The 104,853-nt window shown below is 69.0% G+C and carries 99 protein-coding genes and 2 pseudogenes (1 of these 101 cut by a window edge); 54 read left to right on the forward strand and 47 right to left on the reverse strand.

The window, feature by feature from the left end:
* From ACFV0T_RS09155 to ACFV0T_RS09175, 5 genes are all read right to left on the reverse strand, one after another.
* Window positions 1-536: the 5' portion of a DUF2637 domain-containing protein gene (locus tag ACFV0T_RS09155; protein ID WP_385776130.1), read on the reverse strand. 88 nt of this gene lie to the left of the window's left edge; 536 of the gene's 624 nt are visible here — the first part of the coding sequence; the start codon lies at window positions 534-536; its stop codon lies beyond the left edge, outside the window.
* 89 nt (window positions 537-625) lie between these two features.
* Window positions 626-1,981, reverse strand: a complete 1,356-nt coding sequence (locus ACFV0T_RS09160; protein ID WP_385776132.1) for an FtsK/SpoIIIE domain-containing protein — start codon at window positions 1,979-1,981, stop codon at window positions 626-628.
* Window positions 1,981-2,337: a hypothetical protein gene (locus tag ACFV0T_RS09165; RefSeq protein WP_385521877.1), complete on the reverse strand. Its 357-nt coding sequence runs from the start codon at window positions 2,335-2,337 to the stop codon at window positions 1,981-1,983. The genes ACFV0T_RS09160 and ACFV0T_RS09165 overlap by 1 nt, the downstream gene beginning before the upstream one ends.
* A gap of 171 nt (window positions 2,338-2,508) precedes the next feature.
* A complete protein-coding gene (locus tag ACFV0T_RS09170; protein WP_385776135.1) occupies window positions 2,509-2,790 on the reverse strand; it encodes a DUF3027 domain-containing protein in 282 nt (93 codons plus the stop codon).
* A 14-nt stretch (window positions 2,791-2,804) separates the two neighbouring features.
* The gene (locus ACFV0T_RS09175; RefSeq protein ID WP_385776137.1) at window positions 2,805-3,596 is read right to left on the reverse strand and encodes a GntR family transcriptional regulator; all 792 of its coding nucleotides are present in this window, start codon (window positions 3,594-3,596) and stop codon (window positions 2,805-2,807) included.
* A gap of 85 nt (window positions 3,597-3,681) precedes the next feature.
* Here ACFV0T_RS09175 and ACFV0T_RS09180 point away from each other — a divergent pair, with 85 nt between their 5' ends.
* Genes ACFV0T_RS09180 through ACFV0T_RS09195 form a run of 4 tightly spaced genes read left to right on the forward strand, consistent with a single transcriptional unit; the run spans window position 3,682 to window position 5,391 of the window.
* Window positions 3,682-4,113: an NUDIX hydrolase gene (locus ACFV0T_RS09180; protein ID WP_385776139.1), complete on the forward strand. Its 432-nt coding sequence runs from the start codon at window positions 3,682-3,684 to the stop codon at window positions 4,111-4,113.
* Between the two features lie 46 nt (window positions 4,114-4,159).
* The gene (locus ACFV0T_RS09185; protein ID WP_385776324.1) at window positions 4,160-4,588 is read left to right on the forward strand and encodes an ATP-binding protein; all 429 of its coding nucleotides are present in this window, start codon (window positions 4,160-4,162) and stop codon (window positions 4,586-4,588) included.
* Window positions 4,582-4,983 carry a hypothetical protein gene (locus ACFV0T_RS09190; RefSeq protein WP_385776142.1) on the forward strand — a complete coding sequence of 134 codons (402 nt, stop codon included), beginning with the start codon at window positions 4,582-4,584 and terminating at the stop codon, window positions 4,981-4,983. Before ACFV0T_RS09185 ends, ACFV0T_RS09190 begins: the two co-directional genes overlap by 7 nt.
* Window positions 4,984-5,004: 21 nt before the next feature.
* Entirely contained in the window at window positions 5,005-5,391 is a 387-nt protein-coding gene (locus tag ACFV0T_RS09195) for a hypothetical protein (RefSeq protein ID WP_385776144.1), read from the forward strand.
* A 580-nt stretch (window positions 5,392-5,971) separates the two neighbouring features.
* On the opposite strand, the pseudogene ACFV0T_RS09200 reads toward ACFV0T_RS09195, so the two are convergent.
* Window positions 5,972-6,118 (reverse strand): annotated as a pseudogene (locus ACFV0T_RS09200) (IS5/IS1182 family transposase); the annotation flags it as partial.
* A gap of 246 nt (window positions 6,119-6,364) precedes the next feature.
* Between ACFV0T_RS09200 and ACFV0T_RS09205 the strand changes: the two are divergent.
* The 6 genes from ACFV0T_RS09205 to ACFV0T_RS09230 all read left to right on the forward strand — a co-directional run bounded on the left by ACFV0T_RS09205 (window position 6,365) and on the right by ACFV0T_RS09230 (window position 16,635).
* Window positions 6,365-7,945 (forward strand): type I restriction-modification system subunit M, encoded by a 1,581-nt coding sequence (locus tag ACFV0T_RS09205; RefSeq protein WP_385776146.1) that lies wholly within the window; start codon window positions 6,365-6,367, stop codon window positions 7,943-7,945.
* Window positions 7,946-7,967: 22 nt separating this feature from the next.
* The gene (locus ACFV0T_RS09210) at window positions 7,968-8,741 is read left to right on the forward strand and encodes a hypothetical protein (protein WP_385776148.1); all 774 of its coding nucleotides are present in this window, start codon (window positions 7,968-7,970) and stop codon (window positions 8,739-8,741) included.
* Window positions 8,738-9,919, forward strand: coding sequence for a restriction endonuclease subunit S (locus ACFV0T_RS09215; protein WP_385776150.1), 1,182 nt, complete (start codon window positions 8,738-8,740; stop codon window positions 9,917-9,919). The genes ACFV0T_RS09210 and ACFV0T_RS09215 overlap by 4 nt, the downstream gene beginning before the upstream one ends.
* On the forward strand, window positions 9,916-13,032 hold the full coding sequence (locus tag ACFV0T_RS09220; RefSeq protein WP_385776152.1) for a type I restriction endonuclease subunit R: 3,117 nt from the start codon (window positions 9,916-9,918) through the stop codon (window positions 13,030-13,032). Before ACFV0T_RS09215 ends, ACFV0T_RS09220 begins: the two co-directional genes overlap by 4 nt.
* Before the next feature lie 684 nt (window positions 13,033-13,716).
* Window positions 13,717-14,928 carry a hypothetical protein gene (locus tag ACFV0T_RS09225; protein WP_385776154.1) on the forward strand — a complete coding sequence of 404 codons (1,212 nt, stop codon included), beginning with the start codon at window positions 13,717-13,719 and terminating at the stop codon, window positions 14,926-14,928.
* 147 nt (window positions 14,929-15,075) lie between these two features.
* On the forward strand, window positions 15,076-16,635 hold the full coding sequence (locus tag ACFV0T_RS09230) for a CBS domain-containing protein (RefSeq protein WP_385776156.1): 1,560 nt from the start codon (window positions 15,076-15,078) through the stop codon (window positions 16,633-16,635).
* 373 nt (window positions 16,636-17,008) lie between these two features.
* Here ACFV0T_RS09230 and ACFV0T_RS09235 read toward each other — a convergent pair whose 3' ends face one another.
* Both ACFV0T_RS09235 and ACFV0T_RS09240 read right to left on the reverse strand, forming a co-directional pair.
* Window positions 17,009-17,575, reverse strand: a complete 567-nt coding sequence (locus ACFV0T_RS09235) for a PIN domain-containing protein (RefSeq protein WP_385776158.1) — start codon at window positions 17,573-17,575, stop codon at window positions 17,009-17,011.
* 1 nt (window position 17,576) lies between these two features.
* Window positions 17,577-18,041, reverse strand: coding sequence for a helix-turn-helix domain-containing protein (locus tag ACFV0T_RS09240; protein ID WP_385776160.1), 465 nt, complete (start codon window positions 18,039-18,041; stop codon window positions 17,577-17,579).
* Between the two features lie 856 nt (window positions 18,042-18,897).
* Here ACFV0T_RS09240 and ACFV0T_RS09245 point away from each other — a divergent pair.
* Window positions 18,898-19,782 carry a pentapeptide repeat-containing protein gene (locus ACFV0T_RS09245; protein WP_385776162.1) on the forward strand — a complete coding sequence of 295 codons (885 nt, stop codon included), beginning with the start codon at window positions 18,898-18,900 and terminating at the stop codon, window positions 19,780-19,782.
* A 97-nt stretch (window positions 19,783-19,879) separates the two neighbouring features.
* Here ACFV0T_RS09245 and ACFV0T_RS09250 read toward each other — a convergent pair whose 3' ends face one another.
* On the reverse strand, window positions 19,880-21,256 hold the full coding sequence (locus ACFV0T_RS09250; RefSeq protein WP_385776164.1) for a tyrosine-type recombinase/integrase: 1,377 nt from the start codon (window positions 21,254-21,256) through the stop codon (window positions 19,880-19,882).
* On the opposite strand from ACFV0T_RS09250, the pseudogene ACFV0T_RS09255 reads away from it, so the two are divergent.
* Window positions 21,155-21,686: pseudogene (locus ACFV0T_RS09255) on the forward strand (transposase); the annotation flags it as partial. The gene ACFV0T_RS09250 and the pseudogene ACFV0T_RS09255 overlap by 102 nt on opposite strands.
* A gap of 161 nt (window positions 21,687-21,847) precedes the next feature.
* Here the strand turns inward: ACFV0T_RS09255 and ACFV0T_RS09260 are convergent.
* From ACFV0T_RS09260 to ACFV0T_RS09280, 5 genes are all read right to left on the reverse strand, one after another.
* Complete coding sequence (locus ACFV0T_RS09260; protein WP_385776166.1) at window positions 21,848-22,360, reverse strand: hypothetical protein; 513 nt, start codon at window positions 22,358-22,360, stop codon at window positions 21,848-21,850.
* A complete protein-coding gene (locus ACFV0T_RS09265) occupies window positions 22,357-23,007 on the reverse strand; it encodes a hypothetical protein (protein ID WP_385776168.1) in 651 nt (216 codons plus the stop codon). Before ACFV0T_RS09265 ends, ACFV0T_RS09260 begins: the two co-directional genes overlap by 4 nt.
* 574 nt (window positions 23,008-23,581) lie before the next feature.
* Entirely contained in the window at window positions 23,582-25,516 is a 1,935-nt protein-coding gene (locus ACFV0T_RS09270; protein WP_385776170.1) for a hypothetical protein, read from the reverse strand.
* 724 nt (window positions 25,517-26,240) lie between these two features.
* Window positions 26,241-26,924, reverse strand: coding sequence for a hypothetical protein (locus ACFV0T_RS09275; protein ID WP_385776173.1), 684 nt, complete (start codon window positions 26,922-26,924; stop codon window positions 26,241-26,243).
* 701 nt (window positions 26,925-27,625) lie between these two features.
* On the reverse strand, window positions 27,626-28,555 hold the full coding sequence (locus tag ACFV0T_RS09280; protein WP_385776175.1) for a LysR substrate-binding domain-containing protein: 930 nt from the start codon (window positions 28,553-28,555) through the stop codon (window positions 27,626-27,628).
* Window positions 28,556-28,674: 119 nt separating this feature from the next.
* On the opposite strand from ACFV0T_RS09280, the gene ACFV0T_RS09285 reads away from it, so the two are divergent.
* Window positions 28,675-29,532: an enoyl-CoA hydratase/isomerase family protein gene (locus tag ACFV0T_RS09285; RefSeq protein ID WP_385776177.1), complete on the forward strand. Its 858-nt coding sequence runs from the start codon at window positions 28,675-28,677 to the stop codon at window positions 29,530-29,532.
* Between the two features lie 492 nt (window positions 29,533-30,024).
* Entirely contained in the window at window positions 30,025-30,741 is a 717-nt protein-coding gene (locus ACFV0T_RS09290) for a tetratricopeptide repeat protein (RefSeq protein ID WP_385776179.1), read from the forward strand.
* Between the two features lie 269 nt (window positions 30,742-31,010).
* Here the strand turns inward: ACFV0T_RS09290 and ACFV0T_RS09295 are convergent, their stop codons facing one another.
* The 3 genes from ACFV0T_RS09295 to ACFV0T_RS09305 form a co-directional block, all read right to left on the reverse strand.
* Complete coding sequence (locus tag ACFV0T_RS09295) at window positions 31,011-31,571, reverse strand: hypothetical protein (RefSeq protein WP_385776181.1); 561 nt, start codon at window positions 31,569-31,571, stop codon at window positions 31,011-31,013.
* A gap of 174 nt (window positions 31,572-31,745) precedes the next feature.
* Complete coding sequence (locus ACFV0T_RS09300) at window positions 31,746-32,192, reverse strand: hypothetical protein (protein WP_385776184.1); 447 nt, start codon at window positions 32,190-32,192, stop codon at window positions 31,746-31,748.
* 224 nt (window positions 32,193-32,416) lie between these two features.
* The gene (locus tag ACFV0T_RS09305; protein WP_385776186.1) at window positions 32,417-33,475 is read right to left on the reverse strand and encodes a zinc-dependent alcohol dehydrogenase family protein; all 1,059 of its coding nucleotides are present in this window, start codon (window positions 33,473-33,475) and stop codon (window positions 32,417-32,419) included.
* A gap of 537 nt (window positions 33,476-34,012) precedes the next feature.
* On the opposite strand from ACFV0T_RS09305, the gene ACFV0T_RS09310 reads away from it, so the two are divergent.
* Window positions 34,013-34,903: a LysR family transcriptional regulator gene (locus ACFV0T_RS09310; protein ID WP_385776188.1), complete on the forward strand. Its 891-nt coding sequence runs from the start codon at window positions 34,013-34,015 to the stop codon at window positions 34,901-34,903.
* A 40-nt stretch (window positions 34,904-34,943) separates the two neighbouring features.
* Here the strand turns inward: ACFV0T_RS09310 and ACFV0T_RS09315 are convergent, their stop codons facing one another.
* Both ACFV0T_RS09315 and ACFV0T_RS09320 read right to left on the reverse strand, forming a co-directional pair.
* Window positions 34,944-35,933, reverse strand: a complete 990-nt coding sequence (locus tag ACFV0T_RS09315) for an alpha/beta fold hydrolase (RefSeq protein WP_385776190.1) — start codon at window positions 35,931-35,933, stop codon at window positions 34,944-34,946.
* A 471-nt stretch (window positions 35,934-36,404) separates the two neighbouring features.
* Window positions 36,405-37,103, reverse strand: a complete 699-nt coding sequence (locus tag ACFV0T_RS09320) for a hypothetical protein (protein WP_385776192.1) — start codon at window positions 37,101-37,103, stop codon at window positions 36,405-36,407.
* 182 nt (window positions 37,104-37,285) lie between these two features.
* Between ACFV0T_RS09320 and ACFV0T_RS09325 the strand changes: the two genes are divergently transcribed.
* Window positions 37,286-38,632 carry an acyltransferase gene (locus tag ACFV0T_RS09325; RefSeq protein WP_385776194.1) on the forward strand — a complete coding sequence of 449 codons (1,347 nt, stop codon included), beginning with the start codon at window positions 37,286-37,288 and terminating at the stop codon, window positions 38,630-38,632.
* 159 nt (window positions 38,633-38,791) lie between these two features.
* Here ACFV0T_RS09325 and ACFV0T_RS09330 read toward each other — a convergent pair whose 3' ends face one another.
* The gene (locus tag ACFV0T_RS09330) at window positions 38,792-39,868 is read right to left on the reverse strand and encodes a Ku protein (RefSeq protein WP_385776196.1); all 1,077 of its coding nucleotides are present in this window, start codon (window positions 39,866-39,868) and stop codon (window positions 38,792-38,794) included.
* Between the two features lie 71 nt (window positions 39,869-39,939).
* Between ACFV0T_RS09330 and ligD the strand changes: the two genes are divergently transcribed.
* A complete protein-coding gene (gene ligD / locus ACFV0T_RS09335; protein WP_385776198.1) occupies window positions 39,940-40,821 on the forward strand; it encodes a non-homologous end-joining DNA ligase in 882 nt (293 codons plus the stop codon).
* Window positions 40,822-41,169: 348 nt separating this feature from the next.
* On the opposite strand, the gene ACFV0T_RS09340 is transcribed toward ligD, so the two are convergent.
* Window positions 41,170-41,973, reverse strand: a complete 804-nt coding sequence (locus ACFV0T_RS09340) for a nuclease-related domain-containing protein (protein ID WP_385776200.1) — start codon at window positions 41,971-41,973, stop codon at window positions 41,170-41,172.
* A gap of 100 nt (window positions 41,974-42,073) precedes the next feature.
* Here ACFV0T_RS09340 and ACFV0T_RS09345 point away from each other — a divergent pair, with 100 nt between their 5' ends.
* The 7 genes from ACFV0T_RS09345 to ACFV0T_RS09375 all read left to right on the forward strand — a co-directional run bounded on the left by ACFV0T_RS09345 (window position 42,074) and on the right by ACFV0T_RS09375 (window position 49,021).
* A complete protein-coding gene (locus ACFV0T_RS09345) occupies window positions 42,074-42,580 on the forward strand; it encodes a dual specificity protein phosphatase family protein (RefSeq protein WP_385776203.1) in 507 nt (168 codons plus the stop codon).
* Between the two features lie 107 nt (window positions 42,581-42,687).
* Window positions 42,688-43,545 (forward strand): hypothetical protein, encoded by an 858-nt coding sequence (locus ACFV0T_RS09350; RefSeq protein WP_385776204.1) that lies wholly within the window; start codon window positions 42,688-42,690, stop codon window positions 43,543-43,545.
* 5 nt (window positions 43,546-43,550) lie between these two features.
* Window positions 43,551-44,843, forward strand: coding sequence for an ATP-binding protein (locus tag ACFV0T_RS09355; protein WP_385776326.1), 1,293 nt, complete (start codon window positions 43,551-43,553; stop codon window positions 44,841-44,843).
* A gap of 258 nt (window positions 44,844-45,101) precedes the next feature.
* On the forward strand, window positions 45,102-45,554 hold the full coding sequence (locus tag ACFV0T_RS09360) for an SH3 domain-containing protein (protein WP_385776206.1): 453 nt from the start codon (window positions 45,102-45,104) through the stop codon (window positions 45,552-45,554).
* A gap of 46 nt (window positions 45,555-45,600) precedes the next feature.
* Window positions 45,601-46,974 carry an FtsW/RodA/SpoVE family cell cycle protein gene (locus ACFV0T_RS09365; RefSeq protein ID WP_385776208.1) on the forward strand — a complete coding sequence of 458 codons (1,374 nt, stop codon included), beginning with the start codon at window positions 45,601-45,603 and terminating at the stop codon, window positions 46,972-46,974.
* A complete protein-coding gene (locus ACFV0T_RS09370; RefSeq protein ID WP_385776210.1) occupies window positions 46,971-48,428 on the forward strand; it encodes a penicillin-binding transpeptidase domain-containing protein in 1,458 nt (485 codons plus the stop codon). Before ACFV0T_RS09365 ends, ACFV0T_RS09370 begins: the two co-directional genes overlap by 4 nt.
* A gap of 44 nt (window positions 48,429-48,472) precedes the next feature.
* Window positions 48,473-49,021: a DUF3291 domain-containing protein gene (locus ACFV0T_RS09375; RefSeq protein WP_385776212.1), complete on the forward strand. Its 549-nt coding sequence runs from the start codon at window positions 48,473-48,475 to the stop codon at window positions 49,019-49,021.
* Here ACFV0T_RS09375 and ACFV0T_RS09380 read toward each other — a convergent pair.
* The gene (locus tag ACFV0T_RS09380) at window positions 49,018-49,920 is read right to left on the reverse strand and encodes an ADP-ribosylglycohydrolase family protein (RefSeq protein ID WP_385776214.1); all 903 of its coding nucleotides are present in this window, start codon (window positions 49,918-49,920) and stop codon (window positions 49,018-49,020) included. The two genes, ACFV0T_RS09375 and ACFV0T_RS09380, sit on opposite strands and share 4 nt — an antisense overlap.
* The gene (locus ACFV0T_RS09385) at window positions 49,917-51,023 is read right to left on the reverse strand and encodes a ferritin-like domain-containing protein (protein WP_385776216.1); all 1,107 of its coding nucleotides are present in this window, start codon (window positions 51,021-51,023) and stop codon (window positions 49,917-49,919) included. Before ACFV0T_RS09385 ends, ACFV0T_RS09380 begins: the two co-directional genes overlap by 4 nt.
* 122 nt (window positions 51,024-51,145) lie before the next feature.
* Between ACFV0T_RS09385 and ACFV0T_RS09390 the strand changes: the two genes are divergently transcribed.
* The 4 genes from ACFV0T_RS09390 (at window position 51,146) to ACFV0T_RS09405 (ending at window position 54,828) form a co-directional block, all read left to right on the forward strand.
* On the forward strand, window positions 51,146-52,084 hold the full coding sequence (locus ACFV0T_RS09390; RefSeq protein WP_385776219.1) for a diiron oxygenase: 939 nt from the start codon (window positions 51,146-51,148) through the stop codon (window positions 52,082-52,084).
* 134 nt (window positions 52,085-52,218) lie between these two features.
* On the forward strand, window positions 52,219-52,875 hold the full coding sequence (locus ACFV0T_RS09395) for a TetR/AcrR family transcriptional regulator (protein WP_385776221.1): 657 nt from the start codon (window positions 52,219-52,221) through the stop codon (window positions 52,873-52,875).
* Entirely contained in the window at window positions 52,868-53,191 is a 324-nt protein-coding gene (locus ACFV0T_RS09400; protein ID WP_385776223.1) for a hypothetical protein, read from the forward strand. The genes ACFV0T_RS09395 and ACFV0T_RS09400 overlap by 8 nt, the downstream gene beginning before the upstream one ends.
* Window positions 53,192-53,595: 404 nt before the next feature.
* The gene (locus ACFV0T_RS09405; protein ID WP_385776225.1) at window positions 53,596-54,828 is read left to right on the forward strand and encodes an NlpC/P60 family protein; all 1,233 of its coding nucleotides are present in this window, start codon (window positions 53,596-53,598) and stop codon (window positions 54,826-54,828) included.
* Window positions 54,829-55,040: 212 nt separating this feature from the next.
* On the opposite strand, the gene ACFV0T_RS09410 is transcribed toward ACFV0T_RS09405, so the two are convergent.
* Genes ACFV0T_RS09410 through ACFV0T_RS09430 form a run of 5 tightly spaced genes read right to left on the reverse strand, consistent with a single transcriptional unit; the run spans window position 55,041 to window position 60,743 of the window.
* A complete protein-coding gene (locus ACFV0T_RS09410) occupies window positions 55,041-56,306 on the reverse strand; it encodes a styrene monooxygenase/indole monooxygenase family protein (protein ID WP_385776227.1) in 1,266 nt (421 codons plus the stop codon).
* Between the two features lie 25 nt (window positions 56,307-56,331).
* Window positions 56,332-56,973, reverse strand: a complete 642-nt coding sequence (locus tag ACFV0T_RS09415; RefSeq protein ID WP_385776229.1) for an ATP/GTP-binding protein — start codon at window positions 56,971-56,973, stop codon at window positions 56,332-56,334.
* A complete protein-coding gene (locus tag ACFV0T_RS09420) occupies window positions 56,954-57,385 on the reverse strand; it encodes a DUF742 domain-containing protein (protein ID WP_385776231.1) in 432 nt (143 codons plus the stop codon). The genes ACFV0T_RS09415 and ACFV0T_RS09420 overlap by 20 nt, the downstream gene beginning before the upstream one ends.
* A complete protein-coding gene (locus ACFV0T_RS09425) occupies window positions 57,382-57,885 on the reverse strand; it encodes a roadblock/LC7 domain-containing protein (protein ID WP_385776233.1) in 504 nt (167 codons plus the stop codon). Before ACFV0T_RS09425 ends, ACFV0T_RS09420 begins: the two co-directional genes overlap by 4 nt.
* The gene (locus ACFV0T_RS09430) at window positions 57,882-60,743 is read right to left on the reverse strand and encodes a nitrate- and nitrite sensing domain-containing protein (RefSeq protein ID WP_385776235.1); all 2,862 of its coding nucleotides are present in this window, start codon (window positions 60,741-60,743) and stop codon (window positions 57,882-57,884) included. Before ACFV0T_RS09430 ends, ACFV0T_RS09425 begins: the two co-directional genes overlap by 4 nt.
* 407 nt (window positions 60,744-61,150) lie before the next feature.
* On the opposite strand from ACFV0T_RS09430, the gene ACFV0T_RS09435 reads away from it, so the two are divergent.
* Entirely contained in the window at window positions 61,151-61,936 is a 786-nt protein-coding gene (locus ACFV0T_RS09435) for a protein phosphatase 2C domain-containing protein (RefSeq protein ID WP_385776237.1), read from the forward strand.
* Between the two features lie 224 nt (window positions 61,937-62,160).
* Here ACFV0T_RS09435 and ACFV0T_RS09440 read toward each other — a convergent pair whose 3' ends face one another.
* Window positions 62,161-62,652 carry a MarR family winged helix-turn-helix transcriptional regulator gene (locus tag ACFV0T_RS09440; protein ID WP_385776239.1) on the reverse strand — a complete coding sequence of 164 codons (492 nt, stop codon included), beginning with the start codon at window positions 62,650-62,652 and terminating at the stop codon, window positions 62,161-62,163.
* 230 nt (window positions 62,653-62,882) lie between these two features.
* Between ACFV0T_RS09440 and ACFV0T_RS09445 the strand changes: the two genes are divergently transcribed.
* Complete coding sequence (locus ACFV0T_RS09445) at window positions 62,883-63,704, forward strand: lysozyme (protein WP_385776241.1); 822 nt, start codon at window positions 62,883-62,885, stop codon at window positions 63,702-63,704.
* Between the two features lie 131 nt (window positions 63,705-63,835).
* Here the strand turns inward: ACFV0T_RS09445 and lon are convergent, their stop codons facing one another.
* Entirely contained in the window at window positions 63,836-66,250 is a 2,415-nt protein-coding gene (gene lon, locus ACFV0T_RS09450) for an endopeptidase La (protein ID WP_385776243.1), read from the reverse strand.
* A 189-nt stretch (window positions 66,251-66,439) separates the two neighbouring features.
* Between lon and ACFV0T_RS09455 the strand changes: the two genes are divergently transcribed.
* Window positions 66,440-67,162 carry a GNAT family N-acetyltransferase gene (locus tag ACFV0T_RS09455; protein ID WP_385776245.1) on the forward strand — a complete coding sequence of 241 codons (723 nt, stop codon included), beginning with the start codon at window positions 66,440-66,442 and terminating at the stop codon, window positions 67,160-67,162.
* Here ACFV0T_RS09455 and ACFV0T_RS09460 read toward each other — a convergent pair.
* The gene (locus tag ACFV0T_RS09460) at window positions 67,131-67,358 is read right to left on the reverse strand and encodes a hypothetical protein (RefSeq protein ID WP_385776246.1); all 228 of its coding nucleotides are present in this window, start codon (window positions 67,356-67,358) and stop codon (window positions 67,131-67,133) included. The genes ACFV0T_RS09455 and ACFV0T_RS09460 overlap by 32 nt on opposite strands.
* Before the next feature lie 27 nt (window positions 67,359-67,385).
* On the opposite strand from ACFV0T_RS09460, the gene ACFV0T_RS09465 reads away from it, so the two are divergent.
* Window positions 67,386-68,168, forward strand: coding sequence for a GNAT family N-acetyltransferase (locus ACFV0T_RS09465; protein ID WP_385776247.1), 783 nt, complete (start codon window positions 67,386-67,388; stop codon window positions 68,166-68,168).
* 16 nt (window positions 68,169-68,184) lie between these two features.
* On the opposite strand, the gene ACFV0T_RS09470 is transcribed toward ACFV0T_RS09465, so the two are convergent.
* Window positions 68,185-68,976: a rhomboid-like protein gene (locus ACFV0T_RS09470; protein ID WP_385776249.1), complete on the reverse strand. Its 792-nt coding sequence runs from the start codon at window positions 68,974-68,976 to the stop codon at window positions 68,185-68,187.
* 243 nt (window positions 68,977-69,219) lie between these two features.
* Here ACFV0T_RS09470 and ACFV0T_RS09475 point away from each other — a divergent pair, with 243 nt between their 5' ends.
* The 5 genes from ACFV0T_RS09475 (at window position 69,220) to ACFV0T_RS09495 (ending at window position 76,296) form a co-directional block, all read left to right on the forward strand.
* Window positions 69,220-69,897, forward strand: a complete 678-nt coding sequence (locus ACFV0T_RS09475) for a spermidine synthase (protein ID WP_385776251.1) — start codon at window positions 69,220-69,222, stop codon at window positions 69,895-69,897.
* A 123-nt stretch (window positions 69,898-70,020) separates the two neighbouring features.
* The gene (locus ACFV0T_RS09480) at window positions 70,021-70,761 is read left to right on the forward strand and encodes a response regulator transcription factor (RefSeq protein WP_351144648.1); all 741 of its coding nucleotides are present in this window, start codon (window positions 70,021-70,023) and stop codon (window positions 70,759-70,761) included.
* Window positions 70,758-71,867: an ATP-binding protein gene (locus ACFV0T_RS09485; RefSeq protein WP_385776253.1), complete on the forward strand. Its 1,110-nt coding sequence runs from the start codon at window positions 70,758-70,760 to the stop codon at window positions 71,865-71,867. The genes ACFV0T_RS09480 and ACFV0T_RS09485 overlap by 4 nt, the downstream gene beginning before the upstream one ends.
* A 281-nt stretch (window positions 71,868-72,148) precedes the next feature.
* Window positions 72,149-75,973: a multifunctional oxoglutarate decarboxylase/oxoglutarate dehydrogenase thiamine pyrophosphate-binding subunit/dihydrolipoyllysine-residue succinyltransferase subunit gene (locus ACFV0T_RS09490; protein ID WP_385776255.1), complete on the forward strand. Its 3,825-nt coding sequence runs from the start codon at window positions 72,149-72,151 to the stop codon at window positions 75,971-75,973.
* A 137-nt stretch (window positions 75,974-76,110) separates the two neighbouring features.
* Window positions 76,111-76,296, forward strand: coding sequence for a DUF6104 family protein (locus ACFV0T_RS09495; RefSeq protein WP_010061466.1), 186 nt, complete (start codon window positions 76,111-76,113; stop codon window positions 76,294-76,296).
* Window positions 76,297-76,502: 206 nt separating this feature from the next.
* On the opposite strand, the gene ACFV0T_RS09500 is transcribed toward ACFV0T_RS09495, so the two are convergent.
* A complete protein-coding gene (locus tag ACFV0T_RS09500; RefSeq protein ID WP_385776258.1) occupies window positions 76,503-77,366 on the reverse strand; it encodes a hypothetical protein in 864 nt (287 codons plus the stop codon).
* A 221-nt stretch (window positions 77,367-77,587) separates the two neighbouring features.
* Between ACFV0T_RS09500 and ACFV0T_RS09505 the strand changes: the two genes are divergently transcribed.
* Window positions 77,588-78,547 carry a DUF4097 domain-containing protein gene (locus tag ACFV0T_RS09505; RefSeq protein WP_385776260.1) on the forward strand — a complete coding sequence of 320 codons (960 nt, stop codon included), beginning with the start codon at window positions 77,588-77,590 and terminating at the stop codon, window positions 78,545-78,547.
* A 1-nt stretch (window position 78,548) separates the two neighbouring features.
* On the forward strand, window positions 78,549-79,622 hold the full coding sequence (locus ACFV0T_RS09510; protein ID WP_385776262.1) for a helix-turn-helix transcriptional regulator: 1,074 nt from the start codon (window positions 78,549-78,551) through the stop codon (window positions 79,620-79,622).
* 45 nt (window positions 79,623-79,667) lie between these two features.
* Here the strand turns inward: ACFV0T_RS09510 and ACFV0T_RS09515 are convergent, their stop codons facing one another.
* From ACFV0T_RS09515 to ACFV0T_RS09530, 4 genes are all read right to left on the reverse strand, one after another.
* Entirely contained in the window at window positions 79,668-80,276 is a 609-nt protein-coding gene (locus ACFV0T_RS09515; RefSeq protein WP_385776264.1) for a Clp protease N-terminal domain-containing protein, read from the reverse strand.
* On the reverse strand, window positions 80,276-80,485 hold the full coding sequence (locus tag ACFV0T_RS09520) for a helix-turn-helix domain-containing protein (protein WP_351144637.1): 210 nt from the start codon (window positions 80,483-80,485) through the stop codon (window positions 80,276-80,278). The genes ACFV0T_RS09515 and ACFV0T_RS09520 overlap by 1 nt, the downstream gene beginning before the upstream one ends.
* A gap of 155 nt (window positions 80,486-80,640) precedes the next feature.
* Window positions 80,641-81,606: a zinc-binding dehydrogenase gene (locus tag ACFV0T_RS09525; protein WP_385776267.1), complete on the reverse strand. Its 966-nt coding sequence runs from the start codon at window positions 81,604-81,606 to the stop codon at window positions 80,641-80,643.
* Between the two features lie 163 nt (window positions 81,607-81,769).
* Window positions 81,770-82,993, reverse strand: coding sequence for an NADP-dependent malic enzyme (locus ACFV0T_RS09530; RefSeq protein WP_385776269.1), 1,224 nt, complete (start codon window positions 82,991-82,993; stop codon window positions 81,770-81,772).
* A 561-nt stretch (window positions 82,994-83,554) separates the two neighbouring features.
* Here ACFV0T_RS09530 and ACFV0T_RS09535 point away from each other — a divergent pair.
* From ACFV0T_RS09535 to ACFV0T_RS09545, 3 genes are read left to right on the forward strand one after another with little or no spacing between them, the layout of a single operon-like run.
* Window positions 83,555-84,517 (forward strand): ABC transporter substrate-binding protein, encoded by a 963-nt coding sequence (locus ACFV0T_RS09535; RefSeq protein WP_385776271.1) that lies wholly within the window; start codon window positions 83,555-83,557, stop codon window positions 84,515-84,517.
* 30 nt (window positions 84,518-84,547) lie between these two features.
* On the forward strand, window positions 84,548-85,486 hold the full coding sequence (locus ACFV0T_RS09540; RefSeq protein ID WP_385776274.1) for an amino acid ABC transporter permease: 939 nt from the start codon (window positions 84,548-84,550) through the stop codon (window positions 85,484-85,486).
* The gene (locus ACFV0T_RS09545) at window positions 85,483-86,289 is read left to right on the forward strand and encodes an amino acid ABC transporter ATP-binding protein (protein WP_385776277.1); all 807 of its coding nucleotides are present in this window, start codon (window positions 85,483-85,485) and stop codon (window positions 86,287-86,289) included. Before ACFV0T_RS09540 ends, ACFV0T_RS09545 begins: the two co-directional genes overlap by 4 nt.
* 77 nt (window positions 86,290-86,366) lie before the next feature.
* Here ACFV0T_RS09545 and ACFV0T_RS09550 read toward each other — a convergent pair whose 3' ends face one another.
* Window positions 86,367-87,137 (reverse strand): class I SAM-dependent methyltransferase, encoded by a 771-nt coding sequence (locus ACFV0T_RS09550; RefSeq protein WP_385776279.1) that lies wholly within the window; start codon window positions 87,135-87,137, stop codon window positions 86,367-86,369.
* A 100-nt stretch (window positions 87,138-87,237) separates the two neighbouring features.
* On the opposite strand from ACFV0T_RS09550, the gene ACFV0T_RS09555 reads away from it, so the two are divergent.
* On the forward strand, window positions 87,238-87,867 hold the full coding sequence (locus tag ACFV0T_RS09555; protein ID WP_385776281.1) for a CGNR zinc finger domain-containing protein: 630 nt from the start codon (window positions 87,238-87,240) through the stop codon (window positions 87,865-87,867).
* On the opposite strand, the gene sodX is transcribed toward ACFV0T_RS09555, so the two are convergent.
* The gene (sodX, locus tag ACFV0T_RS09560; protein ID WP_385776283.1) at window positions 87,771-88,205 is read right to left on the reverse strand and encodes a nickel-type superoxide dismutase maturation protease; all 435 of its coding nucleotides are present in this window, start codon (window positions 88,203-88,205) and stop codon (window positions 87,771-87,773) included. The two genes, ACFV0T_RS09555 and sodX, sit on opposite strands and share 97 nt — an antisense overlap.
* 145 nt (window positions 88,206-88,350) lie before the next feature.
* On the opposite strand from sodX, the gene sodN reads away from it, so the two are divergent.
* The 4 genes from sodN to ACFV0T_RS09580 all read left to right on the forward strand — a co-directional run bounded on the left by sodN (window position 88,351) and on the right by ACFV0T_RS09580 (window position 90,547).
* Window positions 88,351-88,746, forward strand: coding sequence for a superoxide dismutase, Ni (gene sodN / locus ACFV0T_RS09565; RefSeq protein ID WP_356142172.1), 396 nt, complete (start codon window positions 88,351-88,353; stop codon window positions 88,744-88,746).
* Window positions 88,747-88,940: 194 nt separating this feature from the next.
* Window positions 88,941-89,333, forward strand: coding sequence for a helix-turn-helix transcriptional regulator (locus ACFV0T_RS09570; protein WP_385776286.1), 393 nt, complete (start codon window positions 88,941-88,943; stop codon window positions 89,331-89,333).
* A gap of 10 nt (window positions 89,334-89,343) precedes the next feature.
* The gene (locus ACFV0T_RS09575) at window positions 89,344-89,760 is read left to right on the forward strand and encodes a VOC family protein (RefSeq protein WP_385776288.1); all 417 of its coding nucleotides are present in this window, start codon (window positions 89,344-89,346) and stop codon (window positions 89,758-89,760) included.
* A gap of 40 nt (window positions 89,761-89,800) precedes the next feature.
* Window positions 89,801-90,547 carry a VOC family protein gene (locus ACFV0T_RS09580; RefSeq protein ID WP_385776328.1) on the forward strand — a complete coding sequence of 249 codons (747 nt, stop codon included), beginning with the start codon at window positions 89,801-89,803 and terminating at the stop codon, window positions 90,545-90,547.
* Between the two features lie 61 nt (window positions 90,548-90,608).
* Here ACFV0T_RS09580 and ACFV0T_RS09585 read toward each other — a convergent pair whose 3' ends face one another.
* From ACFV0T_RS09585 to ACFV0T_RS09600, 4 genes are all read right to left on the reverse strand, one after another.
* Window positions 90,609-90,941, reverse strand: coding sequence for a DUF952 domain-containing protein (locus ACFV0T_RS09585; RefSeq protein WP_385776289.1), 333 nt, complete (start codon window positions 90,939-90,941; stop codon window positions 90,609-90,611).
* A 44-nt stretch (window positions 90,942-90,985) separates the two neighbouring features.
* Window positions 90,986-91,243, reverse strand: a complete 258-nt coding sequence (locus tag ACFV0T_RS09590; RefSeq protein WP_385776291.1) for a hypothetical protein — start codon at window positions 91,241-91,243, stop codon at window positions 90,986-90,988.
* Window positions 91,244-91,412: 169 nt separating this feature from the next.
* Entirely contained in the window at window positions 91,413-92,534 is a 1,122-nt protein-coding gene (locus ACFV0T_RS09595) for a family 2 encapsulin nanocompartment cargo protein polyprenyl transferase (protein ID WP_385776294.1), read from the reverse strand.
* Window positions 92,535-92,646: 112 nt separating this feature from the next.
* Window positions 92,647-94,053 (reverse strand): family 2B encapsulin nanocompartment shell protein, encoded by a 1,407-nt coding sequence (locus tag ACFV0T_RS09600; RefSeq protein ID WP_385776296.1) that lies wholly within the window; start codon window positions 94,051-94,053, stop codon window positions 92,647-92,649.
* Window positions 94,054-94,274: 221 nt separating this feature from the next.
* On the opposite strand from ACFV0T_RS09600, the gene ACFV0T_RS09605 reads away from it, so the two are divergent.
* Window positions 94,275-95,171, forward strand: a complete 897-nt coding sequence (locus ACFV0T_RS09605; protein ID WP_385776298.1) for a 1-aminocyclopropane-1-carboxylate deaminase/D-cysteine desulfhydrase — start codon at window positions 94,275-94,277, stop codon at window positions 95,169-95,171.
* A 9-nt stretch (window positions 95,172-95,180) separates the two neighbouring features.
* Here the strand turns inward: ACFV0T_RS09605 and ACFV0T_RS09610 are convergent, their stop codons facing one another.
* Window positions 95,181-96,779, reverse strand: a complete 1,599-nt coding sequence (locus ACFV0T_RS09610; RefSeq protein ID WP_385776300.1) for a Na+/H+ antiporter — start codon at window positions 96,777-96,779, stop codon at window positions 95,181-95,183.
* 61 nt (window positions 96,780-96,840) lie between these two features.
* Between ACFV0T_RS09610 and ACFV0T_RS09615 the strand changes: the two genes are divergently transcribed.
* From ACFV0T_RS09615 to ACFV0T_RS09625, 3 genes are all read left to right on the forward strand, one after another.
* Window positions 96,841-97,101: a UBP-type zinc finger domain-containing protein gene (locus ACFV0T_RS09615; protein WP_385776302.1), complete on the forward strand. Its 261-nt coding sequence runs from the start codon at window positions 96,841-96,843 to the stop codon at window positions 97,099-97,101.
* A gap of 272 nt (window positions 97,102-97,373) precedes the next feature.
* Window positions 97,374-97,787 (forward strand): anti-sigma regulatory factor, encoded by a 414-nt coding sequence (locus ACFV0T_RS09620; protein WP_004925829.1) that lies wholly within the window; start codon window positions 97,374-97,376, stop codon window positions 97,785-97,787.
* Window positions 97,784-98,893 (forward strand): RNA polymerase sigma factor SigF, encoded by a 1,110-nt coding sequence (locus ACFV0T_RS09625; protein WP_385776304.1) that lies wholly within the window; start codon window positions 97,784-97,786, stop codon window positions 98,891-98,893. Before ACFV0T_RS09620 ends, ACFV0T_RS09625 begins: the two co-directional genes overlap by 4 nt.
* Before the next feature lie 3 nt (window positions 98,894-98,896).
* On the opposite strand, the gene ACFV0T_RS09630 is transcribed toward ACFV0T_RS09625, so the two are convergent.
* Window positions 98,897-99,382 (reverse strand): hypothetical protein, encoded by a 486-nt coding sequence (locus tag ACFV0T_RS09630; protein ID WP_385776306.1) that lies wholly within the window; start codon window positions 99,380-99,382, stop codon window positions 98,897-98,899.
* A gap of 116 nt (window positions 99,383-99,498) precedes the next feature.
* On the opposite strand from ACFV0T_RS09630, the gene ACFV0T_RS09635 reads away from it, so the two are divergent.
* Both ACFV0T_RS09635 and ACFV0T_RS09640 read left to right on the forward strand, forming a co-directional pair.
* On the forward strand, window positions 99,499-100,467 hold the full coding sequence (locus ACFV0T_RS09635; RefSeq protein WP_385776308.1) for a diacylglycerol/lipid kinase family protein: 969 nt from the start codon (window positions 99,499-99,501) through the stop codon (window positions 100,465-100,467).
* Between the two features lie 319 nt (window positions 100,468-100,786).
* Complete coding sequence (locus ACFV0T_RS09640; protein WP_006142322.1) at window positions 100,787-101,044, forward strand: WhiB family transcriptional regulator; 258 nt, start codon at window positions 100,787-100,789, stop codon at window positions 101,042-101,044.
* Window positions 101,045-101,305: 261 nt separating this feature from the next.
* Here ACFV0T_RS09640 and ACFV0T_RS09645 read toward each other — a convergent pair whose 3' ends face one another.
* Window positions 101,306-102,772, reverse strand: a complete 1,467-nt coding sequence (locus ACFV0T_RS09645) for a sensor histidine kinase (RefSeq protein WP_385776330.1) — start codon at window positions 102,770-102,772, stop codon at window positions 101,306-101,308.
* Window positions 102,773-103,101: 329 nt separating this feature from the next.
* Window positions 103,102-103,749 carry a TetR/AcrR family transcriptional regulator gene (locus tag ACFV0T_RS09650; protein WP_385776310.1) on the reverse strand — a complete coding sequence of 216 codons (648 nt, stop codon included), beginning with the start codon at window positions 103,747-103,749 and terminating at the stop codon, window positions 103,102-103,104.
* Between the two features lie 191 nt (window positions 103,750-103,940).
* Here ACFV0T_RS09650 and nagB point away from each other — a divergent pair, with 191 nt between their 5' ends.
* A complete protein-coding gene (nagB, locus tag ACFV0T_RS09655; protein ID WP_385776312.1) occupies window positions 103,941-104,726 on the forward strand; it encodes a glucosamine-6-phosphate deaminase in 786 nt (261 codons plus the stop codon).
* Window positions 104,727-104,853 lie beyond the last annotated feature (127 nt).

Genomic DNA, 104,853 nt, shown 5'->3' on the forward strand with positions numbered 1-104,853 from the left:
CGGGCGTGGTGTTCGGCGGCGACCTTGCGGGCGTGGTCGACGAGGGCTGTCGGGACAGGGACGGGAGGCCGTTCCGCCGGTGCCTCGATGGCGGGTGGGGCCGGTGCTTCCGGGACGGGTTCGGGCTCGTCCTCCTGGTCGTCGATGACCTCGGTATCTGCCGGGGTCGTCTCGGGAGCCGAGTGGGCGAGGAGGGTTCCGCCGAGGAAGGCGACGGCGGGCCAGCCCGCAACGAGGATGCGCAGCCAGGCCGGGACGTCGGCCAGGTCGAGCAGGCCGGCGGTGGCGACGTTCGCGCCGAGGGACGCGGCGAGGGCAATGACGAACCAGCACCAGGCCGCCGCCTTGCCGCTACCGGAGCGCAGTCGACGCCAGGCCGCGACAAGCAGCAGGTCAACGGACACCGGGTAGGCCCAGGCTTTCCAGCCGTCCTGTCCGGCCGCCACGGCGACGTCATGGATGTGGGCGAAGGACAGCGCGGCGGCAATGAGCGCCTGTACGAGCACCGCGTCGACCCGGGCCAGTCGGGCGCGCACGATGGCGACTCCTTTCGGATTCAGGGCGTGGAGGGGTAGGGACACGGCGCGAGGCGGTCACGCCGGCCGGTGAAGAGGTGCGCGAGCAGCTAGGCGGCGTCGGCCGACAGCTCGACGGGCCGTACGGGCACGTCGGGGCGGAAGGGCTTCAGCGCGCGTACGTCGGGCGCCAGCTCGGCCGTCTCCCGGCAGATGTCGGCGGCGTCGGCGAGGGAGAGGTAGGGCGTGCGGATGCGGGACCAGCCGCCGGACGTGTCCCCCGCGACGGCAAGGCCGGGCAGCTCAGGTGCGATGGCGCAGGCGGCGAGAACGGCTTCCGGGGCGATGTCGCCCAAGGCCATCTTGGCCGAGGCTTCGTCATTGACTCGGTGGCAGACGCGGCCGGTCAACTGGGCCCGGAGCATGGTGGCGCCCTTGCCGAGTTCAGCGCCGAAGCGCTGCCCGCAGACCTCCAGGTAGATGCCGGCCGCGCGGCCGAGCTGGGCGAGGCGGATGAGCTGGGTGACCATCTCGTCGCGACGGTCTTCGTCCTTGCGGGTTGCGGTGAGGAAGAGTTCGGCCACCTCGTCGACGAACAGGACGACGGGCACGGGCCGTTCGTTCTCGGGCAGTCCCCAGATGTCCGAGGTGATCTCCTCGTCGGGGGTGCCGGGTGCGATGCCCTGCCGGGCCTTGATCAGGTCGTATCGGTCCTCCATCTCCTTCACCAGTACGGGCAGCAGTTCCGCGGCTTCGGCCGGGTCGGTGGCGAGGGCGGACAGGCGCGGGGCGAACGGTGCCAGCTCGACGCCGCGCTTGCAGTCGATGCCGACGAGGGCGACGTCCTGCCGGGCAAGCCCGGAGACGAGGTGCCGCAGGTACATGGACTTGCCCGAGAGCGTGGCACCCAGGGTGAGTTGATGAGGCACGGCCCGGTAGTCGCGCACGAAGGGCATGGCGTCCTCCCGCAGCGCGACCGGGACCTTGAGCAGCCCGGCATCGCTCTTACGCGGCATCCGCACCTTGCGCAGAACGTCGAAGCCGACGAGCCGCAGTTCGACGACACCGGGCTTGACGGTGGTCACGTAGACGGCGTGGACACCCCAAGCGTGCCGCAGCCGTTCCGCCGAGGCGGCGACGTCGGCGGGTTCCTGCCCCGGAGCGAGACGGAGGCGGAGCCGTAAGCCGGTGGTCGTGGGTCGGATGATGCCCCGGCGGGGCGGTACGGGCCGCACCTCCCGCCGCGTGGTGGCTTTGACGGTGAGGACCCGCAGCCGAGACGGGGCCACGGTCAGACCACAGGCCTCCATGACCGAGGCGTACGAGCCGAGCAGGCGGACGGTGGATATCGGCCCGCCGACGGCCGACCAGTACAGGGCCGGATGCCGAGCCCTGGTGTAGGCGGCCCCACCGCCGAGCGCGGCAGCAGGACCCCCCACCTCCAGAAACGTCACGAGATCGGTCATCAGGCCGTGGCCCCCAGAGCGGCCGGGAAGGCGGCCGGGGTGACGGCGGCGGCCCGGTAGGCGATGCCGTGACGCTGCTGCCCGTTGAACACCGACTCCCACGGCCGGGCGATGAGCCCCGGCAGCGAGACGGGCGAGCCGAGGGCCAGCCCTTCGGACACACCGCCCTCCGGGACGGTGACCTTGATGAGCGAGGACTCTCCGTCCTCGATGTACACGACGCCGATGGTCATCAACGCCTCACCGCTCACGGCGTCCTTGGCTATCTCGCCGGTCTGCCGGTCACGGACCTTCGGTTCCGGAGCCTCCGTCAGCAGGATCGTCGCGGCGGAGGTCTCAACGCGGATGGTGCGCAAGGCACACTCCCCTATCTACTCGTCTATACAAGATGCGATCTACGGAACCGATTCCTCGGCCCCACGACTCCACCCTGCCACACAACTTGCCAACTCGTCTATACGAGTAGGCCTGTTGGGATGTACGAGTTCGGAGAAGCGACTCCACGCACCGGCAGGCCCGCCCCGCAGTCATCCGAACGAACCGTCCTCCCGCATGGCGAACAGCTCGCATCCGTCGTGCTCGAAACGGACTTGCCCGTCGAACTCCGAGCCGTTGCGTGTGCAGACCCCCCAGTCCCGCCCCAGCTCCCCGCTCAGCGCGACCCAGTACCGACAACCGCCGCACTGCTCGTCGTACCACTCGTCCTGATAGCCGGGCTGGCGCGTCGACCTGTTCTGCTCCTGCGACCAGCGCTCATGGCATGCGTCGTTGTGTGCATGGTCGTCACCCGTCCACGGGCCGCCGGACACAACCCGATCCCCGCTCACGTGGCCGGAAGCTGGTACGACAGCACGTAGGCGTCCGCCGCCATGACCGTGTCGCAGACCTCGACAGGCCGCTTCTCGGTGTCGAAGGCGGTCCGGATCAGGTGGATCACGGGCACGCCGGCCGCCAGGTGCAGCGTCTTCACCTCGGCGGGCGAGGGCATCCGGGCGCGGATCTCCTCCTCGAAGTGGTCGAGGCGATGGCCCAACTCTTCGAGACGGGCGTAGATGCCGCCGGGGCCGGGGTTGGGTTCGGCAATCTGCGTACCGCGGGCGATGTCGAGGGGCAGGTAGGAGGTGGCGAACTCGACCGGCCGCCCGTCGAGGAGGTACCGGCGCCGCCGGGCGAGCACCCGCCGCACGGACCCCAGTCGGGTGGAGACGTCTTGGCTGGCTTTCTCTTCCTTCACCTCAAGACTGTCGACCTGGGGGTGGCTGCCTGCGGCGTCCGCTTCCACGATGAACGCGGACTTCCCCTGCTCGCGGTGGCGCCGGGCGAACCGATCGGAGGCGAGCCGTCGCACCGGCGGGCGCGGCCGGACGAAGACGCCCTTGCCGTGCTCGGCGTGCACCAGGCCCTCACCGGTGAGGACGGAGAAGGAGTTCCGGACGGTCATCCGGGACACCCCGTAGTGGTCCACCAACTCGGCTTCCGAAGGCAGCTTCTCGCCCTCCCGGAACCGCCCGCGGTCGATGGCTTCGCGTAGCTGATCGGCGATCTGCCGGAAGACCGCACGATCGCTCGTGGGGTCGAGATCGCCGAGGAGGCCCGAAGGAAGAGAAGGGCTCACGTGTGCACTCCTTTAGGTATCTAGACGAGTGGGCGAGTGTTGTTGCTACGGTGGAGAGCCTAACCATCCGAGAGGGCCGAGGAACGTGAGCACAGAACGCCCGCACTCCGTCAGCGTGGCCGGGGTCGTCGTCGACGACCAGGGCCGGGCCCTCCTGATCCAGCGCCGGGACAACGGCAAGTGGGAGCCCCCGGGCGGAGTCCTCGAACGCGAGGAGACCATCCCCGAAGCCCTGCAACGCGAGGTCGTCGAAGAGACCGGCATCAAGATCGCACTTCCCGCGACCCTCACCGGCGTCTACAAGAACATGACGGGCCTGATCGTCTCCCTGGTCTTCCGCTGCGAGGCCGCCGACGGCACGCCCACCACCGGCGACGAGACCCGCGCACTGCGCTGGGCCACTCGTGAAGAAGTCTCCGAACTCGCCGACGAGGCGTACGCGATCCGCGTCCTGGACGCGCTCGACGCTGCATCCCCGCCGGCGATCCGCGCCCACGACGGCGTGAAACTCGTCTAGTCCGAACCCGCTGCACATGGCGGCCTACCAGCATGAAGGAACTTGTATGCACGAGTATACGAGTACGGTGCGAGTCTGGGGCCTGTCTTGCCCAGGTTTCCCGGAAGAGGTCAGCCGGGCCCGCCGCTGGACCCGCGACATCCTGCACGACTCCCCATTAGCCGACGATGCCGAACTGATCGTGAGCGAACTGAGCGCGAACGCGATCCTCCACACGGCCAGCGGCCGGGAGTCGGGCAGCTTCCATCTGGCCCTGGCGGTGTCAGCGCAGGTGGTCGCCTTGTCAGTCACGGACAACGGAGACGCCAGCACAGCTCCGAAAGCCGAGCACCAGGACCAGGAGACCGAGCGCGGCCGAGGCTTGGGCATGGTCAGCGCGATCGCCCACCGCGTCATCGTCCGCGAGCACGACGGCAGCCACACGGTCACCGCCGAGCTGTTCGCAGGCCAACCCGCGGGAGGTCACCCGTGCTGACTGACAAGGTGCGGCGAGGCTACTGGTGCGAGTGCTGGACCCGGCGCCTGGACGACGAGCAACCGCCGACACTCGTCGGTTCCTACGACGCGTACACCGAGGTCGAGGCGAACAGTTGGATCTCCACGATCCTGCGGACCATCTCGCCGGCCCTCGACACGGACACCTCGCAGGAAGCATGGGGATGGCTCCACGACCACCGGGTCAACACCCGCCGAGCCTTGATCCGCCGCGTGCCGTGGGCAGTCTCAGTCACCCACGCCCGCACGCTCATCACCTGGACGGTGAGCCCGGTGACCTACCTCCCTCTCGCACACCGTAGCGGCGTCGAACTTCCCTCATGCACAACAGACTTCAAACCTCGCGACAGCAGCCCACCTGCGCCGACCGTCTGAATGGTCGCTAAGGTGCCCCGCATGACAGAGCCAGGGCAAGCCAGGCGAAAACCCAGTCACCTGAGCGAGCTGACCGACGTGTACGGCTTCTTGGACCAAGTACGCCTGCGTCCGGGCATGTGGGTGCGCGGGGGATCGCTTCTGCATCTGGAGTCCGTACTGTTCGGATACCAAGCCGCCCTGAGTGTCCACGGCATCGACGAAAACTCCGACTTCTCTACCGGGAGCCAGGGACCGTTCGCTGACTGGTTGTGGGCCAGACTGGACATGGAATCCCCCAGCGCGCTGGGCTGGGCAGTGGAGATCGAGCGCGCGGCGGAACAGGCCGACAAGCCTGCCCTGGAGATGTTCTTCGACTTGCTGGACGAGTTTCGCGCTTCCAACAACGGCGCCCAACTCCCGTCGTAGCCACGCCATCAAGCATCACCCGGGACCGGACAGTCTCACGCGACCGACTGAGTTACAACTTTCTCTACTAGTTCAAGCCCCGGCTGCGCTCCGCTCCGCCGGGCGCGCTTCCCGGCTCCGCTGCGGGCGCCGCTCCTGCCTTCGGCCCGCTCCGCCCGCGCTGCGCCGACGCGCGCCCACATGCGGATAGGCCGGTGACCATGAGTCGAGCACCGCGGAGCGCGGCCCAGGGGCAAGACGATGCCTCCGGCGGGGGATCGGCCGGCACCGGGATGGACGGGGCGCCATTCCCGGCTGCGGGTCCGTAGGGGTGTGCGTGGGGAGCTCCCATCCCGACCACCGTCGACCCAGGCAAAGCCGAGCAGACGCGGCCCCTGGCGTCCAGGTCGTTCGTACAGTAGCGCGCTCCACCTGGACGCCAGGAACCACGCCCGCTCCACGATGTGTGGGTCGACGGCGGACGGGATGGGAGCTGGGGAAAGTGGAGGGTTGAGCCAAACGCCATCACGGCGCCGCTCAGGGAGTGAACAACCCAGAGATGTGCCGATAGGCCCGGGAAGGCTCGTATGCCCACAGCAACAAGTCGCAGGTTCCACGGCCGACCCCGGCGAACCGGATCGGCCCACTCTCGCCGCAGCACGGTGACGAGCTTGGCAAACTGCCGCGGGCTCAGCCCGGTGAACGGGGCAATCCAGCACGGCTCCGGTGCCGTGATCACACCAGCCACAACAAGATCATCTAAGTAGTAACCAGCAGTTACGTGACACCGTCTCGGCCGCCTGACCCTCGTCGAATTCGAGATCGCCATGACCACACCGGACCTCCAGGCCGCGTAACCGAGCCTGTCACCCAGAACTGCAGGTCACCCCATCATGATCGGAACTGCAGCCGCCGTGACTGTGTCGCCGGTACCCTAGGTGCGCACTTCGAGGCAACGTGATCGCGCCGTGGCGCGGAGGAGACTAGCTGCAACATGGCACCGACCACCAAAGAAGGCCAGCGGGCAGAGCTGCACAAGACGATCTGGCGTATCGCGAACGACCTGCGCGGCAGCGTCGACGGCTGGGACTTCAAGAGCTACGTGCTTGGCATGCTCTTCTACCGCTTCATCTCCGAGAACCTGACGGCATACATCAACCGCGGCGAACATGAAGCTGGAGATGAGTCGTTCGACTACAGAGCGCTTCCCGACGCGCAGGCCGAGTCCGCTCGTGACGAGGTGGTGGCAGAGAAGGGCTTCTACATCCTACCGTCGGAGTTGTTCGCCAACGTCCGCAAGCGTGCCGCGCGGGACGAGAACCTCAACGAGACGCTCGCTCGGATCTTCAAGAACATTGAGGGCTCGGCGCTGGGAACCGACAGCGAGGACGATCTGAAGGGACTGTTTGACGATCTTGACGTTAACAGCAACAAGCTCGGAGGGACGGTCGCCAAGCGCAATCAAAAGCTCGTAAAGCTGCTCGACGCCATCGGCGATCTGCCGCTGGGGCGGTTCGAGGACAACTCGATCGACCTGTTCGGCGATGCCTACGAATACCTGATGCAGATGTACGCGGCCAACGCGGGCAAGTCCGGTGGCGAGTATTACACGCCGCAGGAGGTCTCTGAACTGCTGGCCCGCATCACAGTCGTCGGCAAGAAGCAGGTTAACAAGGTCTACGACCCCGCGGTCGGGTCAGGCTCGCTGCTGCTGAAGTTCGACAAGGTGCTCGGCAAGAACAATGTCCGCCAGGGTTTCTACGGTCAGGAGATCAACCTGACTACGTACAACCTAGCCCGGATCAACATGTTCCTCCACGACGTGAACTACTCAAACTTCAACCTCGCGCACGGCGACACTCTCATCGACCCGGCGCATTGGGACGATGAACCATTCGAGGCGATCGTCTCCAACCCACCGTACTCCATTAAGTGGGAAGGCGACGCGAACCCGCTACTGATCAACGATGAGCGGTTTGCGCCGGCGGGCGTGTTGGCGCCTAAGTCGAAGGCCGACCTGGCCTTCACGATGCACATGCTCAGCTGGCTCGCCGTCGACGGCACGGCCGCAATCGTCGAATTCCCGGGGGTGCTATACCGCGGGGGTGCAGAAAAGAAGATCCGCAAGTACCTGATCGACAACAACTACGTCGACGCGGTCATCCAGTTGCCTGCCGACCTGTTCTTCGGCACCACGATCGCCACATGCATCCTCGTACTGAAGAAGTCGAAAAAAAACAGCGACGTGCTCTTTATCGACGCCTCGGCCGAGTTCAAGCGCGCCGGCAACAAGAACAAGCTGTTTGAAGAGCACCAGGCTAGGATCCTCAAGGCGTTCACCACACGCGAGCCGGAAAAGCACTTTACCGCGCTCGTCAGTAACGAGGACATCTCGGCGAACGACTACAACATCGCTGTGTCCTCTTACGTGGAGTCGGAGGACACGCGCGAGGAAGTCGACATCGTCGAGTTGAACGCCGAGATCGCCCGCATAGTGGCGCGGCAGGCGGAACTGCGCACGTCGATCGACGCCATCGTTTCCGAGCTGGAAGCAGGGGGAAATGCGCTTGTCTAAACTCCTCTCCGACGCTCCCACTGTGGCAACCATGCAAGTGGATGGTTTTCTCGACGGGCGCGCATTGAAGTGGGGAAAGCACAAGAGAATCAAAGTAGGGAAGGTCCTTCGCAATTTCCATTGCCGCGCCTGTGAAGCTCAGCGAACCTTCATGTCTGGAGATGAGCTATCGTGTTTGGGCCTCGGCGACAATCAAATCAGTATCGACGCCACACTGCAATGTGTCGAGTGTCGGTCATCCGTGGAAATATGGTTCCTCATCGGCAGCAATAGTGATATTTCTGGTGTCGCTCCGGAAGTGCGCATCGAGCGCTACACAGAGAACCTCCGCGACCGCGCTGACCGAGTTGACGGCCATCGCGGACCGTTCTCGGATCTGGTCAAGCGAGCGCAGCTCGCCTATGAGAACCAGCTCGGTGCCGGATCGATCGTCTATCTGCGTAAGATCTTCGAGCTCGTCACGTTCGAAGTAGCCGATATCGCCAAGATTGACACGAAGAATCACAACGGACGCAACATCCCCTTCTCCGTGGTACTGGAAAAGGTGAATACAGTTCGCAACATCATTCCGCGACGTTTCTCAAGTGACGGCTATCAGCTGTTTCGCGAGCTCAGCGAAATCATTCATGGCGAGTCAAGCGAAGAAGAGGCGCTCCAGAAATACAAGCCCTGCCTCCAATTGGTCCTAGGCGTTGTTGACGAAGTGAGCCGTGACAACGAATACGCGCGAGCGATCGAAGAGCTGGGCTGGAACATCGAGAACATTGGTGAGATCACAAGAGGAGGTGCCGCGTGAGCCGTATCGACGAAATGCTTCAGGAGCTGTGCCCGGACGGGGTCCCCACGATGGCTCTCGGAGAGTTGCTCGACTACGAACAGCCAGGAAAGTACCTGGTCTCCTCGACCGACTATCACAATGACCACAAGACGCCGGTACTGACGGCAGGCCAGACTTTCATCCTTGGCTACACAAACGAAGTGGACGGCATCTATTCGGCTTCGGCTGGGCATCCCGTGCTGATCTTTGACGACTTCACGACGGCGTTCCGATGGGTTGACTTCCCGTTTAAAGCGAAGTCTTCAGCCATGAAAATGCTGACCATTAAACCTAATGTTCCTGCACTCTTTCGCTACGTCCACTTCGCGATGCAGTGCATTGGGTATGAGCCTCAAGATCACGCCCGACACTGGATTGGGAAATACTCACATTTCCGTATCCCCGTCCCGCCTCTCGAGGTTCAGCGGGAGATCGTTAGAGTACTGGATCAGTTCATTCAGCTGGAGGTGGAGCTGAGGGCGGAGTTGGCGGCAGAGCTGGAGGCGCGCCATCGCCAGTATGCTTGCTACAGAGACAAGATGGTGAGCGAGGCTGTGGGGGCGGAGCATCTCCGCCTAGGTGACGTTGGAACCTTTACTCGTGGACGTCGTTTTACCAAGAACGACGTGGTCGACGATGGAATTCCAAGTATCCACTACGGTGAGATTTATACCGAATATGGCACCTCAACCGACGAGGCCGTTAGGCACGTTCGCGTGGAACTTCGCGATCAACTCCGATATGCGGAACCCGGTAGCGTGGTATTCGCTGGTGTTGGCGAGACGGTTGAAGACGTGGGTAAAGCTGTTGCGTGGCTAGGAAACGAACCAGTGGCGACGCACGACGACACATTTGTGTTCACCTCTCCGCTAAACCCTAAGTATGTCGCTTATGCAGTGCAGACAAAGAACTTTCAGCGCCAGAAGGAACGCTATGTGTCGCGAGCCAAGGTGAAGAGGCTCTCATCAACCGGGCTCGCCGATATAAAGATTCCAGTTCCGAATCTGGCCGTGCAGGCGAGGATCGTCGAGGCGCTCGACAATTTCGAGGCTCTCGTCAATGACATTAAATCCGAGCTGCCTGCGGAGATCACGCTTCGCCGCAAACAGTACGAGCACTACCGTGATCACCTCTTGACGTTCAAGGAGGCGGCATGAGGGAAGCGCAGGCGCGCAAGTACGACCCGATCGCCGTCTCGGCTGAAAGTACCGTCGTTGCTGAGTACGTCCCCGATGCCTCTGGAGCCGCGGCATACCAATCAGAGACGGCACTTGAGCGGGAGATGATCCGTCTGCTGGAGTCGCAGGCATATGAGTACCTCCCGATCACATCGGAGGTGCAACTTGTCGCTAACCTGCGGATCCAGCTTGAGGCGTTGAACCACGTGTCGTTCTCGGATTCCGAGTGGGAGTCGTTCTTCTCTACCAGGATTGCCGGACAGAACGAGGGCATCGTCGAGAAGACGGTGCGGGTCCAGGAAGACCACGTTCAGATTCTGAAGCGTGACGATGGTTCGACGAAGAACATCACTCTCATCGACAAGAAGAACGTCCACAACAATCGTCTGCAGGTCATTAACCAGTACGAGGTTGACCGGGGCGAGGGCGGTGCGAGCTTCGCGAACCGGTACGACGTGACGGTGCTAGTCAACGGTCTACCGATGGTGCATGTCGAGCTCAAGCGCCGCGGGGTGGACATCCGTGAGGCGTTCAACCAGATCAACCGGTACCAGCGCGATAGCTTCTGGGCAGGCTCTGGGTTGTTCGAGTATGTGCAGTTGTTCGTGATCAGCAACGGCACGCTGACGAAGTACTACTCCAACAGCACCCGCTCGAAGCACTTGAAGGACAACCAGAAGGCTGCCAGCGCGGGCAAGGGCAAGAAGTCAGGCAACTCGTTCGAGTTCACGTCATGGTGGGCGGACGCGCAGAACAAGCCAATCGCCGAGCTGACCGCGTTCGTCAAGACGTTCTTCGCCAAGCACTCGCTGTTGAACGTGCTGACGAAGTACTGCGTGCTGACAGCCGACCGTGACCTGCTAGTGATGCGGCCGTACCAGATCGTGGCGACGGAGCGGATCTTGCGGAAGATCGAGTGCTCGACGAACCGCAAGACGCTTGGCACCGTCGAGGCGGGCGGGTACGTCTGGCACACGACCGGGTCGGGCAAGACGCTGACGTCGTTCAAGGCTGCGCAGCTGGCATCGAAGCTACCCGATGTCGCGAAAGTGTTGTTCGTCGTCGACCGCAAGGACCTCGACTACCAGACGATGCGCGAGTACGACCGCTTCGAGAAAGGCGCCGCCAACTCAAACGCGTCCACGGCGATCTTGAAGAAGCAGCTGGAGGATCCGAATGCAAGCATCATCATCACGACGATCCAGAAGCTGTCGACGTTCATCAAAGCGAACCGGGGACACGAAGTGTTCTCGGGCCACTCCGTGATCATCTTCGACGAGTGTCACCGGTCGCAGTTTGGCGACATGCACACCGACATCACGCGAGCCTTCAAGCGGTACAACCTGTTCGGCTTTACCGGCACCCCGATCTTCCCGGTCAACTCCTCGAGCGGCGGGAACCCGCTGCTGAAAACCACTGAGCAGGCTTTCGGCGACAAGCTGCACACATACACGATCATAGACGCGATCACGGACAGGAATGTCCTGCCGTTCCGAATCGACTACATCAACACGATCAAGGTCGGCAACCCGGACGATAAGCAGGTCTCGGCGATCGATCGCGAGCGCGCCCTGCTGGATGTGCGCCGACTCCGCGAGATCACGACGTATATCCTGGAGCACTTCGATCAGAAGACGAAGCGGCAGACGAGCTATGAGCACGCGGTTGTCGCCAATGTTGCGGAATCGACCCGGCCGAGGCGTCAGGTAGAGGCGCTTCGTGAGAAGAAGCGAGTCCGCGGCTTCAACGCCTTGCTCGCCACCGCCTCAATCGAGGCAGCACAGCGCTATTACTCGCAGTTCAAGCATCAGCAGGAGGCGCTCACCCCGGATAAGCGACTGAAGGTGGGCATCATCTTCTCCTACGGCGCGAACGAGGCCACCGATGACGGGATTCTTGACGACGAGGCGTTTGACACCGACGGCCTGAGCGGATATGCGCGCACGTTCCTGGAAGATGCGATCCGGGACTACAACGCGATGTTCGGCACCAGCTACGACACCAGCGCCGACAAGTTCCAGAACTATTACAGGGACCTGTCACAGCGAATGAAGAACCGCGAGATCGACTTGGTCATCGTGGTGAACATGTTCCTCACCGGCTTCGACGCGACCACGCTCAACACGCTGTTCGTCGACAAGAATCTGAAGATGCATGGTTTGATCCAGGCATACTCTCGCACCAATCGGATCCTCAACTCCGTCAAACGCCACGGGAATATCGTCGTCTTCCGTAACCTTGAAGAGGAAACGAACGCGGCGCTCGAGCTGTTCGGGAACAAGGACGCCAAGGGCATCGTCATCGTGCCGTCCTACAGCGAGTACTACAGCGAGTACGTGGAGAAGGTTACCGAGCTCCTACAGACCTTCCCGCTTGGCATCCCTATCCTCGGGGAGCAGACCCAGAAGGACTTCATCAACCTTTTCGGTGCCGTACTGCGGCTGCACAACATCCTGACCGAGTTTGACGACTTCGCCGGCCAGGACCTGTTGACAGATCGCCAGCACCAGGACTACCGCAGTGTCTACCTCAACTTGTACGCCGAGTTCCGTGCGGAGACCGCAACGGAGAAAGAACGCATCAACGAGGATGTCGTCTTCGAGATCGAACTGGTCAAGCAGGTCGAGATCAACGTCGACTACATCTTGATGCTCGTTGAGAAGATGCGGGCCGAGCGTGGGGACGGTGAGGACAAGGAAATTCGTGCCCAGATCTCGCGTGCGGTCGACGCTAGCCCGAGCTTGCGGAGCAAGCGCGACCTTGTTGAAGACTTCGTGAACTCGCTGTCTGTGCACGGCGCTGTCGATGAACAGTGGCAGGCGTACGTGGAGGCGAAGCAGGATGCTGAACTCGCGGCGATCATCGAGGAGCAAAAGCTCAAGCCCGAGCAGACCCGGGCGTTCATCACGGCCGCGTTCCGTGACGGGCAGATCCGTACGACTGGTACGGAGATTACAAAGATCCTGCCCCCCGTCTCTCGTTTCAGTCGCCAAGGCGGCCACAGCGACAAGAAGAAGCGTGTGATCGAAACATTGACACAGTTCTTCGAGCGGTTCTTCGGACTGGGCGCTGGAGGAAACAACTACCAGTAACGGCTCTTTCGTCATTGTCGAGCAGGGGCAGGAGAGCCGCGACAAGTTCATGTCCTCTGGCCAGAACGTCGCGATCATGGGTCAAACCGTTGGCTTCTACCTCTTCAGGCGCTGTGAAGAGAACCGTCGCCAGCCGACCGATAGACCCAACACATGACCGCTGACAGCTGATCTTGTCGTCAAACTCGTCCGCAGCCAGAGATCGTGGACTATCTTTGGACGAGTTCCGACCCACCGCGTTATGGGGGGGCGCTGACCTGTGCATACGCCAGGGACCGAAGCGCCCTCCGGAGCTTGTTGCAGCTAAGACAGTGACGACCGTCCTTAGCGCCACGAGGACAGCGGCTGATCAATCGTCTGGTGCAGTTGGCGGCCTTGGTCGGGTCGATGAGGGCCGGGGGCCAGGGAGAGTTTCACCCGTTCGAGGTTCGGCAACTCGACGGCAAGGCGGGGCGAGCTGCCCCTCGTGGCGCCGACTGCCTTGTGGGCATGAGCCGTATCCATATGCCCACAAGGCGGTGCGGTCGAGCTGAAGCTGGCATCACGGCTCGTTCGGGAACGTATGCGGCCAAGGGCATTGATCAAGGAATCCGGCGAGCTCTACACTCTTCCCCGCTGATGGCATCGCCCACTGCACGGCTCACTCCCAGGGAGCGTTTCTCCTTGCCTTTCCCTCCCGGTGACATGGTCGCCGCATTCGGCATACACCAGCACTTCCAGGCTCTGGAGCAGATGCTGCTCGAACGCCACCCCGAGTTGGCCGGCCGGGTCTACTTCAACTCCGCCGGGCCCCAGATGTACCTGCGGGTCAAACTGTCCGGAGACCAAGGGACCGGGCTGGCCCTGGTCAGGCTCGGCCACACGTTTGTCTGGCTGGTCGTCGATCCGGTGCTGGGCAGCGAGCCCTCCGTGTGGCCGCTGAACACCACCCCCAACGAGGTGCTCGTCGACGCCGTGCACGCCCACGCGTCAGCCCACCTCGCCAGCGTCCCTGTCGCGTCACCGTGGCGCTGGCACGAGAGCGAACCGTCAGACATGACCGAGCTCGCCGATCTCCTGGTCGAACGAGGCGTGCACGTACGGCGCGTAGCGGCAGGCAACACGTACTTCACCTACGGACCGCGCCACGAGCTCAAACTCCACATCGCGGACAGGCGCGAAGGGGCCTACGTCGAGGCCGAGTTCCCCGGCGCCTTCGTTCGGGTCTCTATCAAGCCCAGCGTCGGCTGGCTGGCCGACATGCATTGCCCGGAGTGGGGTGCCTGGCGGCGTGTCGATCTGAGCTACTGCCTGTGGGGCAGGGAACTCCCAACACCCGGCGTGCCGCGTGCCGACGTCACCGTGAGCCAAGTCGCCGACCTGATTGGCGACGGGCCGAAGGCATGGGTCAAGAGCAGCGCTCCCTGGAAGCCGCCCAAGACCTCGTGCGCATCCGCCGAGCCGCAGTCGGACGTGCAGGAATCCATCTTTCGCATGGACGCAACCGAACCCGACTCGGCACTGCGGTTGCCAGGCCCCGGGGAGCTCGCGGAGGTCGTTCTAGAGCAACTCACGGCCTTCGGCTTCGGAGACGTCCGCGAGGGCGGATCCGACAGCCCCATCCACTCCGACGCATACCACATCGAGTGGAGTGACCGGACCAAGACTCTGTCGACCTCCGAGATCCAGCGGCTGAACGGCTTGGCTGCGGCGGCCGGCGATGACGTACCAAAGCGGCTGATCCTGATCAGCAGCGGCGGGATCAGCCGGCCAGCAGCAGCCTTTGCGGACAAAGCCAGGGCGTTCACCTACCACCTCGACCCTGCGACGGGCAGACTCTTCCCCATGAACTCACGGGCCGCCGAACTGCTGCCGCCCGGAACGGAGCCGGATAGGTATTACCAGGAGCCCTGGTAGCCGAGTCGGCGAAGCCGTCGTCGGCACCGCTCGCGGTCAAGACTGACTTGGTGCATGTCTGACTCATGAGGCTCCCCAGCCCGCTAAATTCGGAGGCGGATCTATTCAAGTCTTGTGCGGCATGGAGCGGTGGGGCGAGGGGGGCCTGTGACACGTGCGTGGACTGTACGCGGTGGACGGTTCGGGCAGCGCGAGGAGACCGCGCTCAACGAGGACCTGGTGATCGCTGGCTGGGAAGAGACCACAGCCGATTTCTCCGCCTACCAGACGGCTGAACAGTTTCGCGAGACGCTTCGCGGCTTCTATCCGACTGAAGGCGTTCACACCATTAACAACTGGGCCCACCAGCTCTGGCGGTTCTGCAAGATCATAGAAACCGGGGACTTGGTCGTGATGCCCAGGAAGTATCAGAGCGTAGTCTCGATCGGTCGCATCCTCGGCGCCTATGAGTACCGCAGCGACTCCCCGCCCGGCTACCGTCACGTGCGCCCTGTGAAGTGGCTCAATGTCGATGTTGCTCGCGCAGCTGTCGCCGGGGATCTCCGTGACAGCATGGGGTCGCTGTTGACCATCAGCGAACTAAGCCGCCGTAACGCCGTAGAACGTGTCGAAGCACTGGCCGCAACTGGCAGCGACCCAGGCTATGCCGGATACATCCAGCCGCCTGCCGATCCTGCCACTCTCAAACAGGAAGTCGACGAGGCCGGCACCCGTCAACTGACGGCACGTGACCTCATAGGACTGTGGGGCTGGTCCCGGCGGACTGCCGACGCAATCGAAGACGTCGAGCACGCCCTTCGCACCCTGGGGTTGTCCGTAGAGCCGCATTTCACCGCAGGGCACTTGAACAGTCTCGTGACCGTCTCCGCCCTCGACACCGCTGAACCCATTCAAGGGGTGGCCGGTCCCGAAGCGCACGAGGAAAGCGGCGCGCCGGCTGTTTCAGCCCAGGACGACTCGCCAACCAAAGACTTCACCTGGCGGATCGGCAATCTGCCCCTGGCCACAGACGTGGTGTCCGTAACCCTGGAAGAGTCCCTTGGACGTGCGGTCATGCACATGGTGGAGAACGATTTCTCCCAGCTGCCGGTCGTCGATCAGCACCGCCGCCTAGTGGGTGTGGTGACGTGGGAGAGCATCGCTCGCGCCAAGCTCGGTCGTACACAGGACACCATCGCCGACGCACGAGCCTTGCAGTACCCTCCAACCGCACGGGAAGAAGAGGAGCTCTTCGCTCGGATCCGTGACATCCAGCGCCACGGTTTCGTCATCGTGGTCGATGCAGAGAACGTTGTGACTGGCATTCTCACAGCAGTCGATCTCGCGGGCGAGCTCCAAGCTCGTATCCAACCCTTCACCGTACTGGAGGAGGTGGAACGGCGCCTGCGCCGCGCAGTCAGCTGTCTATCTGTCGACGAATTGCGTTCATGTTTTAAGGACAAATCCAAGGCACAAAAGATCCACTCCGCTAAGGACTTGACTCTCGGTAATTATCGTTTCCTGGTGAATGACGAGCAGCGTTGGACTAAGCTCGCCTGGCCCTATGACCGCGCTGATATCGTTGAGCGCCTCGAAGCTGTCGCCTGGTACCGAAACCAACTGGCCCACTGGGATGTCGACGCCCCGGAGCAAGACTCGAAACAGCTCGAACAGGCAAAGCAGCTGCTCAAGCTCCTCAAGCTAGTGGACCGCGACCCTACAGAGTAAGCCGCGGACTATGTGTGGGCAGCGACGCTAACAGAAAGCTTTTGACGCTCTGACCAGCAGAGGCGCGTGAATCACAAGGGGCCTCCGGAAGTTTTGGCCAAGGCTGCGGATCTTCTCCATCGAGAAAAGTTGCAGGTCCCCGGGGCAGAGGTCGCATGGCTGCGCTCTGGAAGCTTGTAGCGTCCATGGATTGTCTCTGACTCAGCCGAGCCTCTGACCAAATTGCGCCGCGGACACTTGACTACCCATGTTCGGCTTAAGAGCGGCTCGACGCGCGGGCGAGGCGAAGCAGTTTCGTGCTGGGGCCACAGGTCAGCGAAGCGCCCGGCCTGTCACCATGGCGGCCGAGCGCTTCGCTCCAAACCTGAGACGTCTAGCTCACAGATCCCGGGCCAAGGCGCAGAGCGGCCACAGACTCTGTGAGGCCTGATCTCTCCAGTTGACCCAACACGTCCTCGAACGTTTGCGGCGGACGGCGTCGAGAAGTAGCAATCTCCTGGACGCAGGCGTACACAACACGATCGTCAAGCCCTATGAGGTCCATTATGAATTCGTCGGCGTTCTTACGCTCAATGCCCCAGTTATCGAGGTAATCCGACGGGAAGTCTTTGCGATTGTTCGTAACGATCACCTGGGCACCAGCTTGGATGGCCGCAGCCAGCACGTGCCGGTCGTCCGGGTCGGGAAGCTTGAGCCCCTCAATGAGGGGCTCACAGCCTGTGATCAGGCAGTCACGGATGGCCCTGTTCATGAGGGCCCTCCGGCGCTGCAGCTTCTCCGGAGCGAGGTTGTAGTCCTGTGCGATGTTCCGGTCGACCTCATCGAGGATCATGTCGGTCCATCTGGCGCGAACAAACCCCTTCAAGCTGACACGGATCAGCAGATCACGCAGCGTGTTGGGGTACAGGACGCATGCGTCGTAGATTACGACAAATGCCATGTCAGAGCAGCCCCAGCTCCTGGTCCAGCTCCATCAGTTCGTCGGCTGCATCCTTGCGCTGCCCGTCGTCCTCACGCAGGTACTGATGCAGGTCTGCGAAGCGGATGCGGCGGTGACGCCCTACAAGCGTGTAAGGAATCTCGCCAGCCTCCAGGAGGCCGATCAAGTACGGGCGGGATACGTTCAGCATGTCAGCAGCCTGCTGAGTCGTCAGCACCGCATCGACAGGGATGATCTGGACACCTTGCCCATTGGCGAGGGCCGCCAGCATCGATGCGAACATCTCTGCCACCGGTCGCGGCAGGATGAGAGCTTCGTCGGTTGCGCCCGTTTCCAGGTGGACCTGGATGTCCTCGTCGCACTGGGCTGTGCGCGAGAGGTAATCGTTGATCCGTCGCAGTGCCCGCTGCGCGTCGTGTGCGTCGACCACGCCTGGTTCGATCTTCTTGCCCGTGACAGTACCCATAGTGTCCCTCCACTGTCGTATTCGAATTATTCGCAACAGACGAAGCGAACGCAACTCGATCCAGGTAACGATTCCGGATCGACTGAAGTCGGCCGACCTCTTGGGTGCGCGTCCTCCTGCCCTGCCTCAGGCGCCGGCCGGAGCTGCCGTGGAGAGCTCAACCTCGCAGCTCAGAGCGCGCAAGGGGCCCCTTCGTGCCCCGCTGCCGCGATCAGACCGGTCGGCGTCTCCAGACGCCGTCGACGCTTGGCGCCGGCTCGGCCCTGAACGTCGCCTTGTCGTCTGGTGGTTGCAGGCCCGGACGGCGATAACGGCCCTAAGGGCTACAGAACGCCTTTGTCCGGTTACGGACCGCGTAGCCTCGCATGCCTAGGACTCGAAGGTACGAGGGGATCCAGTGCCGCAGCGCGGTGGACTATGGACTGGTCGTGGACCGATGTACCCCCCATAGGTCGATTCGGGCCCCTGACCAGGGACATTGCGCGGAAGTCAAGCGCCCTCCGGAGCCGTGTGCGCAGGTTCGAATCCTGCCGGGGGCACTCGCCCAGGATCAGCAGCAATCAAGCTCTGACCGGGGCGGATGCCGACAGAAGAGGGCAGGAACCAGTCTCACTGGTTCCTGCCCTCTCTCGTTCTCTCTCACTGTTCGCGCACTATCTGCGATACACACGACACTCTTCCGACACGCTCATGTGTGGATGCCACGCCGCGGCGGAAGGAAACGCGCTTCACGATTCTGTCCCTTCTCTCGTTGGCTCCCGACGCTTGGGCGACTGAAGAGCTAGAAAGCGGGGAAAGGTAACGCATCCGGCCATGACGACAGGGAGGCGTTCAAACCGTGCGATGGCATCCACGAGTGGCTGGTGTGCTGGGCACGGCTGGCGTACTGACGGCGCTCGCGGTGGTCATCTGGCTGCCCCAACTGATCTACCCGCCGCTGACCCAGCGCGCGCTGGCCCAGGTGCCCGGAGGAGCGCAGAGGATGGCGGCCCAGCAGGCGCAGCTTGAGATCCAAAGCGGCTTCCGCGGCCAACTACTGCAATTATTTGGCGGATTGGTGGTATTCGTCGGTGCGGCGGCTGGCTGGCAACAACTCCGCGTCGCCCGAGAGGGCCAAATAACGGAGCGCTTCACCCGGGCCATCGATCACCTGGGAAGCGACACCCTCGACATCCGGCTCGGCGGCATCTATGCGTTGGAGCGGGTGGCCAAGAATTCAGTCAACGACCGGCCGACAGTCACTGACATTCTTTGCTCGTTTGTCCGGGAGCATTCGCCATGGCCGGTAGGGGCGCCGGACGGCCCGCAGCATCCCACGCCCGAGGTCGACGACCAACTTCCCTGGCTGACCGCCCGTGCCCCGGACGTGCAGACTGCCTTGTACGTGCTGGGCCGCCGTCCGGGACACCCCGACGAACACAAGCCGTACTTGTCACGGGTGGATCTACGCCGCGCACTTTTGGGCCGAGCCCGGCTCGCAGGTGCAAATCTTCGGCACTCGAATCTCTCCCGCGCCTACATGCCCGGATGCGACCTAGAGCACGGGCAGTTGGCCCACGCTGACCTGCGTCACGCCAACTTGCGCGGCGCTCGAATGGCGCACGCTGACCTTCGCAGCGCGCACCTACAGCACTCCGACCTGAGGGGGGCCGATCTGTCGGACGCGTGCCTGGACGGGGCCGATGTGACCGGTGTCCACACCGACGACGCGACGATCTGGCCCGACAGCCGCCTGGGCTAAGGGGATGTGGTGAAGTGCGCCCCTGATCCCTCGCCGTTCGGCCTGGTCGAGGGGTCGGGCGTCGAGGAGAATCAACATATGGCTTCGCCGTAACCGCTTAGGCCGTGTCTCCGTCTTCTTCCAACACCTTTGTGATCTTCGCATTGGCTGCTTCCTCATGGCCATCGATACAGCCGTGATACCGGCGATGGATCACCTCGGGAGAGTTGCCGACTCGCCGGGCTACCTCGGCGATCGGGACTCCCGCGTTAAGCCACCGCGTGATGCAGGCGTGCCGCAGGTCGTACGGGCGGCCGGCCAACGGCGAGTCGACGCGCTCAGGTAGAAGCGCGTACTCCCGCGCTTCCTCCCACACCCGCCAATAGGTAGAAGAGCCGACCACGCCCCCACGCTCGTTTCCGAACACGCGGCCTTCCTTGGCCGTGCCGAACGTGTCCAGGTGCGCCCGCAGGATCACCACCAGGACGGGCGGGATGGGGACCGGCCGGTCGCTCTTGGCCTCCCGCGCTTTCAGCCCGCGGCGGTCGTGACGCTCCCCGGAATCGGTCCACTGCTTACCGGAGACGGGACGCGTCTCCCGAAGCGTCAGCGTGCCCCATCCTGCGTCCGGGAGATGGCAGTCAGACCGCCTCAGTCCGACCGCCTCAGCCGGACGCAGGCCCGCGTAGTACAGGACCGCGTAGAAGGCCACCAGACGCCTCCCACGGCAGCGATCCCACGATCCGACGTAGGACACTGCCGCGAGCAACTGACGGGCTTGTAGGGCGTTCACGAGGATGCGCCGGTCCACTACGTCATTGGGGCCGACGTGCTTGCGTCGGGCGCGCTGAAGCGGGTTCTCCGAGAGGTCGCCCGCGAGGACCGCGTGTTCGAGAGCGGTGTTCAGGGCCCGGCGGCGACGCCTGTACGTGTCGCCCGCCGCCGGGGTGCCGTCCAGCTTGTACCCGAGGCGATAGAGCACGTCCTCGAACACCGCAGCGTCTGCCACCTCGGCCACCGGACGATCCGTCGTCGTGAGCCAGGCATACGCGGCTTTGAGGTCGGCCGGCGGATCCTCGCCCGCATTCGCAGGCACGATCCCCCACCGGAAGGCCAATCGCAAGTGCTCATCCGAGGGAACGTCCTCCCCGCGCTTGACCATGGCGAGCGTCACGGCTGCAAGACCGTCCGCCATGCCCTCTCGGGTCTTGGCCGCGCTCGTACGCCACCGCCCGGCGACGTACTTGCGGCAGAACTCGAACCACCGCAACGGCGGTTCTTCTGCTGAGGCTTTCGCCGCTTCCGCTGCCGCGCGGACTTCGGACTCAGGCTGTCCGCTCGCAATCTCGAGCAAAGTTCGTGGCTCTCCTCCACACCCATCAACAGAGATCAAGGCGAGATCCACGACGGAGCCTGGGTCGCCGAACTCACCGGCAGCATGCTCGATGGCTGGCCGAAGTGCATGCGACTGATCGTCCGAAAGGAACGGCCGCACCCCGGAGCCCAGTCGCGGATCACGGACGCCGGCGGCATGCCCATCACCTGCTTCGCCACCAACACCGCCAGCCGACCCGTCGCCGAACTCGAACTCCCCCACCGCCTGCGGACACGGGCCGATGACCGCATCCGGGCCGCCCGCGCGACCGGCCTGCGCAACCTCCCCCTGCCACGACACCGCGCAGAACCGGATCTGGTTGGAGATCGTCCAGATCGCAGACCTGCTCGCCTGGATGCCCATGCTCGCCATGACCGGCAAAACCCACAGGTGGGAGGCCCGCCGTCTTCGGCTCCGCCTCTTCTCCGCCGCCGCCCAGATCGTCACGACCGCCCGCCGCTGGCACCTGAGGTTCGCATGCCACTGGCCCTGGACCGACGTGATCACCACCGCGCTAGCATGGCTCGACGCTCTCCCGAACCCCGGCTGACCAGCACGATCCCGTCCCCGCGAGCAGCATCGTCCCAACCGGAGCCGTGGAATCCGGCACCCACCCGACGCGACAGCCGGGCCATCAACTTGACCGCCACCAACCTCAACAACCGAAACGGCCCGCCGAAGAAACCGACGGACCGTCACGAAAGATCGAGGCTAGCGTTGTAGCGAAATCAGGATCGAAGCCAAGGCTGTAAAAAGTGTGGCAATAGTGGCAATCAACGTGACCAGCGTTGTCGCTGTAAGCGATCTAGCTACCTCACGCTTCTCGCTGCCTTCATTCGACTCCGTAACACCTGATTTCCCGACACGCCACTTCCGTCCCTCGTCGTCTTCAAAGGTCAGAACTGGGTCGAGAATCTCCCGACTTTCGAGAAGCGATTCATCTGCCGTCACCCGCCGCTCACCGGGAGACAGCGACTCGAATGAGACTTCACTGTCGGGAACTTCAAGACGAACATGATAAATTTCATGTTCGCCTCGATTCTCGAGCACCCAAACAGCCCGCCCATTCGGTGATTCCTCCAAGCGAGCAAAGACCATCCCCGCTCGTGAACGCGCATCCAAACGACGCCGCGTCCGCGTAGACAGCAGAGCCACGAAGGTGGTCGCTCCGGTCAAGAGGAGAGTACCGAGCGAAGTAAAGGCCAAGATTAATTGTCCCATCATGACCCCGCCTTCTTCGCCCGACCCGAAGGGCTCTGGTTCGGTGACTCCGTGGTCTTATTCTTTGGTGAATTAGAGTTCGGAGCCGCTAGGCCCGAAGAAGAAACGCCGTATGAAACAATCGCCGCAACAATACACCCAGCAAGCACCAGCAACCCTCTTCGTCGAGCAGTCGCCATACCTTGAGGGTTCCGAGGGTGAGGAATATAATCTCGGATGGTGCGAGGTATGGCATTAACTGCCTTGACGCGCTCAAGCCGACGATGTTGATGCCAAAGCAGGTTCCAACTATCAGTGAAAACCAATTCCACCGGGTAACTACTAAAGGCTGCGTCAAGTTGTCGAAGATTTGGATCAACTTCCGCCTCCTGCGCCCCAGCATTCACCACGGGAATAAATCGGAGCTTGTCCCGACCTGGCGGAACAACGGCGACGTCCGTGATGTCATTCGGGGAACTATTCCGCACCACGTACTTTAAATGACAATAACCCGGCGGAGTGCCGGTAGGGCTAAATTGTTCCGCCCAGGCATTGACGCCAATGACGCGATTCTGCTCGTCCTTCCATTTTGTGCCTTTAAACCACTCAACAGCGAAAGGCGCGATGAGGGCCACCAACACCGAGGCGAGCGCGATCAGTTGAGCCAGCACACAAGCAGCTTAGCCTGAAGCGGCACCGGGTCACACCGGTCGCGACGACGAAACCGGGACAGGCATGCGTTCACCTCAAGGCGGACGCTGGCATACGGAGAGCCCGTCGCCCCCGGCGCGGGCTGATTGCAGGGATGGCAGGAGTCCTGGGCATCAACTCAGAGCGGCTGCAACACCCGGGGTGTTGCAGCCCGTCGGCGTAGCCGACCTCCCAATGGGCGCAGGAGCCGGAGGCGCCTTCCTCTCCCGGCTGCTCCGCTGCACCCCATGCGACACACGTCCGACACACTCCGCGTCGCGGGGTATCGCCTGTCCACCTCCGCCGCAGGTCAGGGGAAGCGCAGGAGGTAATCAAACAATCACTCCGGAACCGTGTACTCGGACACCGCGGCGCAAACCCACACCAGTGAGCCTGGCATTCAGCCAGGGCAGGCTCTCACTCGATTGCTGCGGGAGGGGGAACGGACGATCGATTCGGGATCGGGCGTCTTACCGCCGTTCGCCTCGGCATCGAAGTCGCCCCCACACGCGCGACTCGATGAGAACGCCCTCGATCCCCTCACGCGTTAGCGGGTCAGCGCGTGTAGTCGTCCAGCCTCACCTCCGCGGCCTTCAGCGACTGCAGGAGTCCGCCGATGGAAGTCCTGATCGCCTGTCGATCCTGGTTCGACAGAGGATCAGGAATATGCGCACCCGGCATGGCATACCTCAGCCACAGGCGGGAGCGCTCAAGCGCCCGGTGAACCTGCGCGGGCACCTGGGACTCCGTGCCGGACCGGGCCGCCTTCTCCTCCAGACTCGCGATCGCCTCGCTGACCTTGCGTCGGTCTCCGGGGGTGCTCACCGGCGCCTTCACGTTCCGCGTGGCCCCTATGCGGCCGACCAACGCGTTCACTTCCCGGGTCTGCTTCCTAGTCAGCACATGGGCGACGGCCTGCGCGCCCTTCAGGGGCATACGGGGCTGCGCAGCACGTGGTGGACTGGCGTGTACTGCGAAGGCACGGTCCCGTTCGCGATCCGCCCACTCACGCAGGGCAGGCGAACCGGCCCGCACATTCTGCGCGCTGGCGACGCCGAGCCCGACTACCACGGCATGAAGACAGGACACGGGCTCCTGCCAGTTCCTGTCCCAGAGAAGAGCGGTGAGGACCGGCTTGCTCTCCCACAGCGGGGTGTCGACCTCGATGAGGAAACCCGCGCGCTCCTTCTCCGGCATGTCGGGGTACGGGACGCCCAGTCGCGATGCCAGATTGGCCCAGCGCAGGGTACGACCGTGCTTGGCAGCATCGCGCAGTAGCTCGCGAGCGCGGACGACGGCCTGGCCGCGGCCCAGTACGCCGGGGTCTTTCTCCTTTGCGCTGTCAACCTCTGGCGGGGGCGTCCGCGCAGCGACGGAGCGCACGGGCTGAGCCGGCTGAGGTGGTGCTTTCACCGCAGGCGGCCGGACAACAGGAGGCGTGTGCGGCTCGGGGGGGTCACCCGCCAGGCCCGTCCGGGCCGCCTCCGCCGCGTCGAGGCGGACGTATCGGTCGAGCTGGAGAGCCCATGCTCCGTTTTCCTGGACGAGGAGTCGGGCATGGTCACCGGCGCGGTAGACATGCTGTGCCGGGGGCAGGTCCGTGTCGTCCGGCAGGGACAGCGCCGTGCGGACGACGGGGCTGTCCATGGCTTTCACGTAGGCCATGACCAGACGACGCCCCTCGGCGGCGAACGGCGAATTGTCGGGTGCAGGTGCTTCAGGATCGAGTGCAAAGACGACGGAACCATCGACGGAGAAGGCGAACGGCTTGGGGCGCGGCGGGGCCAGCCGTATCGCTTCTATGGCCGGCGCCGTCAGACCGCCGGGCGTGATCCGGCAGTCCTCCAGTCTGCTCCATCGCACCTCCGGCTCGGCGTAGCTCTGGGCCCCGATGTGGACCCGGCGCTCACCGCCGACGGTCTCCAGCCGGAACCGCAGACTGTAGCCCTTGCGGGCGAGGAGTTCCCGGGTGAGGGCGCCGTCTGTGCCGAACAACCAGTCGACCTCGTCCACGTCGTCGCCAAGGGCCAACTCGGCCGCTCGCCAGCCCCGGTGGTCGAGGCCGGCGAGCTGGAAGCGCAGTCTGCGACGGGCTGCGGGCAGGTGCAGGTCCACAGCGCCGCCCGGCCTTGACCCGAGGTCCAGGCTCTCCACGGTGCCGCGCTGCCTGTCCCTGCCGAGGAGGTCGCGCAGGCCCCGCTTGATGAAGAGGTGGTCCGCGCTGGACTCGCCCACCGCAGAACGGCCGCACGTCGGACCGCCAGGCTGGTGGGCGAAGTGGCACACCTTGTCGTGGTACAGCCTGTCGCTCAACTTGCCGCCGCAGCCGCCGAGTTCGTATCCGCACCAGTAGGTGTAGCCGGGGTGGCGCCGACGCCAGGCCTCCAATTCGCCGGCGTCCATGGGCAGGATCACCGGGTGATCGGAGTGGGCGTCGCCGACCACAGCCGTCTGAACGAGACGGTGGTCGTATCCGTGAACGGGGCTCACGCGAAGAGTCGCCTCCTCATACCGCGCGCCCGCTTCGACTGGGGCGCGCTGCGGATACACGCACACATGGATCCGGACACGCACGGCGCGATGAGTGTCCGGCAGCCGCCTGACGTCGGAGCCAGGCGCACTCAGACGTTGGAGCGGAATATAGAGCACGAGCCGCCACCTGCGAAGATGCGGTTCTGACATAGGTCGTCCCGGCACGACCGCAACACGGGAGTGTCATCCCGGCTTCATGCGACAAATGTCAGCTTCGATGACAGCGACAAAGTAGCTCGTCACGACGTAGTGGACCATGACGCGGTCTCCCCAGGCCACGCGCGGCCGTGCAGGCAAGGTGGCTGCCGGCGCCTTCAGGCTCAACTGCGCCCCTGTCGACAAGGCGCAAGACCTTCTCCCGATCTGCGGTCGGCATGTACTCACGGAACCGCACAACCTGTTCGGTGAACCTGACCTGCAGTGGAGTGGTGTTGGAGCCCTGGTCGCAGCGGGAGCCAGGGCCGCTGTTCGCCTCACGATCTGGCACGCGACTGGCACGGCTCCTTCGTCTGAGCTACCTGCAGTCCAGTAGACCCAGACCGACATTCCCTGAAGGGACGTGCGTCCTGTCCGAAGCATCCTGCCTCGATGAAAAGACGCGTGCAGCGGCTCCTGCCCTCCGGGGCCGGGTGCGAATGGCTGTCGACTCTGTCTCACAGAAGCGCGCACGTATTCGCTGCGGTCAGACCTTCCGCTGGTTTTCCCAGATCGCGTGATCTAGCTCCCACGGTGTGCACCTCAAGCGCGCCGCAGCCTCAGTGAGGATACTGATCGCTTGGGCCGTGGTCACCGTGCGCTGCAGCACTGTTTGCAGCCATCGAAGAACCATACGGTCCGGCTTGATGCGGCTGTCGTCTCCCAACAGCATCCACAGGTAGGCGAGTCGTGCGCCGGAGCCGTGGCCGGCAACCCCGGCGAGGTCACGCTCAGTGGCCTTCAGCTTGTCGAAGTCAGCGAGTAGCGCGTTGGCATCGGCAAGGGTTGCGATGCCGTGGGATACCAGGAGCTCGGCGTACTGGCGGGCAGCCTCCGCCTTCAGTGGAGCATCGCGGTTTGCCCGTGTGCGCTGCCTGTTCTGTAGGACCTCGGAAGAGAAGGCCTCTTCGCCGTGGGTCTGGATATGCGCAACGAAGCCCTGAAGCGGTTGCTCGTCAGGGACAGGGAGCTGTGCGCTACCTGACAGCGGAAGTGAGATGCCGGCCCAGACCGCATAGCGGTGGCAGGTCGGGACCGTGTGCCGCTCGTAGTGGGCGTTGATAGAGAAGACGGCGTCCAGGACACACAGGGAAGCATGGGCCCACCGGGGGCCTCGCGGTTTGAGTGCCAAATGCCCAGCGGCAACAACTACTTGTCCTACCTCGTCCATCGATCCCCCAATGATGAAACGGGGAGACATTGTTGCACGCGGCACTGACAGGAGAACCAGGTTCGTTCGCATGCAGGAGGGCGTCGGCAGGGTTTGGGTGCCCTGTCGAATGCGTGTCGAGACTCTCCGGGGAGCGCTCCGTTGGCGGCACGACTGTGCAGCTCAGATGCCGAGCGAGGTCGAACCGACGGTACGGCCGCGGGCTCAGCGGGTTGGTTCCACCGCCGGTGTCCGGGCAGTCCGGTCACAGATGGCTGTAACACCGTGGGTGTTACAGCCCGTCGGCGGAGCCGACCTCTCAACGAACGCAGTAGCCGGAGGCGACTCCCGACCTCGCACTATCTGCGATACAGGAGGGCACCCCCGCAGTTCCCGAGATCAAGGAAACGGCTGGTCAGAGGCAACCTGTCAGTCAATCTCTGATTGTGCTCCGGAGCCGTGTGCGCAGGTTCGAATCCTGCCGGGGGCACTCGCCTAGGAACAGCAGAGATCAAGCGCTGACCAGGGCGGATGCCGAGAGAAGAGGGCGGGAGTCAGTCTCACTGACGCCCGCCCTCTCTCGTTGTCTCTCAGCGTTCACGCACCATCTGCGATACACCCGACACCGACACACTCGCCAGCGCGATCAGACCGCTGGACTTCACGAGTTCAACCTGAGTATCACCTGCGCGGGGGCACGGCCTTCGCCGAGCAACTGGACGTTACGGTCGCGGCGGGTCATGTCGCTGTGCGCGGATCACTTCCAGTAGGCGGAGGACTGCCGCGTCGGCATCGGGACGGTATACGGCGAACACCGTGGTCTCCAGATACGGAAATGACCCTCGCACCGGGACAAAGGCGATCCCGGGGACGCCGAAGTCCCGCAGGCCTTCAGCCAGCAGACTCACGCACAGTCCGGAGGCGACGTAGCCGAGCAGGCCGCTGAGGTCGTCAGCAACGGCACGTCTGCGGGGAGTGAACCCTGCTTGACGGCAGGCGACGTGGACCTGTTCGGCCAGAGCGGGAAGGGCCGTCACGTTCGGAAGAACGAAGTCGTGGTCGCGCAGATCCTCCAGCCCGATTTGGTCGGCCTCGGCCAGCGGGTGATCCTGCGGCAGAGCCGCGGTGAGGCGCTCGACGGCGAAGACCTCGCTGGCCAGATCGCCCGACAGGGTAGAGGCGTCGCGCAGGTACCCCAGGTCCAGCGTGCCGGAGCGCACCTTCTCGGCGATGGCGACCGATGAGTCCTGGTGCAGGTGCACCCGCAGCCCGGGCATCTCCTCAGCCACCGCCCGCAGCAGTCTGGGCACGTAGAGGTGACTGAGGATGGTCACGTACCCAACATGGATGTCCCCCTCCAGGCCGCTCGCAACACGTCGGACCCGCTCGATGGCCGCCTCCTGCGCATCGAGGAGCCGCCGCGCGTCCACGACGAAGGCCGCACCCGCCGAAGTCAGACGAACACCTCCCGGGCCCCGCTCGAACAGCCGCACACCCAGACCGCGTTCCAGGCGCTGTATCGACTGGCTCAGCGGCGGCTGGCTCATGCCAAGTCGTTCCGCTGCGCGCCCGAAATGCTTCTCGTCGGCCACGACCAGAAACTGCTCCAACAGGCGCACAGTCAGGGAAATATCATTAAGCATATCGGCCATTACTCCATCATATATTGGACAGGATGACGGAGGTTGGTGTCGACTGGTCCGGAAATCGCGCCTCACCGAGTGCAAAACCGGTGACCTGCGCGAACTCCTATTAAAGCAGGAGGATCAATATGAGCGACGTGCACGAAATGGCGGCCCCCGTTCACATCAGCGAGGAGACGCCGGCCTACTGGCGGGTCCTGTTCAACAACCCTCCCCTCAACGTGGTCGACCAGGCCGTGTTCGAGGCCCTGCAGGACCTGCTCGCACGAATGGACGCCAGCCCGGGCCTCCGCGTCGTCGTCTTCGAAAGCGCGAACCCCGACTTCTACCTTGCCCACACCGACATGACCGGGAAGTCAAGGAACTACACCAACAGCGGTGGCCCTTCCGGCATAAACATCATTACGGACACCCTCGTCCGCCTCGCCAAGTCCCCCGTGGTCAGCATCGCGAAAATCCGCGGCCGCGTCCGCGGCCTGGGCAGCGAATTCGCCCTCGCCTGCGACATGCGCTTCGCCTCCCGCGAGAACACCATCCTTGGCCAGCCCGAGGTCGGCGCGGGAGTCATCCCCGGGGCCGGCGGCACGGAGCGTCTTCCCCTGCTCACCGGCCGAGGCCGCGCGCTGGAAATCATCCTTGGCGCGGACGACTTCGACGCCGACACCGCCGAACGCTATGGCTGGGTCAACCGGTCCCTCCCGGACAGCGAACTGGACGGCTTCGTCGACACCCTCGCACAACGCCTCGCCTCCTTCGACCGGCGCCCGATCGAGGCGGCAAAGAACCTCGTCAACCAGGTCTCCCTACCCTCCGTCGACAGGCTCCTCGACGGCCGCAACGCCTTCCTCGGCACCCTTGCCTGGCCCGAAACCCAACAGCGAGTCGCCTCGCTGTTCAAGCGCGGGATGCAGCAGGAAGGCGACCTGGAGAACCGATTCGGCGCACACCTCGCCGATCTGCTCGACGACCACCCAAAGGCCGAGTAGTCAGCCGGCTCCTGTCCCCCGGCCCGTAGCCCGCCCGGACCGATCCAGCCCGGTGTGGCATCGCTCAGCAACAACTCATGCCGCTCACGGCCGCAGTGAGTGGTGTGCATCGTGAAGTGGCAGGTCACGGGCCTGGTGTGGTTGCGTGCCCGGGTGCTCGTGCTAGTCGCGCGCGGCAGCCTGCCGTGCAGATCGTCGGGCCGGGAGGTCTTCGCGGGTTCTGGTCCGTTCCAGCCCGCGAGGCTCCTACGCTCCGGGGCATGGGACCCCGAGGTACTAGAACGGATCGCCGCGCGCCGCGCGGAACTGGACTGGCTGGAAGAAGTTGGCCCATCCGGTGCTGCCGACGGTTCCCGCTCCTTGGTCGAACACCAGGCGCAATATCCATATCCTCCGGCCATGAGATTCTTCCGACCGCGCGCCAAGCGGACGACTGAACCCCCTGTGTCGCGGGCCATGGCCCTGTACAGGGCCGGGCGCTACGCAGAGGCGGTGACCGAGGCCCGCGCCGTGGCCCGGTCGCTGCCACTCAATGACACGTACGCACCGCTGGCGCTGAGCATCACCGCAAACGCGACGGGCGCCCAGGGCCGCCACGCCGACGCTCTCGCCATATACGACGAAGTGCTGCCGGCCGTCGGAAAGACTTTCGGAGCTCATCACTGGCAGACCCTGAAGCTGCGCTCCGACCGCGCCCAGACGCTGGCCGCGCTCGGTCAGTACGCCGAGTGTGAGGCAGAGTGCGCGGCCGTCGCCCAGATCGCGAGCCGCGGTACAGGGGAGTTGCAAAACGTAGTAAGGGCCGCCAGCAACGGGCTGGTCTTCGCTCTTAGCGCGCAGGAGCGCCACCCGGAGGCAGAGGCACGCGCCCGCGAGACCCTGGGCGCCCATCCTGAACCGGACCGGCTGACTCTGGCATTGCGGCTCGGCCTGGCACGCAGCCTCAACGGCCAAGCCCGCCACGAGGAGGCCCTCGCCGAGGCGGAGCGCGCCCGTGAGCTGGACCGCAGCCTGCCCGCGGAATCGAGCCGCCCAGAGACCGGCGCCATCGAGCTGGCCGTAGCCACCGCCCTCCTGGGACTACGCCGCGGCACCGAAGCTCGCCTTCAGGCCGCAATTGCTCACGATGCCTGTCTGGCCTCATTCGGCCCGGACCATCGCCGCACAGTCGAGGCTCAGGCTCTGCTCGACCGAATCGACGGCGCTTGATCGGACGCGTACCGCGAATCCGGACAGGGCTGTCCCAGGTGCCCGGCTGTCTGGTTACGGCCCCGAACTGCACGGACACCCCGGACAGCCCGATGGACCGCTGTCCGGGCTGTCCGGTCACAGACGGCTGCAACACCCATAGAGGTGTTGCAGCCCGTCGGCGGAGCCGACCTCTGAATGGGCGCAGGAGCCGGAGGCGACTTCCGACTTCGCACTATCTGCGATACACGAGGGCTCCTGCCGCCTCCTGGGATCAAGGAACCCGCTGATCAGAGCCGCTTCGCATGCCGAACTCTGATTGTGCTCCGGAGCCGTGTGCGCAGGTTCGAATCCTGCCCGGGGGCACCCTTCTTACGGTGCCCAAAGACCCCGTCACCAGCGGAAACGCTGAGGCCGGGGTCTTCGTGTTTGTGCGGTCTGTGGACGTAGAAGAGTCGCCCATCGTCCGCCGCGCCGAAGGTGACCAGATGCTCGCGGAGAACGGTGACGAGGTGGGGCGGGACAGGCACCCGTGTGACGTCCTCGGTTGGTCGGTTCTTCAGCCCGCGGTCGTCGTGGGTCTCCCCCGAGTCGGTCAACTGCTTGCCGACCGACGGACGAGTCCGGTGGAGCAACGCCGACCTCCAGCCCTGCTCGGGGAGGTTCAGATCCGTCCCGACGGGACCGACCGGTTCAGCCGGCCGGAAGCCACCGAAGTACATGGCGGCGAACAGACATGCGAGACGATGGCTATCAGCCCGCCGATATCCACCCACGTAGGACGCAGCCACCACGAGATCGCGCTCCTGCTCCGGGCTGGCGACAGCCCGAGGATCGACCTGGTGGGTCACCTTGGGTTTCTGCCAGCCGGCAGCCGCGGCGACGGGTTCTCACGTAACTCCCGCAGGTAACGGCGCAATTCGCGGCGTTGACGAGCCGAGGTGTGTGCCGGCAACGGTGTTCCGGAGGGTGTCGCCGGTTCGGTGACCATGAGGCCCCGTCATGTCGTGGATGAAGGCTCCACGTCAGCCGCGGTCCGCGTCGGCTGACGGGGCGGCGAAGTACTGGGCGTACCGCGTACCGGCGAAGTGCTCGCCCAACAGTCGCGAGAACAGCAGGACCGACGGCAGCGGGCGGTGGTTCACCACGAGATGCTGCGTCTGTCCCTCCGCGTTCCTGTAGACGACAGCGATGTTCGCGATCGGCTCACCGCGAACCGTCGACGTGTAGTCCTCGACGAAGTCGTTCTCCCCGTACTCGCCGACATAGATGAAGTCCTGGTGCTCGTACAGAGTGCGCGCATAGGACAGCACCGTGCGAACGTCCTCGGCGCCGCGCACGACCCCGTTCAGTACCGAGCCCTCCATCGTCACATCGTCGGCAAGGTTGTCCAGCCAATGGGGGTAGTAGTCCGTGCGCTGCCGCGCCGGGTCGCCACTGCCCAGATACATCGGTTTCGTCTTGTCAGCCATTTTCCAGCCTTCCTGGCAAGGGGCCTGCGCCGACTCCTGCTGGGCGCGGCCCCGACGAGTCGAACGAAATAACGCGTTCGCCGAGCCGAACCTGCTCACGGTCGTCGGCCTGGTGTCTCTGTCCGGCTGACCGAGCGATACGGTGCGGCCGAGTCGGGCGGCGCCGCGGGCGTTGTCGGCCTTGCCCCCCGCCGCAGCCGCACCGGCACCGGCGGTGCCGCGTCCTACTTGGCGTCGTTGTCCCGGCCGTCTTCGAAGAGGAAGAACGGCTTGGCGCCACGTGCGGGTGTCTCGGCGAGCGCGATGGCTTCGGTGAAGCGTTCGAGTGGGAACGGCTGGCCCTGGGGGATGGTCAGCACTCCATCAGCGACAAGACCGCGAACCTCGGACAGTGCGCGCAAGCCGTCCTCCGGTGAGGCAGTGCCGAACCAGCGGTTCAGCCAGAAGCCGCGGACTGCTTTGGTCTCGTAGATGACCGAGCGTGCCTGCAGCGGGATCGTGAGCGCTGCCGGTTCAGTCTGGCGATGGGTGGAGAGCGCGCCGTAGACCACGACCTCTCCTCCCGGAGCCAATGCCTGGGACACCTGGGCACCCACGTGGCCCGCGACGCAGTCGGTGGCCTTGTGCACGCCGGCCGGTCCTGCGATCTCAGCCACACGCTGCAACAGGTCCTCGTCCTCGGTGCAGATGACCTCGTCACCACCCAGCGCTTTGATCTCCTCGACGGCATCGCGCCGCCGCACGACATTGATCGTGCGAATACCCAGATGCCTGGCCAGCTGAATGACGAGTCGCCCGACGGTGGAGCCCGCGGCCGTCTGCAACAACCATTCACCCGGCTGTACGTCGAGTTCGCGAGTCACGAGGAGCAGCGCGGTCAGCGGGTTGACGGCGAGCTGGCAGGCGTCGGAGTCGCTCAGGCTGTCGGGGACCGGCAGGAGCCTTCGCGTATCGGCGACAAGGTATTCCTGCCAAGTGCCGGACGTCTGAGGCCCGGGTATTGCCGGGACCGCGGCGACCACCACGCGCTCACCGACCTTCAGTCCCTCGGTATCGGGGCCCAGGGCCTCGATACGGCCCACGCATTCCATGTGACCACCGACAGTGGGGAACTCGGGGGAGAAACCATAGCGGCCACGCAGTACGTGCAGATCGCTGGCGTGAATGGGCGTCGCCTTCACACGGATCAACGCCTGACCGGTTTCTGGCGTGGGAACGGGCCGGGATTCCAGCCGTAGGACATCGGTCGGCTCGCCGACCTTTTCGGCTACGAGCGCGCGCATGGATTGAGGCATGAGTGACCTTTCGCCTCTCAGCGCCCGACGAACTCGGCGGGCGTTCTGGACAAAAACGGTGCTGGTGCCGGCGTCCTCGTCGGCGGCCGGGCTCCCGGGCCCTTCCTTCTCAATGGAACCGGCCCGTGTGCAGAATGTCGTCGACGTGGGGCCTCTCTGGGCCTCGACCCGTCGGCGGATACCGAAGCGTCGGACGCCGACCGCGGCTGACCGGAGTCCGACTCGTTTCTTCTGCGATCTGGAGGAAACGTGTCGCACACAGGTAATGGCACAGTACTTCCTGGACGACAGCGGTGTCGTCGGCGAGATTGTCCAGCCAAAGGGGGCGGTAGCCCTTGCGCGGAACTGCCGGGACGCCGCTTCCGAGAAATGTCGGTGGCGTCCCGTAGGCCATTTTCAGCCTCCCGTATCGGTTGAACTCCTAACAGGATCGCTCGACGCGACAGGCGCAGTCCAACGAAAGTCGGAGACTGCCGCCATCTCGCTGAGAGATACCTTCGTGGCTCGCTGAGGGATACTCGGAGGGTGGAACTGCGCCAGCTCGAGTACTTCGTCGCCGTCGCCGAGGAAGCGAACTTCACGCGTGCCGCCGCTCGGCTGCACGTGGTCCAGTCCGCGGTCTCCACCACGATCAAGAACCTCGAGCGAGAACTCCGCACCCAATTGCTGGAACGCACCCCCAAACGCGTGCTGCTCACGGATGCCGGTGCCGCCCTGCTCCCGCGCGCCCATGCCGCTCTCGACGCCGCCCGGGAGGCCGCGGACGTGGTGAGCGAGGTCCGCGGCGGACTGCGCGGCACCCTGCGACTGGGCGCGATCACCACGGTGGGGCTCATCGACCTTCCCGCGCTCCTCGGTGAATTCCACCGGCTTCATCCCGGCGTGTTCCTGCAGACCAGCGCCGCCCCCTCCGGCTCCCAGGGCCTGGTCGAAGCGCTCCTCGAACGCCGGCTCGACCTCGCCTTCGTCTCTGGGCCCGGACCGCCACCGACAGGCGTCACGCTGACCGACCTCGCCACCTCGGTGCTCGACCTCGTCGTGCCGGCCGACCATCCGCTCGCGAAACGCCGCACCGTGCCGATCACCGAACTGGCCGGCCTGGACTTCGTCGACTTCCCCGCGGGCTACAGCAACCGGACCGTTGCCGACCAGGCCTTCGCCGCTGCCTCCGTACCCCACCGAGTCACCATCGAGATCACCGACCTCACCACCGGCGTGGCCTACGTCCGCAACGGCCTGGGCGTGGCGCTGCTGCCACGGGTCGCCCTCGGCAAGGGACAGGACGTCGCCACGCTGACCGTCGACGACGCCGACCTGGAGTGGCAGTTTTCCCTGGCCGCTCCGTCCGACCGCCCGCCCGGTGCCGCGGCACGTGCCATGATCGCGATGGCGCACGAGTTCCTCTGGCAAGGGTGAGCATCACTCCGCGTGTCGTCCTCGGCACCTGAACCGTCCCTCACGGCATTCCGGGCAGTTGTGCCAGGAAGTCCAAGAGTTCCTGGTCGACCTCGCCGGGACGTTCCTGCTGAGTCCAGTGACCGCAGCCGCGCAGGAACACGCCGCGGCACGGGTGCTGCACCGCCTCCTCCACCGCTCTCAACGTGGCATCGCGGCCGCGCAGGCCGACGACCATGTCGCGGTCCCCGCCGATGTACAGCGCCGGCACCATGATCCGGCGGCCGCGGAAGGCCGCGAGCAGTTCCCAGTTGCGTTCGATGTTCCGGTACCAGTTGAGGCCACCGGTGAAGGCCCGGTCGCCGTGGCGGGCGTAGTCGCGAACGAAGACGTCGATGTCGTCCTGGGTGAGCCAGCCCGGCAGTCGCGTCGGCTCCGGCATCACATCCAGGAGGGTGCCGCCGTCGGGGACCATCCATGGGCCGGGCGGGCTGCTGGACGGGCTGTCCCCTGAGGCGCCGAAGAGCATCCGGCGGAACGTGGTCACCGGGTCCCGGGCCAGTACCGCGTCAGCGACCCCGGGTTCCTGGAAGCGGACTTGGTAGAAGCCGTCGCCGAACGTCTTCCGTGTGACCGACGGCGGAGTCATCCCTCCGGGCAGTATTGGCGGGACGCTCAGGCCCGCCACGGCGCGCACGACGTCCGGGCGCAGCATCGCTGTCACCCAGGCGACGGGGGCTCCCCAGTCGTGGCCGACAAGGACCGCACTCTCCTCGCCCAGCGCATGGACCAATCCGATGACGTCGCCGACGAGATGGAGCAGGCTGTACGCCTCGACGGCTTCCGGCTGCTCGCTGCGGGCGTAGCCACGCTGGTCAGGGGCGACGACCCGATACCCCGCCGCAGCGAGCGGGCCGAACTGATGCCGCCACGAATACCAGCTCTCCGGGAATCCGTGCAGCAGCAGAACCAGCGGGCCCTCCCCCTGCTCGGCGATGTGCAGCCTGACACCGTCGACCGTGACGAACCTGTGCTGGACCGTGTCCGACATGCCACCTCCAGGTTGAGCTTTCGTCCCTCTCCAGCCGGCCCGTCCACCGAGCACGGGCAAGCAGGGATCAGCCCCTCTCGGTGTCGGGCGTCCGCAGTGGCCGGCCGCCTCAGGGCAGACCGTCGTAGTGGTTCCGCCGGCCCCTTCTGCCAACCCCTTCTGCCAACCCCTTCTGCCAACCCCTTCTGCCAACCCCTTCAGCCAACCCCTTCTGCCAGCATGCTGCCGTGACAGCCACACCGCCCGACAAGCGCCCTGCCGAGACCACCTAGGAGTTCAGGTCAGGGCCCCACTCCCCCGCCGCATATTGGTATCCCGCGGCATCGGGCGGAGGGGCTGGACGGGCTGGACGGGCAGGACGGGCTGGACGGCCGAGCGAGGCCTCCGGGCTGGGCGTCCGGAGGCCTCGGCCTCCCCGGGGCGGCCTGCTTACGTCGCCCGCGTCCGGACGCCTCGGACTCCCGGGGCGGGCTACTTCACGTCGCCCGTGAAGATCGCCGTCTCCGAGTCGAAGTCGGGTGCCACCTCGACCTGGAGGAAGGATTCCGCCTTCGGGAGCTCGCATCCCCAGGGGATGGAGAGGGAGCGGCCGGTGAGGATGCTGGTGTCGGGGAGGCCGTCGAGGCCGTCGTCGTAGATGGACTCGCCTTCCCTGCCTTCGTCGCCGTAGGCGCAGTTGACGGTCATCGCCGTGGCGTCGAACGTCTTGCCGGAATTGTTCACGATCTTGATCGTGAACTTGGCGTACGGCGTCTTCTCGGGCGACGCGTATTCGCTCGACACCGCGCGCGAGAACTTGGTCAGGCTGACGTCGATGTCGCCGTCGTAGGTGATGGTGTCGTCGAGGGCGTAGGAGTCGCCGTCGGACGGGTCGGCGGACGGGTCGGAGTCCGGGTCCGCGGCGGTGTCCGTGTCCTGGGCCGACGCGGTCTCGGTGACGGTGACCGTGGGGGCCGCCTCGGCCTCGCCGTCGCTGCCGCCCGTGACGATGGCGGTGAGCGCGGTGGCGACGACCGCCGCGGCCACGGCTGCGGCGGTGGCGATGAGGGCCGTCCTCGGCTTCTTCGGGGGTTGCGGCGGCGGGAAGCCGAACGGTGGCGTGTAGCCCGGCGGGGGCGGTGGTGGCGGCAGCAGTGGTGGCGGCGGTGGCGGTGTGCCTTCGTGGCTCATGGTCCCCCCAAGGGTTTTGCTGTTGATTGGTCAAGCATCTCCTGTGCCGACGGGTTCTGTGGAGGTGTCGTGATGCAACTGTGCCGGTGAGGACGGTCAGTGGTGTCGTGCAGGCCACGGAACAGTTGCGACCGGGGCTCGTTGCCGGAAGCGGTTTCCACCCCGGGGCAGCATGGTGACGTATGAGCGATCACAGAGATCGGTACGTCGACTTCCTGCGCGCGTGGGCGATTCTCCTTGTCGTGGGCGGCCATTGGCTGATCACGGCGCTCGTGCGCGGGCCCGGCGGAGAGATCCGGGCGCCTGAGCTGCTGGCGACCGTGCCCTGGACCCAGTGGCTGACGCTCGCGTTCCAGATCATGCCGCTGTTCTTTCTGGCCGGGGGGTACGCGGCGGGCGGCTCCTGGGAGCGGGCGCGGGCGGCCGGCGGGAGCGTCGGGGGGTGGGTACGGCAGCGGGTGTTGCGGTTGTTGCTGCCTGCCGTCGCGTACAGCGGTCTCGTGCTCTGTGCCCTCGGGGCCTGTGAGGTCGCCGGCGTGGACCCGGGCATCCTCGCGCTCGTGGGGTGGGCCATGGCGATGCAGTTCTGGTTCCTGCCGGTGTATCTGTCGCTCAGTGCGCTGACTCCGGCCCTTCACGCGGCGCACCGGCGGTGGGGGCTCCGCGTGCCCGTGGGCATGGCTGCGGCAGCGATCGTGGCCGACGTGTCGGTGGTCGGATTCCATGTGCCGGTGGTGGGGCTGCTCGACTACCTGCTGGTGTGGGGCGTGGCGTACCAGCTCGGCTTCTGCTGGCGGGACGGGATGCCGGGCGGGCGTCGGATCGTGTCGGCCGCTCTGGCCGTGGGCGGCGGGGTGGCCTTCGGGGTGCTGGTCGGGCTCGGGCCCTTCCCCGTCAGCCTGATCCTCGTGACCGGACAGACGCCCAGCAACACCGATCCCCCGTCGGCGGCCATGCTCGCCTGGGCGGTGGCCCAGGTCGGGCTGTGTCTGCTCGTCGCCCCCGTGGTCAGGAAGGTGCTGGAGCGCGGGCGGGTGTGGAATGTGGTGCGGTCCGTGGGCGGCGCGAGTATGACGCTCTATCTGTGGCACATGCTGCCGGTACTCGTGGTCGCCGCGGCCTTCTGTCTCACCGGCATCGCGCCCCAGCCCGCGTTCGGGTCGGTGGCGTGGTGGGCGCTGCGGGTGCCCTGGCTGCTGGTGCTCGGCGTGGTGCTGGCCGGGGTCCTGTGGCTGCTGCGGCCTCTCGAACGGGCACTGGGGGTGGTCTACGGGCGGACCGCGGGGGATGACGCCCGCGTCCGTCGGCCCTGGTCCCTGTGGCTCGGTCTCGGTGCGGCCGTCGCCGCCCTCGCGTACTTCGCCGGGCACGGCTTCGCGTACGACGGACGGTTCCCCGTACTGCCGGCGCTGGGGCTGGTGACGGGAACGGGGCTGGTGGTGCTCGCCGGCGGGCGGACGGTATGCCGGTCCGAGGCGCACGGGGGCGTTCCGGAAGAGGCCGAGCGCGTGCCGGGGCAGCCGCGGTGACAGGACGGTGACACCTGTGCGGTCCGGACGTGTTCAGCGTCCAGACGGGTCCAGACCGGTCAGACAGTCTCAGACGGGCCCAGACAGGCTCAGACGGGCTCAGACGGGCTCAGAGCGGCCTGACGGGACCTGGCGTGGCGCAAGCGCGTGGCGCCGACGTCACGCCGAGCGCTTGCGTGCCGCCGTCTTCTTCGCGGCCGTCTTCCCTGTGGCCGTCTTGGCCGTCGACTTGGCCGTCGTGCCGGCCGTTGTCCTGGCGGTGGACTTGGCCGGCGCCCTGGCGGTCGTCTTCTTGGCTGCTGTCTTCGTGGCCGTGGACTTCGTGCTCGCCGTCTTCTTCGAAGCCTGCGAGGACTTCGCCGTCGCCGTCGACTTCTTCCCCCCGGTCTGCTTCGGCTCGGGCCGTGCCGGTCGGCGGGCGGTCTCGAGGTGTCTGACCTCCGCCTCCTCCGCCTCCCCGCCCCTGGACTCCTGCGCCGCCCGTACGCTCTTCTCCAGGGCCGCCATCAGGTCCAGGACCTTGCCGCTGGTCGCCGGTTCCGGGGATGGCGCCGGGGCCTCGCCGGCCGCCTTCGCGGCGATGGCCTGTTCGAGGGCCTCGCGGTACTCGTCGTGCAGGTCCTCCATGTCGACCTCGCCCAGCGTGTCCATGAGGGCGTCGGCGAGGTCGAGTTCCTTGTCGCTGACGGTGACCTGGGCGTCGGGGGCGACGCCTTCGGGGGCGCGCACCTCGTCGGGCCAGAGCAGGCCGTGCAGGGCGATGGCGTCCTCCACGACCCGCAGCATGCCCAGGCGCTCACGGCCACGGAGGGCGAACTTGGCGATGGCCACCTTCTGGCTGCGCTTCAACGCCTCGCGCAGCAGGGTGTACGGCTTGGCCGCCGGGACACCGCTCGCGGCGAGGTAGTACGCGCTGTCCATGTGGAGCGGGTCGATCCGGTCCGCCGGGACGAAGGCCACGATCTCGATCGTCCGCGCGGTCGGGATCGGCAGGCGGGACAGGTCGTCGTCGGTGATCGGGATGATCGTGCCGTCCGCGTCCTCGTACCCCTTGCCGATCTCCGCCGAGGTGACCTCGCGCTCCTCCAGCTCGCAGAACTTGCGGTAGCGGATACGGCCGCCGTCCTCGGTGTGGATCTGGCGGAAGGAGATCGAATGGCTCTCGGTGGCGTTCACGAGCTTGATGGGGATGCTGACCAGGCCGAACGAGATGGCGCCGTTCCATATGGATCGCACGTGCCGCACCCTTTCGATCTTTCGGACACCTTTTGTCATGTAAAGCGCGCTAATCGTGGGATTCTCATCGTATGACGCCAATCACGGAGGTGGAGGGGCGACGGGTCGCGCTCAGCAACCTCGACAAGGTGCTGTATCCGGCGTCCGGCTTCACCAAGGGTGAGGTGCTGCACTACTACGCCACGACCGCCGATGTCCTCCTGCCCCATCTGCGGGACCGGCCGGCCTCCTTCCTGCGATATCCGGACGGACCCGACGGGCAGGTCTTCTTCACCAAGAACGTGCCGCCGGGTACGCCCGAGTGGGTCACCACCGCCGAGGTGCCCCGGTCGGAGGGACCCGCCCGGATGGTGCTCGTGCAGGATCTGGCCAGTCTGATGTGGGCCGCCAACCTCGTCACCGAGTTCCATACGCCCCAGTGGGTGGTGCAAGAGCCGGAGGTCGCCGACCGGATCGTCTTCGATCTCGATCCGGGAGCGCCGGCCACCGTCGTCGAGTGCTGCGAGGTCGCGCTGTGGCTGCGGGAGCGGCTGGCCGCCGACAGCATCGAGGCGTACGCCAAGACGTCCGGGTCGAAGGGACTGCATCTGCTGGCGGCGGTGTGCGGGGCGTCGTCCGAGCGGGTGTCGGAGTACGCCAAGGAACTCGCCGTCGAGGCGGAGCGGGCGCTGCCGCGGCTGGTCGTCCACCGGATGACCCGGAGCCTGCGGCCCGGGAAGGTGTTCGTCGACTGGAGCCAGAACGCCGGGCGCAAGACGACCGCGGCTCCCTACACGCTGCGGGCTCGGGCGGAGCCGCTGGTGTCGGCGCCCGTGACCTGGGGCGAGGTCGAGGAGTGCGGGGCTCCCGCGCAGCTGGCGTTCCTCGCCGGGGACATCGCGCCTCGCGTCCAGGACTACGGCGATCTGCTCGCCCCGGTCCTCGATCCGGACCGCGCCGGCCCGCTGCCCTGACCGACCGGCACCGCTCGGCACATCGAACGCCTGGCCGCAGACTCCCGATCCCCTCCTTGCTGCAGGCTCCCGATCCCCCCTCCTCGCCTCGGGCTCCCGATCCCCCCTCCTCGCCTCGGGCTCCCGATCGCCCTCCTCGCCGCAGACTCGCGATCCCCTTCCTCGCCTCGGGCTCCCGATCCCCCTACTCGCCGCAGGCCGCGGTCCCCGGAGCCCAGGCCTCAGGCCCTGGAGCCCGGGCGGCACACCCCAGGCCCCAGGCCCCGCAAACCCCTGCCCCCGGACCTCGGACCCGGGCCCGCCGAGCCCGAGCCCCGGCCCCCGGCTCCAGCCGCGCCACGCGTCCGCTCACGTCCTCGCCCAGGTCCGCCGGTCCCGGGCCATCGCGTGCAGGGCCTCCACGTCCGCCGGCTTGAGTACTCCGCCCAGGCGCGACAGGTTCGTCAGGTCGGTGTCCGTCACAACGCGGATCTCGCGGGGCGGGGCCGTGAGGCGCAGGCCGGCCGGGCCCACCAGGGCCAGCACCGGGTGGACCTCGGCGGTCAGGGCGTGGGACGCGCGGTCGGCGTCCGCGCGGACACGGCGCAGCAGTGGCTGCGGCTCGCGCCGGCCCAGCGTGACCATGGGGTCGGCGACGAGGACCCGCTGCTTGCGGGCGTACAGCGCGTGGACCGCGAACAGCCCGGCGGGGCCGATCACCAGGTGGTGGACCCGGTCGCCGCCGGGCAGCGGGACGGAGTGCAGGGTGTGCCAGCCGGCCCCGTCGAGGCGGTCCAGGGCCTGGCCTACCGTCTGTTCCGCCTCCAGGGCGCGGCGGCGCGGGTCGGGGCGCAGCCGGTGGGGCGCGCCCGGCTCTCGGTCGAGGGCCACCAGGAGAGCCTCGCCGGGACGGTTCGGGGCGAGGTCGTCGTCCGGGTGCAGGGAGAGCCGGGCCAGCTCGGCGGGGGTGGGGACCGGGGGCGGGCCCACCGCGACCGGGCCGGTCAGGAAGGGCCCCAGGGCGTCGAGCACGTCCTCCCTGCGGTCCTCGCTGAGCAGGTTGACCCGGGCCGCCTCACGGTCGTACCAGGCGATGTTCCGGCCGTCTCCGAGGCAGACGTACAGCCGCTCCCGGCCGTGCCGCCAGGTCGGTACGACGCGCAGTCCGCTCATCCACCATCACCCCACGACCATGGGAACAGGCGGGGTGCTCCAGGGGCAAGAACCGGGCTACCTTTGGGAGGAGTTGGCCTGGAGGTTGGGGAGGGCTCTGTTGCGGACCCGGAGCAAGCAACCCGACGTACCCGCACCGCAGAGCCCGTGGAGCGAGATCGTGCCCGGGCTGTGGATGGGCGGGCACGAGTTCCGGGGCCGTTCCGGGCAACTGGAGTTCGCGGTCGTACGGGACGAGTTCGACCTCGTACAGACGCTGCTGCGGCTGCCGGGGCACGGCCCGGACGCCTCGGTCGAACACCATGTGTGGCCGATTCCCGACGGTCCGCTGGACGGGACACAGCTCGCGGGTGTGATGCGGCTGGCGCAGGCCGCGAGCGAGGCGCTGGACCAGGGCCGCCGCGTCCTGGTCCGCTGCTACCACGGCTACAACCGCTCGGGGCTCGTCGTCGCGCAGGCGCTGGTGCGACGGGGGCACTCGGCCGACGAGGCGATACGGCTGATACGGTCCCGGCGCTCCCCTTGGGCGCTGCACAACGAACTGTTCGTCGAGTACCTGCGAGCCGGTCTGTCGACGGCCCGCCTGCTGGAGGAGCTCGCCGAGTAACGGGCGGTGCCGGCCCGGTACGCTCCGAGCACCCCACCGAGTGCGCAAAAAGAACTTTCCGATTAACAAGGTGTACGGGCCCCGTCGTCCCGAACCACAGGAGTCCCGTGCCCCACAGCCGACCCACGCGTACCACCCTCGCCGTCCTCGCCGCCGTACTGTCGGTGACGGTCACGGGCTGCGGTGACGTGGGCGGGCTGCGCGGCGCCGGAGCGACCCCGACCGCGAACAGTCCGCTGCGGCTCTGGCCGAATCTGCCCCCCGCGTCCTCGCCCGCGTTCGACTTCGACGAGGCGGATTCGAAGATCGTGAAGGGGGTGTCCGTACCGGACGACGACATCCGCCGGGTGAACCCGGCGACCATCGTCCGGGCGGAGATCGCCGCCAATCCGAGCGACTACGACGGCGCCAAGGCGCGCTACCGCCAGACGGCGAGCCGGATCGCCGACTGCGCCACCGCCACCGGCACCGGCACCGGCACCGGCACCGGCGCCGACGCCGACGCCGACGCCGACGCCGACGCCGACGCCAAGGGTGACGACGGCAGCGACGGCGAGAACGGCAGTGACGGCTCGGCCGGGTGTCCCGTCCTCGAGCCGTACTACCGGGATCTGACCGGCGACGGACGCGAGGACCTGACGCTGGGCTTCCGGCTGCTGCCCGGGGAGCTGACCGCCGTGCGCGTCTACACCGTCGAGAAGCACCGGCTGGTACAGGTCATGGCCTACGAGGACGCCCTGAGCGCGGTCGAGCTGGCCGGGCGGTCCGTGATCGTCCGCTCGCCGTCGGAGGTCGCGGGCTACGAGTACCGCCTCCAGTGGACCTGGGACGCGGAGCAGAACGCGATGCTGCTGACGCACGACGAGATGCTTCGCACCGGCGGAGGAAAACCCCGGCCCTCGCCCCCATCAGCGTCACCGTCCTCGGCCTCGCCTTCGGCCTCCCCCTCGGCGAGCGCGCGATGAGCGTGATGAGCGCGCTGCGGCTGCCGCGGTGGGCCGGGACCCTGGCGGTGAAGGCGGCGCTGTTCATCATCGTGATGTGCTGCGCGCTCGCCGCGCTGCTCAGCATCCTCGTGCACGTCCAGGTGACCGACCAGACCGTCGGCCAGGCACGCGACCTGGCGCTGACCCGGCTGACGGACGCGACCCAGGCGTACGAGGCCGGGGACACGCTGATGCCGGGCGCCGGGGTCGACCCCGCGGGGCTGCCCGCGTCGCTGCGGGCGCTGGCGCTGGCCGGCAAGCGCGGCACGATGGTCGCCGACCACGCCGGCCGGCCCTCGATGTGGGCGGCGGGGCCCGCCGACGGCGGACGGGCGCTGGCCGTCGAGGTCGACTACGCGCAGCAGGCGCGGACCATCGCGGGCCTGGACCGGGCGATCCTGTGGTCGTCGGGGCTGGCGATCGGGGCGACCGTGCTGGTGGGGGCGTTCGCGGTGACGCGGGTGGCCCGGCGGCTGCACGCCACGGCACGGGTGGCCCGGCGGATCAGCGCGGGCGATCTGGACGCGCGCGTGGACGATCCCCGTACGAAGGACCAGACGCGGCCGCAGGACGAGGTGGCCGCGGTGGCCGTCGCGCTGGACACCATGGCGTCGACGTTGCAGAGCAAGCTGCAGAGCGAGCAGCGGTTCACCGCGGACGTGGCGCACGAACTGCGCACTCCGCTGACGGGGCTGCACGCGGCGGCCGAGCTGCTGCCGCCCGGTCGGCCGACGGAGCTGGTGCGCGACCGGGTGGCCGCGCTGCGCACGCTCACCGAGGACCTGCTGGAGATCTCCCGGCTGGACACCGGCCGGGAACGACAGGAGGTGGACACCGAGGAGCTGGGCGCGCTGGCCGAACGGGTCGTGCGCGGCTCCGGTACGGACACCGAGGTCAGGGTCGTGCGCGACGCGCGCGTGGAGACCGACCGGCGGCGGCTGGAGCGGGTACTGGGCAACCTCGTCGCGAACGGGCACCGGCACGGGCGGGCGCCGGTGGTGCTGACCGTGGACGGGCCGCTGGTCACCGTGCGGGACCACGGCGACGGCTATCCGGACTACCTCGTGGCACACGGCCCGCAGCGGTTCCGCACGGAGGGCGGTGCCAAGGGGCATGGGCTCGGCCTGACCATCGCGCTGGGCCAGTCGGAGGTACTGGGCGCCCGCCTGGAGTTCGTCAACGCGCCGGACGGCGGGGCGGTGGCCCGGCTGACACTTCCTCAGACCCCTTCGGCGGAGGGCACGGACCCCGGACCCGGGTGCGCGGGTCCCGCGTAGACGACCAGACGGACCAGACCGACCAGACCGACCAGACCGACCAGACCGACCAGGCCGACCAGGCCGACCAGGCCGCTGCGCCACCTGAGCCTCCGAGGCCCCGAGGCCCCGAGGCCCCGAGGCCCCCAAAACCCATAAGGCCCAAGACTCCTACGGCTCCTACAGCCCTCCCTGATGGCGCAGTACGGCGGGCGCCGGTGACGCGCCGCTCCTAATGTGGCGATTAGTCAGCTTCACCCCCTCCCGGAGGTGCCTCCGATGTCCGTGCGTTCCGCCCTCACTCGTCTCGCCATAGCGACCGCCGGCGGCGTCCTCGCAGCCACCGCCACCGTGACGCCCGCCGTCGCCATGACGCCCGCCGTCGCGGGCGGCGCCCCGGCGGGCGACGATCCGGGCCCCAGCCGGCAGAACGCCACCATCTCCCGGGCGGAGGTCGTCGACCCGTGGGTCGCCCCCGGCGACCAGGGCGATCCCCGTCGCTACAAGGGTGTCGTCACCGCCCGCGGCGGTCTGCTGCTGCGCAGCCGGCCGGACCGCGGCGGCCAGGTCATCGGGCGGGCCGCCGAGGGCGCGATCGTCTCGATCTTCTGCAAGTACGGAGGCGAGACGGTGGACGGCAATCCGCTCTGGTATCTCCTCACGGACGGCACCTGGGCGTGGGGCGCGGCACGCTACATCGACAACATCGGGTCCGCGCCGCGCTGGTGCTGATTCCAGACAAGCCAGGTATCCCTATGTATTTGGGTAAGTTCCGGACATGACGCCAGCCGGAACCGGAACCGCCGTAGCAGCGCAGGCACCCGTCCCCGCGGCAGGCCTCCCCCGGCGCCGTGGCATCGAACTGGCCCTCATCGTCGTAGCCGTACTGCTGTCCGTGTACGGGTACTGCGCCGTCGGTCTGGCCCGGCACGGCAGCGTCCCGCCCGGTGCCGCCGGGTACGGCGCCGGACTCGGGGTGCTCGCGCTGCTCGCGCACGGGGCGGTGCGGCTGCGCGCCCCGAACGCCGATCCCCTGCTGCTGCCGATCGGCGTGCTGCTCAACGGGCTCGGGCTGGTGCTGATCTACCGTCTCGATCTGGAGACCCCGGGCGAACGGGCCGCGACGACCCAACTGGTGTGGTCCACCCTCGGCGTGACGCTGTTCATCGCCGTCGCCCTGTTCCTGCGCGACCACCGGGTGCTCCAGCGGTACGCCTACGTCTGTGTCGCCGCCGCGCTCGCCCTGCTCACGCTCCCGATCTTCTTCCCGGCCGTCAACGGCGCCCGGATCTGGATCCGGATCGCCGGATTCTCCATCCAGCCGGGCGAGTTCGCGAAGGTGCTGCTGGCGGTGTTCTTCGCCGCGTATCTGGCCGACAACCGCAACGCGCTGGCCTACGCGGGCCGCCAGGTGTGGCGGTTCCGGCGGATCCAGCTGCCCACCGGGCGGGTGCTCGGCCCGATCCTGGCCATCTGGCTGCTGAGCGTCGGCGTCCTGATCCTGGAACGCGATCTGGGCACCTCGCTCCTCTTCTTCGGCCTGTTCGTCGTCCTGCTCTACGTGGCCACCGGCCGCATCGGGTGGATCGCGGTCGGCCTGGTGCTCGCCTCGTTCGGCGCGGTCGCGGTCGGCTGGCTGGAGCCGCATGTGCACAGCAGGGTCGAGGACTGGCTGGACCCGTTCGCGACGATCGACGCGGGACTCGGCCCGAATCAACTGGCGCAGTCCCTCTTCGCCTTCGCGGCGGGCGGGATACTCGGCACCGGCCTGGGCCTCGGCCACTCCATCCTCATCGGCTTCGCCGCCAAGTCGGACTTCATCCTGGCCACGGCCGGCGAGGAACTGGGCCTGCTGGGCCTCTCCGCGATCTTCCTCCTCTACGGCCTTCTCGTGGAGCGCGGATACCGGGCGGGCCTCGCCCTGCGCGAACCGTTCGGCCGGCTGCTCGCGGTCGGTCTCGCCTCGATCGTGGCGCTCCAGGTGTTCGTGATCGCGGGCGGGGTGACGGGCCTGATCCCGCTGACCGGCATGGCGATGCCGTTCCTGGCGCAGGGCGGTTCGTCGGTGGTCACCAACTGGGCGATCGTGGCACTGCTGATCCGGGTCAGCGACTCGGCCCGCAGCCAGTACGACGGTCAGGTGGCGCCATGACGAAGTACATCCGGCACGCGGCCGTCTTCTGCGCCCTGCTGCTGGTGGCGCTGCTGGTCAACGCCGTCCGGGTGCAGCTCTTCCAGGCCGGTCCGTACGACGGCAACACGGCCAACCGGCGGACCACGATCGCGCGTTACGGCCAGCCGCGCGGCGACATCCTGGTCGACGGCCGGCCGGTCACCGGCTCCCGCGACACCCAGGAACAGCTCCGCTACGAACGCACCTACAGCGACGGCCCGTTGTACGCGCCCGTCACCGGCTTCGCCTCCCAGCAGTACGGCACGACACTGCTGGAGCACGCCGAGGACGGGGTGCTGGCGGGCACCGACCCGCTGCTCGCGCCGTTCCCGCTGTGGAGCGACCTCACCCGCGGGCTGCCTCCCGGCGGCAAGGTCGTCACCACGCTGGACCCGGCGGCGCAGCGGGCGGCGTACACGGGGCTGGCCGGACGCAAGGGCGCGGTGGCGGCGATCGAGCCCTCGACCGGGCGGATCCTGGCGCTGGTCTCCGCGCCCTCCTACGACCCGGCGGAGCTGTCGGGGAACGGTCCCGCGACGAAGGCGGCCTGGGCGCGGCTGAACAGCGATCCTGACAAGCCGATGCTCAACCGTGCCGTGCGGCAGACGTATCCGCCGGGCTCGACCTTCAAGGTGGTGACCGCGGCGGCGGCGCTGGACGCGAATGTGATCACGGACGTCGACGCGCCGACCGACTCCCCCGACCCGTACACCCTGCCCGGGACGACGACGCGGCTGACGAACGAGGGGGACGGCTGCGCGGGCGCTTCGCTGCGGGAGGCGTTCAAGTGGTCGTGCAACACGGTGTTCGCGAAGCTCGGGGTGGACGTGGGCGACGACGACATGGTGGCGACGGCGCAGGCCTTCGGCTTCAACGACGGCGAACTGAGGATCCCGTTCTCGGCGGCTACCAGCACCTTCGACACCTCGGTGGACCGGGCGCAGCTCGCGCTGTCGTCGATCGGCCAGTACAACACGCGGGCCACGCCGCTGCAGATGGCGATGGTCTCGGCGGCGGTGGCCAACGGGGGTCAGGTGCGGCCGCCGTATCTGGTGGAGCGCACCACGAGCCGCAGCGGCGGCACGGTGGCGGCCGCGGGCTCGCGCCCGGCGCGGCAGGCGATGAACCCGGCGACCGCGGTGCGGATGCGGGAGCTGATGACCGACGTGGTGAAGGACGGCACCGGGACGAACGCCGCGATCCGGGGCGCGATCGTCGGCGGCAAGACCGGCACCGCGCAGCACGGGCTCGGCAACTCCGGGACGCCGTACGCCTGGTTCGTGTCCTGGGCGCAGGGCGAGCAGGACCTGGAACCGAAGGTCGCGGTCGCGGTGGTGGTGGAGGACGCGTCGGCGAACCGGGGGGAGATCAGCGGCGGCGGGGACGCGGCGCCGATCGCGCGGGCCGTGATGCAGGCGGTGCTCGCCAGGTGAGACGGGGGTATCGGAGCCGTACAGGACCGTCCTACGTTTCACTCATGCCTGAAGCCGTAGGCACCGCTGCGTACGAACTCGCCCAGGTCAACATCGCCCGCCTCAGGTTCCCGTTGGAATCAACCGAGTTGAAGGACTTCGTCGACGCCCTCGATCCCGTGAACGCCGTCGCCGACGCGGCGGACGGCTTCGTCTGGCGGCTGCGCAGCGACTCGGGGAACGCCACGGACGTCGCCGTCTTCGGGGACGACTGGCTGATCGTCAACATGTCCGTGTGGCGCGGCACCGACGCGCTGACCGCCTTCATGTACCAGGGGCGGCACCGGGAGCTGCTGGCCCGCCGACGCGAGTGGTTCGAGCGGGTCCAGGAGGCGATGGCGACCCTGTGGTGGGTGCCCGCGGGCCACCGCCCGACGGTCGCGGAGGCGGAGGACCGGCTGCGGCATCTACGGGCGCACGGGGCGACGGCGTACGCGTTCACCCTGCGGACCTCCTTCCCGGCCGGGGACGCGGCGCCGGCCACCGGGGCGGCGCGCGCGGTCCCCGACGAGCGGGAGCGCCCGGTCCCCGACGGGCTGGAGTGCCCGGTCTAGCCCGGACCGGCCGCCCCGGGCAGCGGTTCGCGGCGGCTCAGCCACGACGCCGGTACGTCGTCGACGCCCGTGCGGGCGGCCACGATGCCGCCGGTGACGGCGCAGGTCGTGTCGACGTCGCCGAAGCCCTCGGCCGTGGTCCACAGGGCGGCGACCAGGTCGTCGGGGTGGCGGGCGGCGGACCAGACGGCGAAGGGCACGGTGTCGTCGGCCCTGATGCGCTGCCCGTTGCCGAGGAGGTCGGCGGCCTTCCAGGGCTCGGTCGCGAAGGACAGCTCGGCGGCGGCGCGCAGCCCGTCACGGACCGCGCTGTCCGGGGTCAGCGCCGCCACCTCGCCCAGGGTCAGCCGCCCCTGGGCGCTGAGCGCGGCCGCGACGGCCACGGCGACCGCGCCGGCGATGCCCTCGGGGTGCGCGTGGGTGACCTCGGCGGAGCGGGTGGCCTGCTCGACGACGCGTTCGGGGTCGGCCCGGAACCAGGCGCCCAGGGGTGCCGCGCGCATCGCCGCGCCGTTGCCGAGGCTGCCCTGGCCGTCGAAGAGTTCCCGGGTGTACTCGGGCCAGCGATCGGGCTCGCGCAGCAGGCGGGGCAGCAGCTGGTGCATGCCGTAGCCGTAGCCCCGGGCCGGATCGGCGTCGTGGCCGAGCGCGAAGCACAGGGCCAGCTCGGTCTGCCGGACCTCGCCGTACTGGTCGAGCACGCGCAGGAGGCCGAGGGCCATCGCCGTGTCGTCGGTCCAGTGCCAGTCCGGTTCCTCCGGGATGCGGCGGGCGCGGACCTCGTCGTAGGCCTGGCGCGGGTCGCGGAAGAGCGGGAACCAGCGTTCGCCGAACGCGTCGCCGAGGGCGAGGCCCTCCAGACTGCGGCGCGCGGCGGCGCTGTTCTCGTCGGCGGTCATCCGCTCGTCCCCCTGTCGATCGCCTCCCGTACTTCGGCGACCCGGTCATGCTCCTCCACGGCGAACCGCCGCGCATCCAGTTTCTCGGCGATCTCCTCGTCCTGCGCCATGAGGAGATCCAGGTTGGAATCACCCATGTCGAAGACGCCCATGTCGAGGTAGGCCTGCTGGAGGCGCTTGCCCCACAGGCCGATGTCCTTGACACAGGGGACGATGCGACTGAAGAGCAACTGCCGGAAGAGGCGCAGGAATTCGGACCGCTCGCTCAGTTCCTCCGCCTCGGCCTTCGGGATGCCGAAGTTCTCGAGCACCTCCACGCCCCGCAGCCGGTCTCGCATCAGGTAGCAGCCCTCGATGACGAACTCCTCGCGTTCGCGCAGTTCGGCGTCGCTCAGCTGCCGGTAGTAGTCCCTGAGCGCCATACGGCCGAAGGCCACGTGCCGGGCCTCGTCCTGCATGACGTACGCCAGGATCTGCTGGGGCAGGGGCTTGTTCGTCGTGTCGCGGATCATCCCGAAGGCGGCGAGGGCCAGGCCCTCGATGAGGACCTGCATGCCGAGGTACGGCATGTCCCAGCGGCTGTCGCGCAGCGTGTCACCGAGGAGCGAGCGCAGGTTGTCGTTGATCGGGTAGACCATGCCGAGCTTCTCGTGCAGGAAGCGGGCGTAGATCTCGGCGTGCCGGGCCTCGTCCATCGTCTGGGTCGCGGAGTAGAACTTCGCGTCCAGGTCGGGGACCGACTCCACGATCCGGGCCGCGCAGACCATGGCGCCCTGCTCGCCGTGCAGGAACTGGCTGAACTGCCAGGACGCGAAGTGCCGGCGCAGGTCGCCCTTGTCCCGGTCGGTCATCTTCGCCCAGTACGGGGTGCCGTACAGGGTCATCGCCTCTTCCGGGGTGCCGAGCGGGTCGTACGGATCGACCTCCAGATCCCAGTCGATCCGCTTCTGCCCGTCCCACTGTTTGTCCTTGCCCTTCTGGTACAGGGCGAGCAGGCGGTCGCGGCCGTCGTCGTACTCCCAGCTGAAACGGGCCGCGCCGCCGGCCGGCACCTGCCAGAGAGGGTCTCCCGGGTCCTTGGCATAGAGCTCGTAGGTCGGCATACCTCGCAGGCTCACACGTAGACGCCGAGTCAACAAGTCGTGTGCAGGGGATTGACGGTCTTGCTGACAAGCAGTCTCATAAGTGCCGTACACGCGATCCCTGGCAACGAGGTGGAACAGCCATGACGACCGTGACGGAAGCCGATGCGCTGGACGGACTGCGCGACGCGCTCGGGCTCCTCAAGGACCGCGAGCAGGTGGCCGAGCGACTGCTCGCCTCGTCCGCCAAGCACTCCTTCGACCCGGACCGGGAACTCGACTGGGAGGCACCCTTCGAGGAGGGCAAGTGGTTCTGGCCACCGGAGCTGCTGTCCCTGTACGACACGCCGATGTGGAAGCGGATGAGCGAGGAGCAGCGGCTGCTGCTCTCCCGGCACGAGGCCGCCGCGCTCGCCTCGCTCGGCATCTGGTTCGAGCTCATCCTCATGCAGCTGCTGGTGCGGCACATCTACGACAAGGCCGCGACGAGCGCGCACGTGCGGTACGCGCTGACCGAGATCGAGGACGAGTGCCGCCACTCGAAGATGTTCGCGCGGCTGATCGAGCGGGGCGACACGCCCTGGTACCCGGTGAGCCGGGCGCACCAGCAGCTCGGGCGGGTGTTCAAGACGATCTCCACCACGCCCGGTTCGTTCACGGCGACGCTGCTCGGCGAGGAGGTCCTCGACTGGATGCAGCGACTGACCTTCCCGGACGAGCGGGTGCAGCCGCTGGTCCGGGGCGTGACGCGGATCCACGTGGTGGAGGAGGCGCGGCACGTGCGGTACGCCCGTGAGGAGCTGCGCCGGCAGATGGTGACCGCGCCGAAGTGGTCCCAGGAGTTCACCCGGGTCACCTCCGGTGAGTTCGCGCGGGTGTTCTCGATCGCCTTCGTCAATCCCGAGGTCTACCCGAATGTGGGGCTGGACCGGCGGGAGGCGGTGGCGCAGGTGAAGGCCAGCGGGCACCGGCGGGAGATCATGCAGACGGGGGCGAAGCGGCTGACGGACTTCCTGGACGACATCGGGGTCATGCGGGGCGTGGGTCGCCGGCTGTGGAAGTCCTCGGGGCTGCTGGCGTAGGGACGGCCGACGAGCGGGCGGGCGCGGCGGGCATGCGGGGCGACCGGTGGGCGGGCGATGACCGATGGGCCTGCGGCGACCGGTCGAAGGGCGACAGCCGATGGGCCGGCCGGGGAGCGATTACCCTGCCGGTCATGAGCTCCTCCGCCCCCACCCCCGCCTATCGCCGCCTGAGCGTCGAGGAGCGTCGCAGCCAGCTGCTCGAAGCCGCGCTGTCGCTCTTCGCGCACCGGGCGCCGGAGGAGGTGTCGCTGGACGACGTGGCGGAGGCGGCCGGGGTCTCCCGCCCGCTGGTGTACCGGTACTTCCCGGGCGGCAAGCAGCAGCTCTACGAGGCAGCCCTCAGATCCGCGGCCGACGAGCTGCGGCTCTGCTTCGACGAGCCCCGGCAGGGCCCGCTCCTGCCCCGGCTGGCCCGCGCCCTGGACCGGTACCTCACCTTCGTCGACCAGCACGACGCCGGGTTCAGCGCGCTGCTCCAGGGCGGGAGCGTGGTGGAGACGTCCCGCACCACCGCCATCGTGGACGGGGTGCGCCGGGCGGCCGCCGAGCACATCCTCAGCCACCTCGGCGTCACGGACCCGGGGCCCCGGCTGCGGATGACCGTCCGGATGTGGATCACCGCGGTGGAGGCGGCCTCGCTCATCTGGCTCGACGAGGAGAAGGAGCCGCCGGCGGACGAGCTGCGGGACTGGCTCGTGGAGCAGTTCATCGCCGTCCTGGCGGTCACGGCCCGGCGGGATCCGCAGACCGACGCGCTCGTGCGCGCCGTCCTCGTGACGGATGGCTGACACTGGTGGCGTGAAGAGCCAAGACACCCCCTTCGAGGGCGGCCCCATGGACGGACGGGTACTGCCCGTCCTGCTCGGGCCCACCGGGCATCCGCCCAAGACGTACCGCATCCCCGTGCCGGACGCGGCCGGCGGACCCCCCACCGTGCTGGTCTACCGGCGGGTGCCCCGGGGGCAGAGCAAGCGGCTCGGGCTCCAGCAGGGGTGGAAGTACGAGTTCGACCCCGAGGGGAAGAAGGCCGGCCGCCTGAAGTGGCCGTGGTCCAAACCGGACGCGCAACCTGACGCCGGGCCGGACGCCGGGCCGAAGTCCTGACCGGACCGGAGGCGACGCCGGGCGAAGAGCTCACCGGGCGCCGGGCGAAGAGCTCACCGGGCACCGGGCCGAAGACCTGACCGGACCGGGCTCCGGGCCGAAGACCTGACCGGACGCGACGCGGGCGAAAGCCTGGCCGACGGCCGAACCAGGGGCCGGGCCGGCGCCCGGTCCAGAGGGCTGCAGCGGGGGGCCGAACCGGGGGCCGCGCCGGTAGGACGAGCCGAACTCCCGCCCGGACACCGATCCAGACGCCACGCCGGGCGGCAAGCCGGAGGACACGCACGAGTGACCCCGTTGCGCCGGTCCGCCCACGCTCCGCGCGCGGACCGCGCGGGCGCGTCTGATGCTCGCGATGCGGAGGTGAGCGGACGGGCCGCCCGCCCCGCGTCGGAGGTGATGACGTGTCAGGAAGGCTTCTGCGTCTGGTCTGTACGGCGGCGGTGGTCGCGCAGCTCGCCCTCGCGCCCGGGGCCGCGGCCGCCCCGGAGCCCGGGGAGCAGCCCACCGCACAGTCCGGGGAGCAGCCCGCCGCGCAGTCCGGGGAGCAGCCCGCCCCGACGCCCGGGGGGCAGCCCGCCGCACAGTCCGGGGAGCGGCCCCTCGCGGATCTGCTGACGGACCTTCAGCAGCTGTACCGGCAGGCCGAACAGGCCACCGAGACCTACAACGCCACCGAGGAGCAGCTGAAGCGGCAGCGCGCGGAGGTCGCCCGGCTCGACACGGAACTGGGCCAGGCGCGGCGGTCGCTGCGCGAGAGCAAGGGCGCCGCGGGCCGGCTGGCCCGTCAGCAGTACCAGGGCAGCACCGACATCTCGCCCTACGTCCGCCTCCTCCTCGCCCGCGACCCGGAGCACGCGCTCGACGAAGGGCATGTGATCGGGCAGCTGGCGCAGGAGCGGGCCGAGACGGTGGGCCGGCTGACCGGGAGCGAGCGCAGAAGCCACGAGCTGGCCGGCCGGGCCCGTACCGCGCTCGACCGGCAACTCGTCCTCGCCGAGCGGCGCAAGAAGGAGCGGGACGACGTCCACAGCCGCCTCACGGCCGTCGAGCGACTGCTCGCCTCGCTCAGCACGGACCAGCTGACCGCGCTGGCCGAGCTCGAGCGCAACGGGATCGCGAAGGCGCAGGACACCCTCATGACCTCCGGCGCGCTCAGCGGCGGGCGGAAGCCGACACGGGAGGGCGAGGAGGCCGTGCGCTACGCCGTGCGGCAGCTCGGGAAGCCGTACGAGTGGGGCGCGGAGGGCCCGATGTCGTACGACTGCTCGGGGCTGACCTCACAGGCCTGGGGGGACGCCGGTACGGCCATCCCCCGCACCAGCCAGGAGCAGTGGGCGCGGCTCCCCCGCATCCCGCTCGCCGAGCTGCGCCCCGGTGACCTCGTCGTGTACTTCCCCGAGGCCACGCATGTGGCGATGTACCTCGGTGACGGGTTGGTGGTCCAGGCGCCCCGGCCCGGCGCCAAGGTGAAGGTCTCCCCGATCGCGGCCAACCCGGTCCTGGGCGCCGTACGCCCGGACCCCGACGGCCGGCCGCTGCGGCGCTACACGCCGCCGAGACTGCCCGCCCACGCCCTGGACGGCACGGACGAGGGCTACGCGCCCGCGGCGGCCCCACAGACGTCCGTCTTGTAGATCAGGCCAGGTCCTGCGTCAGGTCGGGGCTTCCCGGCCCGACACCGGACCCGAAAACCCGGACCTTCACAGACCCGCACTCCACAGACCCGACTCCAGCCGGGGGCCTCGCGACACCAGACACCAAGCATCAAGCGCCAAGCACCGAGCACCGAGCACCGAGCACCGAGCACCGAGCACCACCGAAGTCCCCGGACGAAGCCGACGACCAGTTACGCGCCGGCGGGCACCCCGGCGACCTCCGCCAGGTACGCGCCCGTCTTCTCGGGCTCGTAGAAGAAGTCCTCCAGGTCGGAGGGGTCGTTGAAGGCGTTGGCGAAGCGGTCCGCCACCGGGGGGAGTTGGCCGGCGGCGCCGATGAGGTTCAGGACGTGCTCCGGCGGCGGGGCCAGCATGGCGTTGGTCCACTTGGTGACGTGCTGGGCGGTGTTCCAGTAGCGGTCGAAGGTCGACTGCATCCAGCTCTCGTCGAACGGCTTCTCCTCGTGTTCGAGGATCGCCGCGAGGTACGCGGCCGCGCACTTGGACGCCGAGTTGGAGCCCTGGCCGGTGATCGGGTCGTTGGCGACGACCACGTCGGCGACGCCCAGCACCAGGCCGCCACCGGGGAGGCGGCCGATCGGGTTGCGGACGGTCGGGGCGTACCGGCCGGAGAGTGTGCCGCCCGCGTCCGTGAGCTCGACGTCGGTGGTCCGCGCGTACTCCCAGGGCGTGAACTTCTCCATGAGCCGCAAGGTCAGGGCTAGGTGCTCGGCCGGGTCCTTGACGCCGCCGAAGGCGTCGAGCGGGCCGCCGGGTATGCCCTCCCAGAACAGGATGTCCGCGCGGCCGGAGGTGGTCAGCGTCGGCATCACGAACAGCTCGCCGACGCCCGGGACCAGGTTGCAGCGGACCGCGTCGAACTCCGGGTGCTCCGGGCGCGGCGCCAGGCCGTGGACGTACGACACGGCCAGGGCGCGCTGCGGCTCGCCGTACGGGGAACGGGAGGCGTCCCGGCCGAACATCGACACCAGCTCGCCCTTGCCCGCCGAGACGAGGACCAGGTCGTACGTACGGGAGAAGTAGTCGAGGTCGCCGACCGCCGCGCCGTGGATGACCAGCTGGCCGCCGCGCTGCGCGAACGTCTCCATCCAGCCGGCCATCTTCACCCGCTGGTCGACCGACTGCGCGTAGCCGTCGAGCCTGCCCACCCAGTCGATCACGCGCTGCGAGGGACCCGGGTCGAAGGAGCCGGGAGCCGCGACCGAGATACCGAGCCCCTCGATCTTCGGGGCCTGGGACTCCCAGAAGTTCAGCTGGAGATCGCGCTCGTGCTGGAGTGCCGTGTCGAACATGCACTGGGTCGACATGACGCGGCCGGAGCGGATCTCGTCCGCCGTCCGGTTCGACATCAGGGTGACCTCGTACCCGTGCGACTGGAGGCCGAGGGCGAGCTGGAGACCGGACTGGCCGGCTCCGACGACGAGTATCTTCCGCATGCGGGTGATGGCTCCTAAATCGCGACTACTCAGGGGTTTCGTCGAGCGCGTGGCCCACGAGGGACAGAAGGGTCTCGATCACCGAGATCCGGCGGCGCGCATCCATGATCATTACAGGTATGTGCGCGGGGATCGTCAGGGCCTCCCGCACGTCCTCCGGCTCGAACCGCTCGCTCTCGTCGAAGTGGTTGACCGCGACGACGTACGGCAGCCCGCAGCTCTCGAAGTAGTCCAGCGCCGGGAAGCAGTCCTTCAGGCGGCGGGTGTCGGCCAGCACGACCGCACCGATCGCCCCGCGCACCAGGTCGTCCCACATGAACCAGAACCGCTGCTGGCCCGGCGTGCCGAACAGGTAGAGCACCAAATCGTCGTCGAGCGTGATGCGGCCGAAGTCCATGGCCACGGTGGTGGTCAGCTTGCCGGGCGTGTCGGTGAGGTCGTCGGTCTCCTCGCTCGCCTCGGTCATCAGCGCCTCCGTCTGGAGGGGCGTGATCTCCGAGACCGCCGTGACCAGCGTGGTCTTGCCCACGCCGAACCCGCCCGCGACCACGATCTTCGTGGCGATCGGAGCGCGGGTGCGGTCCGTCTGCCACGGCTGCAACGGCCCGTCGGGCTCGACCGACGGGGAGACGCCCGCAGCGGCGGCGTCAGAGACGACGGAGTCCACTCAGCACCCTTTCCAGCAGAGCGCGGTCCGGCCGGCCCACGCCGTGGCCGGTACCGGTTCCGTACACGCGGATCTTTCCCTGGTCCGCCAGGTCGCTCAGCAGCACGCGGACCACACCGAGCGGCATCTTCAGCAGCGCGGCGATCTCGGCCACCGTGCGCATACGGCGGCACAGTTCGACGATGGCCCGCATCTCCGGCATGACCCGGGTGCTGAGGGAACCATTCGTCAGTTCCTTGCGCTCCTCCGCCGCCTCGATCGCGGCGGTGGCCGCCACGAACGTCTCGACGAGGAGGACGTGCCCGAAGCGCGTACGGCCGCCCGTGAGGGAGTAGGGGCGGACGCGGGCGGCCTTGCGGTCGCCGCCGCGCACCGGAAGGTGCGGCCTGGAGTTCCCGGGCGCGGTGCTCATCGGGCGCTCCCCGCCGACTCGGTCTCCAGGGACTTCCGCAGTTCGTTGCGGAGTTCGGGGGTCAGCACATGGCCGGCGCGGCCGACGAACAGCGCCATGTGGTACGCCACGACGCTCATGTCGCAGTCCGCGGCGCCGTGGACACCGAGCAGCGAGCCGTCGCTGATCGACATCACGAACAGGCTGCCCTCCTCCATGGCGACCATGGTGTGCCTGACCCCGCCGAACGTCATCAGCTTGGCGGCGCCGACGGTGAGGCTGCCGATGCCGGAGACGATGGTGGCGAGGTCCGCGGAGGAGCCGCGTGGGCCGGTGGGTTTGTCGTCGCGGGCGGCGCGGGCCTCGGCGGTGTGGCCGGGGTCGGAGGACAGCAGGAGCAGACCGTCCGACGAGACCACCGCGACCGACTGGATGCCTGGCACCTCCTCCACGAGGTTCGTCAGCAGCCAGTGCAGGTTACGAGCTTCACTGCTGAGGCCGAAGGTACTGGGCGCGGTCAACTGCTTGCCTCCTCGACTGTGCCCCCCGTGGCTTCTTCGCCTTGTGCGGGTCGTGCCGTTCCGGTGGCCGGAACGTGGTTCTGGGCCGTCTGTTCGGCGATCTCCTCTGCCACGTCACGGTGTCCAGCCTCTGCCCCTCGGCGGAAGCCACCGAGGCGGCGACGCAGTGCCTCGGCATCGACGGATCCGGTGCGCTGGCGTGGTGTCTGGGCGGGTGCGGAGATCTTCGGGGTGCGCTTGGGCAGCCCCTTGCTGGTGACGGGGTCGTCGCCCTCGTCGGGGGTGCGCTCGTGGGCGTCCGGCCCGATCGCGTAGGGATCGGCGACGGGGCGGGCCTGCGCGACGGGCGCCACCGGCTGCGCCGGTGCCTCGGGCACTTCGGGCGCCTCCGGCGTGGACCGCTCGGGTGCCGGGGCCGTTTCGGCCGCGGGTACCGGAGTCAGCACCATGGTGGTCTCGGCGGGCGTCTCGGGAGGCGCGACGGAACCTCGCTGCGGCGGAACGGACAGCGGCGCCCGCGGCACGTCCGGCGACGGTGCGTCCGCCTCCGGTGTGCCCGCGCCGGGTACGTCCCGCTCCGTCATGTCCGGCCGCGGTACGTCCGTTTCGGCGTCCGAGGAGTCCCGTACCGCCTTCTCCGCCAGGGCCACCAGCGGGTCGTCGCCGGCCGAACGGCCGCGCAGGACGTTGGAGTTGGCCTCCGCGTCGGCGCCCGGCAGGCTGTAGGCCTGTGGGCCGCCGGCCGACGGTTCGGCCGACGGGACGGCGGACGGCGGGGCCGCCGCGAGCAGGTTCTGCGGGAGGACGACGACGGCCGCGATGCCGCCCTGCTTCTGCTCCCGCAGCTGTACCCGCACGCCGTGCCGGTGGGCCAGGCGGGCCACGACGTACAGGCCGAGCCCGAGACCCTCCGCGCCCTCCTGGTCGTAGGGGGACGCGGGGTCGAAGTCGGCGAGGCGAGCGTTGAGCCGGGTCAGCCGCTCGTCGGTCGTGCCGATGCCCTCGTCCTGGACGGAGAGCATGACCTCGCCGTTCTCCAGGAGCCAGGCGGAGACCTCGACGGGCACGTCGGGCGGGGAGAACGAGCTGGCGTTCTCCATGAGCTCGGCCAGCAGGTGCGAGAGGTCGTCGGCGGCGAAGCCGGCGATGTGCGCGTGCGGCGGCAGTGCGGCGATGCGGACGCGTTCGTAGCGTTCGATCTCGCTGACCGCCGCGCGTACGACGTCGACGAGCGGTACGGGGCCGGCGTGCTGCTGGACGTGCTCGGTGCCGGCCAGCACGAGGAGGTTCTCGCTGTGCCGGCGCATGACCGTGGCGAAGTGGTCGAGCTTGAAGAGGGTCGCCAGGCGGTCGGGGTCCTGCTCGCGCTCCTCCAGGCCCTCGATCACGGCGAGTTGCCGCTCGACCAGGCCGAGGGTGCGCAGCGCGAGGTTGACGAAGGTGCCGCCGATGCTGGTGCGCAGCCGCTCCAGCTGGGCGGCGGACTCGGTGAGATCGGCGCGCAGTTCCTCGCGGGCGTCGGCCATCTTCTGGCGCTGGCCGACGAGGTGCTTGCGGTCGGCTTCCAGGGTGGCGACGCGCTCGTGGAGGGCGGCGGCGTGCGCGTGCAGGGCGTTGACCGAGCGGACGACCTGGGCGAACTCGTCGTTGCGGCCGGTGAACTTGACGGGTTCCTCGGCGGCGGGGTTCTCGGCGTCCGCCAGCCGGGCCGAACCGCGCCGCAGCACGGAGAGCGGCCGGGTGAGGGAGCGGGCCATGGCGGTCGCGATGCCGATGGCGAGCAGCAGCAGGGCGCCCAGGGCGGCGACGCGGATCTCCAGCGCGGTGACGTCGTCGTCGCGCAGCTGGGCGAGGTCCTTGGCACGGTGCTCGTAGAGCGAGGACTCCGCGCCGCGCATCAGCTCGACGCGGGCGGTGAGGGCCGCGTCGAGCTTCTTGGCGCTGGTGGCGAGTTCACCGTCGGACAGCTTCGGCTGGTCGGTGAGCCGGGCGAGGTACTTGACCGCGGTGTCGACCTCGGGGCCGGTGACCGTGGAGTCGTAGGACGTGACGGCCGACTCGGGCGCGGAGTCGCGGAAGTCGAGGAGGGCCGCGTCGGAGCGCAGCCGGGCCTGCTGGGCGGCGGCCGTGAGGGCGTCGCGCTGCTCGGTGTCGGCGTCGGACGAGACGGGGACCGTGATCGGCAGGCCGGTGGTGGGGCTGAGGACCGTCTCGGTCTCCGTCGGCACGCTGAGCGCGGCGAGCAGCAGCCCGCGGGCGGCCGCGGCCTGCTGGACGGCGGAGTCGAGTTCGGCGAGGGCGTACGCGCCGGAGCCCGCGCGGACCGGCATCTGCTCGGCCAGCCGCTCGGCGAGCCGGTGGAGTTCGGTGATGGCGGCGGAGTAGGCCCGGTGTGTCTCGAGAGCACTGCTCTTGCCGGTGAGCGCCGCTCTGCGCACGGCCGCGACCTCGTCGAGGTCCGCCCGCAGCGCGTCGGGTGCGTCGGGGTCGGCGCGCAGATCCTCCGCCAGCCGGTCGACCCGGGCGCTGCGCTGCTCCGCGGGCGCCTTGGACTTGGGCCGGCCCGCCGCGACGTAGGAGGTGACCTCGTCCCGCTCGTCGGCGAGCGAGTGGGCCAGCACCAGCGCGTCCTGGGTCTGCCCGGTGAGTGTCACCAGATCCTGGGAGTCACCGACCTGCCCGGAGGCGGTCAGCAACGACGGGGCTCCCGCGCCGGCGATGGCGGCGGCCACCACGGCTACGGCGACGATGAGCCGGTTGCGTACGTGGGTGGGACGGCCCCTGCCGACGGAGGTGCTCTGCGCGCCCCCTTCGGAGGCCGACTTCTTTCCTGCGCGCCGAGGCCGCGTCTTCTGCACCGGTGCTCGCATTCCTGACTCGTGTACTCATGGGCCCGGATGACGTTCCGTCAATCGGCTCGTACAGCCTCCCCCGAGCTCTCGGCTTCGCCCGAGCCAGGGGGCACCCCCACCGGCTCTCGACCCTCCCAGTGCCGGTGGGCAGCGGTCCCGCATCATCTGACCGGCCACCCGAAGGAGTGAACATCGGAGGGGAGTTGGTGGGCAAGTTCCCGTGGCGGGTGTCACGGCCCTGTCCGGCGGGCCGGTTGGACGTGGGCGGCGGGCTTTGGCAGTATTCGCCGCCACACCTTCCCGGAGTGTCCCATTCCCCGCAAACCAGGCGCCTGACCTGCGCCGGTGCAGGGATGCGGCAACGGATGCCAGCCTTTTGCGCACCTTGTGAAGGGGTCGTGCAGACTGGCCGAATGCGTACCGAACTTGTGTCGGAGCCCGGCCGCCGGGACCACCCCAACGAGGACTTCGCCAGTATCGGACTACCCGCTTCCGGACAGGGTGGTTCACTCGTCGTCCTGGACGGCGTCACGCCGCCGCAGGGCGCCACCGGCTGTCTGCATTCGGTCCCCTGGTACACCGCGCGTCTCGGCGGCGCCCTGACCGAACTGACCGTTTCCCGCCGGGATGTCACCCTGTCCGAGGCCCTCGCTCGTGCCATCGCCCGTACCGCCGAGGCCCACGCGGACACTTGTGACCTTTCTCACCCGCGTACGCCGCAGGCAACCGTCGTCCTCGCCCGCTGGTCCCGGGAGACCGTCGAGCACCTGGTGCTCTCCGACTCGGCTCTGCTGCTCCGGTCCCCGGACGGCGCGGTCACCCCGGTCCTGGACGACCGCATCGCCCGGCTGCCCCGCTCCTCCCTGGCCACCGACGCCGTGGTCGACGCCACCGTCCGCAACAAGGAGGGCGGCTTCTTCACCGCGGCGGCCGATCCGGCGGTGGCCGCCCGCGCCGTGACCGACACCGTGCCGCGCGCCGAGGTCCACGCCCTGGCCGCGCTGACGGACGGGGCGACGCGCTGGGTGGAGAAGTTCCGGGAGGGCGACTGGGCGGCCTGCTTCACGCTCATACGGAAGGAGGGGCCGCGGGGCCTGGTGGACCGGGTCAGGGAGCTGGAGCTCGCCGACACCGAGCGCCGGTTCCTGGGGCGGAGCAAGACGCACGACGACGCGACGGCCGTGTACGTGGAGTTGTGAGCCGCCGAGGGCTGTCCCGTAATCCCCGGTGGATCAGCGCGCGGCGTCAGATGCGGTGCGTCGCAAGGCGGAGAGCCATCCGCGAACTGGGCGTATTCGGGCGATCCGACAACGCGGCGAGGTGCCGTAGCTGTCGTCGTGCGCCCGCCGGTGGTTACGGGACAGCCCTCAGGGAAACCGTGGGGCGGGATCCGGCGAGCGCCCCCAGGACGGCGCCGCCGCTCCTACCTCTCGGTCCCCCGGTTCAACTGCTGGAGCAGCCGGGCCAGTTCCGCGACCTCGCCACGGTCCCAGTGCGCGAGCTGGTTCACGTACCGCGCCCGGCGGGCCTCGCGCACCTTGCCGACCCGGCCGCGGCCCTCCGGGGTGAGGTCCACCAGCCAGGCCCGGCCGTCCGCCGGATCCGGTTCGCGGGTGACCAGGCCGAGTTCCTCCAGGGCACGCAGCTGCCGGGACATGGTGGCCTTGCCGACGCCGATGTAGCCGGCGAGCTCCGTGGCGCGCTGGCGGCCGCACTCCTCCAGCCGCACGAGGAGTCCGTAGGCGGCGGACTCCAGGTCCGGGTGGACCTCACGGGCCATCTCGCCCTGGCTGGCCCGCGCGCGTCGCAGCAGCACCGTCAACTCGCGCTCCAGGGACAGGAACTCCTGGTCCACACCACGCCGCAGCGCCGGCGCGTCGTCTCGATGCGCGTCGCCGTTTCCGCCCTCGTGCACGTCAGCACTCCTGATCCGGTTTCCCGTTCCTGAAAGTTCTCGCCACAATCCGTCATCGCCGCAGCTCCGCCAGTATTTCGCAGGCTTAGACCAACGGCAGCCCCCGGACCCTCTTCCCACGGTCTCGTCTACGTGCGTAGCTTCTTTACCAGGTAACGCATGGCATGCCCACGCCACAACAGTGGGTGATCCGGTCCCTCCCCCGCACCACCAAGCCTCGGAGGCACGTCATGCCCGTGCACAGATCCGGCTCCATCCTCTCGCGCGCCGCCACCGCCGCCGTCGCGCTCCTGCTCGCCGCCTTCTCCCTCGCCTTCCCCGCCGCCGCCCGGGCGGCCGACGTCCCGGCCCGCGGCTCCGCCCAGATGGGCATGGGCGTCCTCGCCCACGACGGTCAGGGCGGCACCCCCACCACGGGTGACGCCACTCAGACGGAGGGTGTCGACGTCTCCGGCCATCAGGGCAACGTCGCCTGGTCGACCCTGTGGAGCAGCGGGGTCAAGTGGGCGTACACCAAGGGCACGGAAGGCACGTACTACACGAATCCGTACTTCGCCCAGCAGTACAACGGCTCCTACAACGTCGGCATGATCCGCGGCGCGTACCACTTCGCCACCCCCGACACCACCAGCGGCGCCGCCCAGGCCAACTACTTCGTCGACCACGGCGGCGGCTGGTCCAGGGACGGCAGGACGCTGCCGGGCGCCCTCGACATCGAGTGGAACCCGTACGGCGCCGCCTGCTACGGAAAGACGACCAGCGCGATGGTCGGCTGGATCGCGGACTTCCTGAACACCTACAAGGCCCGCACCGGCCGCGACGCGGTGATCTACACGGCCACCTCCTGGTGGACCCAGTGCACCGGCAACTACGGCGGCTTCGCGGCCGCCAACCCGCTGTGGATCGCCCGGTACGCGTCCGCCCCGGGGACCCTGCCGGCCGGCTGGTCGTACTACACGATGTGGCAGTACACGTCGTCCGGCCCCACGGTCGGCGACCACGACAAGTTCAACGGGGCCCTGGACCGGGTGGTGGCACTCGCCAACGGCTGACCCACGCGCGCACCGACCAGCGCCACGCACCGCGACGCCCGCACGCCCGCATGCCCGCATGCCCGCACGGCACGACGAAGGCCCGGGCCTCCCTCACGAGGGTCCGGGCCTTCCTCATCCGATGGCGTCCGTCACGCCGCCACCGGAACCTCCGGCGCCGCGCTGTTCGTGGCCGGCGTCAGCGCCAGTTCCAGGACCTGGCGGACATCGGTGACGGCGTGGACGTCGAGCTTGTCCAGCACCTCCGCCGGGACGTCGTCCAGGTCGGGCTCGTTGCGCTTGGGGATGATCACGGTGGTGACCCCCGCCCGGTGCGCGGCGAGCAGCTTCTGCTTCACCCCGCCGATCGGCAGCACCCGTCCGGTCAGCGAGACCTCCCCGGTCATCGCCACGTCCGTACGGACCAGCCGGCCCGACAGCAGTGACGCGAGAGCCGTCGTCATCGTGATGCCGGCGCTCGGGCCGTCCTTGGGGACCGCGCCCGCCGGGAAGTGGATGTGCACACCCCGGTCCTTCAGATCGGCGACCGGCAGTTCGATCTCGGCGCCGTGCGAGCGCAGGAAGCTCAGCGCGATCTGCGCCGACTCCTTCATCACGTCGCCCAGCTGACCGGTGAGGGTGAGGCCCGCCGCGCCCGTCTCCGGGTCGGCGAGGGACGCCTCGACGAACAGGACGTCGCCGCCCGCGCCGGTGACCGCGAGCCCGGTGGCGACACCGGGGACGGCCGTACGCCGTTCGGCCGGGTCCTGGGCGGACTCGGGCACGTGGTGCGGCCGGCCGATCAGCGCGCGCAGGTCACCGTCCGTGATCGTGAACGGCAGCTCCCGCTCGCCCAGTTCGTGCTGGGCCGCGACCTTGCGCAGCAGCCGAGCGATGGACCGCTCCAGGGTGCGGACACCCGCCTCGCGCGTGTACTCGCCGGCGAGCTTGCGCAGCGCGCTCTCGTCCAGGACCACCTCGTCCTCGCCGAGCCCCGCCCGCTCCAGCTGGCGCGGAAGCAGGTGGTCACGGGCGATGACGACCTTCTCGTCCTCGGTGTAACCGTCCAGGCGGACCAGCTCCATACGGTCGAGCAGGGCCTCCGGGATCGCTTCGAGCACGTTGGCGGTGGCGAGGAACACCACGTCGGACAGGTCGAGCTCGACCTCCAGGTAGTGGTCGCGGAAGGTGTGGTTCTGCGCCGGGTCGAGGACTTCGAGCAGCGCCGCTGCCGGGTCGCCGCGGAAGTCGGAGCCCACCTTGTCGATCTCGTCGAGCAGGACCACCGGGTTCATGGACCCGGCCTCCTTGATCGCGCGGACCACCCGGCCGGGCAGCGCGCCGACGTACGTACGCCGGTGGCCGCGGATCTCGGCCTCGTCGCGGACGCCGCCGAGGGCGACCCGCACGAACTTGCGTCCCATCGCGTGCGCGACGGACTCGCCGAGCGAGGTCTTGCCGACGCCGGGCGGCCCGACGAGCGCGAGCACGGCCCCGCCGCGCCGCCCGCCGATGACACCCAGCCCCCGGTCGGTACGGCGCTTGCGCACCGCCAGGTACTCGGTGATCCGCTCCTTCACGTCCTCCAGACCGGCGTGCTCGGCGTCCAGGATCGCCTTCGCCCCCTGGATGTCGTAGACGTCCTCGGTCCGCTCGTGCCACGGCAGTTCCAGGACGGTGTCGAGCCAGGTGCGGATCCACGACCCCTCGGGCGACTGGTCGCTGGACCGCTCCAGCTTGTCGACCTCCTTGAGGGCGGCCTCGCGGACCTTCTCGGGGAGGTCGGCGGCCTCGACACGGGTGCGGTAGTCGTCGGACTCCTCGCCGTCCTTCTCGCCGTTCAGCTCGCGCAGCTCCTTGCGCACGGCCTCCATCTGGCGCCGGAGCAGGAACTCCCGCTGCTGCTTGTCGACGCCCTCCTGGACGTCCTTCGCGATCGTCTCGGCCACATCCTGTTCGGCGAGGTGGTCTCGCAGTTGCTGGGTGGCGAGCTTCAGGCGGGCCACCGGGTCGGTGGTCTCCAGCAGCTCCACCTTCTGTTCGGTGGTCAGGAACGGCGAGTAGCCGGAGTTGTCGGCGAGCGCGGAGACGTCGTCGATGGCCTGCACACGGTCCACCACCTGCCAGGCGCCGCGCTTGCGCAGCCAGGCGGTGGCGAGGGCCTTGTACTCCTTGACCAGTTCGGTGACGTGACCGGGCAGCGGCTCGGGCACGCTCTCGTCGATCCGGGTCCCCTCGACCCACAGGGCGGCGCCCGGTCCGGTCGTGCCGGCGCCGATGCGCACCCGTCCCCGGCCGCGGATCAGCGCACCCGGGTCGCCGTCGGCCAGCCGGCCGACCTGCTCGACCGTGCCGAGCACGCCTGTGCCCGGGTAGGCACCGTCGATCCGCGGCACCAGCAGCACCCTGGGCTTTCCGGGCTCGGTCCGCGAGGCGGCCTGGGCGGCCTCCACCGCGGCCCGTACGTCGGCGTCGTTCAGATCCAGTGGTACCACCATTCCGGGCAGCACGACCTCGTCGTCGAGCGGCAGCACAGGCAGAGTGAGCGGTGTGGACGTCGAAGCCATGATCTCCCCTTCGGCAGTCAAGTTGAGCTATGCCGACTCAATGCACGGGGGTCTTCGAATGTTCCCCGCCCCCTGTTCGCTCTGAGCGATCACGACTGTCGAGATGGGTGATGCCCGGCATATCGTCACCACGGTAATACCTCTTAATCGCTGATGACTGTTACATGACGACCGTTACAGGGGGATGTCGTGGAAGGAATCGTCCGGAGCTGGGTCGACGGGTGGGTCGTCTCGCGCGGGGCGGCCTCGCCGGTGATCGAGCCCTGGGGCTGCACGATCGACGTGGGTCTGGAACGCCATGTCACGCGGCACGTCTTCGGCGCGGTCGGGGACGAGGTCGACGAGGCGGCGGTACGCAAGGTGGCCGAGGCGGTGACCGGGGACGGGGTGTGGCTCAAGGTCTTCCAGCACCCGTCCGTGATCGCGGGCCTGCTGGGCGAGGGGTGGTGGGTGAACCCCGAGCCCGGCTACCTGATGACGGTCCCGCTGACGGTTCCGCCCCCGGGCTCCCCGGCGGCTTCGGCCTCCGGGGCGGGCGGGGCGGCCTCGGGGGTGCGCCGGGAGACGGACCTCCCCGACGGCTACCGGCTGCGCGTCTGGTCGCGCGGCGGCGTGATCCGCGCGATGGTCACGGCTCCCGACGGCTCCCTGGCCGCACGCGGCCAGACCGCCCCGGTCGGCCGGACCGCCGTCGCCGACCAGATCGAGACCTCGCCCGCGCACCGGCGCCTGGGGCTCGGCGGCACGGTGATGCGGACGCTCCAGCGGGCGGCGGCCGAGCAGGGTGCGGAGACCGGCGTACTGGCCGGCACTCCGGCGGGGCGGGCGCTGTACGAGACGCTGGGCTGGCGGGTGGTGGCGCCGCTGACCAGCGCGAGGTTCACGCCTCCCGCGCCGCCCGCCTCCGGGTGAACGGCGTCGGCGTCGGCGTCGGCGTCGGCGTCAGATGGACACCGAGATCGGCATCGGCGGCAACGTCGGCGTGGGCGCAGGCATGGGCGAAGGCATGGGCGAAGGCATGGGCGCGGGCATAGGCGTCGGCGTCGGCGTCAGCGTCGAGACAGGCGGCGACATCGAACGCGCGGCCGGAAAAGTGCGTTGCGCTCACCTCGGTCCCGGCTCGAGCCTTCTCCCCATGATGAATACACAGATCTTGCTCGACGCCTACGACGCCCAGATGCGCTGCACCCCGCCCCCTGGAGTCGCACACGAGTTCGATGGTCCGCTGCTCCGCCTCGACCTCGGCTTCCGCGGCTTCGTCAGCGGGCCGCGCGACCTGGGCGGCCTGCAAGGCCCGGAGGTCGACGAGCTGATCGTCCGGCAGCGGGACTTCTTCGCGGCGCGCGGGCAGGCCGTGGAGTGGAAGGTCCGTGGGCACGACACCCCGGTCGACCTCACGGACCGGCTGCGCGCGGCGGGCTTCGTGCCCGAGGCGCAGGAGACCGTGCTCGTCGCTCCCGTGGCGGAACTGGCGATGGGGACGCCCGCACTGCCCGACGGAGTCACGCTGCGGCGGGTCACCGCCGACGCCGACCTGCACCGGGTGGCCGCCCTGGAGACGGCCATCTGGGAGACGGATCTGAGCGCGATCGCCGACGACCTCATCGGCCGCGTCTCGCGCACGCCGGACGAGATCGCGGTCCTGGTCGCCGAGGCGGGCGGCGAGGTGGTCTCCGCGGCCTGGCTGTCCTTCCGCCCCGGCATCGAGTTCGGCGCGCTGACCGGCGGCTCCACCCTCGCCGAGTGGCGCGGCAAGGGCATCTACCGCGCCCTGGTGGCCGCCCGCGCCGAGCTCGCCGCCGCCCGCGGTGTCCGTTACCTGCACGTGGACGCCTCCGACGACAGCGCACCCGTCCTGCGGCGGCTGGGCTTCCGCGCGGTGACCACGACGACTCCGTACGTGTGGTCCCCGGCCTAGGACGACCTGGCCACGCTCAGGCCGGTTCGAGGGCGGCGGTGCGGCTTCGCTGCCACCGCCGTAGCGCCGGCCACGTGGCTACGCCGATCGCCAGCGACATCGCATGCCCCCAGTTCGTCACGGGGTCGGAGAGCTCGACGAGGTCCTGCGCCAGCACCCCGCCGAACACCGCGAGCAACGGCCCGCGCAGCCACGGGGTGAGCAGGCCCGCCAGGGCGCCGACGCTGGTGGCGACGCCGAAGCTGATGCCGTAGTCGGAGCGGTGGAGCGAGCTTGCGGGAAGGTGGCCGACCAGTACGGCCAGTCCGACCGGGACCTCGGTGGCGAGGGTGGCCAGCACATGCCCGAGCAGGAAGACACCGGCCGTGCGCAGGCCGCCCGCCCTGCGCTCCAGAGCGGTGAGGACGAGCAGGAAGCCGATCGCGTACGGCGACGCCATGCCGCCCGCGATCCACAGCGCGCTGGCCGACAGGACGAATACGGGGGTGCGCAGGAGGTGCGCCACATCGGTGCTGGAGCCCTGGTGCAGGGCGTGCACCAGGTCGGGGTCGGCGTAGGCCGTGATCAGTGAGGTGACGGTCAGGACGACCGCGAAGGCGAAGGTGAACGGCGTGCCGGCGGGGGTGGGGAACAGACGCCAGGGGCGGATCCGGGGGCGGGGACGTGCCGCCTCGAAGAGCGGCGCGGGGTCGAGCGCGGGCGCGAGGGCCGGAGTGCGCTGTCGGGGCATCCCGTCCAGCAGGCCGGAGACCTCCCGCGAAGGGGCGTCCGGGGCCGCCGCCGGGTCGGCGGGCGCGGTCCGTTCCACGGTGAGGCGCTCCTTCCGTTTCGCCCCACCCTTCGCGCCCCACGGGGCCGGTGTCTATGACCGGCGCCACGTGGGCACCGATTCACAGCAACCTCTCAGACGTTTCTCGCGTCCGCGGTCGCGCACACGTCCGCGGGCGGCCCCGTTCACTGCGCGGTGACCGGGCACGGCAGCCGCTCGGCGTGACCGCGGAAGGGGAGTAATTACGTCAACGTGCCGTCAGTGAAGTGTCAGGATGGGCGGATGCCCATGTCGTACGACATCCCCGAAGTCCTGGACCGTCGTGAGGGCCCGTACGGCGAGGTCGTGCTGCGCCGCCACGGCGAGCTGCTGCAGATCATCGCCAACGGCTGCTTCCTGATGGACACCTCCGACGGCCGCTCGGAGCGGCTGCTCGTGGACGCGGCGCTCGCCGCCCTCGGCACCGGCTCCGGATCGGCCGTGCTGATCGGCGGCCTGGGCGTCGGCTTCTCGCTCGCACACGCCGCGGCGGACGTCCGCTGGGGCCGGATCACGGTGGTGGAGCGCGAGCCCGCCGTCATCGACTGGCACCGGGAGGGTCCCCTGTCCGGGTTGTCCCGCGAGGCTCTCTCGGACCCGCGCACGGAGATCGTCCGAGCCGACTTGATCGACTACGTCAATGAGACATCCGACACGTTCGACGCGCTGTGCCTCGACATCGACAACGGGCCGGGCTGGACGGTCACCGAGGGCAACGAGGGGCTCTATTCACCGGCCGGACTGGCAAGCTGCGCAAGGGCGTTGAAGCCCGGCGGGGTGCTCGCGGTGTGGTCGGCGCAACCGTCGCCGGAATTCGAGGGAACCTTGTGGAATGCCGGTTTCACGCAGGTGCGTACCGAAGAGATCCCCGTTGCCCGGGGCGTTCCCGACGTCGTCCACCTCGCCGTCCGACCTGGATAGCAAAGCCGTGGTGACTCCCCGTACGCTGCTGCCCTGACGCGGATCATTCAAGCGTCAATCGCAAGCATGCGCAGGCCGAGGAATCACCCCACTGATTCCGGAAAGCACACTCAGGGGCGGGCGATGGAGCAGACACACACCTCCCACAACGGCACGGCGACGGCGACTCCGGGCGCCCAGCGTCGGGTCCTGGTGGTCGAGGACGACCCGACGATCGTCGACGCCATCGCGGCCCGACTGCGTGCCGAGGGATTCCTCGTGCAAACGGCGGGCGACGGCCCGGCGGCCGTCGACACCGCCGAGGCTTGGCAGCCCGATCTGCTGATCCTCGACATCATGCTGCCCGGCTTCGACGGCCTGGAGGTCTGCCGTCGCGTGCAGGCCCAGCGGCCGGTGCCGGTGCTGATGCTGACCGCGCGTGACGACGAGACCGACATGCTGGTCGGGCTCGGCGTGGGCGCCGACGACTACATGACCAAGCCGTTCTCGATGCGCGAGCTCGCCGCGCGCGTGCACGTGCTGCTGCGCCGGGTCGAGCGGGCCGTCGTCGCCGCCTCGACGCCGCGCAGCGGCATCCTGCGCCTCGGCGAGCTGGAGATCGACCACGCGCAGCGCCGGGTACGGGTGCGCAGCGAGGACGTCCACCTGACGCCCACCGAGTTCGACCTGCTGGTGTGCCTGGCGAACACCCCGCGCGCGGTGCTCTCCAGGGAGCAGCTGCTGGCGGAGGTCTGGGACTGGGCGGACGCCTCCGGCACCCGTACCGTCGACAGCCACATCAAGGCGCTGCGCCGGAAGATCGGCGCGGAGCGGATCCGCACCGTGCACGGTGTGGGCTACGCGCTGGAGACCCCGACGCCATGAGCGACGGGCGGTCGGCCGCACGGAGGAGCCCCGGGGAGCCCTGGGGCGGCGTACGCCCGTTCTCGATCAAGACCAAGCTGGGTGCGCTGGTCGTCATCTCGGTGCTCATCACCACCGGGCTGTCGATGATCGCGGTGCACACCAAGACGGAGCTGCGCTTCATCACGGTCTTCTCGATGATCGCCACACTGCTGATCACTCAGTTCGTGGCGCATTCGCTCACCTCGCCGCTGGACGAGATGAACAAGGTGGCCCGGTCCATCTCGCACGGCGACTACACCCGCCGGGTGCGGGAGAGCCGCCGGGACGAGCTGGGCGACCTGGCGCAGACGATCAACATCATGGCCGACGAGCTGGAGGCGCAGGACCGTCAGCGCAAGGAGCTGGTGGCCAACGTCTCGCACGAGCTGCGCACACCCATCGCGGGTCTGCGCGCCGTGCTGGAGAACGTCGTCGACGGGATCGCGGTGGCGGACACCGAGACCATGCGCACCGCCCTGAAACAGACGGAACGGCTCGGGCGGCTGGTGGAGACGCTGCTCGACCTGTCCCGGCTCGACAACGGCGTCGTACCGCTGCGCCTGCGGCGGTTCGAGGTGTGGCCGTACCTGTCCGGTGTGCTGAAGGAGGCCAACATGGTCGCCTCCGCGCGCGCGGGCATCGCCTCGGGCTCCGGCAGCCACACCCGCACGGACGTCCATCTGCACCTGGACGTGTCCCCGCCGGAGCTGACCGCGCACGCGGACCCGGAGCGGATCCACCAGGTCGTCGCCAACCTCATCGACAACGCGGTCAAGCACAGTCCGCCGCGCGGCCGGGTGACCGTCAAGGCGCGGCGCGGGGCGCTGCCGGAGTCGCTGACGCTGGAGGTCCTGGACGAGGGGCCCGGCATTCCCCGCTCGGAGTGGCACCGGGTCTTCGAGCGGTTCAACCGGGGATCCGTGAACCGGCCGCACGGGCCGGGCAGCGACGGCGGCACCGGACTGGGACTCGCGATCGCCCGGTGGGCGGTGGATCTGCACGGCGGCCGGATCGGCGTGGCCGAATCCGACCGGGGGTGCAGGATCATCGTCACTCTTCCGGGACTGGCATCCGCGCCAAGTTGACGTAAAGTTCGAACCGGAGCCATAAGATCCGCGAGCGGCCGCGCCGTCGGACCCGCGTGATCAGGCATAGGCCCACGTCAGCGACGTGCAGGGCCTGTATCGACGCACCCGCTTCGAAGCGGAACCCCACTTGTTTCCCGCCATTTCCGGCCCCGAAACGCACTTTCCGGTGTGACTTTCGCGACGATGAACCGGCCCGACCTGACCTTCCCGGTCATGGGGGCGTAGCCTTTATTTCCGCTGTCCATCACCTTGTGAAGCGGAAGAGGGCGGTTGCCGCCGTGTCGCCACAGTCCCCCAGTAACGCATCGAGCATCTCGACCGAAGCCGACCAAGCGGGCAAGAACCCCGCTGCGGCGTTCGGACCCAACGAGTGGCTCGTCGACGAGATCTATCAGCAGTACCTCCAGGACCCGAATTCGGTAGACCGTGCCTGGTGGGACTTCTTCGCCGACTACAAGCCGGGAGCGGCCAGCTCACCGGCTCCGGCGGGACCTGCGGCCGCGGGGGCCGCAGGGGCCACCACCCCGACGCCCGCCGCCCCGGCCCAGGCCGCACCGGCCGCTGCGGCCCCGGCTCCGGCCGCTGCCGCCCCGGCTGCTCCCGCGCAGCCCGCGGCCGCCGCCCCGGCGCCCGCCGCGGTGCCGGCCCCGGCCCAGGCGAAGCCCGCCGCCGCGGCTCCGGCCGCCCGGGCGAAGGCCGAGCCGGCCGCCCAGCCGGCGGAGGGTCCCGAGTTCGTGACCCTGCGCGGTCCGTCCGCCGCGGTCGCCAAGAACATGAACGCCTCCCTGGAACTGCCCACGGCCACGTCCGTGCGCGCGGTCCCGGTGAAGCTGCTGTTCGACAACCGCATCGTCATCAACAACCACCTCAAGCGCGCCCGGGGCGGGAAGATCTCCTTCACGCACCTGATCGGCTTCGCGATGGTGCAGGCCATCAAGGCCATGCCGTCGATGAACTGGCACTACGCGGAGAAGGACGGGAAGCCCACCCTCGTCAAGCCGCCGCACGTCAACTTCGGCCTCGCCATCGACCTGGTGAAGCCGAACGGTGACCGCCAGCTCGTCGTCGCCGGCATCAAGAAGGCCGAGACGCTGAACTTCTTCGAGTTCTGGCAGGCCTACGAGGACATCGTCCGCCGCGCCCGCGACGGCAAGCTGACGATGGACGACTTCACCGGCGTGACGGTCTCCCTGACCAACCCCGGCGGCCTCGGCACCGTCCACTCGGTCCCGCGCCTGATGCCCGGCCAGTCGGTCATCATGGGCGTCGGCTCCATGGACTACCCGGCGGAGTTCCAGGGCACCTCCCAGGACACCCTGAACAAGCTCGGCATCTCGAAGGTCATGACGCTCACGTCGACCTACGACCACCGGGTCATCCAGGGCGCCGCCTCCGGCGAGTTCCTGCGCGTCGTCGCGAACTCCCTGCTCGGCGAGAACGGCTTCTACGACGACATCTTCGAGGCGCTGCGCATCCCCTACGAGCCGGTCCGCTGGCTCAAGGACATCGACGCCTCGCACGACGACGACGTCACGAAGGCCGCCCGCGTCTTCGAGCTGATCCACTCCTACCGGGTCCGCGGCCACGTCATGGCCGACACCGACCCGCTGGAGTACCGCCAGCGCAAGCACCCCGACCTCGACGTGAACGAGCACGGCCTCACCCTGTGGGACCTGGAGCGCGAGTTCGCGGTCGGCGGCTTCGCGGGCAAGTCCCTGATGAAGCTGCGCGACATCCTCGGCGTGCTGCGCGACTCGTACTGCCGCACCACCGGCATCGAGTTCATGCACATCCAGGACCCGAAGCAGCGCAAGTGGATCCAGGACCGCGTGGAGCGCCCGCACGCCAAGCCGGAGCGCGAGGAGCAGCTGCGCATCCTGCGCCGGCTGAACGCGGCGGAGGCCTTCGAGACCTTCCTCCAGACGAAGTACGTCGGCCAGAAGCGCTTCTCCCTGGAGGGCGGCGAGTCCGTCATCCCGCTGCTGGACGCGGTCCTCGACAGCGCGGCGGAGTCCCGCCTCGACGAGGTCGTCGTCGGCATGGCCCACCGCGGCCGCCTGAACGTCCTCGCCAACATCGTCGGCAAGTCGTACGCGCAGATCTTCCGCGAGTTCGAGGGCAACCTCGACCCGAAGTCGATGCACGGCTCCGGTGACGTCAAGTACCACCTGGGCGCCCAAGGCACCTTCACCGGCCTGGACGGCGAGCAGATCCGTGTCTCGCTGGCCGCGAACCCGTCCCACCTGGAGACGGTCGACCCGGTCATCGAGGGCATCGCCCGCGCCAAGCAGGACATCATCAACAAGGGCGGTACGGACTTCACGGTCCTGCCGGTGGCGATCCACGGCGACGCGGCCTTCGCGGGCCAGGGCGTGGTGGCCGAGACCCTGAACATGTCGCAGCTGCGCGGCTACCGCACCGGCGGCACGGTCCACATCGTCATCAACAACCAGGTCGGCTTCACCGCGGCCCCCGAGTCCTCGCGTTCCTCCATGTACGCGACGGACGTGGCCCGCATGATCGAGGCCCCGATCTTCCACGTGAACGGCGACGACCCGGAGGCCGTGGTCCGCGTCGCGCGGCTCGCCTTCGAGTTCCGCCAGGCGTTCAACAAGGACGTCGTGATCGACCTCCTGTGCTACCGCCGCCGCGGTCACAACGAGTCGGACAACCCGGCCTTCACCCAGCCGCTGATGTACGACCTGATCGACAAGAAGCGCTCGGTGCGCAAGCTGTACACCGAGTCCCTCATCGGTCGCGGCGACATCACCCTGGAAGAGGCCGAGCAGGCGCTGCAGGACTACCAGGGCCAGCTGGAGAAGGTCTTCACGGAGGTCCGCGAGGCCACGGCCCAGCCGACCGCCGTCGCGGTGCCCGACCCGCAGGCCGAGTTCCCGGTCGCCGTGAACACCGCGGTGTCCGCCGAGGTCGTCAAGCGGATCGCCGAGTCCCAGGTCAACATCCCCGACCACGTCACGGTCCACCCGCGTCTGCTGCCGCAGCTCCAGCGCCGGGCGGCCATGGTCGAGGACGGCACGATCGACTGGGGCATGGGCGAGACCCTCGCCGTCGGCTCCCTCCTCCTGGAGGGCGTCCCCGTCCGTCTGGCCGGCCAGGACTCGCAGCGCGGTACGTTCGGCCAGCGCCACGCGGTGATCATCGACCGCGCGACGGGCGAGGACTTCACGCCGCTGCTGTACCTGTCCGAGGACCAGGCCCGGCTGAACGTCTACAACTCCCTCCTGTCCGAGTACGCGGCGATGGGCTTCGAGTACGGCTACTCGCTGGCCCGTCCCGACGCGCTCGTGATGTGGGAGGCCCAGTTCGGCGACTTCGTCAACGGCGCCCAGACGATCGTCGACGAGTACATCTCGTCGTCGGAGCAGAAGTGGGGCCAGACCAGCGGGGTCGCCCTGCTCCTGCCGCACGGCTTCGAGGGCCAGGGCCCGGACCACTCCTCGGCCCGTGTCGAGCGTTTCCTGCAGCTGTGCGCCCAGAACAACATGACGGTCGCCATGCCGACGCTCCCGTCGAACTACTTCCACCTCCTGCGGTGGCAGGTGCACAACCCGCACCACAAGCCGCTGGTCGTCTTCACCCCGAAGTCGATGCTGCGCCTGAAGGCCGCGGCCTCGAAGGCGGAGGAGTTCACGAGCGGCCAGTTCCGCCCGGTCATCGGCGACGCGACGGCCGACCCGGCCGCCGTGAAGAAGGTCGTCTTCTGCGCCGGCAAGGTCTACTACGACATCGAGGCCGAGCGTCAGAAGCGCGGCGCGTCGGACCCCGCGGCCGCCGAGACGGCGGTGATCCGCGTCGAGCGCCTGTACCCGCTGCCGGGTGCCGAGCTCCAGGCCGAGATCGCCAAGTACCCGAACGCGGAGAAGTACCTCTGGGCCCAGGAGGAGCCGGCCAACCAGGGTGCCTGGCCGTTCATCGCCCTGAACCTGATCGACCACCTGGACCTGGCCGTCGGCGCGGACGTCCCGCACGGCGAGCGCCTGCGCCGTATCTCGCGCCCGCACTCGTCGTCCCCGGCGGTGGGCTCGGCGAAGCGGCACCAGGCGGAGCAGGAGCAGCTGGTGCGTGAGGTGTTCGAGGCGTAAACCCAGGCCTGCGGACTTCGTTCGCTCCGGGGCCCTGTCCCGAGCCCTCGTGGCTCGGGACAGGGCCCCGTTCGTTGCCCGACCAGGCGGGATAGCCTGGAGGGGTTCGTTGACACCCACTTCTTTGCGGAGCATTCGTGTACTTCACCGACCGCGGCATCGAGGAGCTCGAAAAGCGGCGCGGCGAGGAGGAGGTCACCTTCGAGTGGCTCGCCGAGCAGCTGCGCACGTTCGTCGACCTCAACCCGGACTTCGAGGTGCCGGTCGAGCGGCTGGCGACGTGGCTGGCGCGGCTGGACGACGAGGACGACGAGGACGAGTAGGACGTCCGTTCGCCCAGGACGTCCGTTCTTCCAGGACGTCCGTTCTTCCAGGACGTCCGTTCTTCCAGGACCCGCCAGCTGCGCGCGCCGCGCGGGGTGCGGTTTCGACGCCCCTTTCCACCGCGCCGGTCCGTCGCGTTCGCTTGTGCCGTCGGCCGGTCGCGTTTCTCACGTGCCGGTAAGTAGCGGTTGCTACGGCGTGCCGGTCAGTCGCGTGGCCGGCCCAGGTCGTACAGCAGGCCCAGCGCCCCGTGCGCCAGGAGCAGCGTCCCCGCCGTGACCCAGCCGCCGCTGCCGCGCCGTACACCCCACAGCACGGCCGGCAGGCCGGCGGTCACCTGGGCGACGGCGAGGACGCGGGCGGGGGGTGTGCCCGCCCAGGGCAGCCAGGGGCCGAGCGGGCCGGTCTCGATCCTGGTCTCCACGGCGTCGAGTTCCGCGCGGACCGTCTCGCGTGGGTACGGAACGTCGGTCTGCCGTGCGTCGGGGCGGGCCCGGACGGCCTCCCGGAGGCGTTCGGTGGGCTCGCCGGGCGTGAGACCGGGCGGCAGGGCGACTCCCCCGCGCGTGAGGACCGCCAGTAGTCCGCGCATCCGCGCGCGGGCGTCGGTCGCGGGGTCGGGCCTGGTCAGGGCGTCCAGGGCCCGGAGGTCGAGGACCGTTTCCGGGCCCAGCCGGGCGGCGAACGTACGCATGGCCTCGTCCTCGCCGACCGGGGTGCCGTCCGCGAGCCAGGTACAGCCGACAGGGCGTCGGAATCCGGCGGCGAGGGTGCAGCCGGCCCGGTCGGCGTCCCACCACAGGGCCAGTACGGGCCAGGGGGCGCCGACGGCGAGAGCGGCGGCCCAGCCGGCGACGACCCGTTCGACCGGGTCGTCGCCATTGCGCCACGGCCTGCCCTCGGGGACGAGGACGCTCCACTCCCCGCCGGCCCCGGTGAGCAGCATCCGGTCGCGCAGCGGGTGCGCGGCCCGGGCGACGGAGTCGGGGCCGGCCCGGCAGAGCAGCAGGGCGCCGGGGGCGGCACGGCCTTCTGGTCGGGGGCCCGTCCGGGAATCTTCCGTCGGCATGGTCACACGCTAGGACCATGTGTCAGCTCCGAGTGACCGCTGATCGGCAGAACGGGTGTATTGACTTTCGACGTCCGCGATATATCGTGTTTTGAAGAAGACGCGATATGGCGCGTCCCCTCGGTCGCGATGTGTCGTCCACGTCGTGTCGCGGATGTCGCGCCGCCCACGCCCCCATGAGCCGTCCTGACCCGCCCTGATCCTTCCTGGAGGTCCGCACCATGTCCGAGTGGTCCGTCGCAGAGCCGAGGAAGCTCACCTTCGACGAGCCGGTGAGCGAGCTGCACGTGCGCGTCGTCAACGGAACGGTGAACGTCGTGGGGACGGACGAAGGTTCCGCCCGCCTGGAAATCTCCGCGATCGAGGGACCGCCCCTGATCGTGACCCAGCAGGACGGCACGCTGACGGTGGCGTACGAAGACCTGCCCTGGAAGGGCTTCCTGAAGTGGCTAGACCGCAAGGGCTGGCGGCGCAGCGCCGTCGTCTCGCTGGCGGTGCCGGCGCGGACGCGCGTCGAGGTGGGTGTCGTCGGTGCCGCGGCCGTGGTCTCCGGCATCGACGGGCGCGTCGAGGTGAAGGGGGTCACCGGGGACACCACGCTGGTGGGGCTCGCGGGCCCGGTCCGCGCGGACACCGTATCGGGCAGCGTGGAGGCCCAGGCCCTCACCGGGGACCTCCACTTCCACTCCGTCTCGGGCGACCTGACCGTGGTCGAGGCCGCGGGGTCCTCCGTGAAGGCCGACTCGGTGAGCGGGTCGATGATCGTCGACGTCGATTCGACGAGCAGTCCCTCCGAGATCAGCCTGACCAGTGTCTCGGGTGAGATCGCCATCCGGCTGCCGCACCCGGCGGACGCGGAGGTGGAGGCCAACACCGCGAGCGGCTCCGTCTCCAACGCCTTCGAGGACCTGCGGGTCGGCGGCCAGTGGGGCGCCAAGCGGATCACCGGCCGGCTCGGTGCGGGCAACGGCAGGCTGAAGGCGACGACGGTGTCCGGGTCCATCGCCCTGCTGCGCCGGCCGGCGGTCGAGGAGGAGCCGTGGGACACGAACACGGAGGCGGGGCCCACGCCTTCGGGTGACGGCCCGGCGAGCGGGCCGGCCGCCGTCTCGGGGGACAATTCCGATTCCGGCCCCACCAGCGACCCGGCCGACGGCCCGACCGACAAGAAGGTGCTCTGACATGCCTCCCGTCTTCGCCCATGGCCGCCTGCGCCTGTACCTGCTGAAGCTGCTGGACGAGGCCCCACGCCACGGCTACGAGGTGATCCGCCTCCTCGAAGAGCGCTTCCAGGGGCTGTACGCCCCGTCGGCGGGCACGGTCTACCCCCGGCTGTCCAAGCTGGAGGCGGAGGGCCTGGTCACCCACACCACCGAGGGCGGCCGCAAGGTGTACGCCATCACCGACGCGGGCCGCGCCGAGTTGGCCGACCGCAGCGGCGAACTGGCCGATCTGGAACTGGAGATCCGGGAGTCGGTCGCGGAACTGGCCGCGGAGATCCGCGCCGACGTGCGCGGCGCGGCGGGCGATCTGCGCCGCGAGATGCGCGCCGCGGCGTCGGAGGCCCGGCGCGACACCTCGGCGGGACCGGGGAGCCTCGGCGACTACGCGGACCGCGGGGGCCACGGTGACCACGCGGACTTCGGCGACAAGGAGTCGTGGCGCATCGCCAAGGAGGAGATGCGGCGCGTCAAGCAGGAGTGGAAGGAGCAGGCCCGGCGGGCCAAGGACGAGAGCCGGCGGGCCCGTGACGAGGCCCAGCGGGCCAGGCGTCAGGCCAAGGAGGCACAGGACCGGGCCCGCGCCCAGGCCCAGGAGGAGTTGCAGCGCATCTCCCGGCGGGTCCAGGAGCAGGTGCAGGACCACTTCGCGCGGGGCGACTGGCCGACGGGCGTACGGGAGGGCCTGACCGAACTCGCCAAGGAGTTCGGTGATTTCGGGAAGGACTTCGGGAAGGAGTTCGGCAAGGACTTCGGCTTCGGCCGCGCCGGCGCCGAGAAGACGGCGGCTCCCCCGCCGGAGTACACCCGCACCCCGGAGGACTTCCCGGCCGAGTACGAGCCGTCCTGGGCCCACGGGGACCTCACCGGCGATCCGGCCCGGGATCTGGACCGGCTGCTCGACCGTTTCCGGGACGACATCCGGGACGCGGCCCGCGACCACGGCGTCACCCCCGAACAGCTCCGCGACGCCCGCGGCCGGCTGTCGACGGCGGCGGCCCACATCGGAGCGATACTGCGCACGCCGAAGGCGTGACAGGAGCGGCGGGCGCCGACCGGGCGCCCGTCCCCACCCGCCCGCTCAGCCGGCCTTGGCCTCGCCGGAACCGGAGCCGAACCCGGGCCCTGCCCCGAAGTCGGCGCCGTACAGCACCCGGCTGAGCGACTCATGGGTCACGCCGTGATCGGCGAGTACCTCCGCGGGCACGCCGGGGCGGGCCGTGAGGGCGAGCAGCAGATGCTCGTCGCCGATGCGCCGGTCGCGACGGCCGAGGGTCACGCGCAGCGACTCGGTGAGCAGTTCCCTGGCCCCGCGGTCGAAGAGCCGCCGCCCGGACAGCCGTGCGAGAGACCCGGCCGGGCCCCCCTCCGCCAACACCCCCTCCCCGTGCGCCTCCTCGATCCGGGAGACGATCTCCGTCAGGTCGATCCCCAGCCCGGACAGGGCGTCGGCGTCGGCACGGGAGAGTCCGCCCCGGCGGCGGGCCTCGCCCAGATCCCGTACGACCTCCTCCCGCTGCCCCGGCGGCAGGCCGAGCGCGGCCAGCGCGAACGAGCCGCGACTGCCCTCGCGGTCGAGGAGCGCGAGCAGGACGTGGGTCTCCTCGACCCGCTCCGCACCCGCCCGTTCCGCGTGCGCCACCGCCTCCACCACCACCGCGCGGGCGTCCTTGGTGAAGCGTTCGAACATCACTGCCTCCCGTACTTCTTGTGCACGGCCTGCCTGCTGACTCCGAGTTCCGCGGCGATCTCCTGCCACGACCAGCCCTGGTTGCGCGCACTGCGCACCTGTACCGCCTCCAGCTGCTCCAGCAGCCTGCGCAGCGCGGCCACGGCCCGCAGTCCGATCCGCGGGTCGCGGTCGCCGGCTCGCTGGGCGAGATCCGTTGCTTCGGTCATGCCGTCAACTTACGTTGACATGCGAGGAGTGTCAACTGAAGTTGACATGCGAAACGGCCGGCCCGGGGACCGGGCCGGCCGTCGACGCGCGAACGTGGGGAGACGGGTGGGGAAATGGGGAAATGGGGAGATGGAGAGAGAGCGAGATGCGGAGATCAGGAGCCGGTCAGCACGATCTTGCCGAACTGGTCTCCCGACTCGAGCCGTTCGAAGCCCTCCCGGGCCCGGTCGAGCGGGAGCACCTCGTCGATGACGGGGCGCACACCGGTGGCGGCGCAGAAGGAGAGCAGGTCCTCCAGCTCGTCCCGGGTGCCCATCGTCGAGCCGACGACCTTGAGTTCGAGGAAGAAGATCCGGGTCAGCTCGGCGTGCGAGGGCCGGTCCCCGCTGGTCGCACCGGAGATGACGAGCGTGCCGCCGGGCCGCAGCGACTTCACGGAGTGCGACCAGGTGGCGGCGCCCACGGTCTCGATCACGGCGTCCACCCGCTGCGGCAGCCGCGCGCCCGGCTCCACCGCCTCCACGGCGCCGAGCTCCAGGGCCCGCTTGCGCCTGGCCTCGTCGCGGCTGGTCGCGAAGACCCGCAGTCCGGCCGCCCTGCCCAGCACGATGGCGGCGGTGGCGACCCCGCCGCCCGCGCCCTGGACGAGCACCGAGTCACCGGGGCGTACGCCCGCGTTCGTGAAGAGCATCCGGTAGGCAGTCAGCCAGGCGGTCGGCAGACAGGCGGCCTCCTCGAAGGAGAGCTCCCGGGGCTTGGGCAGGACGTTCCAGGTGGGCACGACGACCTGCTCGGCGAAGGTGCCCTGGTAGCGCTCGGTCAGGATGGACCGGGGTTCCCCGGGGCCCACGCCGTGGCCGGTCTGGCCGATCACGGAGTGCAGGACGACCTCGTTGCCGTCCTGGTCGACCCCGGCGGCGTCGCAGCCGAGGATCATGGGCAGCCGGTCCTCGGACAGGCCGACGCCCCGCAGGGACCAGAGGTCGTGGTGGTTGAGGGAGGCGGCCCGGACGTCGACGACGCTCCAGCCGGGGCGGGCCTCGGGGGCCGGACGCTCCCCCAACTCCAGGCCGGAGAGCGGCTGGTCACGGTCGATTCGGGCGGCGTAGGCAGCGAACATGAAGCCGACGATAGGTTCCGGCGGCGGCCGGCGGAACCGGGCGGCCTTGTGACACACGCCCTCTTGCGCGGGACACGGCACACCCATGGGGCGAACGAGTGAAAGAACGGCCCCGCCGCGAGCGACGGGGCCGTTCGGTGAGACCGGGCGACAAGCCGTCGCGTCAGCGGCGGGCCACGCCCTCCGCCCGCGCCGCCGCCGCGACGGCGGCGGTCACCGCGGGGGCGACCCGCTCGTCGAACGGCGACGGGATGACGTAGTCGGGAGCGAGGTCGTCGCCGACGACCGCCGCCAGCGCCTCGGCCGCCGCGAGCTTCATGCCTTCGGTGATCCGTGAGGCCCGCACCTGGAGCGCGCCCGCGAAGATGCCCGGGAACGCCAGCACGTTGTTGATCTGGTTCGGGAAGTCCGAGCGCCCGGTCGCGACGACCGCCGCGTACTTGTGCGCCACGTCGGGGTGCACCTCGGGGTTCGGGTTGGCCATGGCGAAGACGAAGGCGCCCTTCGCCATGGAGGCCACCGCCGCCTCCGGGACCGTACCGCCGGAGACTCCGATGAAGACGTCGGCGCCGTCCAGCGCGGCCTCCAGCGGCCCGGAGATCCCGGCCTTGTTGGTGAACTCGGACAGCTCGCGCTTGACCGGCGTCAGGTCCTCGCGGTCCCGGGAGACGACGCCCTTGCGGTCCGTGACCGCGACGTCTCCGATGCCCGCCTCGACCAGCATCCGGGCGATGGCGACACCTGCCGCGCCCGCGCCCGAGATGACGGCCCGCAGGTCCCCGACCGCCCGGCCGCTCAGCCGCGCCGCGTTGCGCAGCGCCGCCAGCGTCACGACCGCCGTACCGTGCTGGTCGTCGTGGAAGACCGGGATGTCCAGGCGCTCCTGGAGCCGGCGTTCGATCTCGAAGCACCGGGGCGCCGAGATGTCCTCCAGGTTGACCCCGCCGAAGGACGGCGCGAGGCGCACCACGGTCTCGATGATCTCGTCCACGTCCGTGCAGGCGAGCGCGATCGGAACCGCGTCCACCCCGCCGAACTGCTTGAACAGGATCGCCTTGCCCTCCATCACCGGGAGGGAGGCCTCGGGACCGATGTCCCCGAGGCCGAGCACGGCCGTACCGTCCGTCACGACGGCGACCACGGACGACTTCCATGTGTAGTCGTGGACCAGTTCCGGCTTCTCCGCGATCGCGGTGCACACGCGAGCGACGCCGGGGGTGTACGCGAGGGACAGGTCGTCCTTGTCCCGGATCGGCACGGTGGCCTGCACGGCCATCTTGCCGCCGCGGTGCAGGGCGAACGCGGGGTCGAAGGAATCGAGGGGCTCCGCACCGCCCTCCTGGTCCGCACTGTTTTCGCTGCGAGGATTGACGATCTCCGCTGCCACTTTGTCTTACCCCTTAAGTGTTCATGGTTTTGAGGGTGGCCACTCCTGGTGAGGGGTGGGCGGGCATCGCGCACGGCCCAGTCAGGTGATGCGTACGGGCACATACGCGTCGGGCGCGCCGCACACGCGCCCTGAGCCCCGGATGAGGGGTGTAAAGACCCTTCTTACCGGACGGACGCTGCCGGGGACGAGTCCATACCGCGAAGGTCACACGTGGTCACGGGCCAGTGAGATGACTCATGACCGGATATGAGGACAAGTCCTGGACAAAGGCTCGACGAAGGATCAAGTACGCGCAACAGCTTCGCCGGCGGCCGTCGCATCGCGGGCCGCACCGGAGATCCTCCGGCCGGAACGAGAGATTCCCGTAGAAGGTCCGGTCGTGATGTCCGAGCTGGTCGGGTTCGGGGGTCGCCCGTTATCCGATTTTGACATAGCGAGTCACCTGAATGACTGAGTCCGAATGGCAGGATGCCCTAATCACACGAGGTCGCGACACCCGAAGGTGTGTGTTCTCGTCGACCCATCGGCATCTCCACCCATCCGCCGGAGGAATCCACCATGACCGCAAGCTCCACCCGTCGTACGACCGCCGCGCACACCCGGCTAGCAGCGGTCGGTGCGATCGCGGTCGCCGGCGCCCTGCTGCTCACCGGCTGCGGTGACCAGACCAAGGACAGCGGCTCCGGAAGCAGCGAATCCGCCTCCACGAGCTCGGCTCCGCTGGCGGACAAGCTGCCCCAGTCGGTCCGCGACGCCGGCGTCATCAAGGTCGGCTCGGACATCGCGTACGCGCCGGTCGAGTTCAAGGACAGCTCGGGCAAGACGGTCGGCATCGACCCCGACCTCGCCGACGCGATGGGCAAGCAGCTCGGTGTGAAGTTCGACTTCCAGAACGGCACCTTCGACACCCTGATCACCGGTCTGCGCTCCAAGCGCTACGACATGGCCATGTCGGCCATGACCGACACCAAGGACCGTCAGGACGGTGTCGACTCCGACACCGGCAAGAAGGTCGGCGAGGGCGTCGACTTCGTCGACTACTTCACCGCCGGTGTCTCGATCTACACGCCGAAGGGCAAGGACCAGGGCATCAAGTCCTGGTCGGACCTGTGCGGCAAGAAGCTCGTGGTGCAGCGCGGCACGGTCTCCGAGGACCTCGCCAAGGCCGAGTCGAAGAAGTGCGCGGGCGGCAAGACCATCGCCATCCAGGCCTTCGACAACGACCAGCAGGCCCAGACCCGCCTGCGCGCGGGCGGCGCCGACGCCGGTTCCTCCGACTTCCCGGTCGCCGCGTACGCCGTGAAGACCTCCGGCGGCGGAAACGACTTCCAGATCGTCGGCGACCAGGTCGAGGCCGCCCCGTACGGCATCGCGGTCGCCAAGAGCAACACCCAGCTGCGCGACGCGCTCCAGGCCGCACTGGACGCCATCATCAAGAACGGCGAGTACGGCAAGATCATCAAGAAGTGGGGCGTCGACGACGGCGCTGTCACCTCTGCCGCCGTCAACGGCGGCAAGTGACCTCGCCGCTGCCGCTGAAAGGCAACACCCGTGACTGTTGACATCAAGACGGACGGGCCGGCGGACACCCCGCCGGCCGGCCCGGAGGCCATCAAGGCCATCCCGGTCCGTCACTACGGGCGGTACGTCTCCGCCGTCGTCGCGCTCGCCCTGCTGGCGGGGGTCGTCTACGCGTTCTCCCAGGGCAAGATCAACTGGGGAGCGATCCCGGACTACTTCTTCGACGGCCGGGTCCTGACCGGCGTGGGCAAGACGCTCCTGCTGACGGTCCTGTCCATGACGATCGGCATCGTCGGCGGCATCCTGCTGGCCGTGATGCGCCTGTCGAAGAACCCGGTGACCTCGTCCATCGCGTGGTTCTACATCTGGTTCTTCCGCGGCACCCCGGTCCTGGTGCAACTCGTGGTCTGGTTCAACCTGGGCCTGGTCTTCGAGTACATCAACCTCGGTCCGGTCTACAAGGACCAGTGGTCGGACTTCATGACCCCGTTCCTGACCGCGCTGCTCGGCCTGGGCCTGAACGAGGCCGCGTACATGGCCGAGATCTGCCGCGCCGGTCTTCTCGCGGTCGACGAGGGCCAGACCGAGGCCGCGCACGCGCTGGGCATGAGCCACGCCCGGACGCTGCGCCGGATCGTCATCCCTCAGGCGATGCGCGTGATCGTGCCGCCGACGGGCAACGAGGTCATCAACATGCTGAAGACGACCTCGCTGGTGTCGGTCGTCCAGTACTCCGAGTTGTTCCGCGTCGCCCAGGACATCGGGCAGACCTCCGGTGCCCCCGCCGAGATGCTGTTCCTGGCGGCGGCCTGGTACCTGCTGCTGACCTCGGTCTTCAGCGTGGGTCAGTACTACCTGGAGCGTTACTACGCCCGGGGCTCCAGCCGTCAGCTGCCGCCGACGGTGTTCCAGAAGGTCCGGGCCAACATGCTGTCGCTGGGCCGGCCGAGGGGAGGCACGACGGCATGACCGAGAACCCGAGCAAGGCGGACACACCTGTGCAGCCCTCCGGCGCCACCATGGTCAAGTCCGAGGGCGTCCACAAGTCCTTCGGTCACGTCGAGGTCCTCAAGGGCATCGACCTGGAGGTGAAGACCGGCGAGGTGTTCTGCCTCATCGGCCCCTCCGGCTCCGGCAAGTCGACCTTCCTGCGGTGCATCAACCACCTCGAGAAGGTCAACGCCGGGCGGCTGTACGTCGACGGCGAGCTGGTCGGCTACCGCCAGAAGGGCGACAAGCTGTACGAGCTCAAGGACAGCGAGGTCGCGCTGAAGCGCCGGGACATCGGCATGGTCTTCCAGCGCTTCAACCTGTTCCCGCACATGACGGCCCTCGAGAACGTCATGGAGGCGCCCGTCCAGGTCAAGGGCGTCGGCAAGGGCCAGGCCAGGGAGCGCGCGGCGCAGCTCCTGGAGCGGGTGGGCCTGGCCGACAAGGCCGGGAACTACCCCTCGCAGCTCTCCGGCGGCCAGCAGCAGCGTGTGGCCATCGCCCGGGCGCTGGCGATGGACCCGAAGCTGATGCTCTTCGACGAGCCGACCTCGGCCCTGGACCCGGAGCTGGTCGGCGACGTCCTGGACGTCATGCGCGACCTCGCCGAGTCCGGCATGACAATGGTCGTCGTCACCCACGAGATGGGCTTCGCCCGTGAGGTGGGCGACAGCCTGGTCTTCATGGACGGCGGCGTGGTGGTCGAGTCCGGCAATCCGCGCGAGGTGCTGACGAACCCGCAACACGAGCGGACCCAGGCGTTCCTGTCCAAGGTGCTCTGACGGTACGCGGTTGAGGGGCGGTACGAGATCCTCGTACCGCCCCTCACGCATGCGCCGCCACGGGCGCCCTCGGTGGCCTACTTGAGCGCGAGCAGCAGGGTGTCCGACGGGGAGCACCACACGGGGCGGGCCTCGCCGAAGCCCTGCTCGCGCAGCACGCGCGCGTGCCACTGGGGGGACGGCATCTCTCCGTCGGCGTGTTCGCCGTAGATCTCGAAGCGGCGGGCGGTCGGCCCGGCGAGGACCGGGTCCCGGCCGGCCAGCTGCCACCACTCGGCCCAGTCGAGGGCACCGGAGTTCCTGGCCTGATCCATACGGATGTGACGCCGCGCGCGCTCGGCCGCGTTGATTCGGGGCGTGCTCTCGTCGATCATGTGGTCCGCGTTCATGAAGACACCGCCGTCGCGGACGAGTTCCGCGACCTGACCGTAGAGGGCCGCGAGGGGTTCGCTGTGCAGCCAGTGGAGGGCGGTGGCGGTCAGTACGGCGTCGTACGAGTCGTACGGCAGCTTCGCCGGCCAGTCCGGGTCCTTCAGGTCGGCCGTGACGAGGCGGACCCGTTCGTCGCCCGCGAAGGTGCCCTCGGCGATGGCGAGCAGCGCCGGGTCGAGGTCGACGCCGGTGCTGGTGGCTCCGGGGAAGCGGGTGAGCAGCCGGGCGGTGATGCTGCCCGTGCCGCAGGCCAGGTCGAGCACGCGCGGTGTGGTGCCGACGAGCGCCTCGACCATGTCGAGCATGATCCGGAAGCGTTCCTCCCGGTCGGGCATGTACCACTCCTGCTGCCGGTCCCAGCTCTCCTGCCAGGCCGGCCAGTCGGCACCGGTCGTAGTCGTGTCCGCGTCCGTCATCGCACCCTCCACCGCGCACCGCAACGTAATACCCTGAAAGCTTGACCGGCTGTTACCCGATCGCAGACACGACCATAGAGCGCCCTCGTAAGGACTACAAGTGGAACTGGCCTATTACTCGGACTACGCCGTGCGTCTCGTCAACAGCGAGGAACCGGCCCGGGGCAAGGACTCGCTGACCTCGGTCGAGGCCGTCCGCGACCTCTTCGGCGTCAACCAGTCGGCGGGCCGCCGCGCCACCGACGCCGACGTCACGCGCTTCCGCTCGGTGCGCGGCCGGCTGCGCGCGGTCTTCGAGGCGGCGGACACGGGCGACGAGACCCTCGCCGTGGACCTGCTGAACTCGCTGCTCCTGGAGTTCCCGGTGAGTCCTCAGATCTCCGGGCACGACTTCCGCGACGACGACGGCCGCCCGCTGTGGCACATGCACCTGGCGGACCACCCGTCGAACGCGACTGCGGGCTACGCCGCCATCGCCGCGATGGGGCTCGCCTTCCACCTCACCGAGTACGGCGTCGACCGCCTCGGGCTGTGCGAGGCGGTCCCCTGCCGCAACGCCTACCTGGACACCTCGACCAACCGCTCCCGGCGCTACTGCTCCGACCGCTGCGCGACCCGCGCCAACGTGGCCGCCTACCGTGCCCGCAAACGCCTGGAGGCCGACCGGTCGGAGAGGACGGGCCTGGCCGCCGAGAGCGCCCAGCGCACCAGTGCGAGCGGCGAACGCTGATCGGGTTTGCGCGGCCTGAACCGCAGCCGGGCCCGGCCCAGGACCAGTTCGTCGGGCACGGCCCCGTAGTCCGTGCTGTCGCCGCCCGCGTACGGGTTGTCGCCCAGCACCCACCAGCCGCCCTCGCGGCGCTCCGCGGCGCGCTTGACGACGAGCAGGTCCTGTTGGAACGGATGGCGTAGAACCACGATGTCACCGGGCCTGATCCGGCCCCGGTGCTGCACCACCAGCACATCCCCGTGATACAGCGTCGGCACCATCGACGGCCCGGTCACCTCGGCCACCCCGAAGGGCTGGCCCGTCCTCCCGCGCTCGGTCTCCTGCGACAGCTCCGGCATCACCCGGCACCTCCCCGGTTCATCCTCCACCAGTCTCAGTCTGACCCCGGACTTTTGTCCTAAGCCCATGGGGGCACTCGCGAAAACCCGTCCGCCAGGGAGTAATGTCCCACCTGAGAAGACGATCACGAGGAAGGAACGCTCCATGCTTTCCCGCCTGTTTGCCCCCAAGGTGAAGGTCAGCGCGCACTGCGACCTGCCCTGCGGTGTGTACGACCCGGCCCAGGCCCGCATCGAGGCGGAGTCGGTGAAGGCTGTCCAGGAGAAGATGGCCGCCAACGACGACCCGCACTTCCAGGCCCGCGCCACGGTCATCAAGGAGCAGCGCGCCGAGCTCGCGAAGCACCACGTGTCCGTGCTGTGGAGCGACTACTTCAAGCCCCCGCACTTCGAGAAGTACCCCCAGCTGCACCAGCTGGTCAACGACACCCTCAAGGCCCTGTCGGCCGCCAAGGCCTCGACGGACCCGAAGACCGGCGAGAAGGCGCTCGAGCTCATCGCCGAGATCGACAGGATCTTCTGGGAGACGAAGAAGGCCTGATCCTCGATCAGGCGCCCCTTCGACCCGCGACCTCCTTGATCGCGGCGTCTGCCGCACCGCACCCGGTCCACCCGGGGCACCATGTCCGGTGTCCGGGACGGATCGGGTGCGGTGCTGTCCGGGCGGTGTCCGGTGCCCGCCCGACCGCCCCCGCGCCCGGCCGGTCGGGCGGGGGGCTGTGCCATGCTGGTGTGGTGGGTCTGGAGGATCTGGTACGGCTGCGGCAGGCGCGTGACCGCATGGACCGTGAGTACGCCGAGCCGCTCGACGTGGGCGCGCTCGCCCGCACCGCGCTGATGTCCCCCGGGCACTTCCAGCGCAGCTTCCGGGAGGCGTACGGCGAGACGCCCTACGCCTACCTCATGACCCGCCGCATCGAACGCGCCAAGACCCTGCTGCGCCGCGGCGACCTCACCGTGACCGAGGTGTGCCTAGCGGTCGGCTGCACGTCTCTGGGGTCCTTCAGCTCCCGGTTCACGGAACTGGTCGGCGAGACCCCGAGCACGTACCGGGCCCGCTCGCACGAGAGCGGCGCGCAGATCCCGCCGTGCGTGGCGCGCACCTTCACCCGCCCCAGACGACCTTAGGTTCGAGGCCATGGACCTGAAACTCAAGCAGTGCTTCCTCGCCGTCGACGACCACGACAAGGCGCTCGCCTTCTACCGTGACGTCCTGGGCATGGAGGTCCGCAACGACGTCGGCTTCGAGAACATGCGGTGGGTGACCATCGGCTCGCCGCTCCAGCCGGACGTGGAGATCGTGCTGGAGCCGCCGGGCGCGAATCCGGACGCCTCCCCCGCCGACAAGGAGACCATGGCCCGGCTGCTGGCCAAGGGCATGCTGCGCGGGGTCATCTTCACCACCGTCGACTGCGAGGCCCTCTGCGAGCGCGTGCAGGAGGCCGGCGTCGAGGTTCTCCAGGAGCCCATGGACCAGCCGTACGGGGTGCGCGACTGCGCGTTCCGCGATCCGGCGGGCAACCTGCTGCGGTTCATCGAGCGGCCGCGGGACTGACCACGGCCGGACGGCGGTTGCCTACGATCACGTCATGAGCATGAGCATCCGCTGGACGTACGCCTTCGTGGACCGGCCCACCGCGCATCTCGATCGGGCATGCGCCTTCTGGACCGCTGTCACGGACACCCAGCTGTCGGAACTGCGGGGCGACCGGGACGAGTTCGTGACCCTGCTGCCGGACGGGGCCGACCCCTGCGTGAAGGCCCAGGGGGTCACGGCGGGCGAGGGCGGCGCCCACCTCGACCTCGCCGTCGAGAACGTGCCGGGGTTCGTGAAGGGGGCGCTGCGGCTCGGGGCGGAGACGGTGGCCGAGCACGAGGGCTGGGCGGTCCTGCGCTCGCCCGGCGGGCAGGTGTTCTGCGCCGTGCCGTGGCACGGTGAGGCGGTACGGCCTCCCGTGGTGCGGGGCAGCCGCCTCGACCAGGTCTGCGTCGACGTCCCGCCGTCCGCGTACGACGCCGAAGTCGCCTTCTGGGGCGCCCTGCTGACCGACTGGGACGCGCTGCCCGGCTCGCTCCCCGAGTTCCACGTGGTCAGGCCGCCCGTGGGGCTGCCGGTGCGCATCCTCCTCCAGCGGCTGGACGAGGAACGCCCCGCCTCCGCCCATCTGGACCTGGCCTGCGCGGACATCGAGGCGACCCGCGCCGAGCACGAGCGGCTGGGCGCGGTGCCCGTGTCCCACGGCCGCCACTGGACGGTGATGCGGGACCCGGCGGGCGGCACGTACTGCCTCACGGGCCGCGACCCGCTGACGGGCGGCCTGCCGCGGCACTCGGGCGGTTAGGCGTGCAGACGGATCGGCGTCGGAGACCGCCGTGACCGGCTGCGGCGGCCGCCCGGTTCCGTCACTCCCAGACCTCCACGTCCACCACGGCGTCCACCGGGATCGGCCCGTACACGTGCGGGAACTCCTCGCCGCCGGGCCGCGGTGCCTCGTACTTCACCGGTACGCCGAGCCGGGCCGGGTCCACGACGAGGACCACCAGGTCGGTGGGGGCGCCGGGGGCGCCGTACAGGAAGTCCGCCACCCGCGGGAGCTGGGCGCGGGTCGAGCAGTGGATGAAGCCCTCCTCGGCGAGGGTGCGGCCACGGGTCGACATCTCGTACGCGCCGACCGCGCGGGCGGCGTCCCACAGACGGCGTTCGGTGATGTGCAGGAGGTACGGGTCTTCGGACATGGGGTCACGCTAGCCCCCGGCCGGGGCCGCTCCGGCCGCCGGGTTCAGGTCTCTCCGGCCGACGGGTTCGCTCGGGCCGACAGGTTCGGGGTGCTCTCGCCGGGGGCGGAGGCGGTCCCCAGAGGCTGGGCTTCCTTGACCGGAACCGGGCCTCCACCGGGGGTGTACGCCCCGCAGTCGGCGTTCCGGCACGATCCGGGACCCCACACCGGTACCCAGGCCCCCAGCGTCTTGTGCCGCCGTACGACGACGGTCTCGACGGCCTGTCCACAGTCGGGGCAGACGGCTGCGTCGCTGTCCATGTCCTCAAGGGTAGGCCGGGCGCGCGCCCGGCGCTTGCTGCGGACCGGGCATGACAGCGGGCCCCGCACACCGTGGGGAAGTGCGGGACCCGCGGGCCGGAGCCTCCGGGGACCGTGCGGGGTCAGGAGCCGCACGGTCCCGGTGCTCCGGGGTTCTCCGGGCCGGCGCTCAGCTGCTGCGCCGGGTCACGTACTCGGCCAGGGCGAGCAGGCCGCCCGCCGACTCGGGTTCGGGGATCGCGCGGGCCAGCTCGCCCATCGCCCGGGACATCCGGTCGGCGGCCTGCGCCTGCGCCCAGTCCCGCCCGCCGGCCCGCTCCACGGCGAGCGCGGTACGCGCTGTCCCCTTGGTGTCCTCCTTGTCGTACGGCATCTCGTACAGCTCGGCCAGTTCGGCGGCGGCCGGTGTACCGGAGGCCAGCGCGGCGACCACCGGCAGCGACTTCTTGCGGGCGGCCAGGTCCGCGCCGGCCGGCTTGCCGGTGCGGTGCGGGTCGCCCCAGATGCCGATCACGTCGTCGATGAGCTGGAAGGCGAGCCCGGCCTCGCGGCCGAACAGGTCCAGCGCCTCGACGTCGTCGTCGGCCGCTCCGGCGTAGAGCGCGCCGATGGCGCAGGCGCACCCCAGGAGCGCGCCCGTCTTGGCCTCGGCCATGGCGAGCACCTCGTCGAGGGTGACCTCGGCGGGAGCGCGCCGCTCCAGGGCCGTGTCCGCCTGCTGGCCGGCGCACAGTTCGACCACGCAGGCCGTGAGCCGGGCGACGGCCGTCCCGGACGCCGGATACGGATCCTCGGCGAGCAGCCCGAGGGCCAGTGCCTGAAGGGCGTCCCCGGCGAGGATGGCGTCGGCGTCGCCGAACACCGTCCAGGCGGTGGGCCGGTGCCGACGCGTGGTGTCGCGGTCCATCACGTCGTCGTGCAGCAGCGTGAAATTGTGGATCAGCTCCACCGCGGCGGCCGCCCGTACCGCTCTCGCCCGTGCGGCCGGGCCGCCGAGCGCGGCGGCCGCGGTGAGCACGAGCGCGGGACGTATCGCCTTGCCCGCGTGGGCCGCCGCCGGTGTGCCGTCCGCGTGCTCCCAGCCGAAGTGGTAGAGCGCGATCCGGCGCATGGAGCCGGGCAGCGAGTCGAGTGCCGCGCGCAGTTCGGGGTCGACCGAGGACCGTGCACGCTCCAGGATCGCCGCCGCCTCCTGCCCGTCGGACGAGACGGACCGGCCGGCCCTGGGGATCGCGATGGGCGTCCGCCTTTCGAACGTCTCGGTTCTCCGCCGTGTCGTGGACTCGGTCATGGCCTCCCCCTCGCAGAGTCGGCGGACGGCGGCGCTTGCGCTCCGTCAGGGCACCTATTCCTCAGGTGTACCCGCCCTGACGGGCGGGGACACGACAGGCCGACGGGGAAGGTCACCGCCAGCGGCCGATCTCGACGTTCTCCAGGACGCCGAGCGCGTCCGGCACCAGGACCGCGGCCGAGTAGTACGCCGTCACCAGGTAGTTGATGATCGACTGCTCGTTGATACCCATGAACCGCACCGAGAGACTCGGCTCGATCTCGTCCGGGATGCCGGACTGCCGCAGACCGACGACGCCCTGATCCTCCTGGCCGAGACGCATCGCGATGATGGAGCTGGTCCGGGCCTCGGTGACCGGGATCTTGTTGCACGGGTAGATCGGGACGCCACGCCAGGTGGGGATGCGGTTGCCGCCGACGTCGATCGTCTCGGGAACGAGTCCGCGCTTGTTGAGCTCGCGGCCGAACGCGGAGATCGCGCGCGGATGGGCGAGGAACAGTTTCGTGCCGCGCCGCCTGCTGAGCAGCTCGTCCATGTCGTCCGGACCCGGCACGCCGTCGTGCGGCTGGAGCCGCTGGTCGTATTCGCAGTTGTGCAGCAGCCCGAACTGCCGGTTGTTGACGAGCTCGTGCTCCTGGCGCTCCTTCAACGCCTCGACGGTGAGCCTCAACTGCTGCTCGGTCTGGTTCATCGGCTGGTTGTAGAGGTCGGCCACACGGGTGTGGATGCGCAGCACGGTCTGGGCGATGCTCAGTTCGTACTCGCGCGGCCTGGCGTCGTAGTCGACGAAGGTGTGCGGGATCTCGGGCTCGCCGGAGTGGCCCGCCGCGAGGTCGACGGCCCTCTCTCCGTACTTGTTGGTGTGCTGCTCGGGAGCCGCGCGCAGCCGCCCGATGTGCTCGCGCAGTGAGTCGGCGCGCTCGGCGACCTGGTCGACGTCCTGGCGGGACAGGATCAGCATCGTGCAGGCGGTGTCCGCGCGGGCGGTGTACTCCCAGATGGCGTCCGGGTCGATCAGCGCCGCCTCACCGAAGTACGAGCCGTCGGCGAGCACCCCCAGCACGGCGTCGTCGCCGTACGGGCCCGTGCCGACCTTCTCCACCCTGCCGTGCGCCAGCAGGTACACCTCGTCGGTCTGGCTGCCGAACGAGGCGATCAACTCACCCGGCGCGTACTCCCGTTGCCGGCAGCGCTGGGCGAGCTCGGCGAGCACCTCCTCATCCTCGTAGTCCCGCAGGGCGGGCAGTTCGCCCAGCTCGGCGGGGATGACCTCGACCCGGTCACCTGTCTTCACGAACGTGATACGGCCGTCGCCGACCGCGTAGGTCAGCCGCCGGTTGACCCGGTACGTACCGCCCTGTACGTCCACCCAGGGCAGCATCCGCAGCAGCCAGCGGGAGCTGATCTCCTGCATCTGGGGAGCGGACTTGGTGGTGGTGGCCAGGTTCCGCGCTGCGGCCGTGCCGAGGCTCTGCTGCGGCTTGCCCTGATCCGTGCGGACCTCTTCGCCTACCGACATTCTGAATTGCCCTCCCGGTCATGCACCGGTGCCGATCGCACCGAGCACCGATCTCGCGACCAGCCTTCCATCACGGAGCGTGCCGGTGCTATTACACGAACGAGCGGGAATGGATCACCGTCGCGATGGGCACAGGGAACAGTCCCGCCCGAGACGCGGCCGGCGGCGGCGCGCGGCCGGGCGAAGTGACCCGACCCGTTCACGTGTCCGACAATGGCCGGGTGACCGGCCCCGACGTCCTCGCCTCGCTGCGCCCCCGGCTCCCCTCGCCGTTGCAGGAGGTCGCGGACGCCCGGTTCGCCCGGCACGGCGTCCGGCTGCTCCTCAAGCGCGACGACCTCATCCACCCGGAGCTGATCGGCAACAAGTGGCGCAAGCTGGCGCCGAACCTCGACGCGGCGGCCGGGCGCCCGATCGTCACCTTCGGGGGCGCCTACTCCAACCATCTGCGGGCCACCGCCGCCGCCGGCCGTCTCCTCGGTCTGTCCACGACCGGCGTGGTCCGAGGGCAGGAGCTGGCCGAGCGCCCCCTCAACCCCTCACTGGCCCGCTGCGCGGCCGACGGAATGCGCCTGCACTTCATCGACAGATCGACTTACCGCCACAAGAACGACCCGCGGACCCTCGCCTCGATCCTGCGCGCGGCCGGCGCCGGGGACGCGTACGTCGTCCCCGAGGGAGGCAGCAACGCCGCCGCCGTCCGCGGCTGTGTCCCCCTCGGCGCCGAACTGCGCGGCCGGGCCGACGTGGTCGCCCTCGCCTGCGGCACCGGCGGCACCCTCGCCGGCCTGGCCGCCGGCCTCGCCCCCGACCAGCGCGCCCTTGGCGTACCGGTCCTCAGGGGCGGCTTCCTGACCGCCGAGGTGGGCACGCTCCAGGAGCGCGCCTTCGGCGCCCGCCGCGGCGACTGGTCGCTCGACGACCGCTTCCACTTCGGCGGCTACGCCCGCACCACCCCCGAACTCGACGCCTTCGCCGAGGACTTCGAGCAGCGCCACGGCCTGCCCGTCGAACGTCTCTATGTCGCCAAGTTGCTCTACGGACTTGTCACTCTCGCCGAAGAGGGCCGCCTCCCACCGGGAAGCACCCTCGCGGCTGTGATCACCGGACGGCCGTGACGGGCGCCCTCACGCCGCTTCCCGGTAGGCCGCCGCCTCCTCCAGGTCCAGTCTGCGCAGCAGGGTGCGCAGCATCTCGTCGTCGATGTAGCGGCCGTCGCGCAGCTTCACGAAGACGGCGCGTTCGGCGCTGATCATTTCCCGGGAAAGGCGGCTGTAGGTGTCGTCGATGGTCTCGCCGGTGACCGGGTTGACCTGCCCGAGCCGCTCCCAAACGGCGTTGCGGCGGCGCTCCAGGACCATGCGCAGGCGGTCGGCGAGCGGCGGCGGGAGGGCGTTGCGCTCGTCGGCGAGGAGTTCGTCCAGGCGCCGTTCGGCGGCCCGGGAGGCCTGTGCCTGGGCGTTGGCCTCGGCGAGGGTGGCGGCCTGCGGGTCGGGCTCGGGGAACTTCAGCAGGCGGATCAGCGGGGGCAGGCTCAGGCCCTGCACCACCAGCGTGCCGATGACCGTGGTGAAGGTCAGGAACAGGATCAGGTTGCGCTGCGGGAAGGGGGCCTCGCCGTGGTGCATGGTGAGCGGGATCGAGAAGGCGATGGCCAGGGAGACGACGCCCCGCATGCCGGCCCAGGCGGTGACCATCGCCCCCTTCCAGGTGGGATTCTCCTCCCGGTCGCGGATCCGCGCCGACAGCAGCCGGGGCACGAAGGTCGCCGGATACACCCACACGAACCGGGTCACGACGACCACCAGGAAGAGGGCGGTCGCGTACCAGGCGGCGTCGCTGCCCTCGTACGCCCCGAGTCCGCGCAGGACCACGGGCAGTTGCAGTCCGATCAGCGCGAACACCGCGGACTCCAGGACGAAGGCGACCATCTTCCACACCGCCGTCTCCTGGAGGCGGGTCGCGAAGTCGACCTCCCACGCGCGGTGGCCCAGGTAGAGGGCGACGACGACCACGGCGAGGACACCGGAGGCGTGGAACTGCTCGGCGACCGCGTACGCGACGAACGGGATCAGCAGGGACAGCGTGTTCTGGAGGAGGGGCTCCTTCAGGCGGGTGCGCAGCCAGTGGATCGGCGCCATCAGGACCAGACCGACCCCGACACCGCCGACCGCCGCGAGCAGGAACTCGCCGAAGCCCCCGGCCCAGGTGGCGCCCTCGCCCACCGCGGCGGCGAGGGCCACCTTGTAGGCGGTGATGGCGGTGGCGTCGTTCAGGAGCGACTCGCCCTGGAGGACCGTGGTGACCCTGGACGGCAGCCCGACCCGGCGGGCCACCGCCGTGGCCGCGACCGCGTCCGGCGGCGCCACCACCGCGCCCAGCACCAGCGCCGCCGTCAGCGGCATCTCCGGCACGATCTGGTACACGGCCCAGCCGACGACGAAGGTCGCGAAGAGCACGTAACCCACCGACAGCAGCGCCACGGGACGCAGCTGCGCCCGCAGGCCGAGGTAGGAACTGTCGGTGGCCGACGTGTACAGCAGCGGCGGCAGCAGGAGCGGCAGGACGACGTCGGGATCGAGGGTGTAGTCCGGCACCCCCGGCAGATACGACACCACCAGGCCGACCGCGACCAGCAGCAGCGGTGCCGGCACGGGGGTTCGCCGGGCGGCCGCGGCGATCGCGGCGCTTCCGGCCACCAGCAACAGCAGTGGCATCACGTCCATGGTTCCCGCCCGCCCTCGAATTCCGCGCGGTCGGCCGCGCAGCCGTCGTAATCTGGCAATCATGAAACAGTGCACGCACGCCGACGCGCTGCCGCACCCGGAACCCGACGCGCTCAGCGTCACGTGTCCGGAGTGTCTGGCGGACGGTACGCACCCGGTGCAGCTGCGCCTGTGCCTGACCTGCGGCCACATCGGCTGCTGCGACTCGTCACCGGGCCGGCACGCCACAGGACACCACAAGGACTCCGGACACCCGGTGATGCGGACCTTCGAACCGGGCGAGGACTGGCGTTGGTGCTTCGTGGATCACGTCCTCGTGTGACCCTGGTAGGGCACGTGCCCTACCGTCCGACGGGTACGGTTCGACCGTCTGACGTCTGGGTACGTCAACCCGGCGCGCGCTCTTCCCATTTGGGCCCGCAGACCCCTAGCCACGGAGCGTATCCGTAGGTTTACTATGAGTGACAGCAAGGGGTTGGGGTCCTGGGGACAGCAAAGTCGAGAGCGCGATAGCGTCACCGCTGAACCACACTTCGCGTTACCCCGAGGGGCGACCCTCGGCCCCGAAAAGCTTGTACCACCTTGGAGGTGAGGGTGTCCCAGATCGCAGGCGAGCCCGCGACCCAGGACTTCGTGGAAGTCCGGCTGCCGGCTGCGGGTGCCTACCTGTCGGTGCTGCGGACGGCCACGGCCGGCCTCGCAGCCCGTTTGGACTTCACCCTGGACGAGATCGAGGACCTGCGCATCGCAGTGGACGAAGCGTGCGCGATCCTGCTCCAGCAGGCCGTGCCGGGCTCCGTGCTCAGCTGTGTCTTCCGACTCGTCGACGATTCGCTCGAGGTCACCGTCTCCGCGCCGACCACGGATGGTCACGCTCCGTCACGGGACACCTTCGCCTGGACCGTGCTGTCCGCCCTCGCGGGCAAGGTCTCCTCCGCCGTCGACGAAGACAAGACCGTGTCGATCAGCCTCTACAAACAGCGCGGCGCGGGACCCGGGCCGGCGTGAGGGACGGGGACGGGCCGGTGCGGGACGAAGAACGCGGCACACGGGAGCTGCCGGCCGAGAGCGCTGCTCCGGACGGTTCCCGACGCATGGCGGACGGCATCGACGGAATCCCCGACCAGGCCCGGCCGCATCCGGAGGACGACACCTCGGAGGCCGGATTCCTGGACGACGACGGGCAGCGGGATCGGGAAGGTGCCGTGCAGGGCGCGCCTCGGATGCGGCGGACCGGGGCCTTCCCCGTCCGGGCCGAGGCGAGGGCTCGGGGAAGGGCAACGGGCGGGACGATGAGCGAGCACGAGCGAGACGAGAAGCCGGAGGCGCAGACCGCGCCGCGGGCCACGCACCACGACCCGCAGGACCGCAGCGGAGCTCGGGCCCTGTTCGTCGAACTGCGCGGACTCAAGGAGGGCAGCGCCGAGTACGCAGAGCTGCGCAACCGGCTGGTCCGTATGCACCTGCCGCTCGTCGAACACCTCGCACGGCGCTTCCGCAACCGCGGAGAGCCGCTGGACGACCTCACCCAGGTCGCCACCATCGGCCTGATCAAGTCGGTCGACCGGTTCGACCCGGAGCGCGGTGTCGAGTTCTCGACGTACGCGACCCCGACGGTCGTCGGTGAGATCAAGCGGCACTTCCGCGACAAGGGCTGGGCGGTGCGGGTGCCGCGCCGGCTCCAGGAGCTGCGGCTCGCCCTCACCACGGCGACCGCCGAGCTCTCCCAGCAGCACGGCCGTTCCCCCACGGTCCACGAGCTCGCCGAGAAGCTGGCCATCTCGGAGGAGGAGGTCCTCGAGGGCCTGGAGTCCGCGAACGCGTACTCCACGCTGTCGCTGGACGTGCCCGACACCGACGACGAGTCCCCGGCGGTGGCCGACACGCTCGGCGCGGAGGACGAGGCGCTGGAGGGGGTCGAGTACCGGGAGTCGCTCAAGCCGCTGCTGGAGGACCTCCCGCCGCGCGAGAAGCGGATCCTGCTGCTGCGCTTCTTCGGCAACATGACCCAGTCGCAGATCGCGCAGGAGGTCGGCATCTCCCAGATGCACGTCTCCCGGCTGCTCGCGCGCACGCTGGCGCAGCTGCGGGAGAAACTGCTGGTGGAGGAGTAGCGGCTACTTCCCCGCGTCCCGCTGTCGCGTGTCCTGCTGCCGCGCGTTTCCGGGCCCCCGGATCCCGAGGGCCCGGGTCGTCTCGGCGTTGACGAGCAGGACGAGCGAGGTGACGGCGACGACCGCCAGCGCGATCCCGGCCGGGATCGCCACGCTGTCGGAGCGGAGCAGGTTGTAGGCCACCGGCAGCGCCATGATCTGCGTGATGACGGCCGGGCCCCGGCTCCAGCCGCGCCGGCCGAGCAGTCCGCGGGCGGCGAGCAGCGGCAGCAGCGCGAGCACGATCAGGGTGACTCCGCCGGTGACGGCCTGTCGGCGGTCGTCCGGGGCGCCGGTGAAGCCGAGGACCAGGATCCAGCAGCCCCCGACGAGCAACGCGAGCCCTTCCAGGGCGGCGAGCGCGGCGGCGTACGTCAGGCGCCGCGGGCGGGGACCGGTGGTCTCCGGGGTGGCGGGGGTCCGGGAACTGGCGGGAGTCTGGCTGCTCACCCGAGAAGGGTAGCCCGCACACTTCGGGCGTCCGTGTCGAGCCTCACGTCCCGATCTCTTACCCGATCCCCAACTCGGTGTGGGTCGAGTACCACCCAGTAGGTACGCTGCAACTCATGCGTGCACTTCTCGTGGTCAATCCGGCGGCAACCACCACAAGCGCACGTACGCGCGATGTGCTGATCCACGCTCTCGCGAGCGAGATGAAGCTCGAGGCGGTCACCACCGAGTACCGCGGCCACGCGCGCGACCTGGGCCGGCAGGCGGCGCAGAGCGAGGACATCGATCTCATAGTGGCCCTCGGCGGCGACGGCACGGTCAACGAGGTCGTCAACGGCCTGCTGCACGCCGGCCCCGACCCGGACCGTCTGCCCGGCCTCGCCGTGGTCCCCGGCGGATCGACGAACGTCTTCGCCCGCGCCCTGGGCCTGCCGAACGACGCCGTCGAGGCGACCGGCGCCCTGCTGGACGCACTGCGCGAGGGCCGCGAGCGCACGGTCGGCCTGGGCCTGACCTCCGGTACGCCCGGCACCGACGACGAGTCCGTCCCGTCCCGCTGGTTCACCTTCAACGCGGGGCTCGGCTTCGACGCGGGCGTGGTCGGCCGGGTCGAGCAGCAGCGCGAGCAGGGCAGGAAGTCGACGCACGCGTTGTACGTGCGTCAGGTCGTCCGGCAGTTCTTCGGGGAGCACAGCCGGCGGCACGGCACGGTCACGGTGGAGCGGCCCGGCGAGGACCCGGTCACCGATCTGGTGGTCGCCATAGTCTCGAACACGTCCCCTTGGACGTATCTCGGCAATCGCCCGATGTACACGTCGCCTAAGGCCTCGTTCGATAAGGGGCTCGACGTACTCGGTCTCAGCCGTCTGTCCACGGCCGCGGTTGCCCGGTATGGCACCCAGTTGCTCACTTCGTCCCCGGAGCGGGGACCCTATGGCAAGCATGCGACCTCACTGCACGACCTGGACCAGTTCACCTTGCATTCGAAGGCGCCGCTGCCCCTTCAGATGGACGGCGACCACCTCGGACTGCGTACGAGCGTGACGTTCACAGGCGTACGCCGTGCACTGCGTGTGATTGTGTGAGCGGAACGGGCGAAAGTCCTTTCACTCGAACGTTTAGACCAGGATCCACCCCATGGAAGTACGGCTGTGACCTAGTCGACACCGAGGAATCAAAAAAAACTTTCTGGAAGGGGTTGTATCCGCCGTCGAGGTTTGCGAGTCTCTACGTGGCGATCGGGACGGCCCGCTACATCGGCCTCCACAGATCACCGGAACCCCTCTTCAAATCCAAGGACCACGCCAGCGAACCTGGCGGGCGGCCCTTCACTTGTTGAGGGATTCGTGAAAGCGTTCACATTCACAAGCAACTTGCACGTAATACCAAGGAGAGGTAGCAGCCATGGACTGGCGTCACAACGCCGTTTGCCGCGAGGAAGACCCCGAGCTCTTCTTCCCCATCGGCAACACCGGTCCTGCGCTGCTGCAGATCGAGGAAGCCAAGGCCGTCTGCCGTCGCTGCCCCGTTATGGATCAGTGTCTGCAGTGGGCGCTCGAGTCCGGTCAGGACTCCGGCGTCTGGGGTGGTCTCAGCGAGGACGAGCGTCGCGCCATGAAGCGCCGCGCCGCCCGCAACCGGGCTCGTCAGGCTTCCGCCTGACAACAGCCACCCCGCTAACAGCCTGAGCTTGGCGGCGCGTACAGCGCGTACGCATCTCCCGCCCCCGAGCCGCAGCGCGCAGTACCCCCGATGCGCTTAGCAAGAGCAGCAACGAGCTTTCGGCCCCGGACCACTCAGTGGTCCGGGGCTCAATGCTGTACGGGGCGGCCGGTGTTGCGGGAAGTGGCCGGCGTTGTACGGAAGTGGGCGGCCCTGGGGAGGCGACCGGCGCCGCACCAGGGGGCCGGCCTGGCACCCCGCCTACTTCTGCCCCCGCACCGGAATGTCCAGGATCACCCGGGTGCCACGCTCCGGAGCCGGGACCATGTCGAAGCTTCCCCCCAACTCCCCCTCCACCAGAGTCCGTACGATCTGGAGGCCGAGGTTGCCGGAGGTGTGCGGGTCGAAGCCCTCGGGCAGACCGACGCCGTCGTCCTGGACGGTGACGAGCAGCCGGGCCTCCTTCGTCGTGCCGCCGCGGACCGCGGAGACCTCGACCGTGCCGGTTTCGCCTTCACGGAAGCCGTGTTCAAGGGCGTTCTGGAGGATTTCGGTCAGCACCATCGACAGCGGCGTGGCGACCTCCGCGTCCAGGATGCCGAAGCGGCCGGTGCGCCGGCCGGTGACCTTGCCCGGGGAGATCTCGGCGACCATCGCGAGGACGCGGTCGGCGATCTCGTCGAACTCCACCTTCTCGTCCAGGTTCTGAGACAACGTCTCATGCACGATCGCGATCGAACCGACCCGGCGGACGGCCTCCTCCAGCGCCTCACGGCCGCGCTCGGACTCGATGCGCCGGGCCTGGAGCCGGAGCAGGGCGGCCACCGTCTGGAGGTTGTTCTTCACCCGGTGGTGGATCTCCCGGATGGTCGCGTCCTTGGTGATCAACTCGCGCTCGCGGCGGCGCAGTTCCGTGACGTCACGGAGCAGGACCAGCGAACCGATGCGGGTGCCCTTGGGCTTGAGCGGGATCGCGCGGAACTGGATCTCACCGTCGTGGGCCTCGATCTCGAACTCGCGCGGCGCCCAGCCGCTGGCGACCTTGGCCAGCGCCTCGTCCACCGGACCCCGGGTCGGAGCGAGTTCGGAGGTGATCTGTCCCAGATGCTGGCCGACGAGGTCGGCGGCGAGACCCATCCGATGGAAGGCCGACAACGCGTTCGGGGACGCGTACTGCACGATGCCGTCGGCGTCGAGGCGGATCAGGCCGTCCCCGACGCGCGGCGAGGCGTCCATGTCGACCTGCTGGTTCGGGAACGGGAAGGTGCCGGCCGCGATCATCTGCGCCAGGTCCGAGGCGCTTTGCAGATAGGTGAGCTCCAGACGGCTCGGGGTACGGACGGTGAGCAGGTTGGTGTTGCGGGCGATCACCCCGAGGACGCGCCCGTCCCGTCGTACGGGGATCGACTCGACCCGGACGGGGACCTCCTCGCGCCACTCCGGGTCGCCCTCCCGCACGATCCGGCCCTCGTCGAGGGCGATGTCCAGCATGGGACGTCGGCCCCTCGGGACGAGGTGGCCGACCATGTCGTCCTGGTACGAGGTGGGCCCGGTGTTGGGCCGCATCTGGGCGACCGAGACGTACCGGGTGCCGTCTCGGGTGGGGACCCACAGGACCAGGTCGGCGAAGGAGAGGTCGGAGAGCAGCTGCCACTCCGAGACCAGCAGGTGGAGCCACTCGAGGTCGGAGTCGTCGAGGGCCGTGTGCTGGCGTACGAGTTCGTTCATGGAGGGCACGTGTGCGAGCGTACCCGGCGGTTTGTACGGGTCCTAAAACACCCGCGGGCCGCGGCGCCTGGGAGGGACCCTCAACCCTCCCGGCACCGCAGCCCGGAGCAATATCGGCCACGGGGTGTGCGGTCCCGATCGGCCGAAGGATGAGGATGCCGGGGCAGTCAGGGCAGAGAGCACCGGATCCTCGGTCCGCTCTCCTGTGCGGGGAGGGCGGAGGCTCGTTGTGTTGTCAACCGTCCTACGCATTCTGGACTAGACCACTAGGTGTGTCCATGCGTCGGAGACTGTTTGTTTTCGGCGATGTCCGGTTGACCCCTGGAAGCCTAGCCCGCGCGGGTCCACCCGCGGGACCAGATGGCCATGGCAATTTCCGCGACCGCCTCCAGTTCCTCCCGGCTCGCCCCGTCCCGGGCCTGCTGGGACATGCCCTGGACGACAGCGCCGGTGTACCGGGCGAGCGCCGCGGCGTCGACGTCCGCCGGCAGTTCCCCTACCGCCACGTCCTGTCCGATCCGGCTCTCCACGGCGGCGATGTCGGCGACGCGACGGGCGCGCAGCGACTCCGTCACCTCCGGGCTCGCGCAGTTCGCGGCCGCGTGGCGGACCAGGCAGCCGCGCGGGCGGCCGGGCAGCGTGTAGGCGACGGCGGCCTCCCGCAGGATCCGCGCGACGGCGGCCCGGGCGGTGGGTTCCTCGACGAGGGCGCGCTCGCCGAAGGAGCCGTAGCGCGTCGCGTACGCGTCCACGGCCTCGGCGAACAGCGTCCGCTTGTCGCCGAAGGCCGCGTACAGACTCGGGGCGCCGATGCCCATGACGCGGGTGAGGTCGGAGACGGAGGTCGCCTCGTAGCCGTGCTCCCAGAAGGCCATGACCGCCTTCTCCAGGGCGGTCGCCCGGTCGAAGGAGCGGGGGCGGCCGCGGGGCTTGATCACCGGCCCGGCCTGCGTCTTCGTCTCCTCGCCGTTCACCATGGAGCGCATTTTATAGCGCATGCTAGAGAAATGTCGGCGGTCTGCCCCGGTATCCATTCCGCCATGACCGCTGGATAGAGATCCCGCCTGGGAGCGAGGGTCCGACTCTGTTAGATTGGTCTAAACCACATAGACCCCTCAGAGATCTTCGAAGCCCCCTCTTCAGCTCTCTCCAGAACGGCAGGCCCAACGTGGAAGTTGTCATCGTTCCGGACGCCGAGTCGGGCGGCGAGCTCATCGCCGAGTCCATGGCGCAGCTCCTGCGACGCAAGCCCGACGCGCTGCTCGGCGTGGCCACCGGCTCGACGCCACTGCCCATCTACCAGGCGCTGACGGCGAAGGTCCGCTCCGGCGCCGTGGACGCCTCCCGGGCGCGGATAGCCCAGCTCGACGAGTACGTGGGGCTGCCCGCCGACCATCCGGAGTCCTACCGCTCGGTGCTGCGTCGCGAGGTGCTGGAGCCGCTCGGGATCGGGATGAGCGCGTTCCTGGGGCCCGACGGCACGGCCACGGACGTGCAGGGGGCCTGCGAGGCGTACGACCGGTCGCTGGCCGGGGCCGGCGGTGTGGACCTCCAGCTGCTCGGGATCGGGACCGACGGGCACATCGGGTTCAACGAGCCCTGTTCCTCGCTCGCCTCGCGCACCCGGATCAAGACGCTGACCGAGCAGACGCGGGTGGACAACGCGCGCTTCTTCGACGGCGCCATCGAACAGGTGCCGCATCACGTCATCACCCAGGGCATCGGCACCATCCTCGAGGCGAGGCACCTGGTGCTGCTCGCGACCGGTGAGGGCAAGGCGGACGCGGTCGCCGCGACCGTCGAGGGCCCGGTCGCGGCGGTGTGCCCGGCCTCGGCGCTCCAGCTCCACCCGCACGCGACGGTCGTCGTCGACGAGGCCGCCGCGTCCAAGCTGAAGCTCGCGGACTACTTCCGGCACACCTACGCGAACAAGCCGGACTGGCAGGGGATCTGACCAACCCCTCGGGTACGGGACTCCCGGGTGCGACACCCCGGGGTACGACACCTCCGGTACGGGTCTCGCGGCCGAGATCCCCCGGGTCGGGGCGCTCGGGCGCGGGACCCCCCGCCCCCCCCCCCCC

The sequence above is a fragment of the Streptomyces sp. NPDC059582 genome, assembly GCF_042735715.1.
Lineage (GTDB): Bacteria > Actinomycetota > Actinomycetes > Streptomycetales > Streptomycetaceae > Streptomyces.

Coding starts and splice junctions, on each gene's coding strand:
- ACFV0T_RS09435 (WP_385776237.1), top strand. CDS start 61,151: ATGCGTACCGAACTTGTGTCGGAGCCCGGCCGCCGGGACCACCCCAAC.
- ACFV0T_RS09285 (WP_385776177.1), top strand. CDS start 28,675: ATGAGCGACGTGCACGAAATGGCGGCCCCCGTTCACATCAGCGAGGAG.
- ACFV0T_RS09615 (WP_385776302.1), top strand. CDS start 96,841: ATGAAACAGTGCACGCACGCCGACGCGCTGCCGCACCCGGAACCCGAC.
- ACFV0T_RS09390 (WP_385776219.1), top strand. CDS start 51,146: ATGACGACCGTGACGGAAGCCGATGCGCTGGACGGACTGCGCGACGCG.
- ACFV0T_RS09355 (WP_385776326.1), top strand. CDS start 43,551: ATGAGCGCGCTGCGGCTGCCGCGGTGGGCCGGGACCCTGGCGGTGAAG.
- ACFV0T_RS09370 (WP_385776210.1), top strand. CDS start 46,971: ATGACGAAGTACATCCGGCACGCGGCCGTCTTCTGCGCCCTGCTGCTG.
- ACFV0T_RS09380 (WP_385776214.1), bottom strand. CDS start 49,920: ATGACCGCCGACGAGAACAGCGCCGCCGCGCGCCGCAGTCTGGAGGGC.
- ACFV0T_RS09445 (WP_385776241.1), top strand. CDS start 62,883: ATGCCCGTGCACAGATCCGGCTCCATCCTCTCGCGCGCCGCCACCGCC.
- ACFV0T_RS09185 (WP_385776324.1), top strand. CDS start 4,160: ATGCACGAGTATACGAGTACGGTGCGAGTCTGGGGCCTGTCTTGCCCA.
- ACFV0T_RS09275 (WP_385776173.1), bottom strand. CDS start 26,924: ATGGACGAGGTAGGACAAGTAGTTGTTGCCGCTGGGCATTTGGCACTC.
- ACFV0T_RS09635 (WP_385776308.1), top strand. CDS start 99,499: ATGCGTGCACTTCTCGTGGTCAATCCGGCGGCAACCACCACAAGCGCA.
- ACFV0T_RS09480 (WP_351144648.1), top strand. CDS start 70,021: ATGGAGCAGACACACACCTCCCACAACGGCACGGCGACGGCGACTCCG.
- ACFV0T_RS09595 (WP_385776294.1), bottom strand. CDS start 92,534: ATGACCGAGTCCACGACACGGCGGAGAACCGAGACGTTCGAAAGGCGG.
- ACFV0T_RS09300 (WP_385776184.1), bottom strand. CDS start 32,192: ATGGCTGACAAGACGAAACCGATGTATCTGGGCAGTGGCGACCCGGCG.
- ACFV0T_RS09305 (WP_385776186.1), bottom strand. CDS start 33,475: ATGCGCGCGCTCGTAGCCGAAAAGGTCGGCGAGCCGACCGATGTCCTA.
- ACFV0T_RS09325 (WP_385776194.1), top strand. CDS start 37,286: ATGAGCGATCACAGAGATCGGTACGTCGACTTCCTGCGCGCGTGGGCG.
- lon (WP_385776243.1), bottom strand. CDS start 66,250: ATGGCTTCGACGTCCACACCGCTCACTCTGCCTGTGCTGCCGCTCGAC.
- ACFV0T_RS09375 (WP_385776212.1), top strand. CDS start 48,473: ATGCCTGAAGCCGTAGGCACCGCTGCGTACGAACTCGCCCAGGTCAAC.
- ACFV0T_RS09640 (WP_006142322.1), top strand. CDS start 100,787: ATGGACTGGCGTCACAACGCCGTTTGCCGCGAGGAAGACCCCGAGCTC.
- ACFV0T_RS09545 (WP_385776277.1), top strand. CDS start 85,483: ATGACCGAGAACCCGAGCAAGGCGGACACACCTGTGCAGCCCTCCGGC.
- ACFV0T_RS09590 (WP_385776291.1), bottom strand. CDS start 91,243: ATGGACAGCGACGCAGCCGTCTGCCCCGACTGTGGACAGGCCGTCGAG.
- ACFV0T_RS09400 (WP_385776223.1), top strand. CDS start 52,868: ATGGCTGACACTGGTGGCGTGAAGAGCCAAGACACCCCCTTCGAGGGC.
- ACFV0T_RS09610 (WP_385776300.1), bottom strand. CDS start 96,779: ATGGACGTGATGCCACTGCTGTTGCTGGTGGCCGGAAGCGCCGCGATC.
- ACFV0T_RS09235 (WP_385776158.1), bottom strand. CDS start 17,575: ATGGCATTTGTCGTAATCTACGACGCATGCGTCCTGTACCCCAACACG.
- ACFV0T_RS09315 (WP_385776190.1), bottom strand. CDS start 35,933: ATGTCGGACACGGTCCAGCACAGGTTCGTCACGGTCGACGGTGTCAGG.
- ACFV0T_RS09360 (WP_385776206.1), top strand. CDS start 45,102: ATGTCCGTGCGTTCCGCCCTCACTCGTCTCGCCATAGCGACCGCCGGC.
- ACFV0T_RS09520 (WP_351144637.1), bottom strand. CDS start 80,485: ATGACCGAAGCAACGGATCTCGCCCAGCGAGCCGGCGACCGCGACCCG.
- ACFV0T_RS09475 (WP_385776251.1), top strand. CDS start 69,220: ATGCCCATGTCGTACGACATCCCCGAAGTCCTGGACCGTCGTGAGGGC.
- ACFV0T_RS09420 (WP_385776231.1), bottom strand. CDS start 57,385: ATGAGCACCGCGCCCGGGAACTCCAGGCCGCACCTTCCGGTGCGCGGC.
- ACFV0T_RS09600 (WP_385776296.1), bottom strand. CDS start 94,053: ATGTCGGTAGGCGAAGAGGTCCGCACGGATCAGGGCAAGCCGCAGCAG.
- ACFV0T_RS09525 (WP_385776267.1), bottom strand. CDS start 81,606: ATGTTCGCTGCCTACGCCGCCCGAATCGACCGTGACCAGCCGCTCTCC.
- ACFV0T_RS09585 (WP_385776289.1), bottom strand. CDS start 90,941: ATGTCCGAAGACCCGTACCTCCTGCACATCACCGAACGCCGTCTGTGG.
- ACFV0T_RS09485 (WP_385776253.1), top strand. CDS start 70,758: ATGAGCGACGGGCGGTCGGCCGCACGGAGGAGCCCCGGGGAGCCCTGG.
- ACFV0T_RS09195 (WP_385776144.1), top strand. CDS start 5,005: ATGACAGAGCCAGGGCAAGCCAGGCGAAAACCCAGTCACCTGAGCGAG.
- ACFV0T_RS09580 (WP_385776328.1), top strand. CDS start 89,801: ATGAGCATCCGCTGGACGTACGCCTTCGTGGACCGGCCCACCGCGCAT.
- ACFV0T_RS09500 (WP_385776258.1), bottom strand. CDS start 77,366: ATGCCGACGGAAGATTCCCGGACGGGCCCCCGACCAGAAGGCCGTGCC.
- sodN (WP_356142172.1), top strand. CDS start 88,351: ATGCTTTCCCGCCTGTTTGCCCCCAAGGTGAAGGTCAGCGCGCACTGC.
- ACFV0T_RS09410 (WP_385776227.1), bottom strand. CDS start 56,306: ATGCGGAAGATACTCGTCGTCGGAGCCGGCCAGTCCGGTCTCCAGCTC.
- ACFV0T_RS09510 (WP_385776262.1), top strand. CDS start 78,549: ATGCCTCCCGTCTTCGCCCATGGCCGCCTGCGCCTGTACCTGCTGAAG.
- ACFV0T_RS09650 (WP_385776310.1), bottom strand. CDS start 103,749: ATGGTGAACGGCGAGGAGACGAAGACGCAGGCCGGGCCGGTGATCAAG.
- ACFV0T_RS09550 (WP_385776279.1), bottom strand. CDS start 87,137: ATGACGGACGCGGACACGACTACGACCGGTGCCGACTGGCCGGCCTGG.
- ACFV0T_RS09505 (WP_385776260.1), top strand. CDS start 77,588: ATGTCCGAGTGGTCCGTCGCAGAGCCGAGGAAGCTCACCTTCGACGAG.
- ACFV0T_RS09320 (WP_385776192.1), bottom strand. CDS start 37,103: ATGAGCCACGAAGGCACACCGCCACCGCCGCCACCACTGCTGCCGCCA.
- ACFV0T_RS09280 (WP_385776175.1), bottom strand. CDS start 28,555: ATGGCCGATATGCTTAATGATATTTCCCTGACTGTGCGCCTGTTGGAG.
- ACFV0T_RS09535 (WP_385776271.1), top strand. CDS start 83,555: ATGACCGCAAGCTCCACCCGTCGTACGACCGCCGCGCACACCCGGCTA.
- ACFV0T_RS09365 (WP_385776208.1), top strand. CDS start 45,601: ATGACGCCAGCCGGAACCGGAACCGCCGTAGCAGCGCAGGCACCCGTC.
- ACFV0T_RS09225 (WP_385776154.1), top strand. CDS start 13,717: ATGGTCGCCGCATTCGGCATACACCAGCACTTCCAGGCTCTGGAGCAG.
- ligD (WP_385776198.1), top strand. CDS start 39,940: ATGACGCCAATCACGGAGGTGGAGGGGCGACGGGTCGCGCTCAGCAAC.
- ACFV0T_RS09205 (WP_385776146.1), top strand. CDS start 6,365: ATGGCACCGACCACCAAAGAAGGCCAGCGGGCAGAGCTGCACAAGACG.
- ACFV0T_RS09260 (WP_385776166.1), bottom strand. CDS start 22,360: ATGATGGGACAATTAATCTTGGCCTTTACTTCGCTCGGTACTCTCCTC.
- ACFV0T_RS09395 (WP_385776221.1), top strand. CDS start 52,219: ATGAGCTCCTCCGCCCCCACCCCCGCCTATCGCCGCCTGAGCGTCGAG.
- ACFV0T_RS09220 (WP_385776152.1), top strand. CDS start 9,916: ATGAGGGAAGCGCAGGCGCGCAAGTACGACCCGATCGCCGTCTCGGCT.
- sodX (WP_385776283.1), bottom strand. CDS start 88,205: ATGCCGGAGCTGTCGCAGGAGACCGAGCGCGGGAGGACGGGCCAGCCC.
- ACFV0T_RS09160 (WP_385776132.1), bottom strand. CDS start 1,981: ATGACCGATCTCGTGACGTTTCTGGAGGTGGGGGGTCCTGCTGCCGCG.
- ACFV0T_RS09645 (WP_385776330.1), bottom strand. CDS start 102,772: ATGAACGAACTCGTACGCCAGCACACGGCCCTCGACGACTCCGACCTC.
- ACFV0T_RS09385 (WP_385776216.1), bottom strand. CDS start 51,023: ATGCCGACCTACGAGCTCTATGCCAAGGACCCGGGAGACCCTCTCTGG.
- ACFV0T_RS09575 (WP_385776288.1), top strand. CDS start 89,344: ATGGACCTGAAACTCAAGCAGTGCTTCCTCGCCGTCGACGACCACGAC.
- ACFV0T_RS09340 (WP_385776200.1), bottom strand. CDS start 41,973: ATGAGCGGACTGCGCGTCGTACCGACCTGGCGGCACGGCCGGGAGCGG.
- ACFV0T_RS09240 (WP_385776160.1), bottom strand. CDS start 18,041: ATGGGTACTGTCACGGGCAAGAAGATCGAACCAGGCGTGGTCGACGCA.
- ACFV0T_RS09465 (WP_385776247.1), top strand. CDS start 67,386: ATGATGAATACACAGATCTTGCTCGACGCCTACGACGCCCAGATGCGC.
- ACFV0T_RS09515 (WP_385776264.1), bottom strand. CDS start 80,276: ATGTTCGAACGCTTCACCAAGGACGCCCGCGCGGTGGTGGTGGAGGCG.